At 62.7% G+C, this 114347-nt stretch carries 100 protein-coding genes and 1 pseudogene (2 of these 101 running past the window's edge); 36 read left to right on the top strand and 65 right to left on the bottom strand.

Going from position 1 to position 114347, the window contains the following annotated elements:
* The 15 genes from C8K61_RS03535 to C8K61_RS03465 form a co-directional block, all read right to left on the bottom strand.
* Nucleotides 1-919, bottom strand: partial view of a hypothetical protein gene (locus C8K61_RS03535; RefSeq protein WP_108094780.1) — the 5' portion only. 89 nt of this gene lie to the left of the window's left edge; 919 of the gene's 1008 nt are visible here — the first part of the coding sequence; its start codon is at nucleotides 917-919; its stop codon lies beyond the left edge, outside the window.
* A gap of 25 nt (nucleotides 920-944) precedes the next feature.
* On the bottom strand, nucleotides 945-1943 hold the full coding sequence (locus C8K61_RS03530) for a hypothetical protein (RefSeq protein ID WP_108094779.1): 999 nt from the start codon (nucleotides 1941-1943) through the stop codon (nucleotides 945-947).
* Nucleotides 1944-2028: 85 nt separating this feature from the next.
* Nucleotides 2029-3666 carry a response regulator gene (locus C8K61_RS03525; protein WP_108094778.1) on the bottom strand — a complete coding sequence of 546 codons (1638 nt, stop codon included), beginning with the start codon at nucleotides 3664-3666 and terminating at the stop codon, nucleotides 2029-2031.
* 10 nt (nucleotides 3667-3676) lie between these two features.
* Entirely contained in the window at nucleotides 3677-3946 is a 270-nt protein-coding gene (locus C8K61_RS03520; protein WP_108094777.1) for a circadian clock KaiB family protein, read from the bottom strand.
* 68 nt (nucleotides 3947-4014) lie between these two features.
* Nucleotides 4015-4362, bottom strand: coding sequence for a circadian clock KaiB family protein (locus tag C8K61_RS03515; protein WP_108094776.1), 348 nt, complete (start codon nucleotides 4360-4362; stop codon nucleotides 4015-4017).
* A complete protein-coding gene (gene kaiC / locus C8K61_RS03510; RefSeq protein ID WP_108094775.1) occupies nucleotides 4359-6059 on the bottom strand; it encodes a circadian clock protein KaiC in 1701 nt (566 codons plus the stop codon). The genes C8K61_RS03515 and kaiC overlap by 4 nt, the downstream gene beginning before the upstream one ends.
* Nucleotides 6060-6252: 193 nt before the next feature.
* Nucleotides 6253-7176: a pyridoxal-phosphate dependent enzyme gene (locus C8K61_RS03505; RefSeq protein ID WP_108094774.1), complete on the bottom strand. Its 924-nt coding sequence runs from the start codon at nucleotides 7174-7176 to the stop codon at nucleotides 6253-6255.
* A gap of 64 nt (nucleotides 7177-7240) precedes the next feature.
* Entirely contained in the window at nucleotides 7241-8695 is a 1455-nt protein-coding gene (locus tag C8K61_RS03500; protein WP_108094773.1) for an efflux transporter outer membrane subunit, read from the bottom strand.
* Nucleotides 8692-11802, bottom strand: a complete 3111-nt coding sequence (locus C8K61_RS03495; RefSeq protein WP_108094772.1) for a multidrug efflux RND transporter permease subunit — start codon at nucleotides 11800-11802, stop codon at nucleotides 8692-8694. Before C8K61_RS03495 ends, C8K61_RS03500 begins: the two co-directional genes overlap by 4 nt.
* A gap of 151 nt (nucleotides 11803-11953) precedes the next feature.
* On the bottom strand, nucleotides 11954-15061 hold the full coding sequence (locus C8K61_RS03490; protein ID WP_108094771.1) for an MdtB/MuxB family multidrug efflux RND transporter permease subunit: 3108 nt from the start codon (nucleotides 15059-15061) through the stop codon (nucleotides 11954-11956).
* Nucleotides 15058-16329, bottom strand: a complete 1272-nt coding sequence (locus C8K61_RS03485; protein WP_108094770.1) for an MdtA/MuxA family multidrug efflux RND transporter periplasmic adaptor subunit — start codon at nucleotides 16327-16329, stop codon at nucleotides 15058-15060. The genes C8K61_RS03490 and C8K61_RS03485 overlap by 4 nt, the downstream gene beginning before the upstream one ends.
* Before the next feature lie 173 nt (nucleotides 16330-16502).
* A complete protein-coding gene (gene tpx / locus C8K61_RS03480; RefSeq protein WP_108094769.1) occupies nucleotides 16503-17003 on the bottom strand; it encodes a thiol peroxidase in 501 nt (166 codons plus the stop codon).
* Nucleotides 17004-17203: 200 nt separating this feature from the next.
* Nucleotides 17204-20875, bottom strand: a complete 3672-nt coding sequence (locus tag C8K61_RS03475; protein WP_108094768.1) for a translocation/assembly module TamB domain-containing protein — start codon at nucleotides 20873-20875, stop codon at nucleotides 17204-17206.
* Nucleotides 20872-22602 (bottom strand): autotransporter assembly complex family protein, encoded by a 1731-nt coding sequence (locus C8K61_RS03470; protein WP_108094767.1) that lies wholly within the window; start codon nucleotides 22600-22602, stop codon nucleotides 20872-20874. Before C8K61_RS03470 ends, C8K61_RS03475 begins: the two co-directional genes overlap by 4 nt.
* 69 nt (nucleotides 22603-22671) lie before the next feature.
* On the bottom strand, nucleotides 22672-23325 hold the full coding sequence (locus C8K61_RS03465; RefSeq protein ID WP_108094766.1) for an N-acetyltransferase: 654 nt from the start codon (nucleotides 23323-23325) through the stop codon (nucleotides 22672-22674).
* Nucleotides 23326-23565: 240 nt separating this feature from the next.
* On the opposite strand from C8K61_RS03465, the gene xthA reads away from it, so the two are divergent.
* On the top strand, nucleotides 23566-24378 hold the full coding sequence (gene xthA / locus C8K61_RS03460; RefSeq protein ID WP_108094765.1) for an exodeoxyribonuclease III: 813 nt from the start codon (nucleotides 23566-23568) through the stop codon (nucleotides 24376-24378).
* Between the two features lie 367 nt (nucleotides 24379-24745).
* Here the strand turns inward: xthA and C8K61_RS03455 are convergent, their stop codons facing one another.
* Together C8K61_RS03455 and C8K61_RS03450 are read right to left on the bottom strand one after the other, a co-directional pair.
* Nucleotides 24746-25321: a hypothetical protein gene (locus C8K61_RS03455; protein WP_108094764.1), complete on the bottom strand. Its 576-nt coding sequence runs from the start codon at nucleotides 25319-25321 to the stop codon at nucleotides 24746-24748.
* A gap of 128 nt (nucleotides 25322-25449) precedes the next feature.
* Complete coding sequence (locus C8K61_RS03450) at nucleotides 25450-26376, bottom strand: LysR family transcriptional regulator (RefSeq protein ID WP_108094763.1); 927 nt, start codon at nucleotides 26374-26376, stop codon at nucleotides 25450-25452.
* 122 nt (nucleotides 26377-26498) lie between these two features.
* Between C8K61_RS03450 and C8K61_RS03445 the strand changes: the two genes are divergently transcribed.
* On the top strand, nucleotides 26499-26903 hold the full coding sequence (locus tag C8K61_RS03445) for a RidA family protein (protein ID WP_108094762.1): 405 nt from the start codon (nucleotides 26499-26501) through the stop codon (nucleotides 26901-26903).
* A 138-nt stretch (nucleotides 26904-27041) separates the two neighbouring features.
* Complete coding sequence (locus C8K61_RS03440) at nucleotides 27042-27245, top strand: hypothetical protein (protein WP_108094761.1); 204 nt, start codon at nucleotides 27042-27044, stop codon at nucleotides 27243-27245.
* A 42-nt stretch (nucleotides 27246-27287) separates the two neighbouring features.
* Here the strand turns inward: C8K61_RS03440 and C8K61_RS03435 are convergent, their stop codons facing one another.
* Entirely contained in the window at nucleotides 27288-27701 is a 414-nt protein-coding gene (locus tag C8K61_RS03435; RefSeq protein WP_108094760.1) for an arsenate reductase ArsC, read from the bottom strand.
* A gap of 201 nt (nucleotides 27702-27902) precedes the next feature.
* Between C8K61_RS03435 and C8K61_RS03430 the strand changes: the two genes are divergently transcribed.
* Together C8K61_RS03430 and nhaA are read left to right on the top strand one after the other, a co-directional pair.
* Nucleotides 27903-28118, top strand: a complete 216-nt coding sequence (locus tag C8K61_RS03430; protein WP_108094759.1) for a hypothetical protein — start codon at nucleotides 27903-27905, stop codon at nucleotides 28116-28118.
* Between the two features lie 186 nt (nucleotides 28119-28304).
* Entirely contained in the window at nucleotides 28305-29651 is a 1347-nt protein-coding gene (gene nhaA / locus C8K61_RS03425) for a Na+/H+ antiporter NhaA (RefSeq protein WP_108094758.1), read from the top strand.
* Nucleotides 29652-29696: 45 nt separating this feature from the next.
* On the opposite strand, the gene C8K61_RS03420 is transcribed toward nhaA, so the two are convergent.
* The gene (locus C8K61_RS03420) at nucleotides 29697-30353 is read right to left on the bottom strand and encodes an O-methyltransferase (RefSeq protein WP_108094757.1); all 657 of its coding nucleotides are present in this window, start codon (nucleotides 30351-30353) and stop codon (nucleotides 29697-29699) included.
* Between the two features lie 96 nt (nucleotides 30354-30449).
* Between C8K61_RS03420 and C8K61_RS03415 the strand changes: the two genes are divergently transcribed.
* Nucleotides 30450-31073 (top strand): TetR family transcriptional regulator, encoded by a 624-nt coding sequence (locus C8K61_RS03415; RefSeq protein WP_108094756.1) that lies wholly within the window; start codon nucleotides 30450-30452, stop codon nucleotides 31071-31073.
* Here C8K61_RS03415 and C8K61_RS03410 read toward each other — a convergent pair.
* From C8K61_RS03410 to C8K61_RS03400, 3 genes are all read right to left on the bottom strand, one after another.
* Entirely contained in the window at nucleotides 31070-32338 is a 1269-nt protein-coding gene (locus C8K61_RS03410) for an autotransporter outer membrane beta-barrel domain-containing protein (RefSeq protein ID WP_158272495.1), read from the bottom strand. The genes C8K61_RS03415 and C8K61_RS03410 overlap by 4 nt on opposite strands.
* A 279-nt stretch (nucleotides 32339-32617) precedes the next feature.
* Entirely contained in the window at nucleotides 32618-33313 is a 696-nt protein-coding gene (locus C8K61_RS03405) for an ABC transporter substrate-binding protein (protein WP_108094754.1), read from the bottom strand.
* 102 nt (nucleotides 33314-33415) lie between these two features.
* Nucleotides 33416-33964 (bottom strand): nitroreductase family protein, encoded by a 549-nt coding sequence (locus tag C8K61_RS03400; protein WP_108094753.1) that lies wholly within the window; start codon nucleotides 33962-33964, stop codon nucleotides 33416-33418.
* A 182-nt stretch (nucleotides 33965-34146) separates the two neighbouring features.
* On the opposite strand from C8K61_RS03400, the gene C8K61_RS03395 reads away from it, so the two are divergent.
* On the top strand, nucleotides 34147-35601 hold the full coding sequence (locus C8K61_RS03395; RefSeq protein ID WP_108094752.1) for a TrkH family potassium uptake protein: 1455 nt from the start codon (nucleotides 34147-34149) through the stop codon (nucleotides 35599-35601).
* 85 nt (nucleotides 35602-35686) lie between these two features.
* Here C8K61_RS03395 and C8K61_RS03390 read toward each other — a convergent pair whose 3' ends face one another.
* Nucleotides 35687-36688, bottom strand: coding sequence for an AraC family transcriptional regulator (locus C8K61_RS03390; RefSeq protein ID WP_108094751.1), 1002 nt, complete (start codon nucleotides 36686-36688; stop codon nucleotides 35687-35689).
* Between the two features lie 157 nt (nucleotides 36689-36845).
* Here C8K61_RS03390 and C8K61_RS03385 point away from each other — a divergent pair, with 157 nt between their 5' ends.
* The 3 genes from C8K61_RS03385 to C8K61_RS03375 all read left to right on the top strand — a co-directional run bounded on the left by C8K61_RS03385 (nucleotide 36846) and on the right by C8K61_RS03375 (nucleotide 39488).
* Nucleotides 36846-37163 (top strand): Mpo1-like protein, encoded by a 318-nt coding sequence (locus C8K61_RS03385; RefSeq protein ID WP_108094750.1) that lies wholly within the window; start codon nucleotides 36846-36848, stop codon nucleotides 37161-37163.
* 170 nt (nucleotides 37164-37333) lie between these two features.
* Nucleotides 37334-37918: an HD domain-containing protein gene (locus C8K61_RS03380; protein ID WP_108094749.1), complete on the top strand. Its 585-nt coding sequence runs from the start codon at nucleotides 37334-37336 to the stop codon at nucleotides 37916-37918.
* A gap of 181 nt (nucleotides 37919-38099) precedes the next feature.
* Nucleotides 38100-39488 (top strand): adenylate/guanylate cyclase domain-containing protein, encoded by a 1389-nt coding sequence (locus tag C8K61_RS03375; RefSeq protein WP_108094748.1) that lies wholly within the window; start codon nucleotides 38100-38102, stop codon nucleotides 39486-39488.
* Between the two features lie 148 nt (nucleotides 39489-39636).
* Here C8K61_RS03375 and C8K61_RS03370 read toward each other — a convergent pair whose 3' ends face one another.
* Nucleotides 39637-40662 carry a glycosyltransferase family 1 protein gene (locus C8K61_RS03370; protein WP_108094747.1) on the bottom strand — a complete coding sequence of 342 codons (1026 nt, stop codon included), beginning with the start codon at nucleotides 40660-40662 and terminating at the stop codon, nucleotides 39637-39639.
* Nucleotides 40663-40739: 77 nt separating this feature from the next.
* Nucleotides 40740-41546 (bottom strand): annotated as a pseudogene (locus C8K61_RS03365) (UDP-2,3-diacylglucosamine diphosphatase); the annotation flags it as partial.
* Between the two features lie 138 nt (nucleotides 41547-41684).
* On the opposite strand from C8K61_RS03365, the gene C8K61_RS03360 reads away from it, so the two are divergent.
* The 4 genes from C8K61_RS03360 (at nucleotide 41685) to C8K61_RS03345 (ending at nucleotide 44482) form a co-directional block, all read left to right on the top strand.
* Nucleotides 41685-42434, top strand: a complete 750-nt coding sequence (locus C8K61_RS03360; RefSeq protein ID WP_108094746.1) for an AraC family transcriptional regulator — start codon at nucleotides 41685-41687, stop codon at nucleotides 42432-42434.
* A gap of 98 nt (nucleotides 42435-42532) precedes the next feature.
* Complete coding sequence (locus C8K61_RS03355) at nucleotides 42533-42868, top strand: tRNA-binding protein (RefSeq protein ID WP_108094745.1); 336 nt, start codon at nucleotides 42533-42535, stop codon at nucleotides 42866-42868.
* 108 nt (nucleotides 42869-42976) lie between these two features.
* Nucleotides 42977-43870: a DMT family transporter gene (locus C8K61_RS03350; protein WP_108094744.1), complete on the top strand. Its 894-nt coding sequence runs from the start codon at nucleotides 42977-42979 to the stop codon at nucleotides 43868-43870.
* 126 nt (nucleotides 43871-43996) lie between these two features.
* On the top strand, nucleotides 43997-44482 hold the full coding sequence (locus tag C8K61_RS03345; RefSeq protein WP_108094743.1) for a hypothetical protein: 486 nt from the start codon (nucleotides 43997-43999) through the stop codon (nucleotides 44480-44482).
* On the opposite strand, the gene C8K61_RS03340 is transcribed toward C8K61_RS03345, so the two are convergent.
* The 5 genes from C8K61_RS03340 to C8K61_RS26920 form a co-directional block, all read right to left on the bottom strand.
* Nucleotides 44483-44782 (bottom strand): SelT/SelW/SelH family protein, encoded by a 300-nt coding sequence (locus C8K61_RS03340; RefSeq protein ID WP_108094742.1) that lies wholly within the window; start codon nucleotides 44780-44782, stop codon nucleotides 44483-44485.
* A 66-nt stretch (nucleotides 44783-44848) separates the two neighbouring features.
* Nucleotides 44849-46990 carry a FimV/HubP family polar landmark protein gene (locus C8K61_RS03335; RefSeq protein ID WP_256589354.1) on the bottom strand — a complete coding sequence of 714 codons (2142 nt, stop codon included), beginning with the start codon at nucleotides 46988-46990 and terminating at the stop codon, nucleotides 44849-44851.
* 337 nt (nucleotides 46991-47327) lie between these two features.
* Entirely contained in the window at nucleotides 47328-47765 is a 438-nt protein-coding gene (locus C8K61_RS03330) for a MarR family transcriptional regulator (protein ID WP_108094741.1), read from the bottom strand.
* Between the two features lie 117 nt (nucleotides 47766-47882).
* Nucleotides 47883-48893, bottom strand: coding sequence for a DUF2804 domain-containing protein (locus C8K61_RS03325; RefSeq protein WP_108094740.1), 1011 nt, complete (start codon nucleotides 48891-48893; stop codon nucleotides 47883-47885).
* Between the two features lie 139 nt (nucleotides 48894-49032).
* Complete coding sequence (locus tag C8K61_RS26920; RefSeq protein ID WP_256589353.1) at nucleotides 49033-49161, bottom strand: PA1414 family protein; 129 nt, start codon at nucleotides 49159-49161, stop codon at nucleotides 49033-49035.
* A 367-nt stretch (nucleotides 49162-49528) separates the two neighbouring features.
* On the opposite strand from C8K61_RS26920, the gene C8K61_RS03320 reads away from it, so the two are divergent.
* The gene (locus C8K61_RS03320; RefSeq protein WP_108094739.1) at nucleotides 49529-50635 is read left to right on the top strand and encodes a DNA alkylation repair protein; all 1107 of its coding nucleotides are present in this window, start codon (nucleotides 49529-49531) and stop codon (nucleotides 50633-50635) included.
* A gap of 67 nt (nucleotides 50636-50702) precedes the next feature.
* Here the strand turns inward: C8K61_RS03320 and C8K61_RS03315 are convergent, their stop codons facing one another.
* From C8K61_RS03315 to C8K61_RS03300, 4 genes are read right to left on the bottom strand one after another with little or no spacing between them, the layout of a single operon-like run.
* Nucleotides 50703-51620 carry a biotin-dependent carboxyltransferase family protein gene (locus C8K61_RS03315; protein WP_108094738.1) on the bottom strand — a complete coding sequence of 306 codons (918 nt, stop codon included), beginning with the start codon at nucleotides 51618-51620 and terminating at the stop codon, nucleotides 50703-50705.
* Entirely contained in the window at nucleotides 51617-52321 is a 705-nt protein-coding gene (locus tag C8K61_RS03310) for an allophanate hydrolase subunit 1 (RefSeq protein WP_108094737.1), read from the bottom strand. The genes C8K61_RS03315 and C8K61_RS03310 overlap by 4 nt, the downstream gene beginning before the upstream one ends.
* The gene (locus C8K61_RS03305) at nucleotides 52318-53064 is read right to left on the bottom strand and encodes a 5-oxoprolinase subunit PxpA (protein WP_108094736.1); all 747 of its coding nucleotides are present in this window, start codon (nucleotides 53062-53064) and stop codon (nucleotides 52318-52320) included. Before C8K61_RS03305 ends, C8K61_RS03310 begins: the two co-directional genes overlap by 4 nt.
* A gap of 8 nt (nucleotides 53065-53072) precedes the next feature.
* A complete protein-coding gene (locus C8K61_RS03300) occupies nucleotides 53073-53933 on the bottom strand; it encodes a DUF1989 domain-containing protein (RefSeq protein WP_108094735.1) in 861 nt (286 codons plus the stop codon).
* Nucleotides 53934-54126: 193 nt separating this feature from the next.
* Here C8K61_RS03300 and C8K61_RS03295 point away from each other — a divergent pair, with 193 nt between their 5' ends.
* Nucleotides 54127-54987, top strand: a complete 861-nt coding sequence (locus C8K61_RS03295; RefSeq protein ID WP_108094734.1) for a LysR substrate-binding domain-containing protein — start codon at nucleotides 54127-54129, stop codon at nucleotides 54985-54987.
* Nucleotides 54988-54995: 8 nt separating this feature from the next.
* On the opposite strand, the gene C8K61_RS03290 is transcribed toward C8K61_RS03295, so the two are convergent.
* The 4 genes from C8K61_RS03290 to aceK form a co-directional block, all read right to left on the bottom strand.
* Complete coding sequence (locus tag C8K61_RS03290) at nucleotides 54996-56093, bottom strand: polyamine ABC transporter substrate-binding protein (RefSeq protein ID WP_371919959.1); 1098 nt, start codon at nucleotides 56091-56093, stop codon at nucleotides 54996-54998.
* The gene (locus C8K61_RS03285) at nucleotides 56086-57129 is read right to left on the bottom strand and encodes a histone deacetylase family protein (RefSeq protein WP_108094733.1); all 1044 of its coding nucleotides are present in this window, start codon (nucleotides 57127-57129) and stop codon (nucleotides 56086-56088) included. Before C8K61_RS03285 ends, C8K61_RS03290 begins: the two co-directional genes overlap by 8 nt.
* Nucleotides 57130-57340: 211 nt before the next feature.
* Nucleotides 57341-58348, bottom strand: coding sequence for an AraC family transcriptional regulator (locus C8K61_RS03280; protein ID WP_108094732.1), 1008 nt, complete (start codon nucleotides 58346-58348; stop codon nucleotides 57341-57343).
* A gap of 6 nt (nucleotides 58349-58354) precedes the next feature.
* Nucleotides 58355-60076 (bottom strand): bifunctional isocitrate dehydrogenase kinase/phosphatase, encoded by a 1722-nt coding sequence (gene aceK / locus C8K61_RS03275; RefSeq protein ID WP_108094731.1) that lies wholly within the window; start codon nucleotides 60074-60076, stop codon nucleotides 58355-58357.
* Nucleotides 60077-60252: 176 nt separating this feature from the next.
* Here aceK and C8K61_RS03270 point away from each other — a divergent pair, with 176 nt between their 5' ends.
* The 3 genes from C8K61_RS03270 (at nucleotide 60253) to C8K61_RS03260 (ending at nucleotide 64379) form a co-directional block, all read left to right on the top strand.
* Complete coding sequence (locus C8K61_RS03270; RefSeq protein ID WP_108094730.1) at nucleotides 60253-60804, top strand: RNA polymerase sigma factor; 552 nt, start codon at nucleotides 60253-60255, stop codon at nucleotides 60802-60804.
* Nucleotides 60801-61757, top strand: coding sequence for a FecR domain-containing protein (locus C8K61_RS03265; protein WP_108094729.1), 957 nt, complete (start codon nucleotides 60801-60803; stop codon nucleotides 61755-61757). Before C8K61_RS03270 ends, C8K61_RS03265 begins: the two co-directional genes overlap by 4 nt.
* Before the next feature lie 114 nt (nucleotides 61758-61871).
* Nucleotides 61872-64379 (top strand): TonB-dependent receptor, encoded by a 2508-nt coding sequence (locus tag C8K61_RS03260; RefSeq protein WP_108094728.1) that lies wholly within the window; start codon nucleotides 61872-61874, stop codon nucleotides 64377-64379.
* Here the strand turns inward: C8K61_RS03260 and C8K61_RS03255 are convergent.
* Nucleotides 64376-65302: a LysR family transcriptional regulator gene (locus C8K61_RS03255; protein WP_108094727.1), complete on the bottom strand. Its 927-nt coding sequence runs from the start codon at nucleotides 65300-65302 to the stop codon at nucleotides 64376-64378. The two genes, C8K61_RS03260 and C8K61_RS03255, sit on opposite strands and share 4 nt — an antisense overlap.
* 105 nt (nucleotides 65303-65407) lie before the next feature.
* On the opposite strand from C8K61_RS03255, the gene C8K61_RS03250 reads away from it, so the two are divergent.
* The 4 genes from C8K61_RS03250 to C8K61_RS03235 all read left to right on the top strand — a co-directional run bounded on the left by C8K61_RS03250 (nucleotide 65408) and on the right by C8K61_RS03235 (nucleotide 70032).
* Nucleotides 65408-67153 carry an amidohydrolase gene (locus C8K61_RS03250; RefSeq protein WP_108094726.1) on the top strand — a complete coding sequence of 582 codons (1746 nt, stop codon included), beginning with the start codon at nucleotides 65408-65410 and terminating at the stop codon, nucleotides 67151-67153.
* A 200-nt stretch (nucleotides 67154-67353) separates the two neighbouring features.
* Nucleotides 67354-68097 (top strand): TorF family putative porin, encoded by a 744-nt coding sequence (locus C8K61_RS03245; RefSeq protein ID WP_108094725.1) that lies wholly within the window; start codon nucleotides 67354-67356, stop codon nucleotides 68095-68097.
* 128 nt (nucleotides 68098-68225) lie between these two features.
* The gene (locus C8K61_RS03240) at nucleotides 68226-69608 is read left to right on the top strand and encodes a substrate-binding domain-containing protein (protein WP_108094724.1); all 1383 of its coding nucleotides are present in this window, start codon (nucleotides 68226-68228) and stop codon (nucleotides 69606-69608) included.
* A 226-nt stretch (nucleotides 69609-69834) separates the two neighbouring features.
* Complete coding sequence (locus C8K61_RS03235) at nucleotides 69835-70032, top strand: hypothetical protein (RefSeq protein WP_108094723.1); 198 nt, start codon at nucleotides 69835-69837, stop codon at nucleotides 70030-70032.
* Nucleotides 70033-70083: 51 nt separating this feature from the next.
* Here the strand turns inward: C8K61_RS03235 and C8K61_RS03230 are convergent, their stop codons facing one another.
* Complete coding sequence (locus C8K61_RS03230; RefSeq protein ID WP_108094722.1) at nucleotides 70084-70983, bottom strand: LysR family transcriptional regulator; 900 nt, start codon at nucleotides 70981-70983, stop codon at nucleotides 70084-70086.
* An 86-nt stretch (nucleotides 70984-71069) separates the two neighbouring features.
* Here C8K61_RS03230 and C8K61_RS03225 point away from each other — a divergent pair, with 86 nt between their 5' ends.
* A complete protein-coding gene (locus C8K61_RS03225; RefSeq protein WP_108094721.1) occupies nucleotides 71070-71849 on the top strand; it encodes an NAD(P)H-dependent oxidoreductase in 780 nt (259 codons plus the stop codon).
* Here C8K61_RS03225 and ppk2 read toward each other — a convergent pair.
* The 4 genes from ppk2 to C8K61_RS03205 form a co-directional block, all read right to left on the bottom strand.
* On the bottom strand, nucleotides 71846-72670 hold the full coding sequence (ppk2, locus tag C8K61_RS03220; RefSeq protein ID WP_108094720.1) for a polyphosphate kinase 2: 825 nt from the start codon (nucleotides 72668-72670) through the stop codon (nucleotides 71846-71848). The genes C8K61_RS03225 and ppk2 overlap by 4 nt on opposite strands.
* 78 nt (nucleotides 72671-72748) lie before the next feature.
* Entirely contained in the window at nucleotides 72749-75037 is a 2289-nt protein-coding gene (locus C8K61_RS03215; RefSeq protein ID WP_178086414.1) for a TonB-dependent receptor, read from the bottom strand.
* A gap of 87 nt (nucleotides 75038-75124) precedes the next feature.
* Entirely contained in the window at nucleotides 75125-76243 is a 1119-nt protein-coding gene (locus C8K61_RS03210; RefSeq protein WP_108094718.1) for an aryl-sulfate sulfotransferase, read from the bottom strand.
* Between the two features lie 64 nt (nucleotides 76244-76307).
* Nucleotides 76308-77267 carry an ABC transporter substrate-binding protein gene (locus C8K61_RS03205; protein ID WP_108094717.1) on the bottom strand — a complete coding sequence of 320 codons (960 nt, stop codon included), beginning with the start codon at nucleotides 77265-77267 and terminating at the stop codon, nucleotides 76308-76310.
* Nucleotides 77268-77313: 46 nt separating this feature from the next.
* On the opposite strand from C8K61_RS03205, the gene C8K61_RS03200 reads away from it, so the two are divergent.
* Entirely contained in the window at nucleotides 77314-78489 is a 1176-nt protein-coding gene (locus C8K61_RS03200; RefSeq protein ID WP_108094716.1) for a GlxA family transcriptional regulator, read from the top strand.
* Nucleotides 78490-78492: 3 nt separating this feature from the next.
* The gene (locus C8K61_RS03195) at nucleotides 78493-79623 is read left to right on the top strand and encodes an MFS transporter (protein ID WP_108094715.1); all 1131 of its coding nucleotides are present in this window, start codon (nucleotides 78493-78495) and stop codon (nucleotides 79621-79623) included.
* 76 nt (nucleotides 79624-79699) lie between these two features.
* On the opposite strand, the gene C8K61_RS03190 is transcribed toward C8K61_RS03195, so the two are convergent.
* From C8K61_RS03190 to C8K61_RS03175, 4 genes are read right to left on the bottom strand one after another with little or no spacing between them, the layout of a single operon-like run.
* Nucleotides 79700-82069 (bottom strand): hypothetical protein, encoded by a 2370-nt coding sequence (locus tag C8K61_RS03190; RefSeq protein ID WP_108094714.1) that lies wholly within the window; start codon nucleotides 82067-82069, stop codon nucleotides 79700-79702.
* Between the two features lie 44 nt (nucleotides 82070-82113).
* A complete protein-coding gene (locus tag C8K61_RS03185) occupies nucleotides 82114-82863 on the bottom strand; it encodes an ABC transporter permease (protein ID WP_108094713.1) in 750 nt (249 codons plus the stop codon).
* Nucleotides 82864-82871: 8 nt separating this feature from the next.
* On the bottom strand, nucleotides 82872-83861 hold the full coding sequence (locus tag C8K61_RS03180; RefSeq protein ID WP_108094712.1) for an ABC transporter substrate-binding protein: 990 nt from the start codon (nucleotides 83859-83861) through the stop codon (nucleotides 82872-82874).
* A 13-nt stretch (nucleotides 83862-83874) separates the two neighbouring features.
* On the bottom strand, nucleotides 83875-84693 hold the full coding sequence (locus tag C8K61_RS03175; protein WP_108094711.1) for an ABC transporter ATP-binding protein: 819 nt from the start codon (nucleotides 84691-84693) through the stop codon (nucleotides 83875-83877).
* 120 nt (nucleotides 84694-84813) lie between these two features.
* On the opposite strand from C8K61_RS03175, the gene C8K61_RS03170 reads away from it, so the two are divergent.
* From C8K61_RS03170 to C8K61_RS03135, 8 genes are all read left to right on the top strand, one after another.
* Nucleotides 84814-85542, top strand: coding sequence for a GntR family transcriptional regulator (locus C8K61_RS03170; protein ID WP_108094710.1), 729 nt, complete (start codon nucleotides 84814-84816; stop codon nucleotides 85540-85542).
* Nucleotides 85543-85632: 90 nt separating this feature from the next.
* A complete protein-coding gene (locus tag C8K61_RS03165) occupies nucleotides 85633-86586 on the top strand; it encodes a fatty acid desaturase (RefSeq protein ID WP_108094709.1) in 954 nt (317 codons plus the stop codon).
* Nucleotides 86583-87371 carry a phosphate/phosphite/phosphonate ABC transporter substrate-binding protein gene (locus C8K61_RS03160; protein ID WP_108094708.1) on the top strand — a complete coding sequence of 263 codons (789 nt, stop codon included), beginning with the start codon at nucleotides 86583-86585 and terminating at the stop codon, nucleotides 87369-87371. Before C8K61_RS03165 ends, C8K61_RS03160 begins: the two co-directional genes overlap by 4 nt.
* Before the next feature lie 138 nt (nucleotides 87372-87509).
* A complete protein-coding gene (locus C8K61_RS03155) occupies nucleotides 87510-88016 on the top strand; it encodes a sigma-70 family RNA polymerase sigma factor (protein ID WP_108094707.1) in 507 nt (168 codons plus the stop codon).
* Entirely contained in the window at nucleotides 88013-88963 is a 951-nt protein-coding gene (locus C8K61_RS03150; protein WP_108094706.1) for a FecR domain-containing protein, read from the top strand. Before C8K61_RS03155 ends, C8K61_RS03150 begins: the two co-directional genes overlap by 4 nt.
* A 131-nt stretch (nucleotides 88964-89094) precedes the next feature.
* On the top strand, nucleotides 89095-91734 hold the full coding sequence (locus tag C8K61_RS03145; protein ID WP_108094705.1) for a TonB-dependent receptor: 2640 nt from the start codon (nucleotides 89095-89097) through the stop codon (nucleotides 91732-91734).
* Nucleotides 91735-92150: 416 nt separating this feature from the next.
* Entirely contained in the window at nucleotides 92151-93161 is a 1011-nt protein-coding gene (locus C8K61_RS03140; protein ID WP_108094704.1) for an ABC transporter substrate-binding protein, read from the top strand.
* On the top strand, nucleotides 93158-94012 hold the full coding sequence (locus C8K61_RS03135) for a proline/glycine betaine ABC transporter permease (protein WP_108094703.1): 855 nt from the start codon (nucleotides 93158-93160) through the stop codon (nucleotides 94010-94012). Before C8K61_RS03140 ends, C8K61_RS03135 begins: the two co-directional genes overlap by 4 nt.
* Nucleotides 94013-94019: 7 nt before the next feature.
* On the opposite strand, the gene C8K61_RS03130 is transcribed toward C8K61_RS03135, so the two are convergent.
* The 17 genes from C8K61_RS03130 to C8K61_RS03050 all read right to left on the bottom strand — a co-directional run bounded on the left by C8K61_RS03130 (nucleotide 94020) and on the right by C8K61_RS03050 (nucleotide 113110).
* The gene (locus tag C8K61_RS03130) at nucleotides 94020-95360 is read right to left on the bottom strand and encodes an LLM class flavin-dependent oxidoreductase (RefSeq protein ID WP_178086413.1); all 1341 of its coding nucleotides are present in this window, start codon (nucleotides 95358-95360) and stop codon (nucleotides 94020-94022) included.
* Complete coding sequence (locus C8K61_RS03125) at nucleotides 95353-96882, bottom strand: MFS transporter (RefSeq protein ID WP_108094702.1); 1530 nt, start codon at nucleotides 96880-96882, stop codon at nucleotides 95353-95355. Before C8K61_RS03125 ends, C8K61_RS03130 begins: the two co-directional genes overlap by 8 nt.
* Nucleotides 96883-96944: 62 nt before the next feature.
* Nucleotides 96945-97097 (bottom strand): hypothetical protein, encoded by a 153-nt coding sequence (locus C8K61_RS26915; RefSeq protein WP_256589352.1) that lies wholly within the window; start codon nucleotides 97095-97097, stop codon nucleotides 96945-96947.
* Nucleotides 97098-97105: 8 nt separating this feature from the next.
* Complete coding sequence (locus tag C8K61_RS03120; RefSeq protein ID WP_178086412.1) at nucleotides 97106-97696, bottom strand: hypothetical protein; 591 nt, start codon at nucleotides 97694-97696, stop codon at nucleotides 97106-97108.
* A gap of 5 nt (nucleotides 97697-97701) precedes the next feature.
* Nucleotides 97702-98478, bottom strand: coding sequence for a 2OG-Fe(II) oxygenase (locus C8K61_RS03115; protein WP_108094701.1), 777 nt, complete (start codon nucleotides 98476-98478; stop codon nucleotides 97702-97704).
* Between the two features lie 195 nt (nucleotides 98479-98673).
* Nucleotides 98674-99612, bottom strand: coding sequence for an ABC transporter substrate-binding protein (locus C8K61_RS03110; protein WP_108094700.1), 939 nt, complete (start codon nucleotides 99610-99612; stop codon nucleotides 98674-98676).
* Nucleotides 99612-102077, bottom strand: a complete 2466-nt coding sequence (locus C8K61_RS03105) for a TonB-dependent siderophore receptor (protein WP_108094699.1) — start codon at nucleotides 102075-102077, stop codon at nucleotides 99612-99614. Before C8K61_RS03105 ends, C8K61_RS03110 begins: the two co-directional genes overlap by 1 nt.
* 33 nt (nucleotides 102078-102110) lie before the next feature.
* Entirely contained in the window at nucleotides 102111-102635 is a 525-nt protein-coding gene (locus C8K61_RS03100) for a RidA family protein (RefSeq protein ID WP_108094698.1), read from the bottom strand.
* Nucleotides 102636-102748: 113 nt separating this feature from the next.
* Nucleotides 102749-104338 carry an FAD-dependent oxidoreductase gene (locus C8K61_RS03095; RefSeq protein WP_108094697.1) on the bottom strand — a complete coding sequence of 530 codons (1590 nt, stop codon included), beginning with the start codon at nucleotides 104336-104338 and terminating at the stop codon, nucleotides 102749-102751.
* A gap of 648 nt (nucleotides 104339-104986) precedes the next feature.
* Nucleotides 104987-106171 carry a dipeptidase gene (locus C8K61_RS03090; protein WP_108094696.1) on the bottom strand — a complete coding sequence of 395 codons (1185 nt, stop codon included), beginning with the start codon at nucleotides 106169-106171 and terminating at the stop codon, nucleotides 104987-104989.
* 3 nt (nucleotides 106172-106174) lie between these two features.
* Complete coding sequence (locus C8K61_RS03085) at nucleotides 106175-107137, bottom strand: ABC transporter substrate-binding protein (protein WP_108094695.1); 963 nt, start codon at nucleotides 107135-107137, stop codon at nucleotides 106175-106177.
* Between the two features lie 11 nt (nucleotides 107138-107148).
* On the bottom strand, nucleotides 107149-107961 hold the full coding sequence (locus tag C8K61_RS03080; protein WP_108094694.1) for a class II aldolase/adducin family protein: 813 nt from the start codon (nucleotides 107959-107961) through the stop codon (nucleotides 107149-107151).
* The gene (locus C8K61_RS03075) at nucleotides 107958-108896 is read right to left on the bottom strand and encodes a D-isomer specific 2-hydroxyacid dehydrogenase family protein (protein WP_108094693.1); all 939 of its coding nucleotides are present in this window, start codon (nucleotides 108894-108896) and stop codon (nucleotides 107958-107960) included. The genes C8K61_RS03080 and C8K61_RS03075 overlap by 4 nt, the downstream gene beginning before the upstream one ends.
* A complete protein-coding gene (locus C8K61_RS03070; protein ID WP_108094692.1) occupies nucleotides 108893-110089 on the bottom strand; it encodes an acyl-CoA dehydrogenase family protein in 1197 nt (398 codons plus the stop codon). Before C8K61_RS03070 ends, C8K61_RS03075 begins: the two co-directional genes overlap by 4 nt.
* Nucleotides 110086-110847 (bottom strand): ABC transporter ATP-binding protein, encoded by a 762-nt coding sequence (locus C8K61_RS03065; protein ID WP_108094691.1) that lies wholly within the window; start codon nucleotides 110845-110847, stop codon nucleotides 110086-110088. The genes C8K61_RS03070 and C8K61_RS03065 overlap by 4 nt, the downstream gene beginning before the upstream one ends.
* A gap of 2 nt (nucleotides 110848-110849) precedes the next feature.
* Complete coding sequence (locus tag C8K61_RS03060) at nucleotides 110850-111641, bottom strand: ABC transporter permease (RefSeq protein WP_108094690.1); 792 nt, start codon at nucleotides 111639-111641, stop codon at nucleotides 110850-110852.
* Nucleotides 111642-112219: 578 nt separating this feature from the next.
* Complete coding sequence (locus tag C8K61_RS03050) at nucleotides 112220-113110, bottom strand: LysR family transcriptional regulator (protein ID WP_108094688.1); 891 nt, start codon at nucleotides 113108-113110, stop codon at nucleotides 112220-112222.
* Nucleotides 113111-113206: 96 nt separating this feature from the next.
* On the opposite strand from C8K61_RS03050, the gene C8K61_RS03045 reads away from it, so the two are divergent.
* Together C8K61_RS03045 and C8K61_RS03040 are read left to right on the top strand one after the other, a co-directional pair.
* A complete protein-coding gene (locus C8K61_RS03045; RefSeq protein ID WP_108094687.1) occupies nucleotides 113207-113815 on the top strand; it encodes a cysteine dioxygenase in 609 nt (202 codons plus the stop codon).
* Nucleotides 113812-114347 carry the start of a rhodanese homology domain-containing protein gene (locus tag C8K61_RS03040; protein WP_108094686.1) on the top strand. 1048 nt of this gene lie beyond the right edge of the window, so the window shows 536 of its 1584 coding nt (coding positions 1-536); it begins with the start codon at nucleotides 113812-113814; its stop codon lies off the right edge, out of view. The genes C8K61_RS03045 and C8K61_RS03040 overlap by 4 nt, the downstream gene beginning before the upstream one ends.

The following is a 114347-nucleotide window of genomic DNA, read 5'->3' as shown; positions in this document are numbered from 1 at the left end:
TTGCAGAGGCACGTGGAAGTATCGCCGGCAGCACGGGGGGCGGAACGTCTGAGTACCAATAATCGTACAAGCGCCCGTTCCACGTGGTGCCATTTGGCTGCGAGTGATAGAGGGGAAAGGCAACGCTGTCGTAGACATGCAACTCCAAGCTGCGGACGCCGCCACGCCTGTTGGTCGGTTCGACATTGAAGTCGCCACCCAGGTACACGTTATTGGGGTTGCCCGCAGGAGCCAGGCGTCCGACCCTCACCTTGAGTGAGCTCATCATCTGCGCCAACTTGCCGGCCATCAAATTCCGTTCAGCGTCGAGGGTGTACATGTTGTGCAGATACGCGACGCCAATGGTACCGACGCCAGGCACTTGCACAACGGCATATACCAGGGCGCGGAAGTCGGAAGTTGCAGCTGGAAAAGTCTGTGCCCATGCCTGCCACGCAGCCCAGGGCCTGGGACCGACTGGCGGCGCAGCAGGCGCTCGGTCGACAGCCACCGAGCTTGCGTTGCCCGAAACAGTGAGCGAAATGCGGCCCACTTCAAGCACGCGGATGCGAATTCCCGGGCCTGCGACTTTGAACAACAACGCGGTGTATTCCTGACGCCCACGGGCCAGTGCGGTGCTGCCGCAGGCAACCAGCAGCTGACGATGGATTCCCCCACCCGCCAATGCCTGGTTGAACATCGGCAAGGAACCTAAAACGCCCGGTGACGCCATTTCGGTAAGGCCGGCAACAATAATGTTACTGCCAGGTGCCAACCCCGCCGCAATTTGACCAAACGCACCGAACGCGCCAATCGGGTTTGCGCCTGCGGGCATCACCATAGGTACCAGTGGCACTGCTCCGCCGCCATAGGCATGGATACGCCAGGGCAAGGCTGGCCCGAGCGTTCGCATATTCTGATGAAACAAAAACGCTGGCATCGCACGCTCCCTGTGTATGCGCCGCTTACGCCACCCGCGGTACCAGGCGCGAGCCCACCCAGGTTTTGCGCCGCTCGGCGGCACTGGTGGCCTGCGGTGCTGGCGTGGGCAGCGGCGGCAGTGCATTGGGGTCGAAGGGCCCGGAAATCACCACTGGTTTGGCCCCGGAGACAATGCTGCCGAGCACCAGATTGCTGCTGGGGTCGACGATATTGATGATGTCCATCAGCTGCCAATACAGGTACATCTGCGTGGTGGGCCCGGAGCCGTCGCTGCTGTTAGCGGTCATGCCCGTCAAGGTTTCCGAGACATAGCTGGTGGTTTCGCTGCTCAAGGTCAGTTGCTGAAAGGTGGTGGACGAGGCACTCAAGCTGGCCGATACCGAGGCTGACACCGGTCCCCATCCCGCCGAGGCACTGGTGCCGATCTGCGCGGCAATGGTCACCTGGCTGGACGAGGTGCTCTGCATGCCCTCGACCGTGGTGAAACTGATGGTTTTGCTCTGCCCGGGGGCGATGGTGTAGGAGTCCGGCAGGCGTCGCCAATACTGCTCGCGCACCACGGCCACGGCATTGTTGGGCCCTGCCACGCCGCAGCCGACCACTACGCACTGCGAATCCGGCGGTATCACTTGTGTGGCGTTGGGCTGGGGAATCGGGCCAATGGCGTTGGGCTCAAGCAACAGCTCGGTGTTGATCTCCAGGTTGCTGCCGCTTTCGTTGGCCTGGAACACGCAGACAAACCCGCCGGAGTAAGCCGCCGTCACCAGAAAATACGCACCTTGGTTGTATTGCCCAAAGTTGAGCGAGTTGCCCGGGGTCAGTAATGCGCCGGGAGAGCCAGGCGTGGCAGCGGTGCCGTTGTTAGGCAAACCGGCAAAATCACCGGTACTGGTGAGTTCGTACACATACACGCCGAAGGGCAACGCATTGGTGATGCGCATTGAGCTCTGCCCAGGGCCGTTACTGGGCGACTCGAGGGTGCCCTGCAGCAGGTCGGTGGCATCTTGAGGGACGGGGCGCATGGCGGTTACCTCCTGTAAGTGCTTCTCCAAGGAAGCAGGAGTCTAGTCGCCAGCTGGCCGAGGGCCCGACCGGCTATCGGCGCGCCTACGCGCTAACCTCCCCGACCTGCTCCAGCATCTCGTTCAAGCGGTCAATGGTGAACGGCTTGCGCAACACAGTCGCGCCGCTGCCGACGGCGGCTTGCAACTGGGCGGTGTCGGAGAAGCCGCTGATAAAGATCAGCGGCAGATCCGGGTGTTTTTCCCGCAGCAGTTTCGCCACTTCGGCGCCGTTCAGGTGCGGCATGGCGAAGTCCAGCAGCACCACGTCGGGCGCCTGCACATCGATCATTTTCAGCCCGGCCAGGCCGCTGTCGGCTTCGCGCACCTGGTGGCCGAGCACTTCCAGCATGTCGATGACCACCCGGCGCACGTCGTGGTCGTCGTCGATCAACATCACCCGTTTGCCGTTGTGCGGTAACGCTGGGTGGCTGACGGCCAGCGGCTTTTCCATGTGCTCGCTGTCGGCGGTGTACGGAATGGTCAGGAACACCTGGGTGCCGCTGCCCGGCGCAGACACCAGGTACACCCGGCCGTTGGATTGCTCGACGATGCTTTGCACCTGGGCCAGGCCCAGGCCGGTGCCAGCGCCAATACCTTTGGTGGAGAAGAACGCGTTGAAGGCTTTCTGCCGCACCTCCTCGCTCATGCCGACGCCGGTGTCGGCCACGCACACCTGCATGACGCCATGGGGCGCACCTTCGGCAGGCTCCGGGTGGTGCTGAGTGGTGATGGTCAGGGAACCACCGGTGGGCATCGCGTCGCGGGCATTCAGGGCCAGGTTGAGAATCGCCAGTTCAAGCTGCGTCGGGTCGCTCAGCGCCAGTTGCTCGGACGGCTCAAGGTTCAGCTTGATCCGCACCGTGGTGCCGATGGTGCGCACCAACAGATCGTGCATGTCGCGGATCACGTTGTTGATTCGCAGTGGCTGCAGCTCAAGCTTCTGCGAGCGGGAAAACGCCAGCAATTGTGCGGTCAGCTTGGCGCCGCGGTCGGCGGCTTTGAGCCCGGCCTCGGTCCACTTCACCACCTTTTCCGAGTCGGGACGGCGGGCGATCAGGTCGAGGCTGCCTTTGATTCCCTGCAGCAGGTTGTTGAAGTCGTGGGCCAGGCCGCCGGTCAACTGCCCGACCGCTTCCATTTTCTGCGCCTGGCTCAAACGCGCCTCAAGCTGGCGCTGTTCGGTGAGGTCGGTGACCACGCCGCAGATGATCGGCTCATCGGTGCTGTCCAGCGCCAAGGCGCGAAACGACAGATAGGCCGGGAAGAGATGGTCATCCGCCGAGAGCAAATTGAATTCGCCGCGCACCGCCTCTTCAGCGCTGTTGCAGAGAAACTGGCGGAACCGTTCGCGCTCGGACGGCGCGATGAATTCGCTGAAGTCGTAGGCCAGCACCTTCTCCAGCGGGCGGTGGACGATCTCGCCCAGTCGCTCGTTGCCGTACAGCACGAAGCCGTCCAGCGAGAGGGTTACCGCGCCTTCCTGCATCTGTTCGATCAGGGTGCGATAGGGCCGGTCGGCACTTTCCAGGGTGTAGACGCTGACGCCCTCTCCGGTGTCGATAAACAGCGCATCCACAGCCCCGGTGCGAATCGCCTCAAGGGTTTCTTCGGCTTCGCGCAACTTATCGCTCAGCGCCTGGATGTACTGGGTGTCGCTCATACCTTCTGTGCGCTCGATCATGGGTTACCCCTCACTCGATGCCCAGGGCGCTACGCAATGTAGCGGTGTCGGAAAGATCGCCAATCAGTAAACGCACGGGCATGGGTTTGAGTTTCATCAAGGTGGGCACGGCAATAATCTGCGCATCCCGCGCAGCCTTCGGGTTCTGGTAGATGTCGATCACCTCCAGGGAGTAGGCGCCAGCCAGGTGGTTGTCGCACAGACTCCGCAGGGTCTGAATGGCCCGGGTCGAGCGTGTGGTGTTGCCGGACACATACAAACGCAGCTCACAAACGTCCACTGGCGTATCGGCGCCGGCAGATGCCGGCTCAGGTGGTGCCTCATGTGGAGATCGGGGCGGCAGTGGGCTCAATTGATCGGCTCTGGGCGAATATCCAGACCGACCAATACTTTGTCGGTGTTGGACAGATCGCCAATGATTTTTACCAGCGGCGTGGGGAGATGCCGCACCAAGGTCGGCAAGGCGAGAATCTGATCGCCTGCCGCCAGTTGTGGAGTTACCCGCAGGTCGATCACCTCGATGGTGTAGACCCCGGCCAGGTACTCCTCGCAGATGCGCTGAAGATTGCGCAGCGCGGTGACCGATTTCGGTGTTTGCCCGGCAATGTACAGGCGCAGGGCGTAATGCCCGGGTTGGCCGACTGCCGTGACATCGATGGGTTGCACATCTACAGGTTGCACATCGGTGGTAGTCATTCGACGACTCCTCGTGCCAGGGCCAATTGCCGACGCATGTCATCGTCGGTCTGCAATTGGCGACTTTCATCGTTATCCAGCAGCGCTTCTTCTTGCTCCTGGGCGTCCAGCGCCGCGCGCATGTCGGCAATCTTGCGTTCCAGTTGGGCGCGGTTTTTCTGTTGCTCGCGTTTGCGTTGCTCCACCAGTTGTTTGCGGATTTCGCCTTCGCGCCGCTCGCGGGCTTCCTGGTTGAGACGCGCCGAACCGGTCAACACGCCATGGGGGCCGACGTAAGGGCTCACCAGGGTGATGCCACTGTCGTCGATGTGGTACTCGCGCATCTGGTTCGAATGCCCCATACCGCGCGACTTCAGCACGTAGAGGAGGCGGTTGTATTCACCGTCCGCCTCGACACTGGACAGTGAAATCCAGGTATCCATCAGCGAGGAAATCGCCCGATCCAGCTCGGCGCGGGTGGTTTTCGCGTCGCTGAGGCTGGTGAACACGGCGGTGATGTTGCGCTCTTTGAGCAGATCAACCAGGCGCAACAGCGTGGCATGCACCTCCGACTGCGGGCCGTGGAAGGCCGAGATCGGGTCGATGATCACGCACTCCGGCTGGAACTCGACGATTTCCCGGTACATGCGCGCCAGGTGCACTTCCAGGCCATACAGGCTCGGGCGTGCCGACTCCACGCGAAGCAGCCCGCTGTCGATGTAGGTCTTCAGTTTCAACCCCACCGAGCCGAGATTACGCAGCAGTTGGCTTTCGGCTTCCTCAAAGGAAAACAGCAGGCAGCGTTCGTTGCGCTGGCAACTGGCGCGGATAAAGCTGGCGGCGAAGGTGGTTTTACCGGTACCGGCCAGGCCGCTGACCAGCACGCTGGAGCCGCGGTAGTAGCCGCCACGGTCGAGCATGCGATCCAGGCCATCGATGCCGGTGGGCACGATATCCTCGAGCACCTGGTGGTTGAGGCCTGCGGCGGTAACTGGCATCACCGTCAGGCCGTGCTCGTCGATAAAGAACGGGTATTCGTTGGTGCCGTGGGACGAGCCACGGTATTTGATCACCCGCAGACGGCGGGTGGTGATCTGCTCGACAACGCGGTTGTCCAGCAGGATCACGCAGTCGGACACGTATTCCTCAATGCCGAAGCGGGTCAGCAGCCCTTCCCCGCGCTCGCCGGTCACCACCGCAGTCACGCCGCGCTCTTTCAGCCAATAGAACAGACGGCGCAGCTCGGCGCGCAATACCGCAGCATCCTGAAAACTGGAGAACAGCGCTTCGATGGTGTCCAGCACCACGCGCTTGGCACCGATGCTGTCGATGGCGTAACCCAGGCGGACGAACAGGCCTTCGAGGTCGTACTCGCCGGTTTCCTCGATCTCGCTGCTGTCGACGTAGACGTGGTCGATGGCCAGGAGCTTCTGGTCCACCAGGGCCTGCAGGTCGTAATCCAGGGACCCGACGTTATCGATCAGGTCCTGGGTACGTTCCTCGAAGCTCATGAACACCCCCGGCTCGCCGAATTGCACGGCGCCATTGACCAGGAAGCTCATGGCAAACAGGGTTTTACCGCAGCCGGCATAGCCGCAAATCAGGCTCGGCCGGCCTTGGGGCAGGCCACCCAGGGTGATTTCGTCGAAACCGGCAATACCGGTCGCGACCTTCTTGAGTGTTGCAGTGTGCGCAGTGGCAGCTGGCGTCTCGGCCAAATCAGGTCACCTTTAAAGTCATGTGTGATGGCTGCATACCCAACGGCATCCAGCGCCTAACACTCCGACTACGGTGAGCGGAAAAAGGTCGATTTTTCGTATAGCAGTTTGATGTCAGTGCGGCGCCGCCTTCCTGCGAAAGCGCCGACCAGGCTGGCCGGCGCAGGGTTGCGCTACGAACGCTGAAAGTGGCTCAGCCGAGCTGTTTACGCCACGCCTGAATCTGCTCCAGGGTCGCCGTGGCGCCGCCACAAACCACCACCAACGGCCGCTGGAATTCGCTGAGCAACGCAGCGTCGCCGCTGTACAAGGTCGCCAACGCAGCGGCGCAGGCCGGTTCAACCAGCACGCGGTGGTCGTGGAGGAATTGCTCGCAGGCCGCCAGGGCCTGAGCGTCGCTCACGGTGGCGCAACGCACGGGGTGCTGCTGGGTAACAGCGAAGGCGTTTTCGCACACGGCTTTGGCGCCGAGGGAGGTGGCGATACTGGTGATGGCGGGCAGTTCGATGCGTTTGCCGGCAGCCACCGATTGCGCCAGGGAGTCGGCGCCGTTAGTTTCCACCGCCAGCACCGGCAGTTGGCCGAGGCCGTTGCGTTGCAGGCCGGCGATCACCCCGGACAACAGGCCGCCACCGCCAACGGCGACTATCACCGAGTCAAAGCCGATATCGGCCTCTACCGCTTCGTCGATCAGGCTGCCGTGGCCGGCCCACATTTCGGCGTTGTCGAAGGGGTGGATAAACGCGCTGCTGTCGTCCAGCAGCGATTGCGCCAGGGCGTTGGCTTCCATCCACGAGGCGCCGTGCACGATCACCTCGGCGCCCTCTTGCTCGATCAGCGCCTTGGCACGGGCGGTGGTGGTTTCCGGCACGACCACCGTGACCGGGATATTCAGCTGGCGGCCCGCATAGGCTGCAGCGATGCCGGCGTTACCACCGGAGGATGAAACGAAACGGGTTTTGCCTTGGCGCGCATAGGTTTCACACACGGCGCCGATGCCGCGGATCTTGAACGAACCAACCGGCTGCAGCGCCTCCATTTTCAGCCACACGGTCTTGCCGGTAAGCAGGCTCAGCGGCCGTGATTGCAGCAACGGAGTGTGAATATGCAACGCCATGGTCAACCTCGATTCCAGAACAGAGGGCCGGGAGAATAACCACCCGGCGCAGTGCGGGTCGAGGTTATTTCTGCCCCAGTTCCTCGACCTGCCAACCACCCCCCATGGCCGTTATCAGCTGCACACTGGCGGTCAGGCGGCTGCCCAGCAGGGTCAACACCGTGCGTTCGCTGGACAGCGCCGTGGTCTGCACGCTGACCACGTCAGAGAAGTCGACGGTGCCGGCTTTGTACTGGTTGAGCATCAGGCGCAGCGATTCGCGGGACGAGTCGAGAGCTTCCTGTTGCACCCCGCTCTCTTCTTTCAGTACGTCAAGCTGGACCATGTAGTCTTCGACTTCGCGAAAGCCGGTCAACACGCTCAGGCGGTAGGCGGCAACGGTGGCGTCGTAGCTGGCTTCGGCTTGTTCGACGCGGGAACGGATCAGGCCGCCGTCGAACAGGGTCATGGCGAAGTCCGGGCCGATCGACCAGTAGCGGTTCGGCGTGGTCAGCAGTTGCGACAGGCTGTCGTTGCGGAAACCACCGCTGGCGCTGAGGGTGATGTCCGGGTAGTAGGCGGCTTTGTTTACGCCGATCAGGGCGTTGGCAGACCTGACGTCACGCTCGGCCGAGGCGATATCGGGGCGCCGTTGCAGCAACTGCGACGGCACCGTGGCCGGGATGTGCGGCAGGCCGGGAATGTCGTTGGTTTCCGCCAGGCTGAAGGTCGACGGCGGTTCGCCGACCAGCACGGCGATGGCGTTTTGCAGTTGCGCGCGCTGGTATTTGAGGTCGATGGCCTGGGCCTGGGTGGTTTTCACCTGAGTGCGGGCCTGGGCCACGTCGGCCTTGGTGACGATGCCGGCTCGGTATTGGTTTTCCGCCAGCTTCAGGGCTTTTTCGTAGGCGGCCACTGTGTCGTCGAGCAGGCGTTTCTGCGCGTCCATCACCCGTAGTTGCAGGTAGTTTTGCGCCAGTTCCGATTGCTGGCTGAGCTTGGTGCCGGCCAGGGTCGCCTGGCTGGCCTCTGCGCTGGCATCGTCAGACTCCAGCTGACGGCGCAGTTTGCCCCACAGGTCGAGTTCCCAGCTCACGCCGAGGCTGGCCTGATAGCTGTCGCTGATGCCGCCGGAGCTGCCGCTGCTGACGGTGGAACCGTCGGACAACGACACCGTACCGCCACCGCCGGACGCCTGACCGGAGCGGGTTTTGCTGAAGGCGGCGGTCAGGCTGGGGAAAAACGAGGCACGCGCACCACGGGCCAGGGCTTGTGCCTGGCGGTACTGGGCTTCGGCCTGGGCCAGGGTCTGGTTGGAGGTTTCCAGGCGTTGCTGCAGCTGGTTCAGCGTGCTGTCGCCATACAGCTCCCACCAGGCACCACGGTGCAGGGCATCACGCGGTTCAGCCTGGGTCCAGCCGGCTTGCTGTTTGAAGCTGGCGGGCACTGCCACGTCCGGCTGCTGGTAGTCCGGGCCAACGGCGCAGCCGGCCACGGCAACAGCCACAGCAAGCAACAGGCTGCGGGAATACAGGCTCATAACGAAGTCTCCAACGAAGCATCAGTGCGCACGCCTCTGCGGCGATTAACCCAGTGGCGCAAACGATCCAGGTACAGGTACACCACCGGCGTGGTGTAGAGGGTCAGCATCTGGCTGGCCAGCAGGCCGCCGACGATGGTGATACCCAGTGGCCGGCGCAGACCGGCATCGCCGCCGACGCCGAAAATCAGCGGCAGCGCGCCAAGCAGCGCCGCCAGGGTGGTCATCATGATCGGCCGGAAGCGCTTCACGCAGGCTTCCAGAATCGCCTCGCGCGGGCTCATGCCCAGGCGCCGTTCGGCCTCCAGGGCAAAGTCGATCATCAGAATGGCGTTCTTCTTGACGATACCAATCAGCAGAATGATGCCGATCAAGGCGATCAGGCTCAGCTCGCTGCGGCACAGGATCAGGGCCAGCAAGGCACCGACGCCGGCCGAGGGCAAGGTCGAGAGAATGGTCAGCGGGTGCACGTAACTCTCGTAGAGAATGCCGAGCACGATGTACACCGCCACCAGCGCCAACAGAATCAGCCAGGGCATGTTGTTCTGCGTGTCCTGCACCGCGCCGGCGTTGCCCTCGAAGCTGGCCTGCACATCGAGCGGCAATTGCAGCGGTTCGATGGCGGCCAGAATCGCCTCGCGGGTCGGGCCTATCTGCGCGCCGGGCGCCAGGTTGAACGACAGGGTAATGGCGGCAAACTGGCCCTGATGGTTAACCGACAACGGCGCACTGCTTGGCTCGAAATGGCTGAACTCGGCCAGCGGCACGCTCTGCCCGTCGCTGCCCAGCACATACACCTGACGCAGAATTTCCGGGCTCTGCTGGTACTGCGCGCCTACTTCCATGACCACGTGGTACTGGTTCAGCGGGTTGTAGATATTGGCGATCTGCCGTTGGCCGAAGGAGTTATTGAGCACCTCGTCCACCAGCTTCATATTCACCCCCAGGCTGCCGGCGCGGTCGCGGTCGACCACCAAACGGCTCTGCACGCCCTTGTCCTGGGAGTCGCTGTTGAGGTCGACCACCTGCGGCAGTTTGCGCATCGCCGCTTCGACTTTTGGCGCCCATTGGCGCAGCAGCGTCAGGTCGTCGCTGCGCAGGGTGAATTGGTTGCTGGCGTTGCTGTCCCGGCCGCCCAGGCGCACGTCCTGACCGGGATTGAGGTACAGCGCGGCGCCGGGAATCTCGGCCAGTTTTGGTCGCAAGCGCGCGAGGATGGTATTGACGTCATCACGCTCGCCAATCGGTTTCAGGGTGACGAAAAACGAGCCGGTGTTGCTCGACTGCCAACGCCCGCCACCGAGAAAGCCAACCACGTTTTCGATGTCCGGGTCGGCACCGAGAATCGCGCGGAACTTGCCCATCTTTTCCTGCAAGCCCTGGAAGGAAATGCTCTGGTCGGCGATGGCAAAGCCGCGCAGCCGCCCGGAATCCTGTTCCGGCAAGAAGCCTTTGGGCACCACGACAAACAGATATAGGTTGAGCACGATGCAGCCGAGCATGATCACCACCATCAGCCGCGAGTGCTCCAGCGCCCATTCCAGGCTGGCCTTGTAACGCGCCATGAGGTTTTGGAACAGTTTGCTTTCGGCCTGCGGTTGCTCCACCGGGGCGTTCTTGTCGCGGGCTTTGAGCAATCGCGCGCAGAGCATCGGCGTGAGGGTCAGCGACACCACTAACGACACCAGGATGGCCGCCGACAGGGTTACCGAAAACTCGCGGAACAGGCGGCCCATGATCCCGCCCATCAACAGAATCGGGATAAACACCGCCACCAGCGACAGGGTCATCGACAGCACGGTAAAGCCCACTTCGCGGGCGCCATGAATCGACGCCTCCAGCGGTGACTCGCCCTCCTCGATGCGCCGGGCGATGTTCTCCACCACCACGATGGCGTCGTCCACCACAAAGCCGGTGGCGACGATCAGCGCCATCAGCGACAGGTTGTTCAGCGAGAAGCCGCACAGGTACATCACCGCGAACGTGCCCACCAGCGACACCGGCACCGCCAGCGCCGGAATCAGCGTGGCGCGCGGGCTGCGCAGGAACATGTACACCACCATAATCACCAGCAGCACGGAGATGATCAGGGTGATTTCGGCTTCATCCAGCGAGGCGCGAATGCTCGGGCTGCGGTCGTCCATCACCGACAACTGCACCTTCGGCCCGATCAGTTCCTGCATCTCTGGCAACAGCGCATGAATGGCGTCGGTGGCCTCGATGATATTGGCGCCGGGCTGACGGGTAACGATCAGCAGCACCGCCGGGTTGGCCCCGGAAAAACCGGCGTTGCGCACGTCTTCCACCGCATTGCTGACCTCGGCGATATCGCCCAGGCGCACTGCGGCGCCGGTGGTGGCGTTGTAGTGGACGATCACCGGCAGGTATTCGCTGGCCTTGCGCAGCTGGTCGTTGGCGTCCACTTGCCACTGCTTGGTGGCGCCGTCGATGGAGCCTTTGGGGCCATTCGAGTTTGTGTTGGAAATCGCCGTGCGCACGGTGTCCAGCGAGATGCCGTATTTGTTCAGCGCATCCGGGTTGAGGTCGACCCGCACCGCCGGTAACGAGCTACCGCCGATACTCACCTGACCGATACCCTTGACCTGCGCCAGGCGCGGCGACACCAGCGTCGAGGCCATGTCGTACATCTCGCCACGGGTGTAGCTGTCGGAGGTCAGGGTGAGGACCATCACCGGCATGTCCGAGGGGTTGGCTTTTCGGTACGACGGCAGGCTCGGCATGCCACTGGGCAGCAGGCTGCTGGCGGCATTGATGGCGGCCTGCACTTCGCGGGCGGCGCCGTCGATGTCCTTTTCCAGGGAGAACTGCACGATCACCGTGGTCGAGCCCAGCGAGCTGCTGGAGGTCATCTCGCTGATCCCGGCGATCCGCCCCAACGCCCGTTCCAGTGGCGTGGCCACCGAGGTGGCCATGGTTTCCGGACTGGCGCCGGGCAACGAGGCGCTGATCATGATGGTGGGGAAATCCACCGACGGCAGCGGCGCCACCGGCAACAGGTTGAACGACAACCAGCCGGCGAGCAGCAGCGCCAGGGTCAGCAACGAGGTGGCGACCGGGCGGCGGATGAAGGGGGTGGAGAGGCTCATTTCCAACTCACCGTTTGCCCTGCCCTCACCCCAGCCCTCTCCCGTAAACGGGAGAGGGGGCTGACCGAGTCAGTCGCAATAACGGGCTTGTCTCCCCTCGCCCGTTTACGGGAGAGGGGCCGGGGGTGAGGGCCAGCCATCACACAAAAACTCATGACTGCACCGACATATCCAACCCACGCTTCTTGCGCCAGGCATTCCAGCGCTGCGCCAGGCGGTCGAAGGCCAGGTAAATCACCGGCGTAGTGAACAGCGTCAGCACCTGGCTGAGGAGCAAACCACCGACCATGGCGATACCCAACGGTCGGCGCAATTCCGCGCCGGCGCCGGCTGCCAGCATCAGCGGCAAGGCGCCGAGCAAGGCCGCCAGGGTGGTCATCAGAATCGGCCGAAAACGCAGCAAACAGGCCTGGTAGATCGCGTCCGCCGCATTCATGCCCTGGTTGCGTTCAGCGTCCAGGGCGAAGTCGATCATCATGATCGCGTTCTTTTTGACGATGCCGATCAGCAGGATGATGCCGATGATCGCCACGATGCCGATCTCCTCCCCCGCCACCATCAACGCCAGCAAGGCGCCAACGCCCGCCGAGGGCAAGGTGGAGAGAATGGTCACCGGGTGAATAAAGCTCTCGTAGAGAATGCCGAGCACGATGTACATGGTCACCACCGCCGCCAGAATCAGCAGCAAGGTGCTCGACAGCGAGCTCTCGAACGCCAGCGCGGCGCCGCGGAAGCTGGTCTGCACGCCGACCGGCAATTGCATCTCCTGCTCCACCTGGCGAATCGCTTTGACCGCCTCGCTCAGCGACACATTGGGCGCCAGGTTGAACGACAGGGTCGCCGCCGGGAACTGCGAAATATGGTTGATCGCCAGCAGCGTGGTGCGCTCCTCGATGGTCGCCAGCGACGACAGACGCACCTGGGTGCCATCGCTGCTGCTGACGTAGAGGTTCTCCAGTGACTCGGGGCCGAGCTGGAATTGCGGCGCCACTTCCAGCACCACGCGGTATTGGGTGGCCTGGGTGAAGATGGTCGAGATCAGCCGCTGACCGAAAGCGTTGTACAGCGCGCTGTCGACATCGGCCAGCGACACGCCGAGGCGCGAGGCGGCGTCGCGGTCGATGTTGACGAAGGCTTGCAGGCCTTTGTCCTGCCAGTCGCTGGCCACATCGGCGAGCTCTGGCAGTTGCTGCAGACGCTCCATCAACAACGGCACCCACTTGGCCAGCACGTCGGGATCGGAGTCTTGCAGGGTGAACTGGTACTGGGTACGCGCCACGCGGTCTTCGATGGTCAGGTCCTGCACCGGTTGCAGGTACAGGCGCACGCCAGGAATCTGGTCTAGGGTCGGTTGCAGACGGCGGATCACCTCAGTGGCGCTGACATCCCGCTCGCTGTGGGGCTTGAGGTTGATCAGCAGGCGCCCGGTGTTGAGCGTGGCGTTGCTGCCGTCGACGCCGATAAAGGCCGTCAGGCTGGCCACTGCCGGGTCACTGAGCAAGGCCTTGGACAATGCCTGCTGACGCTCGGCCATGGACTGGAACGAGATCGACTGCGGCGCTTCGGCAATGGCCTGGATCACCCCGGTGTCCTGCACCGGGAAGAAGCCTTTGGGCATAAAGGTGTAGAGCACCGCAGTGAGCACCAGGGTGCCCAGGGCGATCAGCAAGGTCAGCGGCTGATGACGCAATACCACCCGCAGCGCGCGGCCGTAGGCGGCGATCAAACGCTCGATGGCGGCGCCGGTCGCGCGGGCAAAACGGCCGTGCTTTTCTTCCGGAATATGCTTGAGCAATTTGGCGCAGAGCATGGGCGTGAGTGTCAGCGAAACCACACCCGAGATCAGAATCGCCACCGCCAGGGTGATGGCGAATTCGCGGAACAGGCGCCCCGCCACATCGCCCATGAACAGCAGCGGAATCAGCACGGCGATCAGCGAGAAGGTCAGGGAAATGATGGTGAAGCCGATCTGCTTGGAGCCTTTGAGCGCGGCCTCCAGCGGCGTATCACCCTCCTCCAGGTAACGGCTGATGTTCTCCACCATGACGATGGCATCGTCCACCACAAAGCCGGTGGCGATGGTCAGCGCCATCAGCGACAGGTTGTTCACCGAAAAGCCGGCCAGGTACATCACCCCGAAGGTGCCGATCAAGCTCAGCGGCACCGCAAGGCTGGGGATCAGGGTGGCGGAAAAACTGCGCAGGAACAGGAAGGTCACCATCACCACCAAGGCAATGGCCAGCACCAGTTCGAACTGCACATCAGCCACCGACGCGCGGATGGTGGTGGTGCGGTCGGTGAGCACCTGCACATCGAGGCTACCCGGCAGGCTGGCTTGCAGCTGCGGCAGCATGGCTTTGATGCTGTCGACCACCTTGATCACGTTGGCGCCCGGTTGGCGCTGGATGTTCAGTACCACGGCCGGGGTCTCGTTGGCCCAGGCGGCCAGGCGGGTGTTCTCCGCCGCATCATCAACGCTGGCGACATCTTTGAGGCGCAGCGGCGCGCCGTTTTTATAGGCGACGATCAGGTCGCGGTAGGCCGAGGCCGATTTCAGTTGGTCGTTGGCATCCAGGGTCGAGGCGCGGGTCGGGCCGTCGAAACTGCCTTTGGGGCCATTAAGGTTGTTATTGGAAACGGTGGTGCGCAGGTCGTCCAGATTGAGGCCGGCCGCAGCCAGGGCCGAAGGGTTGGCGCGAATCCGCACCGCCGGGCGCTGGCCACCGCTGATGCTGACCAGGCCGACGCCGGAAATCTGCGAGATCTTCTGCGCCAGGCGGGTGTCCACCAGGTCTTGCACCTGCGGCAACGGCAGGTTGCTGGAGGTAATTGCCAGGGTCAGGATCGGCGCATCGGCCGGGTTCACTTTGCTGTACGAAGGCTGGTACGGCAGGTCGCTGGGCAGCAGGCTGCTGGCGGTGTTGATCGCCGCCTGCACTTCCTGCTCGACCACATCGAGGTTGCTGTCGAGGGTGAACTGCAGGGTGATCACCGAGGCGCCACCCGAACTGCTCGAAGACATTTCATTCAGGCCGGCGATCTGCCCGAGCTGGTTTTCCAGCGGCGCGGTAACCGACGAGGTCATGATTTCCGGGCTGGCACCGGGGTACGACGTGACCACCTGGATGGTCGGGTAATCGACTTCCGGCAACGCCGAAATCGGCAGAAAACGGTAGGCGATGATCCCCGACAGCAGGATCGCCACCATCAATAAGGTGGTCGCTACCGGCCGCAGAATAAACGGGCGCGACGGGTTCATTGCGCGGCTCCGTCCTTGCCTTGCGGCGCGGCATCACCTTGGCCGAACGGCTTCTGCCCGGTTTCTTCGCTGACTTCTTTTTTCACTTGCTCAGCAGCCGCCAGGCGCACGGCCATGCCATCGCGCAGGCGGTCGGTGCCTTCCACCACCACTTGTTCATCGGCGTTGAGGCCCTTCTCCACCACCACCCGCTCACCTTCGCTGGTACCCAAGGTGACGCTGCGTTGAGCGACTTTGTCGCCCTCACCCAGCACATACACATAGGTGCCTTCGTTACCGCGCTGCACCGCGTTGGCAGGAATCAGCAGCACGTCGTGCAGGGTTTCGGCGAGCAGGCGCACGTTGACGAACTGGTTGGGGAACAGCGAGCGGTCAGCGTTTTCGAATTTGGCTTTGAGCTTGACCGTGCCGGTGGTGGTGTCGATCTGGTTGTCCAGGGTCACCAGTTCGCCGGTAGCCAGGGTGACGTCTTTATTACGATCCAACGCCTCTACCGGTGCAGGGCCTTTTTTGTTGCCCGGCGCCTGGTTGAGCTGGGCAGCAATGGTGCCGAGCTGTTGCTGCGGCAGGCTGAATACCACGGCAATCGGTTTGACCTGGGTGATCACCACCAAGGGTGTGGTGTCGCTGGAGGTCACCAGGTTGCCGACGTCGACCTGCCGCAAACCGAGGCGACCGCTGATGGGCGCGCGCACTTCAGTAAAGGCCAGGTTGAGCTTGGCGTCATCGACCTGGCCCTGGTTGGTTTTCAGGGTGCCCTGGTATTGGTTGAGCAGCGCGGCCTGGGTGTCCAGGGTCTGCTTGGCAATGGAGTCTTCGGCGTACAGGCCCTTGTAGCGATCGAGGTCGATCTGCGCGTTTTTCAGTTGCGCCTGGTTCTGTTGCAGGGTGCCTTCGGCTTGGGCCAGCGCGGCTTTATAGGGACGGGGGTCGACCACGGCGAGCAGGTCGCCGGCCTGCACTTCCTGGCCTTCGGTGAACAGCACCTTGACCAGCTCGCCATTGACCCGCGGCTTGACGTTCACCGTGCTGAACGCGGTGACGGTGCCCAGGGCGTGGTAGTGCACGTCAAGGTCGCTGCGCTGCACCTTGGCGACGCTGACGGTCATGCCCGCCGCCGCACCAGGAGGCCCCATACCCGGGCGGCCGCGCACCTTGCCTTCAGGGCCGGCTGTGCTTTTCGCAGCGGACAACCAGATAACCAACAACACCACGCCAGCGAAGGCAGCGGCAGTGATCAACCAAGGGCGAAGGGTACGAAAGGTCATGGGGCATCATCGATTGCAAATTCGAGCCCGCACGATAAGCACTGCAACGACGAACGGAAAGCCTCTTTACCGGCTTTTTACCTATCTCTGACTTTTTACTAAGCGATTGACCCGTAAATGAAAACGGCCCACCGAGGTGGGCCGTTCAAGTATTGCCAGGTGTTACATAAAACTTACTTCAGAGCGGCAACTGCAGCTTCGTAGTTCGGCTCGCTACCGATTTCGGCAACCAGCTCGCTGTGCAGCACCTTGTCGTTTTCATCCAGCACCACCACGGCACGGGCAGCAACGCCAGCCAGTGGGCCGTTGGCGATGGCCACGCCGTAGTCGGCGAGGAAGTCGGCGCCGCGCATGGTCGACAGGTTGACGACGTTTTGCAGGCCTTCGGCACCGCAGAAACGTGCTTGGGCAAATGGCAGGTCAGCGGAAATGCACAGCACCACGGTGTTGGCCAGGTTGCTGGTTTCGGCGTTGAACTTGCGAACCGAAGTGGCGCAGGTCGGGGTGTCGACGCTTGGGAAGATGTTCAGCACTTTACGTTTGCCGGCCAGACTGGCCAGGGTCACGTCGCTCAGATCGGCGCCAACCAGGCTGAACGCCGGGGCTTTCTGGCCAGCTTGCGGCAGCTCGCCAGTGACTTGAACAGGGTTGCCTCGCAGGGTTACTTGGGCCATGAACGGATTCCTTTTTTTAGGGTGGGTGTTTTGGGTTGCTAAGGGGGCCAGAGTTAAGCACGAAAGGGATTACGCGACCATGACCGCAGAGTCAAAAAAGCTCACGAAGCTGCTCAGCCTTTTGCAGCAGCGGCTTTAGCCGCGATGCTTTTGCTTTTAAAAGCATCGCGGCTAAAGCCGCTCCTACAGGACTAGGTTCGCTAGAAATCTCGCTTGTAGAAAATATCCAGCGAGCTTGCCAGGCCACTGGCTGCTTCCACGTAGACCTTCTTGGTCAACTCATACCTCAAGGCGATAGTGCTGGCAGGCTCGAATACGCCGACGCCATACCGCAGGCTCAATTTCTCCGACAGATTGCCGCTAGCCACCACGCTGGTTTGTGCGCCAGTGCCGCCGGTGTCCAGTTGGAAATCGCTGATGCCCAGGCGCTGCGCCACCGCGCCGGTCACCCCGGAACTGCCCATCAAGCCCAGGCCCAGGGCCGCTTCGGCGAGCATGTTGTTGTCGCCACTGCCGCTGCTGGCCGGACGCCCGAGCACTAGGTAGGACAGTGCCTGCTGCTGCCCCATGGTCGGTTCGGAGAACACCTGGGTGGTGGGTTGTTCGGCGTTGCCGCTGATGCGCAACCCGGCGGTAACGCTGTCGACCTGGCGGATCGCTTCGACGTCCAGGTACGGCTGGTCGATCGGCCCGGCGAAGAGCAGCCGGGCGCGACGCAAGGTCAGGCGTTGGCCATAGGCGCGGTAGCGGCCTTTGTTCAGGGTCAGTTCGCCACGGGTGTCGAGGTTGTCGCCCATGTGCAGGTGCCCGGCCAACTCGGCATTCAAGCCAAAACCACTGAAGGTAAGCGGCGGCTGGCCGTCCGGGGCGCCGACGCTGATGTCGATATCCATCGCCACCGCCTGGCTCTGCCTTGCTTGCGGATCGTGGGCGCCGACCACCTGGGCGTCTTCGGAAACCTTGACGGTGGACGGCGGCAGTTGGCGGATCTCGATCTTGCCGCGCGGCACCTGCACCTTGCCGGCCACCGCCAGGCGCTGTTCTGCCAGGCGAATGTTCAGGTCCGGGTGCACTTCCAGGGTGGCATAGGGCTCGACTACCACCGGCAAACGGCTGCCGAGCAGGTGCAGGTCAACGTTGAGGCCGTTGGCCCAAGCCAGTTGCCCGTTCAGGCTGCCTTCGCCCGCCTCGCCGCTGTGCCAGTTGCTGCTCAGTTGCAGTTGCTCGCCGGCGATCAATGCCTCGGCGTGCAGGCCCTGCACACTGACTGGCAGCTCGCTGCCCGCCACCTCGCCGTCCTGCACAACCAGCCGGCCATTGACCTGCGGTGCGAGCAAGCCACCAGACAAGGTGCCGCTGCCATTCAGATGGCCGCTCAACCGCTCCACCATCGGCAAAAATGGCCGCGCCAGGCCGAGGTCGAGGCCAGCCAGTTGGAAGGTGCCGCTGATGGGTTTGTTGGCCGGGCGCGGGTTGATTTGCGCTTGCAGGGTCAGTTGGCCGAGTTGTGGGCCATGGAAATCCAGCTGGGTATCGATGCGCTGTGGCCGTAGTTGGCTGGTAAGACTGAAGCGGTCATAGGGCAGATCCAGCCAATGGCCGTTGTCACGCACCCGTAGGTTGCCGGTGCCCAGGTCCAGGCGGATATCGCCCTTGGGGCCACTGGCCGGCAGGTCAAGCTTGAGCTCGGCGTTCAATTGCCCCTGCCAGGCGAAGTCGGCTGGCCACCACTGCGCCAAGGTCTGCATCGGAAAATCGCGCAGGCGCCAGCGCAAGCGCGGTTCGGGAAGCAGGCGTTGGTCGTCGCCACACAGGCTGGCCGCGCCGCTCTGCCAGCAATGGGCGCCGAGGTTCAGTTGACCGTTGGCCAGGCGTTGCAACGGCGCCGCCTGCTGCAACTGCCAGACCTGGTCGGCGGTTTCCACCTGGCCACTGGCGATACGCCCGCGCCAATCGAAGTTCTGCGCCAGGGTGCCGTCCGCCGCCAGGGCCAGTTTGAGTTTGCTGCCATCGAGATCGAGGCTGACCCGCTGTTGCTGGCGATTGCCGCTACCTTGCAGGTGCAGACGGCCGAGGTCGGTGTCTCCGGTTTGAATGCCGGTACCAGTAAGGTCGAGCGTGCCGCGTTGCTGGCTGTCCAGTTTGGCGGTCAGGTTCAGGGTGGCCAGTTTCTGTTGCTGATACGCCAGCTGCGCGCCTTGCAGGTTCAACTGCCCTTGCGGTGTTTGCAGCGTGCCGGCGAGATCCAGTTGACCCTTCACCTGGCCCGCCAATTGCGGCCACAGCTGCCCCAGGCGCGGCATGGCGATGCTGAGTTGTCCGGCCAGACGTTGATCCAACGTGCCCTGCCCCTGCACACGGTTATCGCCCAGGCGCACATCCAGCTTGCTCACCTGCCAGCGCTCTCCGGCGCCGGCGGCCTGCACCTGTAGCAACGCCGGCTGGCCACGCAGACGGCCGCTCAGGTCGAGGTCGGCATCCAGCTTCAGTTGTTCGCGGTATTCGCCCTGGCTACGCAAACTGCCACCGAGGGTGCCGGGCAACTCGGCCAGCCAGTACGCCGGGTTGAGCTGGCTGAGTTGCAGGCGGCTGCCCCAGCGGATGCCGTCGGCGAAGCCTAGCGTCACCTGCCCTTCAGCCTTGCCCTGGCCGGCTTGCAGCAACAGGCTGACCAGGTGCACTTGTTTCAAGTCGCCACTGACCGGGCTACTGAGGCTAAAGGTGCCGGCCGGGCCGTCGAGGTCGGCGGCAAAATGGCCAAGGTAATTGCCGTCCTGGTAATGCACCTGGCCGGTCAGGCGCTGCAGGTTGACGGCGGGCTTCTCGACCTGCGGCCAGATTCGCCGCCAGGGGAAGTCCAGCCAGGTGAACTGGGCGTCGGCGCTGAAGGCATCCTGCCAATCCAGTTGGCCGCTGACGGTGACGTGTTGCTCGGCCTCGGCCTGCAAGGTCAGGGCCTGAATATCGGCGCCGCCGGCGGTGACCAGACCGGCCAGGGTCAGCGGAATGTCGCCGCCCTCGGCAGCCAACCCGGCCGTGCCGTTGACTTGATAACCCGCACTCAAGGTGCCGGCGGCAGTCACGCTTATGTGGTTCAAGGAGGGCATTTGCGCGCTCGGCGTAAACGACTCAGCGTTGATCGCCACCTGCGCCGGCAGCCCTTCAGCCAGCGCTTGCACCTGGCCTTGCAACTGCGCAGCCAGGTAACCGCTGCTCTGCGCGTTAACGTGCAAGCGGCCGAGCACATCGCCCTGCACCTGCAGCATTACCTGCCAGGCTTGCTGCTCCGGCGCCGGTAACTGCACGCTGCCTTCGACGGTCAATGGCCACTGGCCCTGGGGATCGAGGTGGCCGTGCACATCCAGCACCACGCCGTTGCTATTGCCTTGCAAACGCTCGATGGCCAGACCGGCCACGCCCCAGTGCGCCACCAGCTGCAACTGGTTCGCCTGTTCACCGCCGTTATAAAGGATGCGGCCCAGCTGAATGTCGCCGAGTTGCAGCGCCAGGGGCAGCTTCAGGTTGGGCAGGCTCAGCGGTTCGTCACTGGCTGAGTCGCTGCCGGGAAACTGCAGGCTGAGTTGGTCGGCCTGTACCTGGTCCAGGCACAGCGTCAGCTTGAGCAAACAAACCGGTGACCAGGCAAACCGCACCTGGCTCAGCGCCACCTGATCGTCGCCCTGCTGCCAGGTCAGACTGTCGGCGCGCCAGGCGCCACCCAAACGCCCCTCAAACCCCTGCACCTGCACGCCAGGCGCCTGGCTCAGCAACCAGCGGCTGCCCGCTTGGGTGCCGAGCAACAGGGCCACCACCATTAGCACGCAGACCACTACAGCCAGCAGCCCGAAGGCGCCACGTTTGAGCCAGGTCATAGCTCCGGCCCCATGGAAAAGTGCAGGCGAAAACCACCGTCATCATCCAGCGCCCGCGCCAGGTCCAGGCGAATCGGCCCCACCGGCGAGATCCAGCGCACACCCATGCCCACCCCGGTTTTCAGGGTTGGAATCTCCAGGGTCTGGAAGGCATTGCCCTGGTCGACAAACGCCGCCCAGCGCCAACGTTCGGCGAAGGAATACTGGTACTCGACGCTACCCGCCACCAGGTACCGGCCGCCGATGCGGTCGCCTTGGTCGTTCTCTGGCGACAGCGATTGATAGTCGTAGCCGCGCACGCTCTGGTCGCCACCGGCAAAGAAGCGCAGCGACGGCGGCACAGCTTTGTAGTCGTCGGTGGCGCTGCCGCCAAACTGCACACGGCCGAGGAAACGGTGCTTGTCCCACAGGGTGGTCAGGCCCTTGGCCAACACCGTGCCGTACAGCAGGTTGCTGTCGGAGATCAGCCCGTCTTTGGCAACGGATGCCTCGAATTGCAGGCGGTAGCCGTTGCCGGGGTCGACGGCATTGTCGCTGTGCAGGTAGGAATAACTGACGCCGGGCATCAGCAAGGTGCTCAAGCCGTTGTCGCTGCCCAGGCGGTATTCCTCGCGTTGCAGCTTCACCGACAGCACTTGCTGCCAGCCGCTATCGAGCTTGCTGTGCCACTCGGGACCGGCGGTCAGCAGGCGGCTGAGGCTGTCGGTGTCGGCCAGTTCTTCGTACTGGTAACCGCCGGCCAGGCGCAGTTTGTCGGTGAGTGGCGGGTTGCCGGGAATGTCGTACCACAGGCCGACGTTCTGCCGCGGCGCCGACAGTTCCATCTCGGTGCCGTAACTGTCGCCCTGGGGGTTGGCCCAATGGCGGGTCCAATTGAATTTCGCCCGCGGCCCGACGTCGGTGGAAAAGCCCAGGCCTACGCCCATGGTCCGTGGTTTGCGGGTGGCCAGGTCGATGTTTACCGGCACTTGCTCGCCACTGCCCTGGGTCGGCGCGGCATCTACCCGCACGCTGTCGAAATAGCCGCTGCCTTGCAGGTTCTGATAGAGCGTGGCGATCAGGTCGGAGTCATACGCGGTGCCCGGCTTGAACGGCACCATGCGCTCGAGCAGTTGGGTGTCGAAGGTGTCATCGCCACTGAAACGGGTCGGGCCAAAGTAGTAGCGCGGGCCGCTGGCGTAGATCAACTCGACATCCGCTACCCCAGCCACCGGATCAATGGCCAGGCGCTGACTGCTGAAATGGCCGCTGAAAAAACCGTAGCGCGACGCCTGGTTCTGGATCAGCCGTTTGGCGTCTTCATAGTGGCCGTGGTTGAGCACCGCGCCGCTAGTCAGCTGGCTGCTTTTGGGTACTCGGAAGGCGGGCAACTGCGCGGCAGGGCCGTCGATGCGCACGGTGACGTTGCGCAAATGCACTGGCTCGCCCGGCACGATGCGGATGATCAGGCGCGGGCCTTTGTCGTTGTGGTCGACCTCGCTGTCTATCTGCGCCTGGTAGTAACCCAGGGCCTCCACCGCCTTGCGGGCCTGCACCAAGGCACCGCGACTGAAACGTTGCAGGGCCTGTTCGTCGCGCTCGCCGAGGTCACCCACATAGCCAATGACATTGGCTTTGAGCGCTGCATTGGCCGGTTTGATGCGCACGCTGAGCTGCGTCTGCGCGAAGGCCGTGGTGGTAGTGAGCAACAGCGCCAACGCCAGCCCGATCGTTCCGTGAAAAGTCATGGGGGCGGATGCTACCACGGGCGGCACGGCATTCCAGAGCCACCCGTGGCCTCCAACACGGCACCAGATTCAGGCGCTGGCGCGGGAAACCTGCTGCGGGCTGGCATGAAAAAATACATGTTCGCGGATCGGACCCACCGCCACTTCGCCGATTTCCTCGTACCCCTGGCGCTGGTAGAAATCCAGGTAGCGCGGGTTGCCGGTATCCAGCACCACGCCCAGCGAGGTTTCGTCTTCGGCACACCAGTTGTGCAGCGCTTCGAGCAGTTGCTCGCCCAGGTGCCGGCCCTGGAACTCCGGGTGCACACCCAGCAGTGGCAGCACGTGGTACTGGCCCGGCGGCAGGCTGGCCAGCACCGCGTCGTGGTAATGCAGGTAGCGCTTGGTGCAGCGCAGGCCGGTGGTCAGCAACATACGCAGGCGCCAGCTCCAGCTTTCGGTGATGTCCAGGCGTCGCTGTGGCGGTGCGATCAGCGCCAGGGCCACCAAGCGGTCGTTAATGATCAGGCCAATGGCTGGCAGGTCTTCGAGAAAATGCCGTTGCACCAGTTCGCGCACCGTAGCGCGCACGCGCTGGTCGTAGCCGGGGCGTTCGGATTCGAACAGATAACCGAAGGTCGGCTCGTGGCGGTAGGCGTGGTACAGCAAGGAGCGGGCTTCACGGACAAAGCTGCTGTCGAGCAGGCGCACTTGCGCCGCAGGAATGGCAAAGGACGTCGGCATGCACGGTTACCTCGGTTCGCCTGCCCGGTCGCGCGCCCTGCTGTTTAAGCAACGCTGGCCCCAGACGGCTTTTATTGTTGGTTTTTATTGTTATCAAAGCCGTCCTCACGTTAGCAGCCGGGGCGCCGGCTCGCCACACGCTGGCCGCACGGCCGGGCATCGGCTAGCATCGCAGGCCGTCGTATTTGTTTGCCTTCGTTTTTTGCCTGATTTTGTTGCCTGATAAGGACCCCGCCGCCCATGAAGATCGTTTCCTTCAACATCAACGGCCTGCGCGCCCGCCCCCATCAACTGGCGGCGCTGATCGAAAAACACCAGCCGGACGTGATCGGTCTGCAGGAAACCAAAGTGGCGGACGAGCAGTTCCCCTTCGCCGAGGTCGAGGCCCTGGGCTACCAGGTGCACTGGCATGGGCAGAAAGGCCACTACGGTGTAGCGTTGCTGTCGCGTCAGGCGCCGCTGGAGCTACACAAAGGCTTCCCCGGTGATGAAGAAGATGCCCAGCGACGTTTTATCTACGGCACCTTTGCGGACGAGAACGGCCAGCCGGTCACCGTCATGAACGGCTACTTCCCACAGGGCGAAAGCCGCGACCACCCGACCAAATTCCCGGCCAAGCAGCGCTTCTATGCCGACCTGCAAACCCTGCTGACCACCCAGTTCAAGCCCGATCAGGCGCTGGTGGTGATGGGCGACATCAACATCTCCCCGGAAGACATCGACATCGGCATTGGCGAAGAAAACCGCAAGCGCTGGCTGAAAACCGGCAAATGCAGTTTCCTGCCGGAAGAACGTGAGTGGCTGGCCACCCTGAAAAACTGGGGCCTGGTCGACAGCTTCCGCCACCTGCACCCCGAGGTGAATGACCGCTTCAGCTGGTTCGACTACCGCAGCCGCGGCTTCGAAGACGAACCCAAACGTGGCCTGCGCATCGATGTGATCCTCGCCACCGCGCCGCTGCAAGGGCGGATCAAAGATGCCGGCATCGACTACGACCTGCGCGGCATGGAGAAACCCTCTGACCACGCGCCGATCTGGGTCGAGCTCGGGTAAAACGCAAAAAGATGCCTCAGCCTGACGTGGCTGAGGCGCCCTGCCCTCACTCAAGACGTGAAACGTTTGACCAACTGGCTGAGGTCCGCCGCCAGTCAGGACAGCTCGCCCGCGGCAATGCTGGTTTGCTGCGCGCTTAGGGGAAATTGGATCGCCAGGTTGCGGATGCTGAACAGGCTGCAGTCCTCGTCCATGGCCAGCGCGCTTGCTCCTCGGCGGCGGCAATCATCAGTGTGATGGGAACGGTTTTTTCTTTTTGAACCAGACCGAACAAAAGATCGAGGCTGAAAATGCTCCCACAGAAAACCAGAGTTCACGTGGGAGCGGCTTCAGCCTCTACTGCTGCAAAAGGCGATGCTTTTGGCTATCAATGCTCGGTAGTGATGTCCAGGGTATCGGTGTAGGTGATGGAGACGGTCTGGCCGACTTTCAGGTTTTTCATCCGCTCTTGCAGCTCGGGTTTTTCCACGGTGACAGTTTTGGTTTTGCCAGCGGGGCCGATCAGGGTGACTTGATGTTTGGCCTGGTCGATAGCGGTGATTTTCAGGCGCACGCTGACTTGTCGGAAAGCGGCACCACCGGGGTTGGGGTTGGCTTCGGTGGCGCGGGCGACGCCGGCTTTTTCTTTGACTGCGGTGGCTTTGTCGGTGTCGGTGTCGAGCACCGCCACGACCGAGCGGGTGACGACGGCGTGCACGGTGTCGCCAGCTTTGAGTTTGTCGAGGTTCTTCGCCTGGTCGGTGAGTTGGATTTCAGCTTCCTGGCCTTCGGTATCTTTGAGCACGACCAAGTGTTTGGCGGCGTCGACGGAAACCACGGTAGCCGTCAGCTTATCCGCGATCAGCGCGCCGGAGATCGGCACTTCTTCGGCGTGGGCAAGGTTGATGGCGGCAAACAAGGTGGCCAAGGCGGCAGCTTTGGTAAAGGCACGTACTGGTTTCATCGGGTCACTTTCCCTGTAGCAAATATGAATGTACTGGACTAACTCCAGCCCTCACTCCACGCGCAATTAATGTGGATACCCCGAGGTTCGCTACAGCGTAGCTGGCTTGCCGGGCACGGCAATGCGGGTTACTCAGATAACCCTGAGCGCACTGGCGCATGTTCGGCCATCACCTCCACGACCCAGTCGATGAACACCCGCAGTTTCAGGCTGACGTGCCGGTTCGGCGGGTACGCCACGTACAGCGGCATTGGCTCCATTTGCCAGTCTTCGAACAGCGGCAACAACTGCCCCGCCGCCACCGGCGCCTTGGCCATATACGCCGGCAGCCAGAGCATACCCAGCCCGGCGATCCCGGCGGCCAGGTAGGCATTGCCATCGTCGACGGCGAGCACATAACGGCCCTGCACATGGACGCTTTCGTCGCCTTTGCCCATTGCATAGGGCAGCGCCTTGCCCGTTCGCGCCCAAAGAAACCCGACCACCCGGTGAGCGGAGTCTTCCAGGACGCGGGGATGGGCCGGCCTGCCCAGGCGTTGCAGGTAACTGGGCGCGGCGTACACGCCCAACTGCAGATCGCCGACCTTGCGCGCCATCAGCGATTGATCGCTGAGCTCGCCGCCGCGCACCACGCAGTCAACCTTCTCGCCGATCAGGTCGACGATACGGTCACTGACGCCCATGTCGATCTGGATATCCGGATAACGCTCATGAAAATCCGCCAGCGCCGGCACCAACAAGGTACTGGCCAATGGGCTGGGCACGTCCACCCGCAGCCGGCCCCGGGGCACGGTCGCGGCGCCGGACAAGCTGGTTTCAGCGTCATCCAGATCGCCGAGCAAGCGCACCACACGCTCGTAGTACACCGCGCCATCGGCAGTGAGGTTGACCTTGCGTGTGGTGCGATTGAGCAGCTTGACCCGCAGCCGCGCCTCCAACTGCTGAACCAGCTGGGTGACCGTGGTTTTGCTCATGTGCAGGGTGTCGGCAGCCTTGGTAAAGCTGCCCGCTTCCACCACGCGGGCGAAGGCCAGCATTGCGTCGAATCGGTCCATGGACGGGCTCCTGGGCGCGGGATTGTTTGGCATTTGCAAACAGTGATGACCAAGGTTGCCCGTTTATCCACCCCAGGCCAAGGCCTAGAGTCACTTCATCCCCTCACTGATGGAGTACTCCCATGACCCAGCGCGACGTTGTTTTCCCCCCACAGCGCCAAGCCCTGTATGAGCGCAACCGTTACTCGCCAGCCATTCGTTCCGACGGCTTTCTGTTCGTCTCTGGCCAGGTCGGCAGCAAGGCCGATGGCTCGCCCGAAGCGGACCTGGAAACCCAGGTGCGCACGGCGTTCAACAACCTCAACGAAATTCTCAAGGCGGCCGGTTGCAGCTTTGACGACGTGGTCGATGTGACAGTGTTTATCGTCAACCCCGAGGAAAAATTCGAAACCATCTGGGCGGTGGTGCCGGAGTTCTGGGGCGAAGCCCCGCACCCTACCCTCACCGGCATTGGCGTGACCTGGCTGTATGGCTTCGATTTCGAGATCAAGGTGATCGCCAAACTGCCAGAACCTGCGATCGCCTAAACGGTGAGCTTCATCAATCGGTAACAAAACCCAGCCAACCTACCCACACGCAGCTTATGTGCGTGTGTGCTCGATTAATTGCCGACCCTGGGTTGGCATTTTTTTTGACCGGCTGAACGCTAGCCGCAGGAGGCGAACATGGATATCGCAGTGCAAAAAGAAACCACCGCCAGCCGTGAAACCTGGACGGTAAAAACCGGCAGCATGGCCATTTCTTTCTCCGACCAGAACTCGGCCATGAACTTTGCCGACAAGCTCAAAGAGCGCGTCGAGGCACCGCACCCGTTGCTGGGTGAGGTGCTGTTGTCGACCTATGCGGGCCTAGGCGAAGTGACGCAATAAAACCCCGTCAGCGGTTGGGCATGGCGCCGCCCAACCGCGTTTTCAATGCTTGTTTTTCACCAGGGTGAACATGCGCACGCGGTCGCTGATCTCCTGAAAGGTGTGGCGAAACGCATCCGGCTGATCGCTGCTGGCAGGGTCGGCGAAATTCCATACCAGCGCCTCGCCCGAGGTCGGCAGCAACTGCCCCTCATCAGCAGCCTTGTCGCACAACTCGATCAAGTAATCGAAATGCTGGCCGGCGAACACCTCGATGGATTTGCTGCGCAGCCCTTGGGCACTGACGCCGGCATGCTCCAGGGTGGCAACCGCACGCTCATCCAGCGGCTGCGGCAAGGTGCCGGCGCTTTGCGCCTCGAAGTGCTCGTTCTCAATATGACGCAACAATGCTTCGGCCATCGGCGAGCGCGCATCGTTGCCGACACAGACGAATAGAACCCGTAGCTTTTCGCTCATGCAGTGGTGCTCCTGGGTGGACGGTCCCCAGTGGACGATAACGGCGTTTGATGACAGCCGGGTGTCGGCGATTTTGTTGCAACCAAAGCGCGCAGGCCCTGGTCTGTACACCCAGCAGAAATGATCTGAGCGCCCTGCTCAGCCATCAAACCGCAATATCGCCGCCCTACAGTGCAGCCTCGAATTCAGGAGTTACCCCTTGTGAGCCGCGCCACCCGAAACCTGTGCAAAACCCTCGACCTGATCGCCGCCAATAACGAGGCCGCTGCCATTGCCGTGATGCGCGCAGCCGAAGCGAGTAACGACCAGGTGTTGAAACAGCAGTTGCTGAACGTTATCCATCGCCTGAATGTCGACGCTGCCCTGCTGCAGGCCAGCCGCCATGAAATTGCCAACGACGGCTTGAAGCGCGCCTGAGCCCGTTAACCCGTCAAGGCTGAGCGTCACGCCGTCTACTTGTTTTGCCCGGCCCAAGGCCCGGTTTGGCTGGCCATACCGGCCGTCGGCGTGTAAGGTTGCCCCCGGGTGTCGCGACTGCGGGTGCAGTCAGGCAGGTTTTTTGTGTTGGTCGGGCCGCCACACAGCTTGAAAAAGTGAGCGACCATGAACCATTCCCTTTCCCCGAAGGCCCTACCGGCTGCGCGCCGGGTAGCCGATAAAGCCTTCAGCGCCCTCGAGCATTTCCTCCATATCGAAGCGGTCAGCGGCATCGTGCTGATGATCGCGGCAGCCGTTGCCCTGATCTGGGCCAACTCCCCCGCTGCCGACAGCTACCACCACCTCTGGCACCTGCCGCTGAGCATTGGCTTGGGCGATTGGCAGATTTCCCAGTCCCTGCATTTCTGGATCAACGACGGTTTGATGACCGTATTTTTCCTGGTGGTCGGCCTGGAAATTCGCCGCGAAATCCACGAAGGCGCCCTCTCCACCCTCAAGCTCGCCACCCTGCCGATGGGCGCTGCCCTGGGCGGTGTGGTAGTGCCTGCGCTGTTGTACCTGGCCATCAATGGAACACCTGAACTGCGTGCCGGCTGGGCCGTGCCGACCGCCACTGACATCGCCTTTGCCATGGGCGTGCTGGCCTTGCTGGGCAAGTCGATTCCGCCGTCGGTGCGGGTGTTCTTGCTGGCATTGGCAATCATCGATGACATTGCCGCGGTGCTGATCATCGCCCTGTTCTACTCCGGCGGCCTCGACCCGATGGGCTTTGTGATCGCCGGCGCCGGCATCCTGTTGGTGCTCGCCTTTCAGCAGATCGGTATCGGTTCAGCCTATGCCTATGTAGTGCCGGGCGCGTTGCTGTGGTTCGGCCTGTTGAAAACCGGCGCGCACCCGACCCTGGCCGGTGTGGTGCTGGGCTTGATGACTCCGGTGTTCTCCCGCGCCAGCCTGGAAAGCCCACTGGAAATCGCCCGCCGCGCGGTGAACGATGTGGTTGAGCGCATCAATGGCAATGCCACCCACCTGGTGCAACCGGTGAAGGAGCTGCGCGAAGCCCAACGTGATTTGCTGCCGCCGGTGGTGCGCGTGCAAGCCGCGCTGCATCCCTGGGTGGCGTATGGCGTGATGCCGCTGTTTGCCCTGGCCAATGCCGGGGTGAGTCTGGGTGGTGTTGATCTGGGTGATTCGAGCTCACTGACAGTGATGCTCGGCGTGCTGCTGGCGTTGGTACTGGGCAAGCCAATTGGCGTGATGCTCAGCACCTGGCTGTTGGTACGTCTTGGTTGGTGCACGCTGCCTGAGGGCATGAACTGGTCGTGGGTGGCCTTGATCGGTTGCCTGGCCGGCATCGGTTTTACCATGTCGATCTTTATCGCCTCGCTAGCCTTCAGCGATGCCGGCTTGCTCAGTGCTGCCAAGCTGGGCGTGCTGCTGGCTTCGGCGATTGCTGCGACAGTCGGGCTGGCGATTGGCGCCTTGGTGGTTCGCCGGGCGCGAGCTCGCGGCTGAGCCCATCGCGGCTGAAGCGGATCACCGCCTCAGCCGCACCTGGCCTCAACCCAAACGCATCGACAATTCCACATCCTCGGCAAACGCCGTCGACAGATAACCACCGCCTACTGCCCGTACTTTCTGCAGGTACTCCGGGCTGAAATCGGCGTTGTCAGCGATGATCAATGCCCCCGGCCGCAAACGGCTTTCCACCAGGGCAAGAATTTCCGGATACAGCGCCTTGGCGCCATCCAGCAAGAGCAGATCGATGCGCTCGGGCAAATCTACCGCCAGCGTCTGCAATGCGTCGCCCTGGCGAATCTCCACCAGATCCAGCAGCTCGCCTTCGGCCAGATGGACGCGCGCCTTGGCGACTTTCGACGCTTCGAATTCGCTGGTGATCAGGCGTCCACCACCGTTGTCCCGCAGGGCAGCGGCCAGGTGCAGGGTGGAAATACCGAACGAGGTGCCGAACTCGACAATGTTCTGTGCCCGGTTGCTGCGCGCGAGCATGTACAAGAGCGTGCCGGTGGCCGGCGACACCGCCAGGGGCAGGTCTTTCAGGCGGCCGTAAAAGGCCTGGTACTCGGTTTTGCTGTGCATCAGGCGCTGCAATTCGCCTTCGCCAAAGCTGGCGAACACCGGGCTGCTGCGGTCCTCGGCGGCGCTGAACAAACGCTGCAAAAGGCCGGCAACCGGTTGGCTGGTGAGGGTATTCATGGGGGACTCCAAAATCGCTGTTTGAACGCTTGATTGCGCCGCACTAGAATGCGATCAATTCGTCGCCTTTTACTATTCGCATTGCCCGAGCGCCCCATGACCGAACGCCAAAGCCCGCGGATTTCCTCGCGTAAACAGCCCCAGCAAGCCCGCTCTACCGAACTGGTTACGACCATTTTGCAGGCCGCTACTCAGGTTTTGGCCAAGGAAGGCGCCGCCCGTTTTACCACCGCGCGGGTGGCTGAACGGGCTGGCGTCAGCATCGGTTCGCTGTACCAGTACTTCCCCAACAAGGCCGCCATCCTGTTTCGTTTGCAGCGCGATGAATGGCAGCAGACCACCGACCTGCTCGGGCAGATTCTGGGCGATCGCGCGCAGCCGCCATTGCAGCGAGTCCACACCCTGGTGCACGCCTTTATTCAGTCGGAATGTGATGAGGCCGAAATGCGCGTGGCACTGAATGACGCCGCCCCGCTGTACCGTGACGCGCCCGAAGCGCAGGAGATAAAGGCGGCGGCCGAACAGACCATGCGCACCTTTATGCAGGAGGTATTGCCGGCGGCCAACGACGCAGAGCGCGACCTGGCCGGGCAATTGATCACCGACACCATGAGCTGCGTGGGCAAACAGTTCTCTGAAAGCCCACGCACCTCGGCCGAGGTAAAAGCCTATGCCGAGGCCATGGCGACGATGTTTTGCAGCTACCTGGCGACGGTTTAGAACGCCAGTTGGTACGAGGTCGCTACCCAGAAATTAGGCATCTCGCTCTGGGTGGTGCCGTTGAGCATCAGCGACAGCTTGCCTGGGCCAACATTGCCTTCCACGCCCGCACCGGCTTTCAGCCAGTCGTTGGTCACGTCTTCACCCGGCAGGTTGAAGCTGAACAGGCCTTCGACCTGACCATTCACACCGGCGCTGTGGTTTTCGAAACGGTGCGCGGCTTCCAGGTTGGTGACGAAGTTGTAGCCCGGCGCGAATGGCAGCGGCGTTTCAGTGTTGAAGCCCAGACGTGCTTCGGTGTTGCTGTCGGTACGGCCGTCGAAGTGCGCGGGAATGCCGCCGCCCTTTTCGGTGTAGCTGTCCAGGTGGCTGTTGCTGTAGCTCAGGTCGACATAGGGGCTGACGCCGGTGTTCGCCAGGGTAACGGCGTTCTGCCAGTCCAGGCGGGTGCGCAGGCCCCAGGTCTGGGTGTCGGGGCTGGCTTTGGAGGAGTCCAGTTCGCTGAAGTTGATATAGCCGCGTTGGATCTCGGCTTCGCCCCAGTGACCGAACGCGCCCACGGTGGCGTACACGCCGTGGTCTTCCAGCACGGGGATGATGCTTTCCAGCATCAGGTATTGGCCGTCGGCTTTCACATCGCCGTCGTTGACCAGGTTCTGCCGCGCCCAGGTTTGCCCGATGGAGACGTTGAACTGGGCAAAGCCAAGGTTATGGCCCACGCCCACTTCGGCCATGCCGGTGGAGCCTTCGCGGTTGCCGTGGTCGTCACGGCCCCAGTCGCCGGCTACCCAGAAGGTTTTCTGCCCAGGTGCGACCAGACGATCCAACGGGCGACTGTGGGCGCCGTTGATCATCAGGTTGAGGTTGTTATTGATCGAGTTAACGCCGGCGGAGGTGGATTGCAGGCTTTCGGCAACGGAATCCAAGGTAACCAGTTGATTAACGAAGGCGTAATACCAAGACTGGATACTGGTGCTGCAGCCGACTTGGCAGTCGAGGACAGAACCGTTTTGGAAGTATTTGATAAACGGATAACCACTGCCCTCGCCATAGGCGAACAGGATGCCCGTGTTCAAGATTCCGTCGCCATAATTGCCTGCCGTAGAGGTCACCAGACCCGATAACGCCGATGCGAGCGAGGCGTTCCCCCACCAGGGTTGCGTTCTGAACACGGCCGCCGATGTGGTGTAGTTGGTGTAGAACGACGAAATGGAATAGGTACTGCCGCCATAACTGACCACCACGGTCGGTCGGTCAACGGGCACGGCCTGCGCCGAGGTCATATGAGCCAAGCAAATACCGGCAAACACGCTGCTTGAAAGCGCTCTTTTGAAACGACGCATGTAATCCCCTAATGGAAGTCGTGCAGGGCTTATCAAGTTGCCCTGTCAGTTGGCGGCGCGGAGACTATCACTTAATGGCTTATAGCCACCAGAATGAACAGACAAACTTTTAATTGCCGATATAAAGCGTCAAAAATAGAGCCGCCAATAAACTAACGAAACGTTTAACGTGCAAAGAAAGGTGCAACTAAGCGCACTCTTTTAACGATAAGAAGCTAACTTCGCCTGCCACGCCGAATCCTTGACCAAGGCGTCCAGCGCCTGATTCAACTGTGGCAATAACGCCTTGTAGCGGGTGGGTACCAGCAGGTGGCGGCGATAGACATACAACGCCGGTTGGGCCACGACTATCTGCTCGACCAACTCGGGTTGCTGCCGCGTCAGAAAGGCCAACGTGCGCTCGCCAACCACCGTGGCATCGATCCAGCCGCGGCGCAGTCGTTCCAGATTGGTGCTCTCGCTGACACTGTCTTCGCGGCTGACCTTGCCCGCCAGCAGCGTCTCCCCCAGCTCCGGATACTGATGCCCGGTCACCAGACCCAGCCGATGACCGGCCAGGGTCTGCAGGCTGAGCCGACTGCCTTCGCCTTGCGCCCGCGAGACCAGCACATTGGCGTCATCGAGAAACGCCTGGGAGAAGGTGTAATGCGGCGACTGGGCAAACCAGCCGGTGCTGACGCCGACCACCAGACCGTCCAGTTGGTCGTTGGCCAACAGTCGATCCAGGCGGCGGCGCGGCAAATCACGCACAGAAAAATGGTAGGCCGGCAGCAGCTCTTCGAGGCGTTGCGCCAAGTCGAAATACAGCCCCTGCTGGGCGTCGAAATTCACCACATAGGGTGGCTGCTGCTGATAGGTGAACAGCGTGATGTCTTCGGCGGCCTGGACGGCAGCCATCTGGCAAAGCCAGACCAGACCCCATAACAACGCTCTCACCCTGTCACTCCTTAACGCCACACCGATGCTGTCTGACTATAGAGCATCGGTGGGCTGGGGCACTCAGGGCCAGGCTGTGACAAAGTCGTCGATGGCCAGATCCTGCGGCGTGCGCAGTTCGCGCTCCGGGGTACCGAGGTAGAGGAAAGCGATAATCTGCTCGTTGCTGGCCAGGCCCAGCCCTTTGGCCACACGGGCGTTATACGACAGATCGCCGGTGCGCCAGACCGCGCCTATGCCTTGCGCATGGGCGGCGAGCAAGATGCCGTGGGCGGCGCAGCCGGCGGCGAGCACTTGTTCCTGGGTCGGCACTTTCGGATTCTCTTCGACCCGCGCAATCACCACCACCAGCAACGGCGCGCGCAGCGGCATGGCCAACGCCTTGGCCAAAGCTTCCGGGGTAGCGTCCGCACCCAGGGCAGAAGCGAACAGCTCGCCCAACTGATTGCGGTCACGACCTTCTACAGTGAGGAAACGCCACGGGCGCATCTGGCCGTGGTCCGGCGCGCGCAGGGCGGCGCGAAACAGCACCTGGCGTTGCAATTGATCGGGGGCCGGCTCGGTCAGACGAGGCGCGGAAACACGGTTGAGCAGAGCGTCAAGCGCATCCATGAGGAACATCTCCTGAATAAGTACAGCGGGCATTCTAGTGGGGGAAACGGAAAATAGCCGGGTGGATTTAAGCCCGCCGCCCTGCTCGCTACCCACCGGCTCGGGCACAACGCAGAAACCACGCGCTTTGCCGCACCTGATGTCGCTAGAATGTGCGCCTGTCCCCTCCAGAGCCTGTCTGCATGGTCTCACCGACGCTGCGCACCATTGGTTTCATCATCGGCATTTTCCTTATCACCCTGGCCATCAGCATGGTGGTGCCGGTGGTAACCCTGCTGATCTTCAATCGCGCGGCAGAGATCAACACCTTCCTCTGGTCCAGCCTGATCACCTTTCTCGCTGGCCTGGCGCTGGTGTTGCCGGGCAAACCCGAGCATGTGCACCTGCGCCCACGGGACATGTACATGCTCACCGTCAGCAGCTGGATTGCGGTGTGCATTTTCGCCGCCCTGCCGTTTCTGCTGACCCAGCACATCAGCTACACCGACTCGTTTTTTGAAAGCATGTCCGGCATCACCGCCACCGGGGCCACAGTGCTCAGTGGGCTCGATACCATGTCGCCGGGCATCCTTATCTGGCGCTCGCTGCTGCACTGGCTTGGCGGTATCGGCTTTATCGGGATGGCGGTGGCGATCCTGCCGCTGCTGCGTATCGGCGGCATGCGCCTGTTCCAGACCGAGTCCTCGGACCGCTCCGAAAAAGTCATGCCGCGCTCGCACATGGTGGCCAAGTACATCGCCCTGGCGTACACCGGCATCACCGTGATCGGCACCGTGGCGTTCTGGCTGGCGGGTATGAGCCTGTTCGATGCGATCAACCACGCCATGTCGGCGATCTCCACTGGCGGTTTTTCCACCTCGGATATGTCGCTCGCGCATTGGACTCAGCCAGCCGTGCACTGGGTGGCGGTGGTGTTGATGATCCTCGGCAGCCTGCCGTTCGCCTTGTATGTGGCGACCTTGCGTGGCAACCGCAAAGCGCTGCTGCGCGATGAACAGGTGCGCGGTTTTATGGGGTTGCTGCTGGCTACCTGGCTGGTGATGACCCTCTGGTATTGGCTGACCACTGACCTGCCCTGGTACGACGCGCTGCGTCATGTGGCGGTGAACGTCACTTCGGTGATCACCACCACCGGCTTCGCCCTGGGCGACTACAGCCTGTGGGGCAACTTTTCGCTGATGATCTTTTTCTACCTGGGTTTTATCGGCGGCTGCTCGGGCTCGACTGCAGGTGGCATCAAGATTTTCCGCTTCCAGGTCGCCTACATTCTGCTGCGCGCCAACCTGCACCAACTGATTCACCCACGTGCGGTGATCAAGCAGAACTACAACGGCCACCGCCTCGACGAAGATGTGGTGCGCTCGATTCTGACTTTCTCGTTTTTCTTCACCATCACCATCTGCATCATGGCCCTGGGCCTGTCGCTGATGGGCCTGGACTGGATCACCGCGCTGACCGGCGCTGCCAGTACGGTTTCAGGCGTGGGCCCAGGGCTGGGTGAAGTGATCGGCCCAGCGGGCAACTTTGCCAGCTTGCCGGACGGCGCCAAGTGGCTGCTGTCGTTCGGCATGCTGCTGGGGCGCTTGGAAATCATCACCGTGCTGGTGTTGTTTATGCCCGCGTTCTGGCGGCACTAAGGTCAAAGGCTCGCGGCTAAAGCCCCTCCCACAGGGAACCACGATCCCCAGTGGGAGGGGCTTTAGCCGCGATGTTTTTGCCCGCTCACATCTGTGCGCGGTACTCGCCTGGGGTGCTATCGAACCAACGGCGAAACGCGCGGAAGAAGTTGCTCGGGTCGGCAAAGCCCAGCAGGTAGGCAATCTCCAATAAGGTCAGTTCAGGCTGGGCCAGGTACTGCACCGCCAGCTCGCGGCGGGTGTCGTCCAGCAATTGCTGAAAGCTGGTGCCTTCTTCCTGCAAGCGCCGCTGCAGGGTGCGCTGCGACAGGTGCAGGGCCTGGGCCACAGTGTCGCGTTTGGGTTCGCCCTGGGGCAGCAAGCGGCACAGCAGTTGGCGGGCCTGATGGGTCATGCGGCTTTCGGAAAAACGCGCCAGGTATTCACCGGCAAAACGATCATGCAACTGCGCCAGTGCCGGGTTGGCGCTGGGGATCGGCGCATCCAGATCGGCACGTTCGAAAACCAGTGCGTAGTGGTCGGTATTGAACTGCAGCGGCGCCTGGAACACCTGCTGATAGGGCTGCAGATCGGCCGGCGGCTCGCCCTGAAAACACACCTTGAGCGGGCGCAATTCCTTGCCGGTGATCCAACGGCAGAACGCCAGGGTGTAAGCCAGCGAGGCCTCGGCACTTTGCCGCGCGGGAATCAGGCGGTCTCCGTGAATCGCCAGGGTCAGCGCATACCCCTCAGGCAACGGGCGGAAATTAAGGTCAGCGCCCTCGGCAATAATCCGCTGGAAACGCACCAAACGGGTAAACGCCTCCTTCAGGGTGCGGCTGGACATGCACGCATAACCCACCACATGAAACGACGCCGGGCGCACCACCTTGGCCAGGTTCAGACCAATCGCCGGGTTACCGGACAACTGCACCGCCCGGCCCCAGACGCGGGTCATGCCGTCCTGCGAAAAACGTGCGTCCGGGTCGGACAACGCCGCGTAATCCAGCCCCAGCTCGGTAAACAGCTGACGGCAATCGACCCCGCCCATCTCCAACCCATTGACGATGGCCAGGACCCAACTTGAAGAAGTCGTACGTTCGCTCATGCAAGAGTTCTTGTTTTAGTCACGGGAGTCCGCGCAACGGCGGAACGAGCGCAAGGATACTAAAGTGGCGCTGATTGTCACTGGCCCACGAAGACACTCGTCCTACACTCAGTACACCGTGCCCCTACAACGTCTTTATAAAAACAGGAGGTGTGCCATGAGCACGCAAGCCGCCGAACGTTTTACCAGCTTTGCCCAGTTCTACCCCTATTACCTGCAAGAGCACAGCAACCCGGTGTGCCGCCGTCTGCATTACGTGGGCAGCCTGCTGGTGCTGAGCATTCTCGGTTACGCCCTGTTCACCCAACACTGGCTGTGGCTGCTGGCGATGCCGCTGGCCGGTTATGGTTTTGCCTGGGTCGGCCATTTCATTTTCGAGAAGAACCGCCCCGCTACCTTTGATTACCCGCTGTACAGCCTCGCCGGCGACTGGGTGATGCTCAAGGACGCCTTCACCGGCCGAATTCCCTTTTAACGCGCCTGATCTTCGGTCATGCGGCGCTGAAATCGGGATTCGAAAATGCCATTGGCTACAGCCAACTGCGCTTTTCTCACCCGCTTTCGCCTTGCCTGACCTTCGCTCAGACGCGTTAACGAGCTGCTTTGTCATCAAAGAACAAAAACAAATAATCCCGGAGACCCCTGATGAACGCTCACGCCCGTTTTACCCATATGAAAGATGGCACTGCTGAAGACTGGGCGATCATTGCCCAGGACTTTATGGCCTTCGCCAAGCAACTGCCCGACCGCATCATGACCCACCTGAAATTGCTCGATGGCGACTTCGGTGGTTTTCCCGTGGACCGCCTGACCCACTCCCTGCAAACCGCCACCCGCGCCCACCGCGACGGCCGTGACGAGGAATATGTGGTGTGCGCGCTGTTGCATGACATCGGCGACACCCTGGCCACCTTCAACCACCCTGACATCGCTGCCGCCATGCTCAAGCCGTTTGTCAGCGAAGAAAATCACTGGATGGTGGAGAAACACGGGATCTTCCAGGGTTACTACTTCTTCCATCACTTGGGCATGGACCGGCTGCTGCGCGAGCAATTCAAGGACCACCCGCAATACCTGCCAACCATCGAGTTCTGCGCCAAGTACGATGCCGCGGCTTTCGATCCCGAATACGAGCACCTGCCGCTGGAGTATTTCGAGCCGATGCTGCGTCGGGTTTTCGCTCAGCCGAAAAACTCGGTGTACAAGGCCGCTACCGAGCAGGCCATATAGAGGCACATAGCCACCACTCAACCGCCGGAGCCCCTGGTTCCGGCCTTTCAGCGGGTCCGCTTGGCGCTCGAACTTTTGCTGGTTATGATCGCCCACCAATCAAAAGCATGGCCTCTGTTTTGCAGAGAGCGAAGGCGTCCTACAGAGACGTCAGAAAACCAGCAGGGATCGTGTCAACGCCATGAAGTCAGTCAGTATCGAGCGCTCGATCGACCTACCATCTTTACCGCTGCGTGAGTATTACTCACGGGTGCTGGCCTATATCGCGATGGCCGCCAGCATCGCCGCGGGCACGTTTGTGCAGTATTTCGGCTACAACGTCCTCTGGATGGTGCCGTATGCCCTGCTCTACCCCCACCTTGCTCATCACCTGAGCCAACGCTTCAAACAAGATCATCCGCAACAGACCAATCTGGTTCTGCTGTTTATCGATGCGCTGCATAGCGGTGCGGCGATCGCCTTGCTCGGCTTCTCCGTGGTGCCGAGCCTGATGTTTGTCCTGACCCTGGTGTTCAGCGCCCTGATCATCGGCGGCCTGCGCTATCTGGGTCTGTCGCTGTTGATTCTGGTCAGCGGCACGGTGTTGACCAGCGTGGTGATTCAGCCAGAGCTCAAGGCCACCACGCCGACCCTGGTATCGCTGGTCAGTGTCGTGTTCAGCACCCTGTATATCTGCATCACCGCTTATTTCGTGCACCAACAGGGTTTACGTCTGGATATCGCCCGCAACGAAATCAAGCGCGAGCAGGAAAAAGCCGCCCGCCTGGCGCGTAACCTGGCCAAGTACCTATCGCCGCAGGTGTGGGAATCGATCTTCAGCGGCAAGAAAAGCGTGCGCCTGGAAACCCAGCGCAAGAAGCTGACGGTGTTCTTCTCGGATATCAAAGGTTTTACCGAGCTATCCGAAGAGCTGGAAGCCGAAGCCCTCACCGACCTGCTCAACACCTACCTCAACGAGATGTCGAAGATCACCCTGAAATACGGTGGCACCATCGACAAGTTCATTGGTGACTGCGTGATGGTGTTCTTCGGTGACCCTGCCAGCCAGGGCGCCAAGAAAGATGCGGTGAATGCGGTGTCGATGGCCATTGCCATGCGCAAACACATGAAGGTGCTGCGTCAGCAATGGCGCGCCCAGGGCATCACCAAGCCGTTGGAAATCCGCATGGGCCTGAACACCGGCTACTGCACTGTGGGCAACTTCGGCGCCGATACGCGTATGGACTACACCATCATCGGCCGCGACGTGAACCTCGCCAGCCGCCTGGAAAGCGCCGCCGAGTCAGGCGAGATCCTGATCTCCCACGAAACCTACTCGCTGGTCAAAGACGTGATCATGTGCCGCGACAAGGGCCAAATCACCGTCAAGGGCTTCACCCGCCCGGTGCAGATCTACCAAGTGGTGGACTTCCGCCGCGACCTCGGCGCCGCCTCCAGTTACGTCGAACACGAACTGCCGGGCTTCTCCATGTACCTGGATACCAACGGCATCCAGAACTACGACAAAGAGCGCGTGATTCAGGCGCTGAACCTGGCGGCGGAGAAGTTGCGCGATAAGGTGATTGTGTAGGTTGGGTTGAGCACCGCGAAGCCCAACGTTACGCAACTTCCGGCCTAGCCACTGCGATCCAACTGAGCGTTTACCACTGTCCTGTTTGATAAAGATGCTGGGGCGAACGTCTTCGTATCGTTGGGCTTCGCCGGAGGCTCAACCCAACCTACGTGACGACCTCTACCAAGGCGTCTATCACGTCCCCATCCAGCAACGGCTGCTGCGCCAGAAACTCCAGAGCCGACACCCGCCACGACTGCTTCGCCGCCGCCTGCGCACAACGCTGACGATCCAGGCTCAACGCCGCCAGGCAGGCGCTACGCAGGTCTTCGTCCATCACCCCACTCACGCCTTGCTCCAGCACGTCCAGCGGCCCGGCCACCGGGAATGCCGCCACCGGCGTACCGCAAGCCAGCGCTTCGAGCATCACCAAGCCATAGGTGTCGGTACGCGAGGGAAACACCAGCACGCTGGCCTCGGCGTAGGCGTGCGCCAACGCCTGACCATGCTGGTAGCCGAGAAAACGCACCTGCGGATAACGCGTTTCCAGCTCGGCCCGTTGCGGGCCATCGCCGATTACGTGTTTTTCGCCGGGCAAATCCAGGCGCAGAAACGCGTCGAGATTTTTCTCCGGCGCTATCCGCCCCACATAGAGAAACACCAGGCGCCCCGGCATGTGCGCTGCGGCCTTAAAGCGGCTGAGGTCAACGCCCTTGCGCCACAAGCTCAGGCGTTGCAGGCCCCAGCCGTGAAACTCGGCGCGTAGGCGCTCGGTGGTCACCAGCACGGCCTGGCTGGGCTTATGGAAATGACGCAGGTAGGCGTAACCCCAGGCCAGCGGAATACGCGGAAAACGCGTGTGCACGTATTCAGGGAAACGTGTGTGAATGGCGCTGGAAAATGCCAGGCCGCGCTTGCTCAGCCAACGCCTGGCGCTCCAGCCCAACGGCCCTTCTGTGGCCAGGTGGACACAGTCGGGGCGGAAGTCGCGAATGGCCGCACCGACATTCCAGACATCCCACACCAGCGGGATTTCCGCGTACGTCGGGCATGGCACATGGCGAAAGTCGGTTGGCGACAGCAGCTTGACCAGATGGCCGAGGCCACGCAGCTCCGCGATCAAGGCCTGCAGGCTGGTGACCACGCCATTGACCTGCGGCGACCAGGCATCGCTGACGATCAAAATCCTCATACGACGGTTTCGCGCGCGCTGGCGCTGACTGCCTCGCTGGCCATCGCCACGCCAACCGCCGCACCGGCCACGGCTGCCGCTGCCCGCTCCTGCTCGGCGATCTGCGCTTGGCGTACCTGATCATCAGCCAAGCGATAGAGCTCGATGCTGCCGTCCAGGTGCTCGATCAAGGCGGTGCAGCTTTCCACCCAGTCGCCGCAGTTCATGTATTCCACCTCGCCCATCTGACGAATTTCGGCGTGGTGGATATGGCCGCAGATCACGCCGTTGAAACCGCGTTTGGTGCACTCGTGGGCGATGGCTTCTTCGAAGTCGCTGATGAAGTTCACCGCCGATTTGACCTTGTGCTTGAGGTACGCCGACAGCGACCAGTAGCCATAGCCGTACTTTCGCCGCCAATGGTTCAGCCAGCGGTTGAGGGTCAGGGTGAATTCGTAGGCCGAGTCGCCGAGGAAGGCCAGCCAGCGGTGGTAGCGGGTGATCACGTCGAACTGGTCGCCGTGCACCACCAGCAGACGACGGCCGTCGGCGGTGATGTGTTCGGCTTCGTCGACCAGTTGGATATTGCCCAGAATCAGTTTGGAGTAGCGACGCAGAAACTCGTCGTGGTTGCCGGTGACATACACCACCTCGGTGCCGCGCTTGCTCATAGTCAGCAACCGGCGAATCACGTTGGTGTGTGCCTGCGGCCAGAAAATGCCGCTGCGCAGGCGCCAGCCGTCGATGATGTCGCCTACCAGGTAGACCTTGTCGGCCTGGTAGCGTTTGAGAAACTGCGACAGGTGTTCGGCCTGGCAATCCTTGGTGCCCAAGTGCACGTCGGAAATCCACAGGGTGCGGACACGTTGCTTACGGCTGGGTTTTGCGAGCTGAGCGCTGCTCATGGGGCGGCCTCCGGCAGGGTTTAAACGAGGTTGAGGCCTGCCGGTGACCTGGGTATTACAAGCTCAAGGCAAACTGATGACAGCCTTCCCTGGCGCGCTCGGCCAGGTAAACTGCGGTTCTTCGCCGAGGAACCTGCCATGCACTCGATTCTGTCCCTGCGCCATTACAGTGATGAGCTGATCGCCCATAGCCATGGGCATGCGCAGATCGTCTTTGGCCTGAGCGGCCGTCTGGAGTTTGAAGTGGAGGGCCACGGCAGCCTGTTGCGCGGCCAGCAACTGCTGGTGATTCCCAGCGGCTCGCACCACGCCTGCGAAAGCCGCGAAGGCAGCGACTGCATGGTCTTCGATGTTCCCGACGGCGACTGGCTGCACAGCCGCCTGGGCAGCCACGCGGAAAATGGCCAACGCCTGCTCGACAGCCCGCAAATCCTTAGCCTTGCCAGCTCTCAACAGCAGTTGCTGAGCTGGCTGGTGAACAGCCCGATCGACGACCCGGTGATTGCTGGGCAAGGCGCCGCGCTGTTGTTGGCCAGCCTGGCCAGCACGCCGGCCACACAGACCGAGCGCAACGAGCTGCCACTGGCCAGCCTCGACCGCTATATCGACCAACATGCCGCCCACCCGTTGCAGGTGCTCGACCTGGCGCGCCTCAGCGGCCTGTCGGCGGCGCGCTTCCATGCGCGGTTTCAGCAGCAGACCGGGCAAACGCCGATGGACTATGTGCGCAACCGCCGCCTGCAGCTGGCCATGCAACTGCTGCGCGACACTGGATTACCGGTCGGCGAGGTTGCCCAGCGTGTCGGCTACAGCTCGCAGAGCGCCTTCACCGCTGCCCTCGCCCGCCACTTCGGCACCACCCCGCGACAACTGCGTGCCCAGCACTGAGCAAGAGCCTGGCGACAATTGCCGCGAGTTCCGCGACAGACAGTTCACAGCCGCACTCCTTACACTGCAGCGATCTTCCAGCAGCCCTGAGGAACGGCATGGACACCATTGAATGGCAGGACTTTGAACGGGTTGAACTACGCGTCGGTACCATCATCAGCGCCGAGCCCAACGTCAAAGCGCGCAAGCCGGCCTATGTGCTGCAGGTCGATCTGGGCGAGTTCGGAGTAAAAACCTCCAGCGCGCAGATCACCGCGCACTACAGCGCCGAAAGCCTGGTGGGCAAACAGGTGTTGTGCGTGTGCAACTTCGCAGCGAAATCCATTGCCGGGGTGCGTTCCGAAGTGTTGGTGACCGGGGTGTACGACGATGAAAATCGGGTAGTCTTGGCCAGCTTCGAGCATCCGTTGCCCAATGGCTCCCGCCTGGCCTGACACTAATCTCGTAGGAGCGGCTTTAGCCGCGATGCTTGTGATCTTTCTGTTTGCAGGGATCGCGGCTAAAGCCGCTCCTACAGAAACGGACCCCTCTTAAGGACATCCATGAACCACCGCTCCGCCCTTACCGCTCTGCATTGCGGTGCCCTGATGTTTGGCTTCACTGGCGTGCTGGGCAAACTCGCCACCACGTCACCGAGCATGATCGTGTTCGGCCGCGCGCTGTTTGCGGTGTTGGCCCTGGCGGTATTCGCCAAGCTGATTGCGCGTATTCCGTGGCAACGCTTGCGTGCCAATGACTGGGGGCGTTTGGCCCTCGGTGGCGTGTTGTTAGCCGGGCATTGGGTGAGCTTTTTCATCTCGGTGAAGGTCGCAGGCGTGGCCATCGCCACCTTGGGTTTCACCAGTTTTCCGGCGCTGACGGTGATTCTCGAAGGGCTGATTTTTCGCGAGCGCATTCGCCGCAATGAGATCGTGCTGGTGTGCCTGGTCAGCATCGGTCTGGTGCTGGTGACCCCGGAGTTCAACCTGGCCAGTGGCGCCACGGCCGGCCTGCTCTGGGGCGTACTGTCGGGCTTGCTGTTCGCCTTGCTGTCGCTGGTCAACCGCGCCGGTTCCGGCAAAGTCGGGCCGGTGCAATCGGCGCTGTGTCAGAACCTGGTGGTGGGCCTGTGCCTGCTGCCGTTTGCGGCGCCGGAGCTGGCCAGCGTGTCGGCGCTGAACTGGCTCTGGATTGCCTTGCTCGGGGTGTTCTGCACCGGGGTGGCCCACAGTCTGTTCGTGGCCAGCCTGGACGTGCTCAAGGCGCGCACCGCTGCCGTGGTGTTTGCCTTGGAGCCGGTGTACGGCATCACCTTCGCCTGGCTGATTTTCTCGGAAACCCCGACCGTACGAATGATGGCGGGCGGCGCGCTGATCATCTTCGCGATCTTTCTGTCGGCGCGTATGGGCGATGGCAAACCGGTGGAACCGGTCGACGCCCAGACCGCCCAACCCTGACGGCAAGGCCAATGTAGCAACGGGTTTACACAGGCTTTACCCAGGCCTGACACCCACCCTCAAGCGGCACTTCGATAATGGCTACGGGCTGCACACCGCGCCCTGTAGACCACCTGGAGTACCGATATGACCGCTTCACTGCCACGCGCTGGCGTCGCCCTGTTATTGGCCCTGCTCACCCTGCCAGCCCTCGCCGGCCCTCCCGGTGGCGGCCCTGGTGGCCCTGGCCCCGGCTGGGGTGGACCAGGTCCGGGCCACGGTCATGGCCTGCCGGATTTCTCCCGCGAAGTGTGGATTGGCAGCGCCTTGTATTTCCTCGCCGCCGGCAGCTACTACATGTGGAATGCCGACCGTAAGGAATACGTGGTGGTGCAGGCGCCGCAAACCGTCGCCAGCGTGCCGCCCACCAGCTATGACGTGATCGCCTACCCAGCGCGCGGCCAGACCGCCGACCAGCAAGCCCGCGACCGCTACGAATGCCACAGCTGGGCCGTCAGCCAGAGCGGCTTCGACCCGGCTAGCGCCACCGCCGCGCCGGCGCAGAGTGCAGCTGACTACTACCGGCGCGCGCTCGGTGCGTGCCTGAACGGGCGCGGTTACAGCATCAACTGATCACTCCGCCGAGAGCGTGGCCCGGTCGTTATGACCGAGGTCGCGCTGCGGGTCGATCACATCACGCACCCGCTGCTTCAACACCTTGGCCTCCGGGAAACCCCCATCGGCCTTGCGCTCCCAGATCTGCACACCGTCGCAGGTCACCACAAACACCCCGCCAGTACCCGGCTGCAGGCTGACCTTGCCGAGGTCATCACTGAAGGTCGACAACAGCTCCTGGGCCAGCCAGGCGGCGCGCAGCAGCCACTGGCACTGGGTGCAATAGGTGATGACGACTTCTGGTTTGTTGGCAGTCATGGCGGAACCCAATTCAGCGGATGAAAAAAGCCCGCACGTTGCGGGCTTTGGTGTGGATGCTAGCCGTCAAGCGATCTTGGCCAAGAGCTTGCTCGCCTCGCGCTTCTGCTCCTCGTCGCCCTCGTTGATCAATTCATTGAGGATGTCGCAGGCGCTTTCCAGGTGGCCTTGTTCGATATAGGCCAGGGCCTGGTTGAACTTGGCCAGGTTGTCGCGCCGCGCTTCCAGGTGATCGAGGTCGCCCAGTGGCTCGCCCTCTTCCACAACGCTCTGGCTCAGGTAGGCCTCGTCATCCAGGCCTTCGCCGAACCAGCCCTCGTCGTGGGTTTCTTCCACCAGCATCGAGGTGCCAGTGAACGGACTGCCGAGGTCGCTGGCCCTGCCCAAGCCAGCGTCGGCCGGGGCGCTGTCGTTGCTGGCTTTCTGCGCCGCTTCGGCCTTGTTGCGGGCGTTGGCGGAGAACGGGCTGATCAGGTCCCAGTCGGGGTCCAGGGAGAAGTCGTCGAGGTTGAACTGGTCGTCCTCGGCGGCCGGCTGACTGGCCAATGGCTGGGCATCGTCGAGCACCAAAACGGCATCATCGAGCACATCGGTTTCCGGCAGTTCGAGATCCAGCACTTCAGCCTGCTCGCCCGCGAACAGGTCAGGGTGACGGGCTTTGAGTTGGCTGATGGCGCTGTCCGGGTAACCGGCGTCTAGGAGAATTTCTTCTTCACGCTGGAAGCCACGGGCATCGCCCAACTGCGCCAGTACTTCCAACAGACGGAAACGGATATCGCTGCGTTGCGGCTCGGCGTCGAGGGCTCGACGCAGGCTGCCAGCCGCTTCACTGAAACGGCCGTAGGCGATGTAGATATTGGCGCCTTCAAGGGTATCGGTGGGGCTGGCCGGACGCGGCTCGGCCACCACTATCGGTGCGCGCGGCGCGCTGACAACCGGGGCAATCTCAACCGCTGGGGTCACGATGTCGTCCAGCTCGAAGGTGTCTTCCTCGGTGACCACAGCGGCCACCGGCGCACCCGGAGCAAAGGATTGCGACGGTGGCTCTTCGCGGGTCCGGCGCCACAACAACAGGCCGATCAACCCGGCCACCAGCAAGCCCAGCAGGCCCCAGATGGCACCGAACCAGTTGCTGTCGTCCGCCGGGGCGTTGGCTGCGGGAACAGCGGCCGTGCTGTCGCTGGCCTGCGGCGTATTGGCCGGCGCAGGCGTTGGCTGTCTCGCGAGCTCGGCGCGCAGGTCGGCGATCTGCTGGTCTTTGCTGGCGGATTGCTCCATCAGTTGCTGCACCTGAACCTCCAGATTGGCCAGCGACTGTTGCAGCTTGGTGTTCTCATCAGCGTTCTGCGCCAACTCGGTATCCAGACGGCGCTGCATCTGCGCGATCATCTCGGCCTGGGTATCCAACGGCGCCGGCAGTGGCGGCGCCTCGTCATCGACCACGCTGAGGGTCGCCGGCGGCTCGGCGTCGGCGGCTGTCGCAGGTTTAGCGATGCCGGGAGCGGCATCCGGCAGCAACAGGTTGGCGCCGCTTTGCAGGCGACTCATGTCATTGCCACCGAAGGCTTGCGGATTGAGGGTGTGAATATCCGCCATCAATTGCTCTTGCGAGGCGGTGCTGCCTTGCGCACGCAAACGTGCGGCGATATTCCACAGGCTGTCGCCAGTGGTCACTTGATAGTGTTTGCCGAGTTTTGCCGGCGGTGCCACGCGCGGCTTGGCAGGGGTAGCCGGCGCTGCGGCGGTTTTCTTGCTGCTGGTAGTCGCCCCGCTGCTCGCCGGAACGGCGGCAACGCTGTTGTAGGCCGAGGCATTGGGCGGATCGAGCAGCAAGGTGTATTCGCGGTACAGCTGGCCATTGGGCCGTGCCAGCTCGACGATAAAGTTCAGGTACGGCTCGCGCACCGGTTTGCTCGATACCACGCGGATCACGCTTTTGCCGCCGCGCAGTAACGGGGTAAAACGCAGGTCGCTGAGGAAGATGATGCGGTCAACGCCGGAGCGGGCGTACACAGCGTCGGAAGCCAGACGCACCTTCATATCAGAAGCACTGAGGTCGCCGACCTCCAGCAGTTCGATGTCCGCTTCCAGCGGCTGATTGAGGGCCGAATGCAAGGTTATGTCGCCCAACCCCAATGCCGACGCCATCCCCGAATACAAAACTGAGCCAGAGGCCAAGCCAAGCAACAACTGTCGAACCTGCACCATCGACGCCTCCCGGAAGTACCGCTCCATGTTCACACCACAGCGCAAAGGATCACGCAGTTCCAGATTTGTGGCGCTAACAAAAGGTTTAGCAAAAGACTGAATTCGGGAGAAACATCCGTGTAGGCCCGAGCCTAAAGAGTATGGTCACGATTCTAAATTTGTGACGCAGTTATCCAGGCATATGGCCATGATACGCAAAAGAAGGGAAAAACAGTCAAATAAATGGCAAATAAAATATGGACTTAGGTGACCTGAGACGAAGGTGTCAAAAAGCTTACAAAGTTATTAATAGAAGATGGGGACCCGGCATCAGGCCTGCCCCCACAGTAGACGGGACTTAACGTTTTTCCAGGTTGTCGAGAATGCGCGCGTGGATTAACTGACAGCGGCGAATTTCTTCTTCATCGATACCATCGAACAACTCCAGACGCAGTTGATTGGAGATCGCTTCGATCTGTTCAATCAATGGCCGCGCCGAATCGCTCAAGCAGATCTTCTTCGCCCGGCGGTCTTCCACCACCGCCTGGCGACTGACCAGGCCCTGAGCTTCCAGGCTGTCGAGCAAGCGCGCCAGGGTTGGCCCCTCGACGCCGACGCTTTGCGCCAGCTCGCGCTGGGTGGGCAATTCATCGCGAAAGCGGTTCAGGTGCAACAGCACCAACCAACGCGCCTGGGAAAGCCCCAAGCCAGCGAGACGACGGTCCAGCTCGGCACGCCAGGAACGCGACAGTTGGGCCAGTTGCATACCGAAACGGTGTTGATCTGTGTGGGGCATAAAGGACTCGTGATCACAGCTAAAACTAATAATTAGCCAGCTAACCATAACCTCGAGCAAAGTGGAAGACATTGAGTTGTAAGACTTAGTACGTTCGTAGCAGAGAAAAACCCCCGATCACCACTTCACATATTGGTCTTCGACAAAACCCCAGAGGTCCTCGATGGCGACTACCGGCCTGCCGTGCGGCCGCAATTCGCCGCGGAACTGTCCGAAAATCTGTTTGAAGTTACTGGCGATAAATCCGAGGTTCAGCCGCTCTTTGTGCAGCCCGCGTGCTTCGAACTGCAGGTCAACCTGGCCATCGAACGACTGAATCCGCCAGGGCGCCATTTCGTTATCGCGGTCGTAACTGAAGCGCACGGTATCGACCTTGATCAGCTCGCCATCCAGCCAGAAGCAGTTCTCGGTGAAGCTGGTTTCGTTAACCCCGCAAGACAGATTCAGCCCCACCCGCAACTCGCCGGCCTGGCCCGACAGGCAGGCCCAGTTCCAGAAGGTTTCCGGACGCATATAGCCAGCCGACCAATCGTGGTGGGCAAAGGCGTCGATGCTGGCCAGGTCGAAGGTGCCCAGGGAACTCTGCACACTGCCCTCGCAGCGCACCCCGGCGACCTTTTGCGCATAGACCCAGCCATTGGTGGCGGTCGGCGTATTCAGGCACATCGGCTGAAACGCCGGACTCTGTTCGTTGAAATGGGCGTTGATACGGGTGCCGTCATCCAGCTCCACCCATAGGCGTTTTTCGCTGCCGTGGTTTTCCAGGCGCAGCAGGTTTTTGCCGCTGTGCAATTCGCACACGCCATTGTTGGGGTGTTGGGAAAACTGGCTGCCGATGCCCAGCGGCAATTTGAACTGGCGCTCGATCATGCGCCCGCTGGCTGGGTGAAACAGGTAGACAAAGCCGATGCCGGCCAGGCTCAGGTTGGCCAGAGCACAGCCGCCGATCAACTGGTCGCTGATCAAGCCGAAATATTGGAACTGGTGAAAACGTCGCCACTTGGCCAAGGCACCGAGCGGACGGCCCATGGGCGAGCGGAAGTCGAAGTCGCGGTAGTTAACCTCGCCGACAGCCTGGGGAAAAATGCCGAAATGCGGCTGGCCATTAGCCTGAATCAGACGCTCCATTACTGCTGCACTCCCCGGAAATATCCGAGGATGCTAGCACCGGGTCGCCGCGGCGGGAGTCACGATCAGCGCCACCCGGGCGACATAATCGGCCAGGTGGCACGCTCAGCAGCGAAGGCTGAGCGGCAACAGTTCGCGCTTAACGTCTGCGCCGTTGCGCAGCCAGGCGGCGTTGCTGTTCCTCGGTTGGAATCGGGATGGGTTGCAGGCGGGTATAGCCCAACAGTACGGACAGTTTCCAGGCCAAAGTGCGCAGCCAGATTTTCATCGTTTGTTCCTCTCTAAACAGCGAGTGGGCGGTCGCTTGCTACAGGCTATATGCGGCCGTCTCCTCGGAACTCAAGCCCTAGACAGTCACGTCGGCTTACCACGAAGGTCATGCTCTCTTGAGAATCAGCCTACCTTGAATTAAGCGTAGCCCCAAAAAGAGCGGTTCCGTTTGATCTGTGGCAACGTCACGTTACTCCGGCGCAACCCGCGAATTAGCGCAAGCTGCACGCTGAGAGTGGCATCAACCCCAACGCCGCGCCACTTTCCGTCACAGGTTGCCCAGTGAAAAATAGGGATTAGCCGATGTACGGTATGTCCTACACACTCAGTAGACTTAACTGACGACCACATCAACCAGGATAACCATGAGCGCCACCGCCACTGCCAGCGCCCCCGCGCTCAAGGAAATCTTCAACCGCGACCGCCTGCGCCATATCGCCGAGCATACCCAAGCGGTGTACCCGGCCTTCGCCAGCAAACGCTTTTTGACCCTGGCCAGTGCCGGATTGGATGAGCTGTCGGTGATGCAGCGCCTGGCGCGGGTCAGCGAAAGCCTGCACGCCACCCTGCCGGCCGACCTGGTCAGCGCCCTGGCGATTCTGCAGGACCTGGCGCCGCGGCTGAACAGCGGCTTTGTCAGCATGTGCTTGCCGCACTACGTCGCCAGCTATGGCCGCGACGACCTTGAGCTGTCGCTGCTGGCGCTGAAGTTTTTCACAACGTTTGGCTCTTCAGAGTTCGCCATTCGCCATTTCCTCGTGCAGGACCAGGACCGCACCCTGGCGCAGATGCGTGAATGGGCCACTGACGACAATGAGCATGTGCGTCGCCTGGCCAGCGAAGGCAGCCGGCCGCGACTGCCCTGGTCCTTTCGCCTGCCGCAGCTGCAAGGGGAGCCCGAGCTGGCCTGGCCGATACTCGAAGCGCTAAACGACGACCCCAGCCTGTATGTGCGCAAGTCGGTGGCCAACCACCTCAATGACATCAGCAAAGACCACCCTGACTGGCTGCTGGAACGCCTGGAAAACTGGCCGCAGGACAACCCGCGCACCAGCTGGATTATCCGCCATGGCTTGCGCAGCCTGATCAAACAAGGTGACCGTCGTGCATTGGCGTTGCTCGGGGCTGGCGAGCCGGCAGAAGTGGAATTGACGGCGTTGCAGGTCAGCCCGGCAAAGGTGCGCCTGGGCCAGAGCATGACCCTGTCCTTCACCCTCAAATCCACCCGCAACACCCCGCAACGGCTGGTGGTGGATTACGCCATCGACTACGTCAAAGCCTCGGGCAAGGTGGCCCGCAAGGTGTTCAAACTGAAAACCCTCGACCTCGCACCCGGCGCCTTGGTGGTGCTGTCACGCAGCCAACAGATTCGCGAACTGACCACGCGCAAGCACTACTACGGGCACCACGCGGTGCATGTGTTGGTGAATGGCGAGCGGTTGGATAGCAGCGGGTTTGATTTGATTCCATAAAAACTCAACGGCTGTTCACCCCTCTCCCCGCTGGGGCGAGGGGACTGGATTGCGCTTGGCCTGCTAACTAGGCGAACGCATTCAAAAGGTGCAAATGCCTGACCTGCGCATCGCCCTGCAACACCGGCCTGAACCGCAAGCTATCGCCCGGCTGCGCCTGCGCCAAGCGCGCCAGCGACTCCGGCGTCAACGCGCCCACCCGCGGATAGCCACCAATGGTCTGCCGATCATTGAGCAGCACAATCGGCTGGCCATCCGGCGGTACCTGAATGGCGCCGAGGGGAATGCCTTCGGAAATCAGCGCCGCACCCTGGTACTGCAACACCGGCCCGAGCAGGCGAATACCCATGCGGTCGGCGCGGCTGTCGAGGTGCCAGGGGCGGTTGAACAGGTCGAACAGCGCCTGGCCGCTGAAGTCGCCGATCTGCGCGCCGAGTACCAAGTCCAGCGGCTGTTTCAGGCTGAGGTCCGGAATCTGCTCGGCCGCCAGCTGCTGTACCGGCCCACCGACACCTGCCCATTGCAACGAATCGCCACGGTGCAGCGCCTGACCATCGCCCAACAAACCGCCCAGCCCTTCACGGCTCACGGTGCTGGCACTGCCCAACGTCGGCGCGCAGACAAAACCGCCCGGCGCCGCCAGGTAGGCCCGCACTCCACTCTGTGGATGATTGAAACGCAGTCGTTGGCTGGCACACACGGCGAAACTCTGCCAGGGCACCAACGGTTGCCCGTCGAGACTGGCGGCTAGGTCGGCGCCAGCCAAGGCCAGCACCGCGTCCTGCTGCACCACTAGCTCCAGGCCGCCAAGGGTAATTTCGATCACCGCCGCGTCCAGCGCATTGCCCAGTAGCCAGTTGGCCCAGGACATCGACAGCCAGTCCGCCGCCCCGCCCTGGGTCACGCCCAGGTGGCGCACGCCAAAACGCCCGCCGTCCTGCAGTTGAACCAGCGGCGTGCTCTGCTCTATCCGTACACCGCTCATGGCAACGCCTCCAGTGGCGTGTCATCGCCCCCCAGGCGCAGAAACTCGTGGCGTTCGATCGGCACAAAGCGCACCCGGTCACCGGGTTGCAGCAGGCTGTAGCCGTCCAGTTGGCGATCGAACAAAGCAGTCGGGGTGCGGCCCAACACGTTCCAACCGCCCGGGGAGGTTTGCGGGTAAGTCGCGGTTTGCCGTTCGGCCAGGGCCACGCTGCCCTGGGTCACCCGTTGCCGAGGAGTGGCCAGACGCGGTGCAGCGAGCTCCGGCACCACCAGGCCCATGTAGGCAAAACCAGGAGCAAAGCCAAGGGCAAACACCGCGTACTCATGGCCGCTGTGCCGGGCGATTACCTCGCCCACCGACAACCCGCTGCGCCTGGCCAACAGCGCCAACTCCGGCCCCACCTGCGGGTCGTACCAGACTGGAATCTGTTGCAGACGACCACTGCCCTCGCCCGCTGGCTGCAGGTCGTGCAGCGCGTCGGTTATCAGTTCACGCGCCCGCGCCGAGTCAACGCGCTGCAGGTCGTAGTGCAGCATCAAGGTGGTGTAAGACGGCACCAGATCGACCAGTGCCTCGGCAAACACCGCGCGCAACCGCTGCGCGGCGGCGAGCAACCAGGGCATATGGGCTTGGTCGATTTCATCGAACAGGCGCAGCATCAGGCAGTCGATGGCGACCACCTCGATCCGCACCTTCATGCCGGTTGCAGCCCATCAAGTGCCTGGCGAATACGTCGCACCGCCGCCACCGACGCGGCATTGTCGCCGTGCACGCAGAGAGTATCGACCTGCAACTGCAACGTGCTGCCATCGCTGGCCAGCAAGGGTTTGCCCTGTGCCAGGTCGAGGGCCTGGGCGACGATGCGCTCGGGCTCGTGGTGCACCGCACCGGGCAAGCTGCGCGACACCAGGTTGCCGGCGCCATCGTAGGCACGGTCGCTGAAGGCTTCGAACCACAGCGGCACGCCGTACTCATCGGCCAGCCCCAGGGCCAGGCTATTGTCGGCGCGGGCCATCAGCATCAGGCGCACATCACCGCCGTAACTGGCCACGGCCTGAAACACCGCCCGCAGCAGCTTGGCGTCGCTCATCATGTCGTTGTACAGCGCGCCATGGGGTTTGACGTACTCCACCTGGCCGCCCTGGGCGCGGCAGATGCCGGCCAACGCGCCGACCTGATAGTGCACCAGGTCAATCACTTCCTGCGGCGAGCAGGCCATTGAGCGGCGGCCAAAACCCACCAGGTCGGGATAGGCCGGATGGGCGCCAATACGCACCTGGTGTTCGAGGGCCAGTGCCACGGTTTTGCGCATGGTGCCGGGGTCGCCGGCATGAAAGCCGCAGGCGATGTTGGCGCAGTCGATATAGGGCATGACCTCAGCGTCCAGGCCCATCGACCAGGCGCCAAAACTCTCGCCGATATCGCAATTCAACAGGGGCATACGTACTCCTATCGCTCCCAAGCCGGAGCCACAATCTGCAAGCCATGCTGGCCGTTATAGGCGGCCCGTTCGGGTTGTTTCCAGCCGTCCAGCAAGGCGGCGTCGAGTGTATAGATTTCGACGCCCAATGGGCGGCAAACGCTCAACGGATCTTGCGCTTCAGGCCCCCACATCGGCAGCGACAGATCACCCCCCGGGCAGGTCGAGAGCGCGCAGAGCAAATCGATTTCGGCGAAAAATTCCAGGTAGTCGCCCTGCTTGGCCGGGCAGGCTTTCATAAAGTACAGGTCGTCGTCATTCAGGCCGGTGCACTGAAACACGTTGAGCACATCGTGCACGTCGAATTCGGTGAGGCCGTGGGGCAATACCGCGCGGGTCAGGTTGGAATGGCAATGGTGATGAAAGTCCTCGCCGGTGAGCATCTTGTTGACGTAGGGGTCGCAGCGGGTGCCGAGCAGGTCGTGCAGACGCCCGCCGTGTTCGTCGATGCCGTAGGCGGCCAGGCTATCGTCGGTGATGGTCACCAGCGGACGCAGAAACGGCAGGTTCGACCACAGGCGGTCGTAGGTGCTGACATGGGCGCCCTGCAACTGGCGGGTACGTGCTGCCCATAGGCGTTCGCGTGGGTCGTTGGCATTCCAGATATTCAGGTCGCCAACCTGCGGGCCGACCGGGGTGGTGATGCGGAAGACATGGCCAGCCGGTACTTTCCAGGCGCGTCCGGTGCGGATCGGGATCTCGAAACTGTCCACTAGGGTGCGCGCGCTCTGCTGTTCGCGGATGCGCTGATAAAAGGCCTCATCCACCTGCAAGGCCGAGCCTTTGCTGACCTGGTACGCGGCTGGGTAGTTTTTGTAGGCCTTGGGCATGGTTGGTTCCTTTTATTGACGAGTCAACAGCATCGCGGCTGAAGCCGCTCCTACCGTCATCGTAGGTCCCGTAGGAGCGGCTTCAGCCGCGATGCCCTTGAGCGAAATCTAGAGGCCGATCAGCTACGCAACAAGTGACCTTTATTGCCGAAATCCGTTAGTTTTACTGACTACTCCTTTAACGGTTCAGCCCATGCGCAAACTCCCCTCGCTTTCCGCCCTGCGCGCCTTCGAAGCCGCGGCCCGCCTGCACAGCGTAGGCAAAGCGGCCGCCGAATTGAATGTCACCCACCCCGCCGTCAGCCATCAGCTCAAGCAGTTGGAGGGTTATTTCCAGCAGGTGTTGATGGTCAAACAAGGCCGTGGGGTAACGGCAACCGAGGCTGGCGCGCAGTTGGCGCAAGCCCTTGGTGGCGCCTTCGATGACATCGCCCAGGCCTGCGCGCGCCTCGAACAGCAACAGCCGCGGCCGACGTTAGTGGTCGCGTGCACGCCCTCGGTGGCGTCGCGCTGGTTGATTCCGCTGCTGCCGAGCTTTGCCACGCGCCACCCCGATGTGCAGCTGCAGATTGTCTATGCCTCGCAAACGGCCGAGCACATCGACGAGGGTATCGATGTGCTGATTCGTCACTGGGATGGCCCGTATCGCGGGCCCTACGCAAGCCAACCGCTGCTCAGCGGCGAGACGCGCCCGGTGTGCAACCCCAGCCTATTGGCACAGCTGGGAGACCCTGCACAGTGGTGGCAGTTGCCGCTGTTGCACGACCAAAGCCCGCAGGGTTGGCAGATCTGGTTTGCCACCGCCGGACTGCCCGCGCCGGCGTTGAACAGCGGCGTGGTGTATGAGGACTTCAACCTGATGAGCACCGCTGCCATCGCCGGCCATGGTGTGGCGCTATGCCCGACGGCGTTGATCCAGCAGGAGTTGGCTAACCGTTACCTGGTGGAGCTGTCGCCGCTCAGCGCCAGCCACGAGCGCCGTTACCTGCTGCTGCACCGCCCCGGGGGCAGCGAGCTGGTAACAGCATTTCGCGATTGGCTGGTACAGCGCTGAGGCCACCTTTACTGGCCGGTTTTCACCTTGGTCCACGTGCGCGTACGCAACCGCTCCAGGGCCGGCGGCAGCATTTCCACGCTGTACAACTTGGCTTGCACCTCAGCCGGTGGATAGACGTTGGGGTTGTTGCGTAGCGCCGGGCTGATCAGACCATCAGCAGCCTGATTGGGGTTGGCGTAGGCGACGTAATCGGAGATCGGCGCCACCACTTCCGGGCGTAACAGATAGTTGATAAAGGCATGCGCCTGTTCGATGTTCTGCGCGTCGCGGGGAATGGCCAGCACGTCAAACCAGGCGGCGGTGCCCTCTTTCGGAATGCGGTATTCGATCTTGATGCCGTTGTTCGCTTCGTTGGCCCGCGCTGCGGCCTGCATGGCACCGCCGGACCAGGCAACCGCCACGCAGATATCACCATTGGCGAGGTCGGTGACGAACTTCGATGAACTGAAATAGGTGATCGACGGCCGCAGTTTGTTCAGGTGCTCTTCGGCCTTTTTGTAGTCGGCCGGGTTGTGGCTGTTGGGCGACAGGCCGAGATAGTGCAGCACCTCGGGAATCACTTCGGTGGGCGCATCCAGATAGGCCACGCCGCACTGCTTGAGCTTGGCGAGGATCTCCGGGTCGAACACCAGGTCCCAGGAGTCCAGCGGCGCGTCGTCACCGAGAATGGCTTTGACCTTGTCGACATTGAACGCGATGCCGTTGGTGCCCCACATGTACGGCACCACGTACTGGTTGCCGGGGTCCTTGGCGGCCAGCACTTTGAGTAGTTCGGGGTTGAGGTTCTTCCAGTTGGGCAGCTTGCTCTTGTCTAGTTTCTGGAACACCTGGGCCTTCATGTAATTGGGCAGAAAGCTGTCGCTGGGCACCACCAGGTCATAGCCGGAATGGCCGGAGAGCAGCTTGGCTTCGAGCACTTCGTTGCTGTCGTAAACGTCGTATTTGGGCTCGATGCCGGTTTCCGCTTTGAAGCTCTTCAAGGTGTCGGGGCCGATGTAATCGAACCAGTTGTAGATGCGGACCACCGGCTCCGCGGCCATGGCCGTGGCGCTGGCCAACAGCGTGGCGGCGACCAGCAGGGCGAGGGTTTTCTGCTTAAACATGGGTAGCCCTTTCATAGCCTTGCAAGACGTTCACCGCATTGACGCCAATGGCTTCCACCGCATACCCACCTTCCATCACGAACAGCGTCGGCAGCCCTAAGGCGGCGATGCGTGCGCCCATGGCCAGGTAGTCCGGCGAGTCGAGTTTGAACTGCGAAATCGGGTCTTCTTTGTAGGTGTCGACGCCGAGGGAAATTACCAGCACATCCGGGGCGTAGGCGGCGATCTTCTCGCAGGCGTCGTCCAGCGCCGCGCTCCACTGCGGCCAGCCGCTGCCGAGGGCCAGCGGGTAGTTGTGGTTGCAACCCTCGCCTGCGCCTTCGCCGGTTTCATCAGCGTTGCCGAGGAAGTACGGATACTCGTCCAGCGGGTCGCCATGGATGGAGGCGAACAGCACATCGCCGCGCGGGTAAAAGATTTCCTGGGTGCCGTTGCCGTGGTGGTAATCGACGTCGAGGATCGCCACGCGTTTGGCGCCCTGGTCGATAAAGGCCTGGGTGGCGATGGCGACGTTGTTGAGGAAGCAGTAGCCGCCCATAAAGTCGCTGCCGGCATGGTGGCCTGGCGGACGGCACAGGGCAAAGGCGCTGCGAGCGCCTTTGCGCATATGGTCCTGGGCGGTCAGCGCCACTTGCGCCGAGCTGTAGATCGCCTGCCAGGTGCCGGCGGTGATCGGCGCTTCGGTATCGAAGCAGTAATGCCCCAATTCGCCGATCAGGGCGCGGGGAATCGGCCCATCGCGGCGCAGGCGGCGGCCGGGAAAACAGGAGGGCAACAGGTCGCAGCTGTGACCTTCGGCGGCCCAGCGCGCCCAGGCGTTTTGCAGAAAAGTCAGGTAGGCGCCGTCGTGGACGCGGGCGATGGGTGCCAGGCCGAAATCGTTCGGCTCAATCACTTCACCGAGGTTCTGCTGCCTGACCCGTGCCAGCACCGTGTCGGCGCGGCTGGGCATTTCGAAACAGGGCTGCAACTGGCCATCTACCAGCTCGGCCTGGCCATGGTGGAGACGGTGATCGTCGCTGTAGACGGTCAACATAACGGGCTACCTCATCAGTGTTCTTGTGCCCGCATTGTGGACACAGGTGGCGCAACAGGTGAACGCTGGCGCAGGCCAAAAGGGGATCGATATGGCCAATCCACATGGCCATATCAAGATCAAAGGCATCGCGGCTGAAGCCCCTCCCACAGGGATCGAGGTCCTTGTGGGAGGGGCTTCAGCCGCGACTCCTGGAAAAGGCGAGGCTGGATCAAACCCGGAAATAACTCGGCGGCTGCCCACTCCAGCGTTGGAAGGCGTGGCGCAGGCCGGCGGTTTCGCTGAAGCCGAGCAGTTCGGCGATGCGGTAGATGGGCAGCTCGCCTTGTTGCAGCAGTTCCTTGGCGCGGGTGAAGCGCAGCTCGTCGAGCAACTGCTGGTAGCTGGTGTGCTGCTGTTGCAGGTAGCGGCGCAGGCTGCGCGCCGAGCAGTTCATTTGCCGGGCCAGTTCGTCCAGGCCCGGGGGGCTTTGCAAGCGCTCGGCGAGCAGCGCCCGCACCCGCTCCAACCACGCGCGGTTGGCCGCCAGCTCGGCGTTCTGCCGGCGGCATTGGTCGAGCATTTCCTGGTGGGTGACAGGGTCAGCCAGTGGCAGCGGCTGCTCCAGCCAGGCGGCGGCGAAGCCGATGGCATTGCGCGGCTGTTCGAACTGCAACGTGCACGCAAAACCGTCGGCGTAGCCTGCAGTTTCGCCGTAGTCGAATTGCGCCGCTAACAGCGGCAGCGGTTGGCCAAGCAAGTCGCCGCACACCACTTTCAACGAGGCCAGGCATAACTCAACGTTAAACGGCCGCAGGGCTTCATCTTCGCCATAACCAGTGGCGGTCAGCCAGGCGGTCTGGCCTTCGACAGTGAGGCCGAGATTAAAGTAGGTGCCGAGCAGCACTGGATAACTGAGGCCAATGCGCAGCGCTTCGCCAAAGGTCGGCGCCGACAGCAACGCATAACCGAGCAGGCCATAAGCGGAAATCCGTGTGCGCAGCCCCAGGACCATACCCAATGCCGGCTGCGCGCTCAGGCGCAGGGCATTGGCGAACACGTGCTGCTCCTGGCCGGGAGCAATCAGGCGTTTCATCCCGCGCAAGTCATCGGTAGAAATACCGCTGCCCTCCAGCACCGCCTCCGGCGTATGCCCTTGGGCCTGCAGCAGCGCCACGGTGAGCGTCGACATATGCAGCGAGTTGAGCCACGACGAGCGGGAGAACAGCGCCTCAGCCATGGACAGTCAGTTCAGCTGCTCTTTGCGCCGGTACGGGAACACATCGATCACCTTGCCGGCGCGAATCGCGTCTTGCAGGCTTTTCCAGTAGTCGGCCTGATAGAGGTCGCCATGCAGCTCGCTGAACAGCTTGCGCTGGCCCATGTCGGCAAACAGGAACGGCGGGAATTCCTCGGGGAACACGTCCAGCGGACCAATCGAATACCAGGGTTCCGAGGACATCTCGTCCTCTTCATAACGCGCCGGCGGAATCACCCGGAAGTTGGCTTCGGTCAGCGCGCAGATTTCGTCGTAGTCGTAAAACACCACACGGCCGTGACGGGTGACGCCGAAGTTTTTCAGCAGCATGTCGCCCGGAAAAATGTTCGCCGCCGCCAGTTGCTTGATGGCCAGGCCGTAGTCTTCCAGCGCTTCCAGCACCTGGGCTTCGTTGGCGTGTTCGAGGTAGATGTTCAACGGCGTCATCCGCCGCTCGGTCCAGCAGTGGCGCACCAGCACGGTGTCGCCTTCCAGCTCGACGGTGGACGGCGCCACCAACAGCAGTTCGGCCAGGCACTCGGGGTCGAACTTGGCTTTGGGGAAACGGAAGTCGGCGAACTCCTGGGTATCGGCCATGCGCCCTACCCGGTCGACACTTTTCACCATCCGGTACTTCTCGATCACCGTCGCACGGTCGACGTTTTTCGACGGCGAGAACTTGTCCTTGATGATCTTGAACACAGTGTTGAAGCCCGGCAGGGTGAACACGCTCATGACCATGCCGCGCACACCGGGGGCCATGATAAAGCGGTCATCGGTGTTGGCCAGGTGGTTGATCAGCGAGCGGTAGAACTCGGACTTGCCGTGCTTGTAGAAGCCGATCGAGGTGTACAGCTCGGCAATGTGCTTGCCCGGCAGAATGCGCTTGAGGAAGCCGACGAACTCCGCCGGAATCGCCACATCGACCATGAAGTACGAACGGGTGAAGGAGAAGATGATCGATACTTCGGCTTCATCGGTTATCAGCGCATCCACCTGAATGCCGCGCTCTTCGCGGTGCAGCAGCGGAATCACCAGCGGCCATTGTTCGTCGCGGGTGTAGATGCGGCCCACCAGGTAGGCGCCTTTGTTGCGGTACAGCACCGAAGAAAACAGCTCGATGCACAGCTCCGGGTCTTTGCACACCCAGTCCGGCAGGTTGGCGCGCAACTGGCCTTCCAACCGCGCCAGGTCGCGGTTGAGGTTTTCGTAGGGCACGCTGAATTGGTAGTCAGTAAAGATCTGCTCAAGCATGCCGGTCAGGTTTACCTGCGGCATGTAGGTGCGGGTTTGCGCGCCACGCTCGTGGCTGCGCAACGATGGCCGGGTGGTGTGGATAAACATGCAGCCATCGCTGATCAGGTCGTGGCTGAACAGGCCGCAGAAGATCGAGTTGAACCAGGTTTCTGCCAGTTCATCGTCGAAGCGGCTGTCGATCAGGTTGATGTAGGCGCTTTTCACTAGCGGCCACAGGTGCACGTCGAGCAGCACTTCGTCTTTGAGCTTCTCGTGCAGGCGCTCGCCCACTTCGCTGACTTTCTCTTCATACAGGTTGATGCGCGCGGCCGAGGCCTGCTGGGTTTCCTGCCAGAGCGCCTGCTCGAAGCGGGCACGGGCGCCATCGGTGATCTGTTTGAAATGCTCGCGATAGTCGTCGAAGCCGTCGAGGATCAACCGGGCGATATCGGCGGCGGGCCATTGCTGGGGCATAGGAAACTCTCGGCAGTTGGAAGTGTGCGGCGAAGAACGCCGAGCTTAGCCAGATGAGACGACAAGAGAAAGCGGTGCAGAGAATTTCCGGTAAATGCATTTCCTAGGCGACAAATGCTAACCATTCTCGATAAGATCGCCGCCGCCCTGCTCCGTAGTGTGTGAAAAGGAACGTCATGTCCGGCCCCAAACCCGATCCCAATGAAGCCCAGACCTATCGTGGCTTCTATGCGGACATCCTGCATTACCTGCGCAAGCGCACGGATAACGCCAGCGATGCGGCGGACATGACCCAGGACGTGTTCACCCAATGGCTGGGTTACCGCGACCAGGCCAGCGTCGAGCAGCCGAGGGCCTTTCTGTTCCAGATGGCGCGCAACCTGCTGCGTGACCACTGGCGCCGGCAGAAGGTGCGGCAAGGCGTATTTGCTGAGCAGCTGGGCGAACCCGGCGAAGTCGAGGCGCATGTGACCATCACCCAGAGCAACGAGCCGCTGGCCCGCGCGCAGCAGCAACAACACCTGGAGCGCTTGAGCGATGTGCTCGACGAACTCTCGCCGCGCCGCCGCGAAGCCCTTATGCTGCACCGCTTTGACGGCCTGAGTCAGGCGCAGATCGCCGACCGCATGGGAATTTCCGTGAGCATGGTGGAAAAACACATCGCCTTCGCCCTGCTGCACTGCAAGCGCCGGCTGGAGCAGGATCACGGCAAGGAGCCAGGGCAATGAACGCGCCCGTAGAAACGCCATTCGACGACAGCGTCGATGCCCAGGCCGCCGCGTGGTTCAGCCGTAACCGTGGCAACAACGCCGACCCGCAAGCTTTCGCCGCCTGGCTGGCCGAGCCCGTGCATGCCCGGGCCTACGCTGAATTCGAAGCGTTGTGGGGTGAACTCGGGGCGCTGCGCCCGGCACGTCAACCCGCTAACAACGTAGTAAGCCTGCGCCGTCGCCGTGTCTGGCGTCCGGCCATTGCCGTTGCCGCTGCCGTGCTCTGCGCCCTGTTGACGATGAACCTCGGCGCGCCACTGAATCTGTACAAACACCAGGTCGCCGCGCAAAGCCAGGGCTCGCGGCAAATGCGCTTGCCCGATGGCAGCACCCTGTTTGTGAATGCCAACACCCGCCTGAGCATCGACTTCAGCGCACACCGCCGCGACATCCATTTGCTCCAGGGCCAGCTGTATATCGAGGTGGCGCCGGACAAAGAACGGCCGCTGTGGGTGCATTCCGGCGAGGCCCAGGTGCGCGTCGTGGGCACCGGTTTCGATGTGCGCCGCGGTCAACGCCAGCTGGTGGTCACCGTCGCCCACGGGCAAGTGGCGCTGATCCCCACCCCCGACAGCCAACCGACCCTGCTCACCGCCCAACAACGCGCGAGCTACGACTACCGCAGCGGGCAGTTACAGCAAAGCACCCTTGAGGCCAGCCAGATTGCCGATTGGCGCAGCGGCCACCTGAACTTCCGCAACCGTGACCTGGCCAGCCTGGTGGATGAACTGGCGCTGTACCGCAACCAGCCGGTGCAGCTCACCGATCCGGCGCTGGCCAATTACAAGGTCTCCGGCAGCCTCGACGTCAACGACCCGGACGCCCTGCTGCGCGCCCTGCCCGCTCTGCTACCCGTGAAAACCGTGATTCTGGGCGATGGACGCGCCAAGATTCAGCCACGCAAAAAATAGATGCGAATATTTGCTATTCGCATATGAGGGTTTTGTTTCGTGCCGCGTCTTCCTCCTGTCTGCATCGTCCGTGCAGACCTTTTTATGGCCCTTTTGGCCACAGTGGGGGAATCCATGTTTCGCGTCAGCCGTTACACCCAGCCATCATTTGTCGCCCTGTGCCTGGCATTCAGCCTGCAGGCCCAGGCGCAGAGTTTCAGCCTGAACCTGCCGGCCCAGCCGCTGGCCACTTCGCTCAGCCAGGTGGCGCAGCAAACCCAGGTGCAGCTGCTGTTCGACGAAACCCTGCTGCGCAATGTGCAAGCGCCGGCCCTCAGCGGCCAGTTCAACGCGGAAGACGCGATCCGCCAACTGCTGCGTGGCAGCGCCTTCACCCTGGTGAAAGTCGACAACACCTTTGTGGTGCGCGCCAGCGAAGTGTCCAGCAACGAAGAAGGCATTCACCTCAGCGCGCTGAGCATCGTTGGTGATGGTGCGCAGGTGGATTCCAGCAGCGTTGGCCGCTCGACTCTGACCCAGAAAGACATCGACCGTCGGCAGCCCAACAACATTGCGCAGCTGCTCTCGACCCTGCCCGGCGTCACCGCTGGCGGCTCGCCCAAACCTGGCGGCCAGACCATCAATATCTGGGGTATGGGCGATGCCGAAGACGTGCCACTGACCCTAAACGGCGCGCCGAAATCCGGCTTCGAGCGCTACCAGCAAGGCACCATCTTCATCGAGCCCGAGCTGATCAAAAGCATCGAAGTAGAAAAAGGCCCGCACTCGCCGTTCACCGGTAACGGTGGTTTTGGCGGTACGGTGAACATGACCACCAAAGACGCCCCCGACCTGCTGGAACCGGGCCGTAACTCCGGCGCCATGCTCAAATACGGCTACAGCAGCAATGACCATCAGCAGATCTACACCGGCGCTGGTTATGCCCGCACCGACAACGGCATGCTCGACGTCTTGCACTACTACACCAAGCGCGACGGCGGTGACCTCAAGCTCGCCGAGCAGCGCCCGGACCCGAACAACAGCTACCCGATCAACCCCAAGCGCCTGCCCAATACCGCGCAGGACCTGGATGCCGAGCTGTTCAAGCTGAACTTCCACCCCAATGACGAGCACAGCCTGGGGCTGTCCTATACCCGTTCCAACAGCGAGCGGATGACGCCGTTTTCCTCCAACAGCTACCCGACGCCGCCAACTGCCAGCAGCATTCGCCAGTACGGTTACGAAGGCGCTCTGCGCCGCTTGCTCGCTGACCGCACCACGGTCGACACCACCTGGTCGGCCAAGTACGAGTACCAGCCACTGGACAACCCGCTGGTGGATATGTCGCTGAGCTACTCGCACTCGAAAACCGACCAGACCGATGAGCGTGGCGACGGTGCCTTCTACCAGCCGGCCACCGGCGGCAAGAAGATGGACACCTCCTACCGCGACGACGTGGTCGAACTGCGCAACACCAGCCTGTTCGACACCGGCCCGCTGGCCCACGCTGTCACCGTCGGCAGCCAACTGCGCAAACACAAGCGCGACACCCTGATGTACATGCCCGGCAGCACCTACAACCGGCCCCAGTACAACTACGGCTACTACCAGCCAGGCTTTATGCCGCGCGGCAAGGTCGACAGCCAGGGCTATTACATCAAAGACGCGATGACCATTGGCGACCTGACCATCACCCCATCCATGCGTTTTGATGAAGTGCGCAACGACGGCAAAAGGAACATGGCGCCGCTGTACAACGCCCCCGGCGTACATGACTACAGCAGCCAGACTTACAGCGGCTGGTCGCCACGCCTGTCGCTGTTCTGGGCCGCGCTGCCGCAACTGGGTTTCTTCGCCGACTACAGCAAAACCTGGCGCGCACCGGTGATCGACGAACAGTACGAAGTGCAGAGCGCCGCCAGCACCCGCAACCGCACCAGCCGCGACCTCGACCCCGAGCGCATCACCGCCCTGCGGGCCGGTACGGTGATGTCCTTCGACATCGCCCGCGACGACAACCTGCAGGTGCGCACCACGTTCTTCCGCAACGAGATCAAAGACGAGATTTTCAAGAACCTCGGCATCGATTGCGAAAACCAGTCCAACACCGGCGGCACCATCAGCAACAGCTGCCCGGCCGGCAACCGCCCGATCTACCGCAACATCAACGGCTCGGTGATCAAGGGCTTTGAAGTGGAAAGTTTCTATGACTCGAAGTGGGTGTTCGGCTCGCTGTCCTATTCGTGGATGACCGGCAAACACGACGGCGCTTACCTCAACCCGTGGGGCCCGGATGTGTGGGCGCGTGATATCCCCTCGCCAAAATGGGAAGGCACCCTCGGCGCGAAGATTCTCCCGCTGGATATGCAAGCCGGCGTGCAAGCCGAGTACGTGCGCAAGACCGACCGTGTGCCCGGCGATGATTGGGCCAGCGACTACCCGTACAACGAAGCGCAGAACGACAGCTACGCGGTGTTCGGTGTGTTCGCCAGCTGGAAGCCGACTCAGCGCGGCCTGAAAGGCACCGAAGTGAACCTGACCGTCGACAACCTGTTCAACCGCGACTACATCCCCCAGCTCAGCGGTGATGGCGTACGCAGCCAGGGCCGCAACGCCAAAGTCAGCGTCACTCGCTTCTTCTAAAGCGCCCCATCCAGCCCGCGCTGGGCGAGGAATGCAGCCAGAAAATCAATAAAGGCCTGCACCTTGCCAGTAGCGCGGCGATGGCTCGGATACACCGCCAATATGTGCGGGCCAAAGGCATCCGGGTCGATCTCGTAGTCACTCATCACCCGCACCAGACGGCCATCGGCCAGGTACGGGCCAACGCTCCATTCCGGCGTATGCAACAACCCGGCGCCCGCCACCGCTCCCGCCAGCAACAGGTCGTAGTTATCGCTGCGTAGCCGCGCGACCAGCGGGTGCGTCAACGTCAGGCGCTGGCCGTCGCGCTCCACGTACCAGAGAAACTTGTCCAGCGCCGAATGCTGATACACCAGCCATTGGTGGGCGTTGACGTTGAACGGTGTCAACGGCTCGGGATTACGTGCCAGGTACGCCGGGCTGGCGCAGATAAAAATACGGTTGCGGCCGACACGCCGGGCAATCAAACCGGGCAAGTCGCTCGGGCCTTCGCGCAGAGCCAGGTCGTAGCCGCTTTCCACCAGGTCGACAAAGGCGTCGCTCAAATCGATGTGCAAGGTCAACTGCGGGTACTGCACCAGAAACCCCGCGCACACCTCATCAAGAAACGCCCGGCCAAAGGCCAGCGGCGCGGTGATCCGCAGGTTGCCGTGCAGGCCGTGTTGCAGCTGGCCGATTTCCTCGCCCACTTCATGCAGGCGCTGCAGCACCTGACGCGCCGTTTCCAGGTACAGCCTCCCGGCCTCGGTGAGCACCGTGCGCCGCGTGCTGCGCTCGAACAGACGGCTACCGAGCTCCGCCTCCAGGTGGCTGACCGCCTTGGTCAGTGCCGAGGGGGTCTTGCCCAATTGCTCGGCCGCGCGGCTGAAACTGCCGTGTTCGGCGGTGGCTACAAACATGCCGAGGGCGCTGAGTTTGTCCATGGGTTTTTCCAATCAGGCAAAAGAGTTTTGCGAAGCTTAGGCGTTCTGCCCGCCCAGCACAGCCGCTAGTCTCGCCAGCAGACCAATAAATACAAGGGGTTTTCCATGAAAAGGTTCATTCCGAACCTGTTGGCACTGGCAGTGGCTTTTTCCTCGATGGAATCGATGGCCGCCGCCGATCTGGTGTTGTTCAACGGCAAAGTGTTCACCGCTGAAAGCAGCCAACCCAAGGCCCAGGCCCTGGCGGTGGAAAACGGCAAGGTGCTGCAAGTCGGCAGCGATGCCGAGATCAAAGCCCTGGCCGATGCCAACACCCAGGTCATCGACCTTGGCGGCAAAGCGCTGCTGCCAGGCATGATCGACGCCCACTCCCACGCCATCTTCGGCGGCCTGGAAATGGCCTCGGCGAACATGGCTGATGAAGTGGTGTCACTCGCGGACCTGGAGAAACGCCTGCAAGGCTGGCGCGCCGATGGCAGCGCCGGGTATGGCGAGGTGCTCACCGTGGGCGGGATGAACTCGGCGTACTGGGCGCAAGCCGAAGACCTCGGCAAACGTTTCAACCAGGGTGAATGGGCCAACACCCCGATCGCCTTTATCGGCAGCGACCACCACACAGGTTGGATCAACGCCGCCATGCTCAAGCGTGCCGGCATCGACGCCAAGCTGATCAAAAACCTGCCAGCCGCCGAAGCCGACACCATCGGCAAACTGAAAAACGGTGAGCCCAATGGCTTCCTCGTCGACGCCGGCTGGGACCGCGCCGCCAAGGTGCTGCCGCCACCCAGCGATGCCATCTTGTTGAAAGCCGGCGAAGCGGCGGTGAAGTACAACAACAGCTTGGGCATCACCGCCTGGATGGACCCCGCCGCCAACGCCGCACCGGGTGAAGCCGTGTTCGCCATGCACCCGACCGAGAAATCCGTCGGCATCATTCCGGTGTACAAAGCCCTCTCCGAGAAAGGCGAACTCACCGCCCACGTCGCCGCGCTGCTGGTGGCCAACGGCAAAAGCCGGCCGAGCGATCTCGACGTATTGGCCAAGGTCCGCGACCAGTTCCAGGGCATCCCCAACCTGACCCTGCCGGGCATCAAGATTTTCGCCGACGGCGTGATCGAATACCCGGCGCAAAGCGCGGCGCTGATCGACCCCTACAACAACTCGAATAAACGCGGCGAACTGCTGATCGACCCGCAACACTTCGGTGAACTGGTCAGCGCCATCGACGCCCGCGGCTGGCTGGTGCATATCCACGCCATCGGCGACCGCGCGGTGCGTGAATCGCTGAACGGCATCGAGCAGGCGCGCAAAGACCGCAACAGCGGCATCACCCACTCGATCACCCACTTGCAGTTGGTCAACCCGAAAGAGTTCGCCCGCTTCAAACCGCTCAACGTGATCGCCGCCATGCAGTTGCTGTGGGCCGCCGGTGATGAATACACCATCGACATGGTCAAGCCCTACGTCAGCGCCTTCGCCTTCAAGTACCAGTACCCGGCGCACTCGCTGCTGAAACAAGGCGCGACCATTGCTGGTGCCAGTGACTGGCCGGTGTCCAGCCCCAGCCCCTGGCTGGCGATTGCCCAGGCCATCAGCCGCGAAGGCGTGAAAGGTGTGCTCAACGCCGACGAGCGCATCGACCGCGACACCATGTTCTACGCCTACACGATCAACGCCGCGCGAACCATCGGCCTGGAGAAACAGATCGGCTCACTGAAAGCCGGCAAGGCCGCCGACTTCATCATCGTCGACCGCGATGTGTTCACCGTCGATGCCAAAAGCCTCGGTGAAACCCAGGTGCTGAACACCTACTTCGCCGGCAAACAGGTGTACACGCCGGACGCTGAATAAATCAAAACATCGCAGCTAACCGGAACCCCCTCCCACATAGGGATGCGATCCATGTGGGAGGGGCTTCAGCCGCGATGCTCTTCGTACCCATCCAATAAAAAAGCGTCACCCCTGCTTCGCCAACGGCCTGTTGCATCCAGGCCCGCGGCGGAGCCTTTCCTCGCACTGCCCTATAAAAACCACAACATTGGGATAACACCATGAAGCACTCCACCCGCGTTTTGCTCGCAGGCCTCGCCCTGTTTCCGCTCGCCGGCCAGGCCGCCATTCCGTTGAATGACGACTTCGCCGTAGAGGTCGACCTGACCCTGGCCAGCGACTACCGCACCCGTGGCATTTCGCAAACCCAAAACGACCCCGCCGCCCAGGCCGGTGCCACCTTGCTGCACAGCAGTGGCCTGTATGCAGGGGCCTGGACCTCCAACGTCGACTTCGGCTTTGGCCTGAAAACCCGCCAGGAAGTCGACTACTACGCCGGCTGGTTCTGGCAGGCCAACGACGACATCAGCCTGGACCTGGGCTACATCAAATACGCCTACCCCAAAGAAGGCCAGTTCAACCAGAGCGAGGTCTACAGCATCCTCAGCGCTTACGGTTTCAAGGCCGCGGCCTACTACTCCAGCGACGCGCCCAACGTCATCGGCGAAGACCAGGACACCCTCTATACCTACGTCGGTTACGAGACCACCCTGCCCGCCGACATCGGCCTGAAATTGCGCTACGGCCGCATGGATTTCAAAGATCCGCTGTACTACTCAGCCAATGGCACCAGCGCCGACTCCTACCGCGAATGGGAAGCCAAAGTGAGCTATGACCTGTTCGACGTTACCTGGGGCTTGAGCTACATCGACACCGACCTGTCCGATGACCAATGCACGAGTAACTACGGCTTCACCGACACCTGCGGTTCCACCGTGGTCGCCAGCGTCAGCAAGTCGTTCTAAACGCCGTGGCGGCCTTCGTCAGTGACGACGAAGGCCGCCAGCGAAGCGCACCCTTCTGTAACGTGGCTGCAATCTTTCCGACTTATTCTCCGGGCACTTTCCACCGCTCTAGAATAAGGTCCTGCCGCATGCCGCGCGCCCTGGCTGTAACCGAACGTGATACCTGGATTCGCACCGTCACCTTTCTGGTTTTGGGTTTTATCTGCTACGCCTTGCCCTGGTCGGTATTCGCCGCCCTGCCCGCGCCCAGCGGCGACACGCCGGCGCTGCGCATTCAAGGCTCCAACACCATCGGCGCCAAACTCGGCCCGGCCCTGGTCAAAGGCCTGTTCGAGCAACAGGGCCTGAAAAATATCCGCATGGAGCCCACCGGCAACGACAACGAACAACGCCTGATCGGCCAGAACGCCCAGGGCAAAAACGTGGTGATCATCGTCGCAGCGCACGGTTCGGGCACCGGCTTCGTCGCCCTCAAAGACGGCAGCGCCGAACTGGCCGCCTCGTCGCGCCCGATCAAGGACAGCGAATACCAGGACCTCAACGCCCTCGGTGATCTGAAAGGCCGTGGCGCCGAGCAGATCATCGCCATCGACGGCCTGGCTATCATCCTTCACCCGAGCAACCCGCTCAGCGCCCTGAGCACCGAGCAGCTGGCGCAGATCTTCTCCGGCGAAGCGAAAACCTGGGAAGCGCTGGGTGGCCGTGGCGGCGCCATTCACCTGTATGCCCGCGATGACAACTCCGGTACCTACGACACCTTCAAGGAACTGGTCCTGGCCAGCCACGGCAAAACCCTGGGCGCCGGCGCCAAGCGGTTTGAGTCGAGCGAACAGCTGTCCGATGAAGTCGCGCAAGACCCGGCCGGCATCGGCTTTATCGGCCTGCCCTACATCCGCCAGGCCAAAGCCGTGGCCATCGCCGATGGCGACTCGCAGGCCATGCCGCCATCCACCAGCCTGATCGCCACCGAAGACTACCCACTGTCGCGCCGGCTGTTTTTCTACCTGCCGCCCAACGTCAAAAACGCCTGGGCCGACGCCCTGGTGAAATTCGCCCAGAGCCCCGAAGGCCAAGCCATCGTCGCCAAGACCGGCTTTATTGCGCAGACCGTGCAAGCCATCAAAGTGGCCGCCACCAGCGACATGCCCAAGGACTACCAAGCGCTGGCGAACAACGCCCAGCGCCTGTCGGTGAACTTCCGCTTCAAGGAAGGCAGCGCGGCCCTGGACAACAAATCCCACTACGACCTGCAGCGCGTAATGGACTACCTGAAAGACCATGACAAGCTCAATCGCCAAGTGGTGCTGCTCGGCTTCGGCGACCCCAAAGCCGACCCGGCGCGTGCTGCCCTGTTGTCGAAACTGCGGGCCATGACCGTGCGCCGCGAACTGGCCAAACAAGGCGTGATGTTCCGCGACATCGACGGCCTCGGCGACGAACTGCCAGTGGCCGCCAACAGCGCAGAAAATGGCCGGATCAAGAACCGTCGGGTTGAGGTGTGGGTGTACTAATCCGACACTGGCCTGGTGGGAGGGGCTTCAGCCGCGAGCTTTTAACAGCAAAAAAGCATCGCGGCTAAAGCCCCTCCCACAAAATAAAACCGCTGTTTCACCTGCGACACTCACTTCACCACGGGCGCCACCCACCCCGCCGCTACAAATACCTACAATTGCGACCTTGCACTCGCCCCGTTACTCTTCGCGCTGTCGCGCAGTGAGCGACGAACAGGGAGTGGCAATGAACAACGTGCATGTCGAGTATGTGAAGCTCCGCGGCCAGCAATGCTGGCGGGTGCGCATCGGCTACCGGGGTGTGACCTTTCAGGAAGAACTGGCCGCCCGCACCTTCGCCGCTCAACTGCACCAACGTCTGGCGTGGCTGCGCGCCAGGAACGAAGAAGACGATGACGGCAACGGTGATGAACCGCTGGCGTGATCACCAGGTATTACCCCCCCCTTCCGCGCCGCCCTCAGCATTCAACACGAATCATCCCGTAAACAGCCCCAGAAACTGCTCCCGCAACCATTGATGCGCCGGTTCCCGGTGCGAGCGCTCGTGCCAGAGCATGGCCATTTCGTAGCCGGGCACCGCCATTGGCGGCTCGTATAAACGCAGTGCCGGGTTACCCGCCACCAGGCGCTCGGGCAGCATGGCGACCAGGTCGGTGCTGCTCAGCACCGACATGACGAACTGAAAGCGCGGCACCGACAGCGCCACCCGGCGGCTCAAGCCGACCTGGGCCAGGGCCTCGTCGGTGACGCCAAAAAAGCCGCCGCCCACCGGCGAGACAATCACATGGTCGAGCTTGCAGAACTGCGCCATGCTCGGCCGCCGCTTCAGGCGCGGGTGATCGTGGCGGCCGGCGAGCACATAACGTTCCTTGAACAGCACCCGATGGCGCAGGCCTGGCGGGGCGTCGTGCACGGTGTGAAAGGCGATGTCGACTTCGGCCTGCTCCAGCTGCTTGGCCAAGCGCGCCGGGGCCAGGGCCACCAGGGCTAATTGGCTACGCGGCGCGCTGGCGAGCACCTGCGGCAGCACCGGTTGCACGATGGTCAGCTCGCCGTAGTCGGACACCGACAGGTGCCAGGTGTGCTCGGCGGCAGCGGGGTCGAACGGCGCGCTCGGCGCCACCACCTGTTCCAACGCCGCCAGCGCCTCGCGCAACGGCCCGCGCAGCTCCTCGGCCCGCGCGGTCGGGCGCATGCCCCGTGGCCCTGGCAGCAACAGCGGGTCGTCGAAAATCTCGCGCAGCTTGGCCAGGTGCACGCTGATCGAGGGCTGGGAAAAATTCAGCCGCTGCGCCGCGCGGGTGACGTTGTGCTCGTCCAGCAGCACATCGAGGGTCAACAGCAGGTTGAGGTCGATTCGCCGTAAATTATTCATGGCTATACCTGGCATATCAGACATTCATTTCAACTATACCGGGCAGACGCCGAGGATAGCCGCCACACCCTGCGGAGATCGCCCCGATGAATGTGTTGTACGTCTATGCCCACCCCGAACCCACCTCGCTGAATGGCGCCTTGAAGAACTTCGCCGTCGCCCGCCTGGAAGCCGCCGGCCATAGCGTGCAGGTGTCCGACCTGTACGCCATGCAGTGGAAAACCCCGGTCGATGGTCACGACAACCTGGACTGGCAGCCCGGCACGCGCTTCGACGCCAGCCTCGATTCCAAACGCGCCTTCGCCGCCAACCGCCAGGCCGCCGACATCAGCGCCGAGCAGGAAAAACTGCGCTGGGCCGACACGGTGATTTTTCAGTTTCCGCTCTGGTGGTTCTCGATGCCGGCCATTCTCAAGGGCTGGTTCGAGCGGGTGTACGCCTATGGCTTTGGTTATGGCGTGGGTGAGCATTCCGATATGCGCTGGGGCGACCGTTATGGCGAAGGCAACCTGGCCGGTAAGCGCGCCATGCTGGTGGTTACCACCGGCGGCTGGGAGTCGCACTACAGCGAGCGCGGCATCAATGGCCCGATCGACGACCTGTTGTTCCCGATCCAGCACGGCATGCTGTTCTACCCGGGCTTTGCCGTACTGCCACCGTTTCTGCTGTACCGCAGCAGCCGCGTCGACGAAGCCGGCTTTGCCAGCGCCTGCGCTGAACTCGGCCAACGGCTGGATAGCCTGGCGAGCACCCCGCCGATTGCCTTCCGCCAACAGAACGCCGGGGACTACCAGATTCCCGCGCTGACCCTGCAACCTGAAGTCGCCAGCGGCCAGCGCGGCTTTGCGGCACACCGCCAGGGTTAGAACTTCTCCGCCACCATGCGGAATGGATAAGGCGCGGCCTTGTACTTGCCCAGGCGCCCACGCTTGGGCAGTTTCACTTCTTCTTTATCGGTGACGTCTTTGTAGGGAATCTGCTGCAGCAGGTGGCTGATGATGTTCAGGCGCACCCGTCGTTTGTCTTCGGAATTGGCCATGTACCACGGTGCCCAGGATGAGTCGGAGGCGGCGAACATTTCGTCGCGGGCGCGGGTGTAGTCGTCCCAGCGACCGTAGGACTTTATGTCCATCGGCGACAGCTTCCACAGCTTGCGCCCATCCGTGATGCGCGCCTGCAGGCGGCGGGTTTGCTCTTCGGCGCTGACTTCCAGCCAGTACTTGAGCAGGATGATGCCGGACTGCACCATGACCTTCTCGAACAGCGGCACCACCTTGAGAAAGTTGCTCGACTGCTCTTCAGTGCAAAAGCCCATCACCCGCTCGACGCCGGCGCGGTTGTACCAACTGCGGTCGAAAATCACCACTTCACCGGCCGCCGGCATATGCGCGAGGTAGCGCTGCGCATACATCTGGGTTTTTTCCCGCTCGGTGGGCGCCGGTAGCGCCACCACCCGGAATACCCGCGGGCTGACCCGCTCGGTCAGCGCCTTGATGGTGCCGCCCTTGCCGGCGCCATCGCGGCCCTCGAACACCACGCAAACCTTCAACCCCTCGCGCTGCACCCACTGCTGCAGCTTCACCAGCTCCACATGCAGCTTTTTCAACTCAGCGTCGTAGACCTTGCGCTCCAGGCGCTCCTCAGCTGCTTTGGGGCTGCTCTTTTGCACTTTTTTCGACTTGGCCATCCTGCCCCTCCTATGCCCGCAACGCCTGCGGGAAGCTAAGGTGGCTGAGTATGGTTCACAGCGCTGAAGTTGCCAGGCTCAGAAGTCGTAGCGCGCGGTAACCCCAAGGGTGCGTGGCGTGCCCAGAACCCCGGTGTAGGCGCCGTTCGGCGAATTCCACAGGGTGGTGTAGTAGGTTTTATCGAAGGCGTTTTTCAGCCACAACGACACATCCCACTGGCCGTCACGCAGATCACCGCGCAAACCGGTGGCTAGGTTGACCAGCGCATAACTGGGCAACTGCGCGTACTCGGAGTCATCGATGGTGCCAACCGCGTGGGAGCGCCAGGCGTAGTTGCCGTTGACGTAGGGTTGCAGGCCGTTGTCCAGGCGCCATTGGTAGCTGGCACTGCTGTTGAATATCCACTTCGAGGCGCCGACCACGGCATGCCCGCTAAGGTCGCACGAGGCTGGCGCGCCAGGGCGCAAAGCCACTTCGGCCGGGCATGGAGCATCGTCGTAGCTCAGGTACCGCACGTCGTTCCACGAACCGTTGGCGCTCAGGGTCAGGCCAGGCAAGGGCCGCCAGCTGCTGTCCAGTTCCAGGCCACGGCTGCGCACGGTGCCGGCGTTGGTCAGGTAACTGGTGAGGTTGGCGTCGTCGTAGGCATTGGTCTGGTAGCCGTGAATTTCGGTCCAGAACAGGTTGGCGTTGAGCAGCAGACGTCGGTCGAGCAAGGTGGTTTTGACCCCCAGTTCAGCGTCGTTGGCCCGTTCGCTGCCGATCAGCAACGAGTCGGCACCGGCCACCGGCGCGCTGGCGACGCTGAGGTTGACCCCGCCGGACTTCTCGCCGTGGGACAACGAGCCATAGGCCAATACCTGATCGTTCACATGCCAGGCCAGACTGGCCAACGCCGACGGGCTGAAGCTGTACAGGCTGAGGTCGCCGGAGTCGTAGGCGCCGACCCTGGCGTTACGCACGGTGGCCGCTGCGCCGGTGACTGCGGCGCCACCGGTGGGCGCATCGCGGGTTACGTCGGCCAACTTGCGCTCATACGTGCCGCGCAGGCCGAGGCTGAAATCCACCACGGGGCTCAGGTGCCAGGTGCCTTGGGCGAACAGGGCAAAGCTGTCGGTATCGACGCTGCCATTGCCCACGGTGCTGACGTTGTTCAGCGCCCCTTGCGGCGTGCCGTTCCAGGTGTCGGCCAGCGGGCCGTAGTAGGTAAAGACCTTGTTCTGCATTTCCTGGCGGAAGTAGTAGGCGCCGAGTACGTAGTCGAAGTGCTCGCCCGCTGGCGAGGCCAGGCGCAGTTCCTGGGAGTACTGCTTGTCACGCGCCGACTGGCCGACGTTGTGCATCACCTCGACGTTCAGTTCATCGTCGTTGCGCGGGGTGAAGTCCCACCAGCGGTAGGCGCTGATTGAAGTCACGGTGAAATCGTTGGGCAGCATCCAATTGGCTTCCAGCGAGGTGCCGCCCTGGAACACGGTGACGCGCTGATCGGCGTTGAGGTTGACATGACGACCGTCCACCAGCGTCGCGCCAACAGCCGCGGCGCGTTGCTCATAGCGGTTAACGCCGTTGATGGTAGGTCCGGTGCTGAACAGCGAGCGAGTGCCGGCGCTGGAGTTTTCTTCGTTGTAGTCGGCGATCCAGCGCAGGTTGAAGTCTTCGCTGGGCTTGTACAGCAGTTGGCTGCGAAAGCCTTGGCGTTTGCCGCCACCGAGGTCGTGACCGTTGAAGTCGTTTTTTACATAGCCGTTTTCTTCAGTGTGGTAGGCGGAAATTCGCCCGGCCAGGGTGTCGTTCAACGGCCCGGAAAAGCTGCCCTGGGTTTGCGTATAACCGTCTTCGCCAATCGAGGTGGCGATGGTGCCTTGCGGGGTAAAAGTCGGTTTACGTGTGGTGATGTTCAGCACCCCGGCCGTGGTGTTCTTGCCGAACAAGGTGCCCTGCGGGCCACGCAGCAACTCCAGCTGTTCGACATCCAACAGGTCGAACACCGCCATGCCAGGGCGGCCCAGGTAGACGTTATCCAGATAGATGCCGGCGCTGCCTTCCAGGCCATCGCTGGCCGGGTTATTGCCCAGGCCACGGATCGACAGGCTGGACTGCCGTGCATGCATAAACGCGACATTGACGCTGGGCAGTGCCTGCTGCAGATCCTGCAGGCGATACAGGCGCTGCTCTTCCAGTGCCTGGGCGCCGAGCACGCTCATGGCAGTGGGTACTTGCTGGGCGTCTTCGCTGCGCCGGCGGGCTTCCACGGTGACGGTTTGCAGGGTCGGTTCAGTACTGGCCGGCCGTTCTTCAGCGACAGCAGGCAGCAGTGGTAACAGCGATAAAGCGCTAACGCAGAGGTGGCGCGCAGAAAGAGTCATCAGAACATCCTTTGACGATGAGTCGATACTTCGCTGCGCGTGGTGTGCGTAAGCGTGATCGTGGCGGTTAGTGGATCGGTCGGTGGATCAGTCGCGCAGCCAAGGTAGATCAGCGCGCTGGTAGCGGTGGGCACGGAAGATCGCGTTGTTCTCGCCGGGCAGGTAGCGGCGCGACGGCTCGTCCGGGTAGGCGGCAAAGTGCGGGTTGATGTATTCCCACACCACGTCACCGCCCTGCGTCACTTCAAACAGACGGCCAAAGTTGGCCTCGGTGATCAGCGTGTTGCCGTTGTGCAGACGTTGCGCGCCGCCCATGAACGGGGTGAAAAACGCATAGCCGGGGGCATCGCTGTATTGCCATTCGATGCGCTGGGCAATGGGGTCGATTTCCAGCACGCGAGAAAACGGCATCGATACATGGGGCCGGGAAATGCCGTTGTCGAACACCAGCACGTTGCCGTTTTCCAACTCGCTCGGGCAGTGCTGCTGCGCCACCAGGTCGTGGCCCAGACGCCAGAGCACCTGGTCGCTGTGTTTATCCACGGCAATCACCGACGACACACTGCGCAGGCTCAGAATCACCTTGCCGTCACGGCCCGGCGACACGGCGTTGGTCATCGGCCAGTGGTACCGCTCGAAGGTGCTGTGCAGCGGGTAGTCTTCGGGCTTCAAGTGCTCCCAGCTGCGCCACTCCCACACCACCTCGCCAGCGCGGTTGACCTCTTTGACCACGTCGGCATAGATCACCCCGCCCACCGCCTCGCTGCCGGGAATACCGCCCTGCACACGACTGGCGAATTCGGCACTCAGCGGCGCGACGGTGGTGTACAGCAGGTTGCCATTGTCCAGCCATTGCGCGTCGTGGTGATGGAGCAGATCGGTGTGCTGCCAGACCACGTCGCCCTCTGGGGTCACTTCGCTGAAGGCGCCGCCGTGCCACACCGACCAACCGGGAAACAGTTCGGGCGAATCCGGGTGGTTGCCGTTATAGCCGAGGTTGCCGTTAGCCAGAATCACCGCGTCGCGGCCGGGGCGTTGCGGCAGTTTCCAGCGGTGCACGACATCGCCATCGAGGTCGACCAAAAACACCTGGCCATCGGCGGTTTGCGGCGCAAACAGGGTGTAACCGCCGGCGCTGCGGGCGTGGTCGACGGCCACCAGGCCGGTTTTGTGTCGTTTCAAGGTAGTACGGTGCAAAGCAGGCATCGCTTTTCTCCGGGTGAGTGAGGCCCTGCCGGCGCTGCCAGCAAGGGCGAAAACGGTTCAGGGGTTAGGGCAACTGGGCGTTGAAGCGGTCGTCGAATACGGCCGTGACATCAAGCGGTTTGGGGATCATCTGCTCAGCAGCAAAGGCATCGGCCAGACGTTGTTGCAACGCCATGATCGAGGTATCGATGGGCACGTAATGCAGGTTTTGCCTAGCCAGCATTTCTTCTACTAGCGGTAATGGCAGCCGGGTGGTTTGCGCCAGGGCTTTGGCCCAGTCTGCCGGGTGTGCGGTGGCCCAGTTCTGCGCGCGGGCCAGGCGACTGAGCAACTCGCCCAGCTGCGCCGAGCGCTCGGGATCATCCAGCGCTTGCTGGCTGGCGACGGTGAAATTCAACCCGGTTTCGGCCCAGGCGCTGCCATCCAGCAACACCCGCCCGCCACGTGCGGTGGCCTGGCCCACGAACGGATACCAGACGGCCCAGGCATCCAGCCGATCCGCAGCAAACGCGTTCTGACCATCCACCGGGCTGACGTACGCCACGTTGATATCGCGGGTGTTGAGCCCCGCCTGACGCAAGGCCGCCAGCAACAGGTAATGGCCGCTGGAGCCTTTGGCCACCGCCACCCGTTTGCCTTTCAGGTCACTGATCGAGTGCGCCGTGGAGCCTTCCGGCACCAGTACCGCGTTGTTATTCTGCGCGCCGTTGGCCACGCCGATAATGCGCAGGGCAAAGCCGCCAGCCTGGGCAAATATCGGCGGCGCATTACCCACCACGCCCACGTCCACCGCGCCGGCACTCAGCGCTTCCAAAAGTGGCGGGCCGGCCATAAACGGGTGCCAACTCAGCGAATAACTGAGGTTCTGGTCTTCCCCAGCAGCCTTCAGCAGAGCTTGCACCAGGCCGCTCTGGTCGCCGACTTTGAGCGCACTGGCCGCCACAGCCGAATGGCTCAACAACAGGCCTGCCACGCACAACAGCGTGGTGACAGCAGACTTGGCAGACGCAGGAATTAACGGCATTGTCGCGCTCTCACTTTTTGATGTTGCCAGTATGTCGAGCCCGGCCATGTCGCTCCATGCCAAACACCCCTCCTTTGCTGCCAAACAGACTCAACCGCTCTGCTCCCCTCTCCCCCACGGAGGCGAGGGGGTAGACAGCGCACAGCGCACCATCGTGGTCCTGGCCTTCGACGCCGCCCTGTTGCTGAACGGCGCCGGCCCCCTGGAAGTATTCGCCGCCGTACCCCGTGTACTCGGCGGCCCATTCGCTAGCCAGTCGCCGTACCGCCTGCTCCTGGCCTCCCCCCAGGGCGGCCTGGTCGCCACCGTTTCCGGCATCGAAGTAATGACCCGTTCACTGGCCGAGCTCGACCAAGACGGCCTGCACATCGACACCCTGCTGGTGGTCGGCGGCCCCGGCATGACCGCGGTCGAAGCCAGTGAACCGGTGTGCGCCTGGCTGCGCCAACGCCAACCCACCATTCGCCGCCTGTGCTCGGTAGGCACCGGCAGTTTTGTTCTGGCCGCCGCCGGGTTGCTCGATGGCCGCAAGGTGGTCACCCACTGGAAGTTTGCTGACGAACTGGAAGCCCACTACCCCGCCGTCACCTGCCAACGGGATGCCTTGTACCTGCATGACGGCAACCTGTGGACATGCGGCGGCGCGGCGGCCGGCATCGACCTGGCGTTGGCCTTGGTCGAGCAAGATCTCGGCCCCCACGCCGCGCTGGCATTGGCGCGCTACTTCACCGTGTTTCTCTGGCGCTCGGCCGAACAGCCGCAGCTCAGCGCTTCGCTGCAAGCGCAGTCCAACGCGCTGCGCACCGACCCGGACGTGCGCATGGCGCGTCTGCATGCCTGGATCGCCGCCAACCTGGACAGCGATTTGCGGGTCGAACGCCTGGCCGAACAATTCGGCATGAGCCCACGGCACTTCGCTCGTGCTTATGTTGCCGCCACCGGCGACACCCCGGCGCAAGCCGTCGAAACCCTGCGCCTGGAAGCCGCCTGCCGCTTGCTGGAAACCACCGGCGAGCCGATCAAGCGCATCGCCGAAACCGTCGGTTTTGGCCGCGAAGAACGCATGCGCCGCGCCTTTCAGAAAGAACTCGGTACCAGCCCGCTGGGCTATCGCACCCAAGCCAAGGCGCCGCAGGTCGGCGTGCCGACCCCCAGCGTCGGGCAGACCGGCTACCGTCAGACCACAACCCTGGGCATCACCCTTGAACGCCTGGCGCAATAACCGATGACGGCCAGCCTGCGTAGCGCCGACCGTCACTCGCGCTTTGCCGCCCTGGCCCTCGGCATGGCCCTGCCCACCGACGTGTTGCTGTACCTGCTGCTGCCCATGTACGCCAGCGACTTTGGACTGAGCCTGGCCGAAGTGGGCGTGTTGCTGGCGGCCAACCGCCTGGTGCGCATCGTCGGATATGGCGCCGTGTCACGCTTCTACGCCCGCCACGGCGACCGCCTGACCTCGACCCTGGCCGTGCTCGCCGCCGGGGTCTGTGCGCTGGGCTACACCTGCCTGTCGGGGGTCTGGATGTTGTTGCCCTTGCGCCTGATGTGGGGCCTGGCATTTGCCGCGTTGAACCTGTCCAGCCAGGTGTTGGCCACCGCCGAACCCTTAGGCGTGGCGCGGCGTTCTGGCCGCGCGCGGGCCTTCACCGCCCTGGGCCCGATGCTGGCCCTGCCGGTCGGCGCCGCCGTGGCCTTGTGGCTCGGCCCGCGACCAATCTTTTTTGCCCTGAGCCTGGTGGCCATCGGCGGCCTGCTGATGGCCCGCCGCCTCCCCATACAGCCCCACGCCCTGACGGCACGGCGCGGCATTCGCCTACCGAGCCGGCTGGACTTCTGGTCATTCCTGGAAGGGCTGACGCTGGATGGTTTGTTCATCATTGGCCTGTCGTACCTGGGCAAAGACCTATTCCCCGGCGGCGCGGTCATGGCAGCGGCCTTGCTGATGGCTCTGCGTTACCTGGGTGAGCTGCTGCTCAGCCCGGTGGGTGGCCACCTGGCGGATAAATACGGCGCACAGAAACTGCTGGTGAGTTTGTCGCTGCTGACGGCGGTGATGCTGGTGGGTTTTGGTGCCGGCTGGTTGTGGAGCTGCGCGGCGGCCATCGTCGTGTTGCGCGCGTTGCAATTGCCGCTGGTGGCGCCGTTGGTGACCCAGCGCAATCCGGGGCCGGAACGGGTGCAGGCATTGGCGGCCAATTCGGTGTGGCGCGATATCGGCGCCGGCGCCGGACCATTGCTGGCCGGCAGCCTGTTGCCGATTGTGCCGAGCGTGTGGATGTACAGCGTCGCGGCGTTGCTGTTGGCGGTGTCGGCCGTGCTGTCGGTGTTGCCTGTGGGTCAAAAACACCACAGCTAAAGCCGCTCCTACGGAATGTGCAATCTCGTAGGAGCGGCTGGTCCGGCGCTCCGGTTAGCCGCTATGCCCTCGACGTTTAAAGCGTGACAAACAACGCCGAGGTCCACACCCGCGACTGATCACGCTGGCGTGCGGTGATAAACAACGGGTGCTCGCGACCGGCCTCCAGCTTCAGGCTATCCACGTCGATCCGCCCCGCTACTTCCCGCGGCAAGGCCTGTTCGGTAATCCGTTCCAGCGACACCTGCAACTCCGCCCCCGCCAGTTTCTCAATCACGGCGCCCTGCTCAAGCAATTGCGCGCCTGACACCTGCACACTTACGGTAGGGGCATGCACATGGGGATGGTGTGACAACGGGTCGCCGACTTTCACGTAGCTGTCCACCCGGCTGTTCAGGCTGATACGCGCTCCGGCCAGTTGCGACAGTTCGATTTCCAGGCTGTCGGTGTCGCCATTGGTGTCGGTGCGAAACGCCAGGGTGGTGGCGTTTTTGCGCCAGACAGTTTGCTCCGGGTGGTCGGCGCCGAGGAACTGGAAGCCGTTGATCACCGCGCCGATGATCTCGATTTCGCCGGTCCAGTAGGCGCCGCGGTATCGGTCTTTGATCCGCGCGCCACCCAAACGTACCCGTACACGACGGCTGGAAAGCCCGGCTTCTTCGTGCAGACTGCGTGACCAGATGCACTGCTCGCCATCGAACAATTCCACCTGCTCCCAGCCGGCATCGCCCAGCAGGCGATAGTCCAGCGTTTGCCCGGCAGCAGCAGGCACCACGTCGCCCATCAGATGCTCACCCTGGCGCAACACGGCAACACTGCGTTCACCCGTGGTGGCGAAGGTGTGTCGGGCGCGCAGGGCTTTGCCCACGCCGGCGCGGTCGAAGGCGTCGGCTATAACGCCGGTCAATCCGCCGCGCGAACCAAATACCGCAGTGGCGGGCACACCGCCGCCACAACGGCCCTGGTGCTCATCGCTGTTGGCCGCCGCGCCCACGCGGTAACCGCGCTGCAAGGCTTCGGCATACACCCAATGGAATTGGCCCCAGGCCGACCCCACTTCAATCAGGCGTTCCAGCTCCGGGTGGTGCCAGTCGAGGTTGCAACGGCGGCCACCGACGTGGGGCATCATCAGGTGCCCTTCGGGGTTCTTGGCGTAAGCCGCGTAGAGTTCGTCCACCGGCCAGGCGCCGGGTTTGATGGTGCCAGCGGTGAATTCATTCCACTCGAAGGAGCGCACCAGGCGGCCTTGGTTGTCGAACGGAAACTCCGGCTTGCCGTCGTGCAGGAACACCACATTGCGGTCGCCGCCCGCGCAGGAATTGCCGCACCACTCGGTGCCGGGATAGCAGACAAAGCGGCCCGCCTCGTTCAACTCGGCGATCAGTTCGACCGCCGCATCCCAACGCTTTTCGGTGATGTTGAAGTCGTTGGCGGTGTAACCCAGCACATCCAGGCCGGCCACATCGCGGCCATAGCTGAGGTTGTAGAGGGTGTCGTTGGTGCCCACGGTGTCATCGGAATGCACATGCAGGTCGGCGTACAGCGGGCGGATGCCAGGCAATGCGTGATCGACATTGATATAGGCCTGCGCCGCTGCAACGCCGGGTTCAGCAGGCTGCACGCTGACCGACCATTCGCCCAATTCTTCCAGCTTCAGCGCCGGCAACCTGGCCACCGCCCAGCCTTCGCCCGCCAGGGTAAACGGCACGCCGAGGCTGCTGCCTTGCGGGCCCTTGAGCAGCACCTTGCCGCTCAGTGGCAGGTTGCGGCAGGTGTTGCCCCAGGCGTCATCCGCACGAATCAGCAGATCGAATGGCTGCGCCTGGCCGACCAGGCGCGGCACGATCACCAGCAAACGCTCAGGCACGCCGGGGACGATATCCAGCAACAGATCGCCCGGCACTTCGGCAAATTTCGAGCTGCCCAGCGGGTCGATAAACAGGCGCAGGCGGAAGTCTTTTTCGACAAAACTCTGCACCCGCGTACCAGCCCCACCCTGCCGGCGATCACCGATGCGGATGATGATGCGGTCGCCGGGGTTGAGGTAGCCGTCGACGATATCGATGAGGATGGCTTTCTGGAACGGCCGCTCGTGGCCCTTCTGGTCAAACCGCACATTCAGTTGCTGCACGGTGGCCGGGCTTTGCCCCGGTGCCAGTTCGCCGGCCTGGTAATCAGCACTGACGTAGTTGGCCGCACGCGGGTCGGAGGTCTGGAACAGCGCCCAGTCGGAATAGAACTTGAACGCCAGCTTGAGCCAGGCACCGTCGGCCAGGCCACTGGCGCCCACCTCGTAGACAAAGGTGATTTCGTCCCACTGGCCGGCCACCAGGGTGTGCCTGTCGCAGCTGATCTGGCCGAGAAATGGCCGCGCCTTGTTGCGCGCATACAGGCCAACGGGGGCGATGTAATGCCCGGCTTCACGGGGGTCGAAGGTCTGGCTCACGGTAGCTCCTCAGCAACTCAAGTAAATAACGCCGCGCCGCCTTTTCAGGCCGCGCGCCAGGACTGGTAGTGCCGCTCGATACGGCGAAACACCAGGCTTTCCATCAACCAGGCGAGCAAGCCGATCAACACAATGCCCAGCAGCACCTGGCTGCTGTTGCCGATCTGGCCGCCCATCGAGACCATCCAGCCGATGCCTTGCGAGGCGCCGATCATTTCCGCCGCCACCAGTGCCCGCCAGCCTTGGCTGAAACCAATGCGCAACGCAGCGGTAAGAAACGGCAGCGACGCTGGAAGGTAGACATAAGCGAGCAATTGCCAGCGGTTGGCGCCCAAGGTGCGTGCCGCGCGCACTTCGCCATCGCGGATGCCCAGCACGCCTTCCTGGATGGTCACCGCCATGGGGAACACCGCCGCGATGAAAATCACCAGGGTGATGGAGAAAAACCCAAAGCCGAAAATGATCAGAATCAGCGGCGCCCAAGCAATCGGTGGAATGGCCATAAACAGGCTGTTGAGCGGCGCAATAAAGTCGCGAAAGTGCCGCCACAGGCCGGCGGCGCCGCCTAGCAGCACCGCGACCACTACTGCACTGAAAAAACCAGCCAGCTCTTCCAGCAAGCTGGCTTGGAACTGCTTCCACAGCGAGCCGTCTTCGATCCATCGCACGGCTTCGGCCGCCACCACCCACGGCTGGGGCAGCACATAGCTGGGAAAACGGCTGGCCAGGGCCACCCACACCAGCAGCAGAAACGGCAGCGAGGCCCAACCCCAATTGGCTTTTGGCAAATGCATGGCGAGACTCAGCGCGAAGCTTTCTGCAGGTACGAGGTGTCGACCAGGTCGTTGAGCGAAACCTGCGCGTGCATGAATTTCAGCTGGTTGGAGTAATCCATCAGGCGCTGAATGAATTGCAGGTCCGAGGCTTCCAGCTCTGCCGACCAACCCAGGCGTTTGCGCGCCTCGGCAATGATGTCTTCACCGGTTGCGGTGCTGCCGTCGGCACGCTGCACGCTTTCCAGCTTGAAGGCCTCGGCAATGATTTTGTTCGCCTCGGCCGGGTGTTCATTGAGAAAGGCAATGGCTTTGCGGTGCGCGCGCAGCAGCTTGACCACATCGTCGGGGCGATCCCGCAGGGTCTCCGGCAAGCCGATCACCACGTACCACGGGTAATGCGGCAAGGCCTGGTTAACGTCCAGCAGCAGGAGCGCCGAACCGCGCAACAGCGCCTGGCTGACAAAGGGTTCCCAGCTGAACGCGGCATCGACAATGCCGCGCTCCAACGCCGCGTTCATGTTGCCCGGTGGCATGTCGACGATTTCCACGTCGGTGTCCGGCTCCAGTTTGGCTTTCTCTTTCAGCACATAACCACGCAGCAGCACGTCCATGCCGCTGCCCTTCTTCACCCCGGCCAGCTTGTGGCCCTTGAGGTCGGCCAGGGTTTTGATCGGGCCGTTGGCGCTGGTGAGTACCGCGGCCTGGCCGTAGTTCACCTTGGCCAGAATCACGCTCTTCAAACCGCGCGCATACCACTGGTACACCGGCGGCGTGCCCACGTAGGCCACGTCCAGTTCATGGGCGGCCAGGGCTTGCTGAATCACCGGGCCATCGCCCAGGGCCTTGAGGTCCACCGCCAGGCCCTCGTCGCGAAAGTAGCCGAGCTTTTCGGCAACAATTACCGGCGCGTTGGCCATCGCCACCACGTAACCGATGCGCAGCGGTTCGGCGGCGCTAGCGCCACCCAGCCAGGAGGTAGCCGCCAGCGCGACCGGCAAGAGCAATGCTTTGATCATGGAATTCTCGTTATCAGGAAAGGGGCTCGAGGAGCGACGACTGCGCCATGACGTCGCCGATGCGTTCCATCAGCTCGTTGCGATAGTCGAGAAAGGCCGGCAAGCGGCGGGTTTCACGGTTGCTCCGGGGGCGTGGCAGGTCGATGGCGAGCTCGCTATGGATGCCCCCGGGAGCGATGTTCAGCACCACCACGCGATCGGCGAGAAACACCGCTTCATCGATGTCATGGGTGATGAACAGGACGGTCTGGCCAAGCTCGGCCCAGAGCCGCAGGGTTTCTTCGTTCATGCTGTTGCGGCTGATGGCGTCCAGGGCGGCAAAGGGCTCGTCCATCAGCAACACCTGCGGCTGCAAGGCCAGGGTGCGGGCCAATGCCACACGCTGCTGCATGCCTCCGGAAAGCTGACGCGGCAGGCGCTCGGCCGCCGCTTCCAGGCCGACCAGGCGCAGGTAGTGCAAGGCCTGTTCGCGCTGCTCGGCGAAGCTTTTGTCTGCCGCCACCCGCAGGCCAAAGCGCACGTTCTCCAGCGCGCTCAACCAGGGAAACAGCTGCGGGCTCTGGAACACATAACCCAGTGCTGGCAGCTCCGGGCGCGTGGCCTGGCCGTCCACCAGCAAGCGCCCGGCCTGCGGCTGCTGAAAGCCGGAAAGCAGGTTGAGCAAGGTGGTTTTGCCACAGCCCGAGGGGCCGAGAATGGCGACAAATTCACCCCGCCGCGCGCTCAGGTTAAGGTTGCTGAACACCACGTGGCCATTGCCATAGGCAAAGTCGACGGCCTCGATGCGCAAGGCATCGGCGGGAGGTACCAGTTGGGTTTGAAAGTGGGACATGGCAAGGGGCGTCAGGTCATTTATACTGTCTGTGGTCGTTATAATACGTATTAATACAAGTTAGCCTAAGACCGAAAACTCATAACCTTAGAATCAGCTCCTCAACCGGACAGCCAAACCGTGACCCTGCAGCGCGAAAGCTCCACCTCTTTGTACGAGCAAATTGCTCAACAACTGCTTACTGAAATTCAGCAAGGCCAGTTCGGCGCGCTGGGCAAACTGCCGTCGGAATCGGAGCTGGTGGAGCGTTTTCAGGTCAGCCGGGTGACCATCCGCCTGGCCCTTGCCAAGCTCGGTGATGACGGTGTGGTGGAACGCAAACAAGGCAAAGGCACCTTCGTCGCCGCCCAACAGGTGCGCCACGACCTGGATGCCCTGCGCAGTTTCCACGACTCCCTGGTGCTGCAAGGGCTCAAGCCGAGCATGAGGATGCTCGGTCAGCAATGCGTCGAGGTGCCCGAAGAACTGGCCGGTTTGTTCAGCGGCCAGTGCGTCAAGGTTGAACGCCTGCACATCGTCGACGACGAACCCATCGCCTTCGCTCGCAGTTACCTCACCGCAGAGCTGGCCGACGTCGACTGGCAGGCCGCCGCCCAGGAGCCGCTGTATTCGGTATTGGAACGGGTCACCGGCAAGCCGGTTAGCCGCGCCGACATGGCCATCCGCGCCCGCGAAGCAGACAAAACCCTGGCCGAGCACCTGGGGGTAAAACGCGGCACTGCGCTGTTGGTGATGCAGCGCACCTCGTGGTTCGACGACCAGCAATGCTGCGACCGCACCACGTTCTATATCCGCCCCGAACGCTACGAATTTGTGTTGAGCGGCGTGTTCAAAACCCGTCAGGCATAAGGCTATTCCCAAACGTTCTGCAAGATTTCAACGTCCCGCGCCACACCCAGTAGACAGCGCTGATTCGCTGCAACTTCTGGGGACCGTGGTATGCAACACACTCACTGGCAACGCCTGCGCGCAGGCCTGGAACAGGACCGCTTCGGTCGGCAGGAATGGCCGACCTGGTTATTGCTGCTTGGCGTGCAAGTGGCCTGGTTCGCGCTGCTCTGGGCCAGCCCGCACTTGGGCAAATGGCCGACCACCGTGCTGCTGATTCCCCTGGTAACCCTGTGGATGTCGGTGCAGCACGAAGTGCTGCATGGCCACCCCACCCGCCTGCCGTGGCTGAACAAAGTGTTGGCCTATGGCCCTTACGCGATCTGGTATCCCTACACGCTGTACCGCGACAGCCACCTGGCGCACCACCGCGACGAAAGCCTGACCCTGCCTGGGGTCGACCCCGAAAGTCGCTACCTGCACCCCGAGCAGTGGCGCGCATTACCCGCCGTTACTCGCGCGCTGCATTGGCTGAATAAAACCGTGATTGGCCGCCTGCTGGTGGGCGCGCCATTGGCCTTGGCGGGTCTGCTGATCAGCGAGGGCCGACGCTTGCTGCGCGGTGAACGTCAGGCGTGGTTGATGTGGAGTTGCCATGGCCTGCTGTGCGCGACGCTGCTGTGTTGGGTGCAGCGCTACAGTGCATTGTCGGCCCTGCACTATGTGGCCTTGGTCAGCGTGCCGGCCTTGGCGCTGAGCATGCTGCGCTCCTTTTACGAACACCGCCCGGCGGCCGAACCGGCGCAACGCAGCGTGCTAAATGAAGCGGGCTGGCCGTGGCGCTGGCTGTTCCTCAATCTCAACCTGCACCTGGTGCACCACGACTTGCCGTGGCTGCCGTGGTATCGGCTACCCTCGGTCTATCGCGCCCGGCGCGAGTATTGGCTGGCACGCAGTGGCGGTTTTCTGGTCCGGGGATACAGCCAGTTGATTCGCCGACACGGCGTACGTCCGGTCGACAACCCGGCCCATCCCCTGGTTAGCCCGCAGGACTATCAGCCATGACACGTGGCTATGCCGAACTGCTGATGTACCCGGCGCCCGAGCCCGTTCGCGAGGCCAGCGAGCGCTGGCTGGCGCGCACCCTGCGACTGCTGGAGGGCGAACGACTGCCGTGGGCCGACACCGATCTGCATGCCCTGTTCCGCTCGCCCAATCTGCTGCTGACGCAAACCTGTGGCTACCCGCTGATGACCCAATTGCGCGGCCAGGTGCGGCTGCTCGGCCGCCCGGATTTCGATCTTCCCCATAGCCATAACGGCGAACATTGCAGCCTGTTACTGGTGCGTGCCGACGAGCCGCGCAACAGTCTGCAAGACATGTGCGGCTGCCGAGGTGCGGCCAATAGCCTGGACTCCAACACCGGCATGAACCTGCTGCGCCACGCCCTAGCGCCCTGGCAGCAAGACGGACGTTTTTTCGCCAGCCTGGCGGTCAGCGGCAGCCACCGACAAAGCCTGGCCTGGCTGCGCGAAGGCCGGGTAGACCTGATCGCCGTGGACAGCGTGACCTTTGCCTACCTGGCCCTCTACGCGCCCGAAGAAGTCGCGGGCGTGCGCATCCTGCAAACCAGCGCTCCGAGCCCCACACTGCCCTATATCAGCGCCGCCGATCAGCAGCAGGTGCAGCGCATTCGGGCAGCCCTCAACCAGGCGCTGCTCGATGAGCCGGAAGTGGCGCAGGTGCTGCGCATTCGCCAGGTGCTGCCGGCCAGCGAGGCGGATTATCAAGTGTTGCTGGATTACCAATGCCAGGCTGCCGAGCACGGTCTCGCCGACTTGCATACGTAGGCACCGTAGCTGCCATCGAATAGACCATAAAAGAATAAATGTAGCTAATAAAGCTATTTTTAAAGAATAAGCGCCCTTGTTAGCATGCCTCCACCGGAACACCGGACTCCCCTGCCTTTTCAGTTTTTTGGAGCCGTCATGTCCGGTGCCGACAAATCCCATGGCCAGTACGTTGGCCTGCTGTTCCGCCAGCATTACGACTGGCTGCAAGGCCGGTTGCGGCGGCATCTGGAGTCACGTGCCAGCGCCGAAGACCTGGCCGCCGAAACCTTTGCGCAGATTCTCGCCAGCCCGGCCCTGGCGCCGATCCGCGAGCCGCGCGCGTTGCTCACCACCATCGCCCGCCGCCTGCTCTACCAGCTGTGGCGCCGCCGCGACCTGGAACGCGCCTACCTCGACAGCCTCGACCCTGACGCCGCCGACGAGCGCTCACCAGAACAACTCGCCGAGCTGCTGGAAGCGCTGCAGCGCATCGACCAGTTGCTCGACGGCCTGCCGGCCAAGGTCAAAGCGACCTTTCTGCTGTCGCAGGTGGACGGCCTCACCTACCCGGAAATCGCCGTGGCCCTGGGCATCTCCCAGCGCTCGGTAAGTGACTACATGGGCAAGGCCCTGCAACGTTGCCTGCGGCTGAGCCTGCCATGAGCCGCGACGACAACCGCCTGATCGAACAGGCCAGCGACTGGCTGGTGCTGCTGCGCTCGGGCACTGCCAGCCACGACGATCTGCAAGCCTTCGCCGCCTGGCGCGCCCGCGACGTGCGCCACCAACAGCTGTGGGACAACCTGGAAAAAAATCTCGACGTATTTCGCGTGCCCAGCGCCCAGGGCCTGCGTGGCGAACAAGTACAGCGCACCCTCAACGCCGCTGGTACTAGCCGTCGGCAACTGCTGCGCGGTGCCCTGGTGGGCGCCGGAGTCGCCATTGGCGTCGGCCTGTTGACCAACCGCCGCTGGCCGCTGGATGAACTCAGCGCCGATATCGCTACCGCCACCGGCCAACGCCAACGGCTCACTCTCGATGACGGCAGTGAACTGGTGCTGAACGCACGCAGCGCGGTGGACATCGACTTCACCCCGCAACGCCGCCTGCTGCGCCTGCGCAGCGGCGAGTTGCAAGTGCGGGTCGCCGACGACAGCCGGCCGCTGCTGGTGAGCAGCGCGTTCGGCCAACTCAGCAGCCGTGGCGGGCGCCTGCAACTGCGGGTCGGCGAGCTCAGTGGCGTGGTGGCAGCGTTGGATGGAGCGCTGGAATTGACCAGTTTTTCCGGCGCGCAAGGTTACCTCGCCAGCCGCCAGCAACTGAGTTTCGACGCCTATCGCTTCAGCCCCGCTACGCCGTTGCAAGGCGGTGAAGGTGCCTGGGTGGATGGCCTGTTGGAAGTGCGCAACCAGACCCTGGGCGAGGTGCTCGATGCCCTGCGGCCCTATCGCAGTGGGCTGCTGCGGGTAGACCCGGCAGTAGCCAGCTTGCGGGTCAGCGGCTTGTATCGGCTGGATGACAGCGATCAGGTGCTCGACACCCTGGCGCGCACCCTGCCGATTCGCATCGCTCGGCGCAGTGATCTGTGGGTGAACGTTGGGCCGGTTTGATCTGCGTTGAAAACCAAAAGTCCACGTTCTAACGACATAACCAAACGATCTGCAAGTTTCCGGCATGCCGAAGCACATCCCTGACGTAAGCGCTGCAAGGAGCGGCGTCGATAAAAAATTGGGGGGAAGTTATGTCGCGTCAATCGGTGTTCACCCGTACGGCATCAGCGTTGGCCTTTGGCTCGCTGACCGCGCTGTTTATCGGTTCGGCCCTGGCCGCTGGGCCGGCGCAAAGCTATCACCTGGCACCCGGTCCATTGGATGAAGTGCTGCTGTCGATCAGCCGCCAGAGCGGCCAGGTGATTTCCTTCACTCCGGATCTCGGCCGTTATTCCTCGGCCGCCGTCGAAGGCAACTACGACCCACAACAAGCCGTAGACGCGGCACTGGCTGGCACCGGCCTGCAGCTGCAGGTTAGCGATGACGGCGCCTTTGTGATTCGCCAAACCGCCAAACGCCAGGCCAGCCAACGCGCCAACGGCGCAGCCGTGGACAGCAACATTCCGACCCTCGATCGCGTGGTCGCCATTGGCACCCGTCGCCAGGACGCCACCGCCCTGACCAGCAGCGCGCCAGTGGATGTGATCGATGCCAAAGAGCTGGTCCAGACCGGCGCCACCAGCCTCAACCAGGCGTTGTTCCAACTGGTGCCCTCGTTCAACTTCCCGCAGAACCAGAGCGCCACCCGTGGCCAGGATCCCAAAGGCGCCTCCTTGCGCGGGCTGTCGCCGGACCAGACCCTGGTGCTGATCAATGGCAAACGCCGGCACGCCTCGGCAGTGGTGAATATCTCCGGCGGCGTGCCGTTCATTGGCGCGCAATCGGTGGACCTGGACATGATCCCCCTCAGCGCCATCGACCATGTCGAAGTGCTGCGCGACGGCGCCTCGGCGCAATACGGTTCGGATGCCGTCGCCGGGGTGCTCAACATCGTACTCAAAGAGCGGGACAGGGGCGGCCAGGCCAACGCGCAACTGGGCAAATACAGCCAGGGCGATGGCTTTAGCAAGTCCGCCGATGGCTGGTATGGCCTCGGGTTGCCGGGCGATGGTTTCCTCACCCTGAGCTTCAACGGCCTGAACAACAAACCCGATGACATTGGCGAGGACTACTACGCCAACGGCGAGCACCAGGCCCCCCGTTGGGGCGGCGCCAGCCGAGAGAAATACAACCTGGCGGCCAACGCCGAAATCGGCCTGAGCGACGCCTGGCGTCTGTACAGCTTCGCCACCTACGGTCGCGATACCTCGTACAACAACACCCCGCCACTGCTGGCCGACAGCCCCAACAACGTGCCGCAAATCTACCCCAACGGCACGATTCCGCAGTACCGCTACCACTACGAAGACGCCGCGCTGACCGCCGGTTCGCGTTATGAAGACGAGAGCCTCGGCCGCTTCGACCTGTCCGCCACCTACGGCCGCGACAAACACACCGAGCGCGCTTCGGACACCGTCAACCCCAGCTACGGCGTGGCCAGCCCGACCCGTTTCGACGTGGCCACGCTGATCAACGAACAGACCAACATCAACCTCGACTACGGCCGCGACATCGACGTCGACTGGGCCTTCAAACCGCTGACCCTGTCCGCAGGTTTAGCCTGGCGCGACGAGCGCTACCGCCTGCAGGAAGGCGACTTCGCCTCGTACTCCTACGGCGGTATCGATGGCGTGGCGGTCGGCGCGGTGCAAGCGTCCGGGCTGATGCCGGATGACGCCGCCACCTATACCCGCGAGGTCGGCGGCTTCTACGTCGGCCTGGAAAACCAGCTTACCGAACGTTTCCAATTCGGCCTGGCGGCGCGCACCGAGCACTACTCCGACTTTGGCGACACCACCACCGGCAAGCTCTCGGCCCGTTATGAACTGACCCCCGAAGTGGGCCTGCGCGCCACCGTCAACAACGCTTATCGCGCGCCAACCCTGGGCCAGATCGGCACGTCCTGGACCACCACCACCAACGTCGATGCCAGCGGCAACCCGGTACTCACCCGCATGCTGCCGGTCGATAACCCCGCCGCCCGCGCCCTGGGCGCCGAGAAGCTGAAACCAGAGAAATCCAACAACTACTCCCTGGGCCTGGTGTGGCGCCCGAGTGAACACGCCTCGTTGACCGTCGACGCCTACCAGATCGACATCCACGACCGCATCCTCTACAGCGGCGGCATCTACGGCCCCGAAGCCGAGGCCATTCTCACCGCCGCCGGTTACGGCCAATACAGCTGGGCGCAGTTCATGACCAATGCCGCCGACACGCAAACCCGTGGCGTCGACATCGTCGGCAAATACAACCTTGAACTGGCCGAATACGGCAAATTGGCACTGTCCGCCGGCTACACCAAAACCCGCACCACGGTTGAAAAAATCCACGAAAACCGCAACGGCTTCACCACCGTCACCCGCGAGTCCGAAGGCTACCTGGAACACGGCTACCCCGAAGACAAACTGATCCTGGGCGCCGTCCACAGCATTGGCGCCTGGACCATCAGCCTGTACCAAACCCGCTTCGGCGAATACCGCAAATACGCCGCCTCCGAAGCTGCCGCGCAATACGACCAAACCTTTTCCGCGCAATGGATCACCGATCTGGACCTGAACTACGCCTTCAGCAAAGCGCTCAAAGTCTCGGTCGGTGCCAACAACCTGTTCGACAGCAAACCGGACGACTACAACGACCAACTGCGCCAGACGCCTTCACAGCAATACAGCTTCCTGTCACCGGCAGCGCCAGAAGGCACGTTCTACTACAGCAAAGTGACCTACGATTTCTGACGGAGCGAAAGGATCAAAAGCATCGCGGCTGAAGCCGCTCCTACAGGAGCCTGCGTTTGAGCTTGTGATCTACCGCTTTTGATCCACCCGCCCCTTGAGCGCAGGCCGAGCGGAGTCGTCGTGGAAGGGGTTGAGCGGCAGGAGCCGCGAAAGGCAAAGACGGGCCATGGATGGCCGCGTTTTGCCGGCCCCTGGAGCGGCGACGTAGGGAGGGGACCTGGAGCGCAGCGGAAGGCCAAGGTGGGGGCGAGACTTTTTGGTTTCTTTTGTGTCGACTGACAAAAGAAACTCGCGCGTAAGGCGCGAAACAAAACGATCAGCCAACACGGTAATAAAAAAGAAAACCGATCACCAAACAATCGCAAAGGTGCGCACAGCACACCCTACAAAAACGGAACCGCGGAAAGGACAAATCAATGCAGACACTTACCCGCTGGCTAAGCACCGCAGCCCTAACGCTGACACTGGCCATCCCCGGCGCAAACGCCGCCGACCCAAAACCCATCCACTTCGGCGACATCACCTGGGAAAGCGGCAGCCTGATCACCGAGGTCCTACGCCTCATCGTAGAAAAAGGTTACGGCTACCCCACCGACACCCTCCCCGGCAGCACCGTCAGCCTGGAAGCGGCCCTGGCCCGCAACGACATCCAGGTCATCGGCGAAGAATGGGCCGGCCGCAGCCCTGCCTGGGTCAAAGCCGAAGCAGAAGGCAAAGTCTTCGGCCTCGGTGACATCGTCAAAAACGCCGACGAAGGCTGGTGGGTCCCTGACTACGTCATCCACGGCGACCCGGCCAAAGGCATCAAACCAGTGGCCCCGGACCTGCGTTCAGTCAGCGACCTGCCCAAATACGCCGAGGTCTTCCGCGACGCCGAACAACCGGAAAAAGGCCGCTTCCTCAACAGCCCGGCCGGCTGGACCTCGGAAGTGGTCAACACGCAAAAACTCAAAGCCTATGGCCTCACCGACAGCTACGTGAACTTCCGTACCGGCTCGGGCGCCGCGCTGGATGCGGAGATCACCTCGTCGATCCGCCGCGGCAAACCGGTGCTGTTCTATTACTGGTCGCCCACCCCGTTGATGGGCCGCTACAAACTGGTTCGCCTGGAAGAGCCGGCGTTCGATGCCGATGCCTGGAAAACCCTGGCCGATAGCAAAAACCCCAACCCGCGTGGCAGCCGCTCGCTGGCAGCGCGTTTGTCGATCGGCGTGTCGGCGCCCTTCCATCAGCAATACCCGGAGCTGGTGGCGCTGTTTGAAAAAGTCGACTTCCCCATCGACCTGCTCAACACCACCCTGGCAAAAATGAGCGAAAACCACCAAGCGCCACGCGAGGCAGCCAAGCAGTTCCTCAAGGCCAACCCCCAGGTGTGGCAAGCCTGGGTGACTGACGAGGTGCGCAGTAAGGTCGAGGCGGCCCTGTGAGTTCGAGCTTTCCCGATAGCCTGCACCACTCCATCGCCGAGCCGGTGAACCGCCTGGTCGACAGCCTGGTGCTCAACTACGGCGACCATTTGCGCCAGCTCTCCGACACCCTGCTGCAGGTGGTCATCCTGCTGGAAAGCGGCCTGCGTGCGCTGCCCTGGTGGCTGCTGCTGATTCTGCTCGGGGCGCTGGCCTGGCACGCCGGGCGCAGTTGGAAGCGCGCCCTGGCACTGGTAGTGCTGATGTTCCTGATCGGCGTGGTCGGCCTGTGGGACAAGCTGCTGCAAACCTGCGCCTTGGTATTGGTGGCCACCGGCTTGTGTGTGCTGCTCGGTGTGCCACTTGGCGTGCTGCTGGCCTACCGGCCGACCGCGCGCCGGCTGCTGATGCCGGTGCTGGATGTGATGCAGACCTTGCCCAGCTTCGTGTACCTGATCCCGGTGTTGATGCTGTTCGGCCTGGGCAAGATGCCGGCGATTTTCGCCACCCTGATTTACGCCCTGCCGCCGCTGGTGCGCCTCACCGACCTGGGCTTGCGCCAAGTCGACCCGTCGGTGCGCGAAGCCGCGCGCTGCCTGGGTGCCAACCGCTGGCAGGTGCTGCGCAATGTCGAGTTGCCACTGGCCCTGCCCAGCATCATGGCCGGTTTGAACCAGACGGTGATGATGGCCCTGTCGATGGTGGTGGTGGCCTCGATGATTGGCGCGCGTGGCCTGGGTGAGGATGTGCTGGTGGGCATCCAGACCCTGGATGTCGGGCGTGGCGTCGAGGCCGGTCTGGCCATCGTCGCCCTCGCGGTGATCATCGACCGGGTCACGCAGGACTATGGCCGGCGCAGCTCCAGGGAGTAAGCCCGCCTCATGCGGGAAAATGGCGATTGGCGACCCGCGCCAAGCCGAGATTTTCCCGCAGGGTGCGGCCTTCGTACTGCTGGCGAAACAGCCCCTGGCGTTGCAGTTCCGGCACCACCAGCCCGATAAAATCATCCACCCCACCCGGCAAATGGGTGAAGAGGATATTGAAGCCATCGGCCGCGCCTTCGTGGTACCAGCACGCTAGTTCGTCGACGATCTGCGTGGGCGTGCCGACTAGCACGCGATGGCCGCCCGCGCCCAGCGTGCGCAGCAGTTGGCCGACGTTTGGCTGCTCGCGGCGAATCAGTTCAACCACCAGCTGCTGACGGCTTTTATGCCGTTCGGTGCTCGGCACCTCGGCCGGCAGCGGCACCGGTGCGTCCAGCGCCAAGGTGCTGAGGTCGATGCCCAGGTCGAGCAAAAAACTCAGCTGTTTTAGCGCCGCACGCGGGTCGACCAGTTCGAGCAATTGCTGGTGTTTTTCTTGCGCCTCGCTGGCGCTGCGGCCAACGATGGGCGATACGCCGGGGAAGATCTTCAGGCTGTTTTCCGCTCTCCCATAAGCCGCCAGGCGCTGCTGCAAGTCGGCGTAAAACGCCTGCGCCTCGCCGAGGGTTTGCTGCGCGGTAAATACCAGTTCGGCACCACGCGCCGCCAGCTCGCGACCGGCTTCGGAGGAGCCGGCCTGGGCAATCACCGGCCAGCCCTGCACCGGCCGCGGCGCATTCAGCGGGCCTTGCACCTGGAAGTGCGGGCCGCGGTGGTTGAGCACGTGCATGCGCTCGACATCCAGCCAGGCGCCGCTGCTTTTATCCAGGGGAAAGGCATCGTCGGCCCAGCTGTCCCACAGGCCGGTCACCACTTGCAGAAACTCTTCGGCACGCTGGTAACGCTCGGCATGGGCCAGGGGTTGCTCGTGGTTGAAGTTTTCGCCGCCGACCAGCGCGGTCACCAGATTCCAGCCGGCACGGCCGTTGGACAGTTGGTCCAGCGAGGCGAAGCTGCGCGCCAGGTTGTAGGGCTGGTTGTAGCTGGTGTTGGCGGTGGCGATCAGGCCGATATGGCGGGTCACCATGGCCAGCGCCGGCAGCAGAATCAGCGGGTCCCAGCGCAGGCTGTACGGCCCACGTGCCAGGGCTTCGGCGGCCAGTTCACCAACGCTGACGTTGTCATTCAGAAACAGCGCATCGAAGCAGCCGCGCTCCAGGGTTTGCGCGTAGTGCTGGTAGCGTTGCACGTTGAGCGAGGCATCGGCATCCGCCTGCGGGTGGCGCCAGGCGCCGGTGTGGGCGCCGGAGCCAGATAAAAACGCACCCAGGCGCAAGCGCCCATCGGCATTAGCCATGGGCGTGCTCCGCGCTTTCCACCGCTTGGTTTTGTCGGCGCAACAGCAGCAACACGCTGGCCAACGCACTCGCCAACACCAGGGCGAGGAACACCATCACCGCCTGGTAGCCGTGTAGAAACGCCTGCTGCACCCAGCCCTGGAGAAGCTCCGGCGCCTGCCCCAGGTGCTGGCTCAACAAAACCACGCCCTGCTCCGGCTGCGCCACGGCGGCGTCCACCCAGCTGGCCGTGCCGGCACCACTGGTTTGCGCCAGATCCGCGGCAGCAAAGCGGCGGTACAGGCCTACGCCAATCGCCAGGCCCAGGCCGCCACCGATGTTGTGCAAGGTCATCAGCGAGCCCATGGCCACTGAACTGATCTGTGCGGGCACCGAGGTCATGCCCAGCACCGTCGATGGCCCGAGAATGCACGCCCAACCGAGGCCCATCAGGCCGAAGGCACCGAGCAGGTAGGCCAGCGAGGTATGGGTGTCGAAGCCGGCTTGCAGCACGGCGGACAGCACGAACAACGCCAGCCCGGCCTGGATCAATAAACCCGGGCCTTTGCGGTCGACCAGGCGGCCGACCACCGGCGACAACACCGCCACTCCAAGAGTGGTTGGCAGCAGCAACAGGCCGCTGGTTTGCACGCTGTCGCCACGAATCAGCGCCAGGTACAGCGGCATCACAAAAAACGCCAGGCAATAGAACACCGCCAGGGAAAAGCTGGCGACCACCGCCGCGACAAAGCGCCGATTGGCAAACAGCGCCAGGTCGACAATCGGTGCCGTTACCCGTCGTTCCACCTGAATAAACGCCGCCAGTGCCAACACCGCCACCGCCAGCAAACCCAAGCTGTACGCCGACGCCCAACCCCAGGCGCCGCCCTGCACGATCAGCAATACCAGGCTCGGCAAACCGATCAGCAACAGCAATGCACCCCAGCCATCCAGGCCTTGTTGCTCGCCGCGTGACTCGTCCACCGCCAGGCTGCAGATTGCCAGGCTGAGCAGAACAAACGGCACGTTGAGGAGAAAAATCCATTGCCAGCCAAACGCGCTGGCGATCACCCCGCCGAGCACCGGGCCGCTGGCCAGGCCCACGCCGTTGACGCTGAACAGCACGCCAAACGCGCGGCCCTGCTCGTGGGCAGGAAAGGCGTTGGCGACGATGGCGCCCGAGGCGGTGTACAGCACCGCACAGGCCAGGCCTTGCGCCACACGCGCGGCGATCAGCAAGTCGATGCCACGGGCCAACCCTGCGGCCAGCGAGGCCAGGCCGAACACGCTCAGGCCGATAAACAGCACCCGCTTGCGCCCATATAAATCGGCCAGCCGACCGACCAGCACCATAAAACTCGACAGCGCCAGAATGAAGCCATTGATCACCCACTGCAGGCTGTCCACGGAAGTTCCGAGATCGGCCTGCAAGGCCGGCAATGCGGTGTTGACGATGGTGAAATCGACGCAGCCGAGAAAGCTGGCAATGCTGACGCCAAACAAGGCCCACCATTTGCGTTGCTGTTGCGCAAAAACGCCCATGGACTACTCCTGAATAAACCGAAAAAACGGGCGGCACGGCCACCCGCACAGGGACAAAACAGTTAAACCGCCACCGCCGTGTGCGACCACGCCGGGTGCACCACACCGGGCAAGCTGAACGGAATCGGGATGCCGCGTTTCTTGAATTTCAGCGGCAGCCAATGCACCCGCTCAGGCGCCACCGGCTCGATCAGCAACGCGCGGGCAGTGGCCATGGCATGGGTCATCTGCTGCGGGTAAATGATGAAGTCGTAGCCCTGCTCGGCCCACAGCGGCAGGATGATCGGGATTTCTTCGAGGATGTATTCGCGGCACTGGCGGCGGCCTGCTGGGTGTCGGCTGCCGGGTCACGCAGCAACAGGCGCTCGATGAACACACCGATGGTGGTGTCGATGGCGTCGCGCAGCGGGCTGTTCGGCTCGGCGTACACCTCGTTGACTTGCTGGCGCAGCGCCGCATAACGGTCGGAAGCCAGCTCTTCGTTCCAGCGGCTGATGGTCACCTTGGCTTCCAGGCCGTCGAGGTATTTACGGTTGCGCTTGATCCAGGCATCGCCATCACGAATCGCCGCCGACAGCGCCAGACCCGGCGCCTTGCCGTGTTTGTTGTGGCGTTGCAGGGTGTCGGCCACCACCACTTTCACCTCGCTGAAACCGGACTTGTTGATCAGGTGCACGGTGGAGCTGAGCTTTTGCTCTTCGTGGTATTCCTGGCCGACGCTGACTGCCAGTACGCAGCGCTTGCCGGTGAAATCCAGCTCTTCGCCACCCTTGTTGAAATAGGCTTTGAGGTTGATCGCTTCTACGTCGCTCATGGTCGTTAGCTCCAATAGGCCAAAGGTTGGTCGTCGCCGAAATAGCCGATGAACACGCCGAGGGTTACCCGCGTGCTGGTGGCCGACGGCCGCACGGCATGGATCAGCCGCGGGTTGAGCAGAATCAGGTCGCCGGGCTCGGGTTTGATGACGAAATCCGGCGGTGGCAGCAGGTCGCGCTCGATGCCATAGGCGCGGGTGCCGCGCAGGCGTTCGTACTGCGCTTCGTCCGGCTCGATGCCCCAGATTTCCAGCTCGCCGCCGTCCTCGGGAATTTCCAGGTAGATGTTGGTCGACAGCTGGGTGAGCAGACGCGGCTCGTGGTCAGTCGGCGCGTTGCGTTCGAGGTTGTCGGTGTGCGGCGTCAGGTCGACGCCACTGCCTTGAAAACGGGCGATGCCGACAAAGCATTTTTCGCCGTTCACATCCAGCAGCCGCGCGCCCTTTGGCCACACCTCGTCGAGCAACAGGCGCAGCTCATCGATGGGCGAAGCCAACGGGCGGAAGGTGTTGCGGATCTTGCGAATATTGCTCAGCGCCTGGGCGTGGTACTCCTGGCGACTTTGCTCGTCGCCGATCTCGATATAGGCCTTGCCCAGGCGGTTGAATTCCTGTTGCTCGCTGAAGGTGCCACGCAGCTCATGGCGTGGCAGCCGTTCGCGGGCGAGTTGCACGGTGTCCGGTGGGCAGAAGCCCTTGAGACGAACCCCGTAAGAGCGTTTGTGCAACACATCGGCGATGTGCCCGGGTTGTAGCTGATCGGCAGTAAGGGTGGTGAACATACAGACTCCTGAACGTCCCTGGATGGAATGGATGGTCGACCAACAGCGGGTTGCGTCACGGGCAACTCAGGTCTTGCGGGCAGTGCTTCCTGTAGGAGCGGCCGGTCCGGTTGGCCGCGATTGGCGGACCTGGAAACGGCGTACCCGCGCAAAGAGCATCGCGGCTGAAGCCGCTCCTACAGGTTTTGTGTCGATTTAGGGAGGTGGGTTTTCCTCGTTGAACTGCGGGGCGAAAAAATTACTGGCTGCGAATGGCGCGCTGATGATCCCTTCGGCGCGGTACAGGTCAGCGGTGCGTTGCACGTCACTCACCACCTCGGCATCGATGGCGATGCGGTGCGGTTGCGAGTAGCGGTTGGAACGGCTGTGGATCTCCACCGGAAGGCCGCTGTAGTGCGCCTGAATGGCGGAGAACTGTGGTTCGTGGGCGTTGGCCCAGACATAAGCGCGGCCCAGGCGCTGCAGGAAGTCGCGCAGCAGCGCTGGTTTGTCGCGAATCGCCGCGTCGTTGGCCACCAGCAACATGTTGCCGGCGAACAGGCCCTCGCCACTGACCAACACCCGCGTGCCGCCCTCGATCTGGCTCATGCTGGTGTAGGGGTCCCAGGTGGCCCAGGCATCCGCTTCACCATTGGCCAACAGGCCACGGGACTCAGCCGGCTGGAGGAAAATGAACTGCGCATCCTTGCCGGTCAGCCCCGCCCCCCGCAGGGCCGCCAGGGCCAGGTAATGGCCGATGGAGCCGCGGGTGGTGGTGATCTTCTTGCCCTTCAGGCTGGCCGCATCCTGCAGCGGCGAATCCTGGTTGACCACGATGGCCACCGCCGTCTGCGTGACCTGCACGCGCACCACGCCGACGGTTTTCAGCGGCGCGCCGGCGCCGGCGGCGAACACGAACGGCGCATCGCCCAGGGTGCCGATATCCACCGCGCCGGCGGCCAGCGCTTCGGCCGTGGGCGCCGCCGCACCGAACGAGGCGAACTCGATGCGGTACGGCAGATCCTTTAGCTCACCCGCCGCTTCCAGGAGGATTTTCAGCGAGGCTTTCTGGCTCGACACCCGCAGCAGTTCCTCACCGCGAACCGCCGGGGCAAGGACCAGCAACGTGGCCAGTAGCAGGGAGGCGATTTTCATCAGAACGCCAGGCTCAAGCGGCCGTAGTAGTAACCGCCACCCAGGCCATAGGGCGAGAACATGCCGTACTCGTAAGTGCCGGCCCACGGCACGATGCCGATGCTGTCCGGGTATTCATCGAACAGGTTGTTGGCACCCACGGCCACGGTGACGTTCTGGCTGAGGTCGTAGGCAATGTCGATGTCGGTGATCCATTTCGGGCTGAAGGTGCGGTCATTCGCCGGGTTGTTGTTGCCCTCGGTGTATTCGCCGTAACGGCTGAAGGCCAGGCTGACGTTCCAGTCGTCGAGGCGGTAGTTGGTGGACAGAATCCATTTGTCCTTGGGCGTGGCCTTGGTCAGGTCGATCTGCTGCTGGCGGTCGAACAACACATAACCCGAACCCAGGCTGGACAGCTCCGACGGCGTCTCGGCCAGATCACGAATGGTGGTCTTGTTGTGGTTGTAGGCCACGCTCCATTTCGCCAGGCCGTACTCACCAAAGTTCTGGCTGTAGTCGAGCACCAGGTCGATACCCTTGGTGCGGGTGTCGGCGGCGTTGGCGAAGTACTGCCCGGACAGGTTACGCGGCAGGCCGTTGGCTTCGAGGATGTCCGAGACCTTGGTGCCGGAGAGAATCCCGGTTTGCAGAATGCGGTCGTCGATATCGATCAGGTACAGGTCGGCGGTAAAGCGCAGGCGCTCGATGGGCTCGGCGGTAAAACCAAGGCTGTAGTTGCGCGACTTTTCCGGTTTCAGGGTATCGGCGCCAAGGGCGATGGCTTCCGGCGAATCCGGGCGCATCTGCTTGGTTCGCGCAGTGGTGGTCACGCCACCGCCGAGGAACTGGGTGACCGAGCTGGTGGCCGAGAAGGCGTTCTGCGCCAGGGATGGCGCGCGGAAACCGTTGCTCACCGCGCCACGCACCGCGTAGCCCGGCAGGAACTCGTAGCGGGTGGTGAACTTGCCGCTGGTGGTTTCGCCGATGTCCTGGTTGTACTGCTCCTGGCGCAAGGCGAAGGCGGCGTACCACTTGGAGGTGATGTTCAGGCCGAAGTCGACATAGGCCGCACCGCTGTGGCGGATCTTGGCGTTGGCGTCTTCCGGGCTGGTGCCGTTGACCGAAAACAGGCCTGGGTCTGGCCGGCGCCCGGCGTATTGGCCCGTGGGAATCACGTAGTTGCCGTAGTTGTAGGAGTTCGGCTCGCCCTCGCCCAGTTCGAATTTTTCCCAGCGGTATTCGATACCGAACGACGTTTCCAGCGGGCTGCTCCAGCCGATGTCCAGGCCCCGGGTGAAGTCGAGGTTGTTGGTCCACTGGTCGAAGGTTTCATCGGCCAGGTGGAAGCGCTGCTGGCTGAAATCCGGGCCGTTGGAAATGTTCAGGTTGTTGTCGGTGTACAGCTTGGCCTTGTCGCGGCCGTAGGTGGTGGACAGGTCCCAATCCCAGTCGGCCACCACGCCTTTGCCGCCGACGGCGAACTGGTAGTCGGTTTCCTTCACCTCACGGGTGGCCTGGCCGCCTTTCGGGTACGGCTGGCCATCGGTGTTGCCGACCATCGCGGTGATGTCGGTAGGCGCGCGGTGGCCGAGCACTTTTTTGCCGTCGCGGTAGCTGAAGGTGGAGAACGAATACAGGGTCACGTCGTTCTGCAGCGGCAGTTCGAGGTTGTAAGCGGTGCTGGCGGTGCGGTCACGGCCGAGGCCGTACTCCTCGCCCCAACCGTGGGTCTGGCTGGTACGCGGGTCGGGCGAGCCGTCCCACAGCGGGCCGAAATTGCCTTCCACCGAGCCGGCGCGGTCATAGGGCTCCTGCGACTTGGCATCGAACGACAGGTTGAAAAAGCCGCCATCGCCGAGGGTGGTACCGAGGTTGGCCGCTTCGTGGCCGGTGGTGCCGTCGCCGCTGTAGTACTGGCCGAGCGAGCTGTCGGAGGTAACGCCGGAGTCGTCCTTTTTAAGGATGATGTTGATCACCCCGGCAATCGCGTCGGAGCCATATTGGGCCGCCGCGCCATCGCGTAGCACTTCGATGCGTTCGATGGCCGCAGTGGGAATCAGGTCGAGGTCGACCGGCACTGCGGCGGTACCGACGCGGGCGTTGTTGTTGATCATCGCGGTGTTATGCCGGCGCTTGCCGTTGACCAGAATCAGCACCTGGTCACCGCCCAGGCCACGCATGCTGATGCCACGCACCAGAAACGCGGTGCCACCGCCGTTGATGGTCGGCGCGTTGAACGAAGGCAGCAGGCGAGTGAGGATGTCCTTGAGGCCGTTCTGACCGGTTTTTTCCAGTTGCTCGGCAGTGATCACATCGATGGGGGCCGGGCTGTCGGTGACAGTGCGCGGCGTGCTGCCGCGTACGCCGGTAACCACCACGGTATCGAGGGTCGGGTCATCGGCCAGCGCAGTCACCGGCATACCCGCTGCCAGCAAGGCAGCGCTGAGAGAAGACAAGGCAAAGGTTTTACTGAACACAGTACGCATTGAAAAACTTCCTGTTTAAAGCGCCTGGGGCATTTAGTTTTTTGGGCTGCTGGTGGGCGTTGCAGTGGCGGCGACGGCTTCGACTTCGATCAAGGCGCCGGGCAGCACCAGACCTGCGACCTGCACCGTGGTGCGCGCCGGTTTCAGGGGCTGTTTGTCGGTGCCGAAAAACTGCCGGAAGCCGGCTTGCAGGCCATCGAAATCCAGGCGCCCGCCCTTGGCCGGGTCACCGACCAGGTACACCCGCAGCTGCACCACATCGCCGAGAGTCAGGCCGCGTTGGGCCAGCACCGCTTCGATCTTGCGAAACACCACCACGGTCTGCTGCTCGGTGGTGCCAGCGGCGCGCAGGTCATCCTTGGCGGCTTTGGCGTCCACCGGGTCGGGCAGAATCCCGGACAGGTAGGTCAGTTGGCCGTTCCCCGGCAGCGTCACCGCTTGCAGAATCGGTGAGTTCGGGTAGGTGGACGGCACCCGTTCGATACCGGCGGCATGGCTGATACCGACACCGGCGGCGCATAGGATCCCCAACCCCAGCAGGGCTTTATTGAAAGGCATGGCAATACTCCAAGGTCTTTATCGCCAGCCTCGGAGGTCCGCTACCTGGCACATCGTGGTTGTTGGTTTTTTACTGCTAGCTATGTGTTACGTGAAACAGTGGCGCGGCGGGTTCAGGCCGTTTGCCGCAGTGGCGTGGTTTGCACCCGCTCGAACAGGTTGCGCACCACCCGGCGCGCGGCACCGGCGGCCGCCTCCTGCCAGATGCCGACACCGCTGTGGGCCAGGCCATCGCTGGTCAGGTGAATACGGCCCTGGGCCTGGTTGAGCAGGCTGTAGGCCGGCTCGGCGACTTCATGATTGATCCACGGCCCGAGGTTGTACGGAATCCGGCTCCAGGCCACCGCCAGCGGGTTACGCAGCTCGGCGGAATGGCCGGGGTGCAGCAGCTCTACTGCTTGCTTGGAGGCGGCAATCTGCTCGGCAATACTCTTCTCGCCAAACACCCGCGCGGTTTCGCCGTTGTTGTAAGCGGCAATCAAAATACCCTGCTCCTGATTGAACCCACCGCTGGGGTACCAGAGCCCGGAAGCCTCCTGGTTGAGAAACGACAGGCCGCCATAAATCTGATAATCGCGCTCCCAGAAACGCCGCGATTGCCAGGCCACCTTGTTGGCGTAGCCGAACTGCACGGCACCGATGGCTTGCTGCACAGGGGCAGTGAAATTGGTGTCGAGCTTGGCCAGCAACGGCAGCGGCAAGGCCACCACTGCAAAGTCCGCCTGCAAGGTGTGTTCACGGCCGCTTTTACGGTCGAGATAGGCCACCTGCACACCGTCATCCTGGTTGTGAATCGCGCGTACTTCAGCGCTCAGGCGCAAAGCGCCACCCAGGTGTTTTTCGAACGCTTTGGGAATCCGGTCCATGCCGCCGACAGGCTGGAACATGGTCGGTGAAAACTCCGGGTATTCATCGATCATCAAGGCGTTGGCCAACGCCGGATTGAGCAACGTGCGCAGCGGCAACGGGGCATTTTTCTCCGCCACCTGCTCACCGGCGCCGGGCCAGACCTTGTAGCCGGAACGGGCGGAACCGAGGTACTCAAGCTTCTCCGACAAATCGCCAAAGGTGCGCAAAAACTGCAACAGGGCGCGCTGGTCATCGGCAGTGAGCTCGGCATTCAGCGCCTGGCGATTGACCGCCTTGGCCAGCAACTCAGCGATATGCCCACGGCTGTCATTCACCGCCTGCCGGATCTGCATCGGCGGTTCGGCGAGGTTGGGCCGTACCAGGGCATTGCGGCTGGTATTGACCAACACCTCCAACTCCACCCCCAGTTCGCGGCAGTAGCCGAGCATCAACTGATGGTGACTGGGCAAGCGCGCCGGCCCGGCATTGAAATAAAACCCGTCAGCAAAATTGGCCACCTGCACGGTGCCGTCGGTGTACTCCACACGGTCGCCCTTACGCAGCGTCCAATTGCGCCCACCGACCCGGTCACGGGCTTCCAGCACAGTCACCTGAAACCCCGCCTTGCGCAGCTCAAAGGCACTGACCAGGCCACCGATACCGGCACCAATCACCACCACCCGAGCGCCCTTGCCAACCTGCGCCGACGGCAACGCCGCATAACTTTCCTGACCGCTGGCAGCCTGGCCAAACCCAGGCGTCAACAACCCCAACGCCCCCATCGCGGCATAGGCCGCACGGTAACCACCCACAGCGGCGACCCGTGCAATCAATGCTCTTCTACTCAACGGCATCCCTGTCACTCCCTGTTCACGGCAAGCCTTAACGGCCCGGCAACCTATATCGCGCATTGTTATAGACCGTTGCGCTTAGGCTGCTAAATTCATCTATGGGAGCCATCCTACTGACGGAAATAAAATGAGAGAAATACATTTTAGGCATATGCAAATATTAAATTGTTTAATCTTACGAAGACCGCAAACTGCAAGAAATGCATAACAAAAGAAGCCGAGAAACAGATCCAAAAGCATCGCGGCTAAAGCCGCTCCTACAGAAGCGCCGCGATGGCCTTTGATCGTGATCTGGCTCGTGATCTAGCCGCCCCTTGGGCGAAGGCCGAGCAGAATCGCCGTGTAAAGGGTTGAGCGGCAGGGATGCCGCGAAAGGAACGATGGGCCAGGGACGGCCTGTCATGACGGGGACGCCTAGTCGGCCCCTGGAACGGCGATGGCGCGAGACGACCCGCAGCGCAGCGGAGGGCCGAGGTGGGGGCAAGCCCTTTGGTTACTTTGCGGCGACTGGCAAAGTGACTCGCGCGTAAGGCGCGAAACCAAACGCCCAGCGCACGCGATAAAAAAGAACACCGAAACTTCAAAAGCAAAAGCCGGTGCGCGGAGCACCCCCTACAAAAGCACCGCGCGTAAGGCGGTAATTCGAGCGCCCTACGGCCCAGCACGCTGCTGAACACTCGCCACCACCCTCAACAAATTCCCCGAAAAAATATTCCCCACATCCCCCTCACTGTACCCAGCCGCCAGCAGCCGCTGCCGAATCCTCGGCAACTGACTGACATCCTCCATCCCCTCCACTCCACCGCCACCATCCCAATCCGCACCAATACCCACATGCTCAGGCCCCACCACCGCCAACACATGCAACAAATGGCTGATGAAATCCTCAAACCCCGCCCGCTGCTGCGGATACAACGCCTCAGCCGCGCGAATGCGCCCCGCCAACTCCGCCACCTGCGCCGGACTCAGCGCCGCCGCATTGCGAAACTCCCGATACAACGGCGCCAACGCCTTATCGCGCATCGGGTTCGGTCGCCTACTGATCAGATCACTGCCAAAACTGTTGATCGCCACCACCCCACCCTGCGCCGCCAACCGCCGCAAACGCCCGTCATCCAGATTGCGTGGGCTGGCCGCCACCACACGGCTACCCGAGTGCGAGGCGATCACCGGCGCCCGCGACAAGGCCAACACCTGGTCAAAAGTGGCATCCGAGGCATGGGACACATCCAGCACAATCCCCAACCGATTGGCCTCGCTCACCAGCTCCCGGCCCTGTGCACTCAGCCCATGCCACTCCGGCAAAGCCGTGGCCGAGTCGGCGAAGCTGTTGTTGGCCGCGTGCACCAAACCGAGCATGCGCAACCCCAGGCGCTGATAGGTGAGCAAACGCCCCGGATCAGCCGCCAACGGCTCGGCGTTTTCCATCGAGATAAACACCACCCGTTTGCCCGCTGCGCTTATACGCCTCGCATCGTCAGCCGTGAGGGCCAGTTCTAAGTCCTGCGGGTGGGTGGCGACCATGTCGCGAATCCGCGTCAGCACCGCCAGGCCATGTTCACTGGCCAGGGTGCGACCTTCATCGGTGCGCGGCCCCTGCGGGGTGAAGATCGCCCAGAAACCACCGTCCAGACCGCCATCGCGCATACGCGGCAGGTCCACCTGAGACAGATCATCGGCATAGCGGTGGCGGGCGGTGATATCCCAGCCCGGACGGGCCAGGTGCATGGGCGTGTCGAGGTGGCTGTCGAGCAGCATCGGCCGAGGCGTATCGGCGGCCTGCGCGCTAGCGGCCAGCAGCAACGTCAGTGCCAGGCCGTGGCGAATATCTGGCATCGGTCAACCCCAACGAAAACTGCGGTCCCAGAGGGGCGACACATCCAGAGCATTGGGCAGCACACCGGCCTGGTGAAACAGGTCGGCCACTTCTTGCTGCGAGCGCACGGCGGCATCGTCCACCGGCTGCAGAATGCGTGGCCCGCTCTGCGCTTTGAACTGGGCGATAAACACCTCTTTGGGAATGCCGAGGATCTGCTCGCTTTTCGCCGCCCACTCCTCGGGATGGTGCTGAATCCATTGCCAGGTGTGGTACTCACGCAGGATGTAATCGGTGATCGCTGCGTGTTTTTTCGGGTCGGCAATCGCCTGGGCATTGGCGGCAATCACGTAGTTGCCCGACAGGTACCCCTGCCCGGTGCGCAGCACCCGCGCGCCGCTGCGCAGTTCGGCCAGTTGGATGAAATAGCCGTAGGTCACCCAGGCATCCAGATTGCCGTTCTGAAAGGCGGCAAAACCGTCCTGCGGGGTCAGCGCCATAGGCGTGATATCGGCAAAACTCAGGCCCTGTTCCTGCAGCGCCTTGAGCAGCAAAAAGTGCGAGGTGGTGGAGCGGATATAGCCGATACGTTTGCCCCGCAGCTGGCTGAGGTTTTCGATTCGCGAGCCCTTGGGCACGATGATCGCCTGGTTGTTTACATCGCCGGTCAGCACTGCGATCAGCTTTACCGGCGCGTCATTCTTGATGCCGAAAATCGGCGGAATCTCACTCATCGGCGCGATGTCGAGGGTACCGCTGACCAGCGCTTCGAAGGCCAGATTACCGCCGGTGAATTCGGCGTATTTCACCGGGTACGGCGCCGGCTGGATGCCGGCTTCTTTAAAAAAAGTAGGTGCCGCACCCTTGTAGGTGGCCACGTGCAGACTGGCGCCCTGCCAGGCCTCCGCGCTCTGTACCAGCTGCCAGGGCAAGGCGCTGCCAAGGCCGACGATGGCCGAGCGTTGGATAAATTGACGACGGTTCATGCGGCAATCCTTTACTCAAGAAAATCGGGCTCTTCGCGCACCAGACGGTCCCAGTGCGACTGCAGGGCAAACCAGCTGCCGAATTCGGTGCCGACCTGGCCGGCGGTGTGCCGGGCGACGTCGGGCGGAATCGGTTTCGGGGTGCCGGCGGCTTCGGCCAGCAACTGGCTGTGGGCGGCGTTGTCGAGGGCGATAAAACGCCACACCGCCGCCTCCACGGTTTCGCCGACGGTGAGCAAACCGTGGTTCTGCAGAATCAGCGCGACGTTGTGGGCGCCCAAGGTGGCGGCAATTCGCGCGCCTTCGCTGGCCTCCAGCACCACGCCGCTGAAGTTGTCGAACAGCGCGTGCTTTTCATAAAAGGCGCAGGCGTCCTGGGTCAGCGGGTCGAGCAAACGGCCGAGGCTGGACCAGGCTTTTCCGTACAACGAATGGGCATGGGCGGCGGCCACCACGTCCGGGCGGGCGTGGTGCAGCGCTGCATGAATGGCGAAGGCGGCGAGGTTCAGCGAGCCCTCGCCTTCGACAATCTCGCCATCGGGGTTGACCAGCAGCAGGTCGCTGACGCGGATATGGCCGAAATACACGCCCACCGGGTTAACCCAGAAATGTTCGGGAAACTCCGGGTCGCGCACGGTGATATGGCCCGCGCCCCCCATGTCGAAACCGTAGCGGGCAAACAGGCGAAAGGCAGCGGCCAGACGCTGACGCCGCAGCAAGCGCTCAGCAGCGTACGTCGCTTGCTGCGGCGGGTGCTGCCAGCGGAACACGGTATGGCCGTCGCGCTGCAAACCATAGGCCGACGGCTTGGGAAATACGCTCATGGTGCGGGGGCTCCGGACACGGGATTGTGCAAGGCCAGGCCACTGCCCAACTGCGCGATATTGCGCGCCAGCAGTGCGGCGATATTCAGGTACACCTGCGGCGAATTCGCCGAGGTGTGCGGCGACAACCGCACCCGTGGGTGGCGGTACAACCAATGACCAGCGGGCAGCGGCTCGGGGTCGGCAACATCCAGGCTGGCCAGGCTTACCTGGCCGTTGTCGAGGGCAACGCGCAAGGCGTCCTGATCGATCAGGCTGCCGCGGGCGATGTTGATCAGGTGCAGCCCAGGCTTGGCGGCGGCCAGCACCTGGTGGTTGATGACGTGGTGCGTTTCGTCAGTTGCCGGGGCGGCCAGCAGCACATGGTCGGCACGGGCAAACAGCTCGCGCACCTGCGCAACCCGCTGCACACCCGGCAGATCAAACGGCTGCGCTGAACGGCGCAGGGCCAGCACCTGCATACCCAAGGCCTGAGCCTTGAGTGCGGTGCTGCGGGCAATCGCACCAAAGCCAAACAGCCCCAACGTACTACCAGCGACAGTCGCCAGAGGCCGTTGCTGCCACTGCTCGGCATCGCTGATCCATAGCGCAGGTAACTGCTTGGCGGCGGCGAAAATACTCGCCAGGGCAAACTCGGCGATGGCCTCGGCGGTGGTGCCGCGCGAGCTAGCTACCGGCACGCTGCCGGCGAACAGCCAGGCGGGGAAAAAGTCGACGCCAGAGGTCACCAGTTGCACCAGTTTCAGGCCATAGGGCCAGCCGGCTGGCGGCTGCTCGGCGCTACGAAAATCGGCATGCGGCGCGGCCAGCAACACCTGCACATCAGCAGGCAGATCCGCCGGCACGCCGCGGGGCAGATTGATGATCTCGACCCCGGGCAAGGCATCACGCAGCACGGCGTTAAAACCGGGCTCCAACTGGCTGGCAATCTTCACACCTGCGCTCCTGGTACCTGGGCAAACGCAGCGTGGCCGGCGGCGCCGAGAATCGCATCGTCCTGCGGGGTGTGGATGCGGCTGCACAGCACGTCACGGTAGTGACGCTCCAGCGGGTTGTTGCGCGCCAATGCCGGGTTGCCGATGGCTTCGATGGCCAGTGCCACCGCCTGGATCGCCTGGTTGGTCACCAGGTGTTTGATCTGCGTGGCCTCGGCCGCCGGTACCCGGCCCTCGGCGGCTGCATCCAGCAGCACGCGGTTGGCCAGCAACAAGGAATCGATGCGCCCCACCAGTTCCTGAAAGCGCGGCAGGCTGGCCAGCGGCGCGCCGAGGTTGGCCGGCGTGCGTTCACGCAGCCAACCCACCAGCCAATCACGGGCGGCACGGGCGACGCCGTCGTAGATGCTCGACAACAACACCGCCAGCCACAGCACGCCGGACGGATCGAGTTCGGAGGTGCGCGGCACATCGGCCGGCTGTACGTCGACGGCGTGGTCGAACGGCACCAGCACGTTATCGAACACCACGTCGTGGCTGCCGGTGGCGCGCATGCCCAGGTGGTCCCAGGTTTCCTCAATGCGGATGCCCGGCGTGTCGCGGTGCACCAGCCAGGTACCGACCCGCGGCACGCTGTCATCACTGCGCGCCCACACCGCCAGCCAGGTCAGGCCTGGAATGCCGGTGGAATAGATTTTCCGCCCATTCAGGCGCCAACCCTCGGGTACCCGCGTGGCCAGGGTAGCCGGCAAACCACCGCGGGCCGGCGTACCCAGTTCGGGTTCCACCCGCAACGCATTGATCAGCGCGCCCTGCTCCACCGCTTCACGCGCCACGCGCAAACGCAGGTATTCCGGCCACGCCAGGTTCTTTTGCAGGCGGGTGTGTTGCAGGTACTGCATGACCAGCACCAGGGCGGTGGATGGCTCGCCCTTGGCCACCGCACTGATCACCCGCCGCGCCTGCGCCAGGCTGGCGCCACTGCCGCCGAGTTCGCGCGGCACGGTGAGGGCGAGCAGATCGAGCTGCTGCAAGCGCATGAGATTGGCGTGGGGAAACTCGCTGTGGCGGTCGTAGTGAGCGGCGCTGGCGGCGAATTCGGCGCTCAGTTGTGCAAGCACCTCGGCAAAGGCCGGGCTGTCCAGATCGGGACGGTTGTCCAGCGCGATGGCGGGTTGGGCGTTAAGGGTCATCGGTGGGTTCCGGTCAGGTAAAAGGAATGGCTTTGGGCTGGCTCCGGCGTGCTTTCCACACCGAGCAAACCGAGCAGATGGCGACGGATCTCCTGCAAACGGCGGGTGGCGATTTCCCGTGGGCGCGGCTGGGCGATATGCAGGTCTTCGACGATCCGCCCCTGGTCCAACACCAGCACGCGGTCGGCCAGCAGCACCGCTTCATCAACGTCATGGGTAACCAGCAACACCGCCGGCTCGTGCTTGCGCCACAGCTCCAGCACCAACTGCTGCATGCGAATGCGGGTCAGGGCATCCAGCGCGGCGAAAGGTTCGTCGAGCAACAGCAACTTCGGCTCACGCACCAACGCCCGCGCCAACGCCACCCGCTGCGCCTCACCACCGGACAAGGTGCCGGGCCAGGCCAACAGGCGATGCTGCAAACCCACCTCGGCCATCGCCGCCTGCGCCCGCGCCTCGGGGTTGGCACCGCGCAGGCCCAAACTGACATTGCGCCAGGCGCGCTTCCACGGCATCAACCGCGGCTCCTGAAACACCGCCGCGCGGGCCTCCGGCACCTGCAACTGGCCGCCATCAATACGGTCCAGCCCGGCCAGCGCACGCAGCAAAGTGGTCTTGCCCGAACCACTGCGGCCGAGCAAGGCAACGAACTGGCCGGCGCCGATTTCCAGGTCCAGACCATCGAGAATCCGCTGCCCACCAAACTGGCGAACCGCCTGACGCACCGACACCGCCGCCAACGAAGAACCACGAGGCATGTTCAACTCCCAATAAACGCTGGCCGCCAGGCCAGGGTGAAACGCTCGAGCCCACGCACCAGGGCATCGATGCCCAGGCCCAGCACGCTGTACACCAGCAGGCAGATCACGATGACGTCAGTGCGCATAAAGTCGCGGGCGTCGTTGACCAGGTAACCGATACCGGCCGTGGCATTGATCTGCTCAACCACCACCAGCCCCAGCCAACTGATGCCAAAGGCATAGCGCAGCCCGACAAAAAACGACGGCAAGGCCCCCGGCAGAATCACGTGCCAGACCCGCTCGCGGCGGTTGAGGCCAAACAGCGTGGCCGCCTCGATCAGCTTCGGATCGAGGCCACGGATGCCGGCAAACAAGGTGAGATAAATAGGAAAGGTGGTGCCCAGGGCGATCAGCGCGATCTTCGGCGTCTCGCCGACCCCGAACCACAAAATGAACAACGGCACGATGGCCAGAAACGGCAAGGTCCGCAGCATCTGCATCGGCGAGTCGATCGCCAACTCACCACCGCGCGACAACCCTGCGACCAACGCCAGCGAAGTACCCACACTGACGCCAATCGCCAGCCCACTGAGCGCCCGAATCAACGACACCCACAAATGCCCCGCCAACTCGCCGCTCACCAGCAACTGCCACAACGTACCGCCAATGGCGCTCGGCGCCGCAATGATCCGCGCGGGCAGCAAGCCACTCTGCGACGCCGCCTCCCACAGCAGCAACAACAGCAACGGGCTCACCAACCGCGCCCCCAGATTGCGCCAGAACGGCCAGCGAACATGCGATCGCAGCGACATGACATCTCCCTAAAAGTCAGCAAACGGAGCCCAACAACAGCCCACAGCAAAGCCATGCTAACTACATAAGAAACCGTCGTGAAATTCGTTTTGATTCTAAGCTAATATGTATTTTGCGCATTTATCGTAGATTACGTTATGCGCATCAGTAATATTTAATCACGATAGATATGCGAGACCAACGTTTCCAGGGATCGCGGCTGAAGCCGCTCCTACAGGGGATCGAGTTGTTGATCTGGCTTGTGATCTGGCCTGTGATCCTGCTCTTGATCTACCCGCCCCTTGGGCGAAGGCCGAACGGAATCGTTGCGCAGGGGGTTGAGCGGCAGGAGCCGCGAAAGGAGCATCGGGCCATGGATGGCCTGTTATGACGGGGACGCCTAGTCGGCCCCCGGAGCAACGATGGAGTGAGGGAAGTCGTAGCGCAGCGAAGACCCGAGGTGGGGGCAAGCGTTTTGCCTACTTTGCCGCGACTGGAAAAGTAGGTCGCGCGTAAGGCGCGAAACAGATCGCCCAGCAAACGCGGAAATGAATGCAATCACCGAAACGGCGGATATCCGCTAGCGCGGATATTCGCCCTACGCCCCCACCCGCTGCGCCACCATCTCCCCAAACTCACTAACCGGCACCTGCAAATTCCCCAAAAACCGCGGATGCACCAACCACAAATCAATCACCGGCTTGAAATCACTCACCGGCACAATCTCCAACCGCTGCCGGTGGCTACTGTTCTCCAACAACGGCAATGGCACCAAACCATACCCCAAGCCATTGGCAATCAACCCCAACTGCAGCTCGGTACCAAAGGTCTCCAGATTGACCTTTAGCGACAACCCCTCCGCACTCAGCGCGCGCTGCAACCCGGCCCGAAAACCACAGCCATCCGGGTTCAACACCCAGCCACGCTGGTAACAATCGGCCAGCTTGTAACTGCGTTTACGCACCTCGCCCTTGGCCGCCACCACCACCAGATTCATCCGCGCCAGCGAGCGCCCGACCATGCCTTCGGGGAACACCTTGCCCGCCGGAAACAACGCCGCCACGGCATCCAATTCGCCGTTCTCGATCTTGCCCAGCAGGTGGCTGCCCCACCCGGTGGAGACCTGCGCCTGCAGTTCCGGGTAGAGGGTTTTCAGTTGGCTGAGGGCATCCAGCAACACCACATCGCCAATGGTCTGCGGCACGCCCAGGCGCAAGGTGCCGGTGGGCGCCGAGTCGCTCAGCACCAGTTCACGCAAGGCGCCCATTTCGCGCTGCACGTTGAGGCACTGCTCGTACACGCGCATGCCCAGCGACGTCGGCTTGAGGGGTTTGGTGTTGCGGTCCAGAAGGTTGGCGCCCAGGTCGTCTTCGAAGTTCTGCACCCGCCGGGTGATCGCCGGCTGGGTCAGTTGCAGGGTTTCGGCGGCCTGGCTGATGGACTGACAACGGATGACCGCTACGAATGCATCGATATCGTCTATCTTCATTCTTTTTTCACATAATAAAGTAGTGGAAAAATACCAGATAAGAATAATACCTTTCGCCTCCAGGGTGTACAGCAACATCACCAAATGGAGGGAACCATGGCACACATTAGCAACCCCGCACGCTTGCGCGGCTTTATCGGCGCTCTGGCCGAGCTGCTGCAAACCCAAGCGCAGGAACCACAAGTACTGGAGCGCGGCGCACAACTGCTGAGCGAGCTGGTCAGCCACGACGACTGGCTGCCCGCCGAGTTCGCCCAACCCAGCCCCGAGCGCTACCAACAATACGTGCTGCACGTCGACTCTGCGCAACGCTTCAGCGTGGTCAGTTTTGTCTGGGGCCCGGGCCAGGCGACACCGGTGCATGACCACCGGGTATGGGGCCTGATCGGCATGTTGCGTGGCGCCGAAGATGCCCAGGCCTTTCAGCGCGACAGCAGCGGCGCCCTGCACGCCCTTGGCGCACCGCAGCGTTTGCTGCCGGGCCAGGTGGAAGCGGTGTCACCGCGCATTGGTGACATCCACCAGGTGCGCAATGCCTTCGACGACCGCACCTCGATCAGCATCCATGTCTACGGCGGCAACATTGGCGCGGTCCAGCGCGCGGTGTACCTGGCCGACGGCACTGAAAAGGCCTTTATCTCCGGTTATTCCAACGCCCACTTGCCCAATATCTGGGACCTGTCGAAAGAGAACCCCGCGCCATGAGTGATTTCCCCCGCCGTAGTTATGCCGACCTGCGTACCGCCCTGCTCGCCCGTGAAGAACTGGCCTTGCTGGACGTGCGCGAAGAAGCGCCATTTGCCGAAGCCCACCCGCTGTTTGCCGCCAACCTGCCGTTGTCGAAACTGGAGCTGGAGGTGTATGCCCGCGTACCGCACCGCCATACGCCGGTCACCGTTTACGACAATGGCGAAGGCCTGGCCGAACGCGCTGTCGAGCGTTTGCGCGAGTTGGGTTACACCGATGTGGCCTTGCTGACCGGTGGTTTGCAGGGCTGGCAGGCGGCCGGAGGCGAGCTGTTCCAGGACGTCAATGTGCCCAGCAAAGCCTTTGGCGAATTGGTGGAAAGCCAGCGCCATACCCCGTCCCTGGCGGCGGAAGAGGTACAGGCGCTGCTGACCGCCAAGGCCGATGTGGTGGTGCTCGATGCGCGGCGTTTTGACGAATACCAGACCATGAATATTCCCGGTTCCATCAGCGTGCCGGGTGCCGAGCTGCTGCTGCGCGTGCGTGAGTT

It is taken from the genome of Pseudomonas sp. GV071 (assembly GCF_003050835.1).
Classification (GTDB): Bacteria; Pseudomonadota; Gammaproteobacteria; order Pseudomonadales; family Pseudomonadaceae; genus Aquipseudomonas.
This window is presented reverse-complemented; position numbering and strand designations above follow the sequence as displayed.

Excerpts from the sequence above, each read along its gene's own strand:
- C8K61_RS03385 (WP_108094750.1), top strand. The coding sequence starts at position 36,846 with ATGAGCACGCAAGCCGCCGAACGTTTTACCAGCTTTGCCCAGTTCTAC.
- C8K61_RS03120 (WP_178086412.1), bottom strand. The coding sequence starts at position 97,696 with ATGAGCGACGTAGAAGCGATCAACCTCAAAGCCTATTTCAACAAGGGT.
- C8K61_RS03500 (WP_108094773.1), bottom strand. The coding sequence starts at position 8,695 with ATGAGCCTGTATTCCCGCAGCCTGTTGCTTGCTGTGGCTGTTGCCGTG.
- C8K61_RS03375 (WP_108094748.1), top strand. The coding sequence starts at position 38,100 with ATGAAGTCAGTCAGTATCGAGCGCTCGATCGACCTACCATCTTTACCG.
- C8K61_RS03370 (WP_108094747.1), bottom strand. The coding sequence starts at position 40,662 with ATGAGGATTTTGATCGTCAGCGATGCCTGGTCGCCGCAGGTCAATGGC.
- nhaA (WP_108094758.1), top strand. The coding sequence starts at position 28,305 with ATGAACCATTCCCTTTCCCCGAAGGCCCTACCGGCTGCGCGCCGGGTA.
- xthA (WP_108094765.1), top strand. The coding sequence starts at position 23,566 with ATGAAGATCGTTTCCTTCAACATCAACGGCCTGCGCGCCCGCCCCCAT.
- C8K61_RS03485 (WP_108094770.1), bottom strand. The coding sequence starts at position 16,329 with ATGACCTTTCGTACCCTTCGCCCTTGGTTGATCACTGCCGCTGCCTTC.
- C8K61_RS03090 (WP_108094696.1), bottom strand. The coding sequence starts at position 106,171 with ATGCCAGATATTCGCCACGGCCTGGCACTGACGTTGCTGCTGGCCGCT.
- C8K61_RS03260 (WP_108094728.1), top strand. The coding sequence starts at position 61,872 with ATGTTTCGCGTCAGCCGTTACACCCAGCCATCATTTGTCGCCCTGTGC.
- C8K61_RS03180 (WP_108094712.1), bottom strand. The coding sequence starts at position 83,861 with ATGATCAAAGCATTGCTCTTGCCGGTCGCGCTGGCGGCTACCTCCTGG.
- C8K61_RS26920 (WP_256589353.1), bottom strand. The coding sequence starts at position 49,161 with ATGAAAATCTGGCTGCGCACTTTGGCCTGGAAACTGTCCGTACTGTTG.
- C8K61_RS03320 (WP_108094739.1), top strand. The coding sequence starts at position 49,529 with ATGAGCGCCACCGCCACTGCCAGCGCCCCCGCGCTCAAGGAAATCTTC.
- C8K61_RS03390 (WP_108094751.1), bottom strand. The coding sequence starts at position 36,688 with ATGAGCGAACGTACGACTTCTTCAAGTTGGGTCCTGGCCATCGTCAAT.
- C8K61_RS03515 (WP_108094776.1), bottom strand. The coding sequence starts at position 4,362 with ATGACTACCACCGATGTGCAACCTGTAGATGTGCAACCCATCGATGTC.
- C8K61_RS03490 (WP_108094771.1), bottom strand. The coding sequence starts at position 15,061 with ATGAACCCGTCGCGCCCGTTTATTCTGCGGCCGGTAGCGACCACCTTA.
- C8K61_RS03400 (WP_108094753.1), bottom strand. The coding sequence starts at position 33,964 with ATGGATGCGCTTGACGCTCTGCTCAACCGTGTTTCCGCGCCTCGTCTG.
- C8K61_RS03130 (WP_178086413.1), bottom strand. The coding sequence starts at position 95,360 with ATGGCTAATGCCGATGGGCGCTTGCGCCTGGGTGCGTTTTTATCTGGC.
- C8K61_RS03415 (WP_108094756.1), top strand. The coding sequence starts at position 30,450 with ATGACCGAACGCCAAAGCCCGCGGATTTCCTCGCGTAAACAGCCCCAG.
- C8K61_RS03270 (WP_108094730.1), top strand. The coding sequence starts at position 60,253 with ATGTCCGGCCCCAAACCCGATCCCAATGAAGCCCAGACCTATCGTGGC.
- aceK (WP_108094731.1), bottom strand. The coding sequence starts at position 60,076 with ATGCCCCAGCAATGGCCCGCCGCCGATATCGCCCGGTTGATCCTCGAC.
- C8K61_RS03235 (WP_108094723.1), top strand. The coding sequence starts at position 69,835 with ATGAACAACGTGCATGTCGAGTATGTGAAGCTCCGCGGCCAGCAATGC.
- C8K61_RS03195 (WP_108094715.1), top strand. The coding sequence starts at position 78,493 with ATGACGGCCAGCCTGCGTAGCGCCGACCGTCACTCGCGCTTTGCCGCC.
- C8K61_RS03085 (WP_108094695.1), bottom strand. The coding sequence starts at position 107,137 with ATGAACCGTCGTCAATTTATCCAACGCTCGGCCATCGTCGGCCTTGGC.
- C8K61_RS03105 (WP_108094699.1), bottom strand. The coding sequence starts at position 102,077 with ATGCGTACTGTGTTCAGTAAAACCTTTGCCTTGTCTTCTCTCAGCGCT.
- C8K61_RS03285 (WP_108094733.1), bottom strand. The coding sequence starts at position 57,129 with ATGTTGACCGTCTACAGCGACGATCACCGTCTCCACCATGGCCAGGCC.
- ppk2 (WP_108094720.1), bottom strand. The coding sequence starts at position 72,670 with ATGGCCAAGTCGAAAAAAGTGCAAAAGAGCAGCCCCAAAGCAGCTGAG.
- tpx (WP_108094769.1), bottom strand. The coding sequence starts at position 17,003 with ATGGCCCAAGTAACCCTGCGAGGCAACCCTGTTCAAGTCACTGGCGAG.
- C8K61_RS03185 (WP_108094713.1), bottom strand. The coding sequence starts at position 82,863 with ATGCATTTGCCAAAAGCCAATTGGGGTTGGGCCTCGCTGCCGTTTCTG.
- C8K61_RS03100 (WP_108094698.1), bottom strand. The coding sequence starts at position 102,635 with ATGCCTTTCAATAAAGCCCTGCTGGGGTTGGGGATCCTATGCGCCGCC.
- C8K61_RS03160 (WP_108094708.1), top strand. The coding sequence starts at position 86,583 with ATGACACGTGGCTATGCCGAACTGCTGATGTACCCGGCGCCCGAGCCC.
- C8K61_RS03310 (WP_108094737.1), bottom strand. The coding sequence starts at position 52,321 with ATGAAGGTGCGGATCGAGGTGGTCGCCATCGACTGCCTGATGCTGCGC.
- C8K61_RS03465 (WP_108094766.1), bottom strand. The coding sequence starts at position 23,325 with ATGCCGACGTCCTTTGCCATTCCTGCGGCGCAAGTGCGCCTGCTCGAC.
- C8K61_RS03230 (WP_108094722.1), bottom strand. The coding sequence starts at position 70,983 with ATGAATAATTTACGGCGAATCGACCTCAACCTGCTGTTGACCCTCGAT.
- C8K61_RS03435 (WP_108094760.1), bottom strand. The coding sequence starts at position 27,701 with ATGAGCGAAAAGCTACGGGTTCTATTCGTCTGTGTCGGCAACGATGCG.
- C8K61_RS26915 (WP_256589352.1), bottom strand. The coding sequence starts at position 97,097 with ATGGCCACTGCCCGCGCGTTGCTGATCGAGCCGGTGGCGCCTGAGCGG.
- C8K61_RS03255 (WP_108094727.1), bottom strand. The coding sequence starts at position 65,302 with ATGGACAAACTCAGCGCCCTCGGCATGTTTGTAGCCACCGCCGAACAC.
- C8K61_RS03355 (WP_108094745.1), top strand. The coding sequence starts at position 42,533 with ATGGACACCATTGAATGGCAGGACTTTGAACGGGTTGAACTACGCGTC.
- C8K61_RS03265 (WP_108094729.1), top strand. The coding sequence starts at position 60,801 with ATGAACGCGCCCGTAGAAACGCCATTCGACGACAGCGTCGATGCCCAG.
- C8K61_RS03115 (WP_108094701.1), bottom strand. The coding sequence starts at position 98,478 with ATGTTCACCACCCTTACTGCCGATCAGCTACAACCCGGGCACATCGCC.
- C8K61_RS03380 (WP_108094749.1), top strand. The coding sequence starts at position 37,334 with ATGAACGCTCACGCCCGTTTTACCCATATGAAAGATGGCACTGCTGAA.
- C8K61_RS03250 (WP_108094726.1), top strand. The coding sequence starts at position 65,408 with ATGAAAAGGTTCATTCCGAACCTGTTGGCACTGGCAGTGGCTTTTTCC.
- C8K61_RS03440 (WP_108094761.1), top strand. The coding sequence starts at position 27,042 with ATGGATATCGCAGTGCAAAAAGAAACCACCGCCAGCCGTGAAACCTGG.
- C8K61_RS03205 (WP_108094717.1), bottom strand. The coding sequence starts at position 77,267 with ATGCCGTTAATTCCTGCGTCTGCCAAGTCTGCTGTCACCACGCTGTTG.
- C8K61_RS03240 (WP_108094724.1), top strand. The coding sequence starts at position 68,226 with ATGCCGCGCGCCCTGGCTGTAACCGAACGTGATACCTGGATTCGCACC.
- C8K61_RS03330 (WP_108094741.1), bottom strand. The coding sequence starts at position 47,765 with ATGCCCCACACAGATCAACACCGTTTCGGTATGCAACTGGCCCAACTG.
- C8K61_RS03175 (WP_108094711.1), bottom strand. The coding sequence starts at position 84,693 with ATGTCCCACTTTCAAACCCAACTGGTACCTCCCGCCGATGCCTTGCGC.
- C8K61_RS03280 (WP_108094732.1), bottom strand. The coding sequence starts at position 58,348 with ATGGCTGAGGCGCTGTTCTCCCGCTCGTCGTGGCTCAACTCGCTGCAT.
- C8K61_RS03315 (WP_108094738.1), bottom strand. The coding sequence starts at position 51,620 with ATGAGCGGTGTACGGATAGAGCAGAGCACGCCGCTGGTTCAACTGCAG.
- C8K61_RS03050 (WP_108094688.1), bottom strand. The coding sequence starts at position 113,110 with ATGAAGATAGACGATATCGATGCATTCGTAGCGGTCATCCGTTGTCAG.
- C8K61_RS03420 (WP_108094757.1), bottom strand. The coding sequence starts at position 30,353 with ATGAATACCCTCACCAGCCAACCGGTTGCCGGCCTTTTGCAGCGTTTG.
- C8K61_RS03295 (WP_108094734.1), top strand. The coding sequence starts at position 54,127 with ATGCGCAAACTCCCCTCGCTTTCCGCCCTGCGCGCCTTCGAAGCCGCG.
- C8K61_RS03080 (WP_108094694.1), bottom strand. The coding sequence starts at position 107,961 with ATGAGCGTATTTCCCAAGCCGTCGGCCTATGGTTTGCAGCGCGACGGC.
- C8K61_RS03495 (WP_108094772.1), bottom strand. The coding sequence starts at position 11,802 with ATGAGCCTCTCCACCCCCTTCATCCGCCGCCCGGTCGCCACCTCGTTG.
- C8K61_RS03290 (WP_371919959.1), bottom strand. The coding sequence starts at position 56,093 with ATGTTTAAGCAGAAAACCCTCGCCCTGCTGGTCGCCGCCACGCTGTTG.
- C8K61_RS03325 (WP_108094740.1), bottom strand. The coding sequence starts at position 48,893 with ATGGAGCGTCTGATTCAGGCTAATGGCCAGCCGCATTTCGGCATTTTT.
- C8K61_RS03340 (WP_108094742.1), bottom strand. The coding sequence starts at position 44,782 with ATGACTGCCAACAAACCAGAAGTCGTCATCACCTATTGCACCCAGTGC.
- C8K61_RS03125 (WP_108094702.1), bottom strand. The coding sequence starts at position 96,882 with ATGGGCGTTTTTGCGCAACAGCAACGCAAATGGTGGGCCTTGTTTGGC.
- C8K61_RS03305 (WP_108094736.1), bottom strand. The coding sequence starts at position 53,064 with ATGCCCCTGTTGAATTGCGATATCGGCGAGAGTTTTGGCGCCTGGTCG.
- C8K61_RS03505 (WP_108094774.1), bottom strand. The coding sequence starts at position 7,176 with ATGGCGTTGCATATTCACACTCCGTTGCTGCAATCACGGCCGCTGAGC.
- C8K61_RS03395 (WP_108094752.1), top strand. The coding sequence starts at position 34,147 with ATGGTCTCACCGACGCTGCGCACCATTGGTTTCATCATCGGCATTTTC.
- C8K61_RS03525 (WP_108094778.1), bottom strand. The coding sequence starts at position 3,666 with ATGATCGAGCGCACAGAAGGTATGAGCGACACCCAGTACATCCAGGCG.
- C8K61_RS03455 (WP_108094764.1), bottom strand. The coding sequence starts at position 25,321 with ATGAAACCAGTACGTGCCTTTACCAAAGCTGCCGCCTTGGCCACCTTG.
- C8K61_RS03475 (WP_108094768.1), bottom strand. The coding sequence starts at position 20,875 with ATGACCTGGCTCAAACGTGGCGCCTTCGGGCTGCTGGCTGTAGTGGTC.
- C8K61_RS03200 (WP_108094716.1), top strand. The coding sequence starts at position 77,314 with ATGTCGCTCCATGCCAAACACCCCTCCTTTGCTGCCAAACAGACTCAA.
- C8K61_RS03215 (WP_178086414.1), bottom strand. The coding sequence starts at position 75,037 with ATGACTCTTTCTGCGCGCCACCTCTGCGTTAGCGCTTTATCGCTGTTA.
- C8K61_RS03165 (WP_108094709.1), top strand. The coding sequence starts at position 85,633 with ATGCAACACACTCACTGGCAACGCCTGCGCGCAGGCCTGGAACAGGAC.
- C8K61_RS03095 (WP_108094697.1), bottom strand. The coding sequence starts at position 104,338 with ATGCCGTTGAGTAGAAGAGCATTGATTGCACGGGTCGCCGCTGTGGGT.
- C8K61_RS03210 (WP_108094718.1), bottom strand. The coding sequence starts at position 76,243 with ATGCCTGCTTTGCACCGTACTACCTTGAAACGACACAAAACCGGCCTG.
- C8K61_RS03335 (WP_256589354.1), bottom strand. The coding sequence starts at position 46,990 with ATGGTGCAGGTTCGACAGTTGTTGCTTGGCTTGGCCTCTGGCTCAGTT.
- C8K61_RS03470 (WP_108094767.1), bottom strand. The coding sequence starts at position 22,602 with ATGACTTTTCACGGAACGATCGGGCTGGCGTTGGCGCTGTTGCTCACT.
- C8K61_RS03225 (WP_108094721.1), top strand. The coding sequence starts at position 71,070 with ATGAATGTGTTGTACGTCTATGCCCACCCCGAACCCACCTCGCTGAAT.
- C8K61_RS03065 (WP_108094691.1), bottom strand. The coding sequence starts at position 110,847 with ATGCCTCGTGGTTCTTCGTTGGCGGCGGTGTCGGTGCGTCAGGCGGTT.
- C8K61_RS03245 (WP_108094725.1), top strand. The coding sequence starts at position 67,354 with ATGAAGCACTCCACCCGCGTTTTGCTCGCAGGCCTCGCCCTGTTTCCG.
- C8K61_RS03350 (WP_108094744.1), top strand. The coding sequence starts at position 42,977 with ATGAACCACCGCTCCGCCCTTACCGCTCTGCATTGCGGTGCCCTGATG.
- C8K61_RS03345 (WP_108094743.1), top strand. The coding sequence starts at position 43,997 with ATGACCGCTTCACTGCCACGCGCTGGCGTCGCCCTGTTATTGGCCCTG.
- C8K61_RS03140 (WP_108094704.1), top strand. The coding sequence starts at position 92,151 with ATGCAGACACTTACCCGCTGGCTAAGCACCGCAGCCCTAACGCTGACA.
- C8K61_RS03300 (WP_108094735.1), bottom strand. The coding sequence starts at position 53,933 with ATGCCCAAGGCCTACAAAAACTACCCAGCCGCGTACCAGGTCAGCAAA.
- C8K61_RS03110 (WP_108094700.1), bottom strand. The coding sequence starts at position 99,612 with ATGAAAATCGCCTCCCTGCTACTGGCCACGTTGCTGGTCCTTGCCCCG.
- C8K61_RS03155 (WP_108094707.1), top strand. The coding sequence starts at position 87,510 with ATGTCCGGTGCCGACAAATCCCATGGCCAGTACGTTGGCCTGCTGTTC.
- C8K61_RS03405 (WP_108094754.1), bottom strand. The coding sequence starts at position 33,313 with ATGGCTGCCGTCCAGGCCGCCGAAGACATCACGCTGTTCACCTATCAG.
- C8K61_RS03450 (WP_108094763.1), bottom strand. The coding sequence starts at position 26,376 with ATGGACCGATTCGACGCAATGCTGGCCTTCGCCCGCGTGGTGGAAGCG.
- C8K61_RS03045 (WP_108094687.1), top strand. The coding sequence starts at position 113,207 with ATGGCACACATTAGCAACCCCGCACGCTTGCGCGGCTTTATCGGCGCT.
- C8K61_RS03060 (WP_108094690.1), bottom strand. The coding sequence starts at position 111,641 with ATGTCGCTGCGATCGCATGTTCGCTGGCCGTTCTGGCGCAATCTGGGG.
- C8K61_RS03530 (WP_108094779.1), bottom strand. The coding sequence starts at position 1,943 with ATGCGCCCCGTCCCTCAAGATGCCACCGACCTGCTGCAGGGCACCCTC.
- C8K61_RS03445 (WP_108094762.1), top strand. The coding sequence starts at position 26,499 with ATGACCCAGCGCGACGTTGTTTTCCCCCCACAGCGCCAAGCCCTGTAT.
- C8K61_RS03145 (WP_108094705.1), top strand. The coding sequence starts at position 89,095 with ATGTCGCGTCAATCGGTGTTCACCCGTACGGCATCAGCGTTGGCCTTT.
- C8K61_RS03150 (WP_108094706.1), top strand. The coding sequence starts at position 88,013 with ATGAGCCGCGACGACAACCGCCTGATCGAACAGGCCAGCGACTGGCTG.
- C8K61_RS03360 (WP_108094746.1), top strand. The coding sequence starts at position 41,685 with ATGCACTCGATTCTGTCCCTGCGCCATTACAGTGATGAGCTGATCGCC.
- C8K61_RS03070 (WP_108094692.1), bottom strand. The coding sequence starts at position 110,089 with ATGACCCTTAACGCCCAACCCGCCATCGCGCTGGACAACCGTCCCGAT.